At 40.7% G+C, this 115,343-nt stretch carries 76 protein-coding genes and 1 tRNA gene (1 of these 77 running past the window's edge); 24 read left to right on the top strand and 53 right to left on the bottom strand.

Going from position 1 to position 115,343, the window contains the following annotated elements; translation table 11 throughout:
- Positions 1-508: 508 nt before the first annotated feature.
- From BMY50_RS17985 to BMY50_RS18160, 36 genes are all read right to left on the bottom strand, one after another.
- Positions 509-2,704 carry an alpha-L-rhamnosidase-related protein gene (locus BMY50_RS17985; RefSeq protein ID WP_093327109.1) on the bottom strand — a complete coding sequence of 732 codons (2,196 nt, stop codon included), beginning with the start codon at positions 2,702-2,704 and terminating at the stop codon, positions 509-511.
- Between the two features lie 574 nt (positions 2,705-3,278).
- Entirely contained in the window at positions 3,279-4,859 is a 1,581-nt protein-coding gene (locus BMY50_RS17990; RefSeq protein WP_093327111.1) for a sodium:solute symporter family transporter, read from the bottom strand.
- A gap of 16 nt (positions 4,860-4,875) precedes the next feature.
- Positions 4,876-5,949, bottom strand: a complete 1,074-nt coding sequence (locus tag BMY50_RS17995; protein ID WP_093327112.1) for a Gfo/Idh/MocA family protein — start codon at positions 5,947-5,949, stop codon at positions 4,876-4,878.
- Positions 5,950-6,224: 275 nt separating this feature from the next.
- Positions 6,225-6,926, bottom strand: coding sequence for an L-rhamnose mutarotase (locus tag BMY50_RS18000; RefSeq protein ID WP_162276625.1), 702 nt, complete (start codon positions 6,924-6,926; stop codon positions 6,225-6,227).
- 7 nt (positions 6,927-6,933) lie between these two features.
- Complete coding sequence (locus BMY50_RS18005) at positions 6,934-9,711, bottom strand: alpha-d-galacturonidase (protein ID WP_093327115.1); 2,778 nt, start codon at positions 9,709-9,711, stop codon at positions 6,934-6,936.
- A gap of 31 nt (positions 9,712-9,742) precedes the next feature.
- Positions 9,743-11,173, bottom strand: a complete 1,431-nt coding sequence (locus BMY50_RS18010; protein ID WP_093327117.1) for a RagB/SusD family nutrient uptake outer membrane protein — start codon at positions 11,171-11,173, stop codon at positions 9,743-9,745.
- Between the two features lie 11 nt (positions 11,174-11,184).
- A complete protein-coding gene (locus tag BMY50_RS18015; protein ID WP_093327119.1) occupies positions 11,185-14,349 on the bottom strand; it encodes a SusC/RagA family TonB-linked outer membrane protein in 3,165 nt (1,054 codons plus the stop codon).
- Between the two features lie 199 nt (positions 14,350-14,548).
- Positions 14,549-14,878: a hypothetical protein gene (locus tag BMY50_RS18020; protein ID WP_093327121.1), complete on the bottom strand. Its 330-nt coding sequence runs from the start codon at positions 14,876-14,878 to the stop codon at positions 14,549-14,551.
- Positions 14,879-15,069: 191 nt separating this feature from the next.
- Positions 15,070-16,953 carry a right-handed parallel beta-helix repeat-containing protein gene (locus tag BMY50_RS18025; RefSeq protein ID WP_238383809.1) on the bottom strand — a complete coding sequence of 628 codons (1,884 nt, stop codon included), beginning with the start codon at positions 16,951-16,953 and terminating at the stop codon, positions 15,070-15,072.
- A gap of 21 nt (positions 16,954-16,974) precedes the next feature.
- Positions 16,975-18,003 carry a GntR family transcriptional regulator gene (locus BMY50_RS18030; RefSeq protein ID WP_093327123.1) on the bottom strand — a complete coding sequence of 343 codons (1,029 nt, stop codon included), beginning with the start codon at positions 18,001-18,003 and terminating at the stop codon, positions 16,975-16,977.
- 96 nt (positions 18,004-18,099) lie between these two features.
- Complete coding sequence (gene galB, locus BMY50_RS18035; RefSeq protein WP_093327125.1) at positions 18,100-20,526, bottom strand: beta-galactosidase GalB; 2,427 nt, start codon at positions 20,524-20,526, stop codon at positions 18,100-18,102.
- A gap of 21 nt (positions 20,527-20,547) precedes the next feature.
- Positions 20,548-21,672 carry a glycoside hydrolase family protein gene (locus BMY50_RS18040; RefSeq protein WP_093327555.1) on the bottom strand — a complete coding sequence of 375 codons (1,125 nt, stop codon included), beginning with the start codon at positions 21,670-21,672 and terminating at the stop codon, positions 20,548-20,550.
- Between the two features lie 236 nt (positions 21,673-21,908).
- Positions 21,909-24,683 carry a family 78 glycoside hydrolase catalytic domain gene (locus BMY50_RS18045; protein WP_093327127.1) on the bottom strand — a complete coding sequence of 925 codons (2,775 nt, stop codon included), beginning with the start codon at positions 24,681-24,683 and terminating at the stop codon, positions 21,909-21,911.
- A 291-nt stretch (positions 24,684-24,974) separates the two neighbouring features.
- A complete protein-coding gene (locus BMY50_RS18050) occupies positions 24,975-26,528 on the bottom strand; it encodes a glycoside hydrolase family 28 protein (RefSeq protein ID WP_093327129.1) in 1,554 nt (517 codons plus the stop codon).
- Positions 26,529-26,538: 10 nt separating this feature from the next.
- Complete coding sequence (locus tag BMY50_RS18055; RefSeq protein ID WP_238383810.1) at positions 26,539-27,519, bottom strand: sugar phosphate isomerase/epimerase family protein; 981 nt, start codon at positions 27,517-27,519, stop codon at positions 26,539-26,541.
- Between the two features lie 314 nt (positions 27,520-27,833).
- Positions 27,834-29,225, bottom strand: coding sequence for a DUF4974 domain-containing protein (locus tag BMY50_RS18060; protein ID WP_238383811.1), 1,392 nt, complete (start codon positions 29,223-29,225; stop codon positions 27,834-27,836).
- Positions 29,226-29,236: 11 nt separating this feature from the next.
- Entirely contained in the window at positions 29,237-30,382 is a 1,146-nt protein-coding gene (locus tag BMY50_RS18065; protein WP_093327133.1) for a sialidase family protein, read from the bottom strand.
- Entirely contained in the window at positions 30,379-31,062 is a 684-nt protein-coding gene (locus BMY50_RS18070) for a DUF3826 domain-containing protein (RefSeq protein WP_093327135.1), read from the bottom strand. The genes BMY50_RS18065 and BMY50_RS18070 overlap by 4 nt, the downstream gene beginning before the upstream one ends.
- 40 nt (positions 31,063-31,102) lie before the next feature.
- On the bottom strand, positions 31,103-33,880 hold the full coding sequence (locus BMY50_RS18075; protein WP_093327137.1) for a glycoside hydrolase family 78 protein: 2,778 nt from the start codon (positions 33,878-33,880) through the stop codon (positions 31,103-31,105).
- A gap of 6 nt (positions 33,881-33,886) precedes the next feature.
- On the bottom strand, positions 33,887-36,664 hold the full coding sequence (locus BMY50_RS18080; RefSeq protein WP_093327139.1) for a glycoside hydrolase family 2 protein: 2,778 nt from the start codon (positions 36,662-36,664) through the stop codon (positions 33,887-33,889).
- A gap of 242 nt (positions 36,665-36,906) precedes the next feature.
- Positions 36,907-38,757 (bottom strand): exo-alpha-sialidase, encoded by a 1,851-nt coding sequence (locus BMY50_RS18085; protein WP_093327141.1) that lies wholly within the window; start codon positions 38,755-38,757, stop codon positions 36,907-36,909.
- Between the two features lie 211 nt (positions 38,758-38,968).
- Positions 38,969-39,820: a glycoside hydrolase family 43 protein gene (locus BMY50_RS18090; protein WP_238383812.1), complete on the bottom strand. Its 852-nt coding sequence runs from the start codon at positions 39,818-39,820 to the stop codon at positions 38,969-38,971.
- A gap of 113 nt (positions 39,821-39,933) precedes the next feature.
- Positions 39,934-40,290, bottom strand: coding sequence for a four helix bundle protein (locus tag BMY50_RS18095; protein ID WP_093327145.1), 357 nt, complete (start codon positions 40,288-40,290; stop codon positions 39,934-39,936).
- A gap of 28 nt (positions 40,291-40,318) precedes the next feature.
- Entirely contained in the window at positions 40,319-41,725 is a 1,407-nt protein-coding gene (locus BMY50_RS18100) for a glycoside hydrolase family 140 protein (RefSeq protein WP_238383813.1), read from the bottom strand.
- 14 nt (positions 41,726-41,739) lie between these two features.
- Positions 41,740-44,901 carry a DUF6298 domain-containing protein gene (locus BMY50_RS18105; RefSeq protein WP_238383814.1) on the bottom strand — a complete coding sequence of 1,054 codons (3,162 nt, stop codon included), beginning with the start codon at positions 44,899-44,901 and terminating at the stop codon, positions 41,740-41,742.
- The gene (locus tag BMY50_RS18110; protein WP_093327147.1) at positions 44,902-46,563 is read right to left on the bottom strand and encodes a polysaccharide lyase; all 1,662 of its coding nucleotides are present in this window, start codon (positions 46,561-46,563) and stop codon (positions 44,902-44,904) included.
- A 376-nt stretch (positions 46,564-46,939) separates the two neighbouring features.
- Positions 46,940-47,335, bottom strand: coding sequence for a hypothetical protein (locus BMY50_RS18115; protein WP_093327149.1), 396 nt, complete (start codon positions 47,333-47,335; stop codon positions 46,940-46,942).
- A gap of 42 nt (positions 47,336-47,377) precedes the next feature.
- On the bottom strand, positions 47,378-49,339 hold the full coding sequence (locus BMY50_RS18120) for a RagB/SusD family nutrient uptake outer membrane protein (RefSeq protein ID WP_093327151.1): 1,962 nt from the start codon (positions 49,337-49,339) through the stop codon (positions 47,378-47,380).
- A 20-nt stretch (positions 49,340-49,359) separates the two neighbouring features.
- Positions 49,360-52,749 (bottom strand): SusC/RagA family TonB-linked outer membrane protein, encoded by a 3,390-nt coding sequence (locus BMY50_RS18125; protein WP_093327564.1) that lies wholly within the window; start codon positions 52,747-52,749, stop codon positions 49,360-49,362.
- Between the two features lie 127 nt (positions 52,750-52,876).
- A complete protein-coding gene (locus tag BMY50_RS18130; RefSeq protein WP_162276627.1) occupies positions 52,877-53,536 on the bottom strand; it encodes a DUF3826 domain-containing protein in 660 nt (219 codons plus the stop codon).
- A 244-nt stretch (positions 53,537-53,780) separates the two neighbouring features.
- The gene (locus BMY50_RS18135) at positions 53,781-57,314 is read right to left on the bottom strand and encodes a malectin domain-containing carbohydrate-binding protein (RefSeq protein ID WP_093327155.1); all 3,534 of its coding nucleotides are present in this window, start codon (positions 57,312-57,314) and stop codon (positions 53,781-53,783) included.
- A 66-nt stretch (positions 57,315-57,380) separates the two neighbouring features.
- Positions 57,381-60,245: a glycoside hydrolase family 95 protein gene (locus BMY50_RS18140; protein WP_093327157.1), complete on the bottom strand. Its 2,865-nt coding sequence runs from the start codon at positions 60,243-60,245 to the stop codon at positions 57,381-57,383.
- A 12-nt stretch (positions 60,246-60,257) separates the two neighbouring features.
- Positions 60,258-61,808, bottom strand: coding sequence for a glycoside hydrolase family 28 protein (locus BMY50_RS18145; RefSeq protein WP_093327159.1), 1,551 nt, complete (start codon positions 61,806-61,808; stop codon positions 60,258-60,260).
- A gap of 14 nt (positions 61,809-61,822) precedes the next feature.
- A complete protein-coding gene (locus BMY50_RS18150) occupies positions 61,823-63,388 on the bottom strand; it encodes an MGH1-like glycoside hydrolase domain-containing protein (protein WP_238383815.1) in 1,566 nt (521 codons plus the stop codon).
- A gap of 10 nt (positions 63,389-63,398) precedes the next feature.
- Positions 63,399-64,343, bottom strand: coding sequence for a dihydrodipicolinate synthase family protein (locus tag BMY50_RS18155; RefSeq protein WP_093327161.1), 945 nt, complete (start codon positions 64,341-64,343; stop codon positions 63,399-63,401).
- Positions 64,344-64,566: 223 nt separating this feature from the next.
- Positions 64,567-66,135 carry a sodium:solute symporter gene (locus tag BMY50_RS18160; RefSeq protein WP_093327163.1) on the bottom strand — a complete coding sequence of 523 codons (1,569 nt, stop codon included), beginning with the start codon at positions 66,133-66,135 and terminating at the stop codon, positions 64,567-64,569.
- A gap of 365 nt (positions 66,136-66,500) precedes the next feature.
- On the opposite strand from BMY50_RS18160, the gene mtgA reads away from it, so the two are divergent.
- On the top strand, positions 66,501-67,289 hold the full coding sequence (gene mtgA / locus BMY50_RS18165) for a monofunctional biosynthetic peptidoglycan transglycosylase (protein WP_093327165.1): 789 nt from the start codon (positions 66,501-66,503) through the stop codon (positions 67,287-67,289).
- Here the strand turns inward: mtgA and BMY50_RS18170 are convergent.
- From BMY50_RS18170 to BMY50_RS18185, 4 genes are all read right to left on the bottom strand, one after another.
- Positions 67,286-67,741, bottom strand: coding sequence for an ABC transporter ATPase (locus tag BMY50_RS18170; protein WP_093327167.1), 456 nt, complete (start codon positions 67,739-67,741; stop codon positions 67,286-67,288). The two genes, mtgA and BMY50_RS18170, sit on opposite strands and share 4 nt — an antisense overlap.
- 121 nt (positions 67,742-67,862) lie before the next feature.
- Entirely contained in the window at positions 67,863-68,570 is a 708-nt protein-coding gene (locus BMY50_RS18175) for an RluA family pseudouridine synthase (RefSeq protein WP_093327169.1), read from the bottom strand.
- A 71-nt stretch (positions 68,571-68,641) separates the two neighbouring features.
- A complete protein-coding gene (gene floA / locus BMY50_RS18180; RefSeq protein ID WP_093327171.1) occupies positions 68,642-69,628 on the bottom strand; it encodes a flotillin-like protein FloA in 987 nt (328 codons plus the stop codon).
- Positions 69,629-69,802: 174 nt separating this feature from the next.
- Positions 69,803-70,720, bottom strand: coding sequence for an SDR family oxidoreductase (locus BMY50_RS18185; protein WP_093327172.1), 918 nt, complete (start codon positions 70,718-70,720; stop codon positions 69,803-69,805).
- A gap of 354 nt (positions 70,721-71,074) precedes the next feature.
- On the opposite strand from BMY50_RS18185, the gene atpD reads away from it, so the two are divergent.
- The 14 genes from atpD (at position 71,075) to ilvA (ending at position 88,904) form a co-directional block, all read left to right on the top strand.
- Positions 71,075-72,580, top strand: coding sequence for a F0F1 ATP synthase subunit beta (gene atpD / locus BMY50_RS18190; RefSeq protein WP_093327570.1), 1,506 nt, complete (start codon positions 71,075-71,077; stop codon positions 72,578-72,580).
- Positions 72,581-72,610: 30 nt separating this feature from the next.
- Positions 72,611-72,865 (top strand): ATP synthase F1 subunit epsilon, encoded by a 255-nt coding sequence (gene atpC, locus BMY50_RS18195; protein ID WP_093327174.1) that lies wholly within the window; start codon positions 72,611-72,613, stop codon positions 72,863-72,865.
- Positions 72,866-73,260: 395 nt separating this feature from the next.
- On the top strand, positions 73,261-74,955 hold the full coding sequence (gene ilvD, locus BMY50_RS18200; protein WP_093327573.1) for a dihydroxy-acid dehydratase: 1,695 nt from the start codon (positions 73,261-73,263) through the stop codon (positions 74,953-74,955).
- 100 nt (positions 74,956-75,055) lie between these two features.
- The gene (ilvB, locus tag BMY50_RS18205; protein WP_093327176.1) at positions 75,056-76,807 is read left to right on the top strand and encodes a biosynthetic-type acetolactate synthase large subunit; all 1,752 of its coding nucleotides are present in this window, start codon (positions 75,056-75,058) and stop codon (positions 76,805-76,807) included.
- Positions 76,808-76,812: 5 nt separating this feature from the next.
- Positions 76,813-77,403: an acetolactate synthase small subunit gene (gene ilvN, locus BMY50_RS18210; protein WP_093327177.1), complete on the top strand. Its 591-nt coding sequence runs from the start codon at positions 76,813-76,815 to the stop codon at positions 77,401-77,403.
- Positions 77,404-77,409: 6 nt separating this feature from the next.
- Positions 77,410-77,916, top strand: a complete 507-nt coding sequence (locus BMY50_RS18215) for a DinB family protein (RefSeq protein ID WP_093327179.1) — start codon at positions 77,410-77,412, stop codon at positions 77,914-77,916.
- A 50-nt stretch (positions 77,917-77,966) separates the two neighbouring features.
- Entirely contained in the window at positions 77,967-79,448 is a 1,482-nt protein-coding gene (gene ilvC / locus BMY50_RS18220; RefSeq protein WP_093327181.1) for a ketol-acid reductoisomerase, read from the top strand.
- Positions 79,449-79,635: 187 nt separating this feature from the next.
- On the top strand, positions 79,636-81,099 hold the full coding sequence (locus BMY50_RS18225; protein WP_093327183.1) for an ATP-binding cassette domain-containing protein: 1,464 nt from the start codon (positions 79,636-79,638) through the stop codon (positions 81,097-81,099).
- Between the two features lie 76 nt (positions 81,100-81,175).
- Complete coding sequence (locus tag BMY50_RS18230) at positions 81,176-82,687, top strand: 2-isopropylmalate synthase (RefSeq protein ID WP_093327185.1); 1,512 nt, start codon at positions 81,176-81,178, stop codon at positions 82,685-82,687.
- 40 nt (positions 82,688-82,727) lie between these two features.
- Entirely contained in the window at positions 82,728-84,122 is a 1,395-nt protein-coding gene (gene leuC, locus BMY50_RS18235) for a 3-isopropylmalate dehydratase large subunit (protein ID WP_093327187.1), read from the top strand.
- Between the two features lie 4 nt (positions 84,123-84,126).
- Complete coding sequence (gene leuD / locus BMY50_RS18240) at positions 84,127-84,723, top strand: 3-isopropylmalate dehydratase small subunit (protein WP_093327188.1); 597 nt, start codon at positions 84,127-84,129, stop codon at positions 84,721-84,723.
- Between the two features lie 164 nt (positions 84,724-84,887).
- Positions 84,888-86,402, top strand: coding sequence for an alpha-isopropylmalate synthase regulatory domain-containing protein (locus BMY50_RS18245; protein ID WP_093327190.1), 1,515 nt, complete (start codon positions 84,888-84,890; stop codon positions 86,400-86,402).
- A gap of 123 nt (positions 86,403-86,525) precedes the next feature.
- Positions 86,526-87,587, top strand: coding sequence for a 3-isopropylmalate dehydrogenase (gene leuB, locus BMY50_RS18250; protein ID WP_093327192.1), 1,062 nt, complete (start codon positions 86,526-86,528; stop codon positions 87,585-87,587).
- 78 nt (positions 87,588-87,665) lie between these two features.
- The gene (ilvA, locus tag BMY50_RS18255) at positions 87,666-88,904 is read left to right on the top strand and encodes a threonine ammonia-lyase IlvA (protein WP_093327194.1); all 1,239 of its coding nucleotides are present in this window, start codon (positions 87,666-87,668) and stop codon (positions 88,902-88,904) included.
- 129 nt (positions 88,905-89,033) lie between these two features.
- On the opposite strand, the gene BMY50_RS18260 is transcribed toward ilvA, so the two are convergent.
- From BMY50_RS18260 to BMY50_RS18270, 3 genes are all read right to left on the bottom strand, one after another.
- Complete coding sequence (locus BMY50_RS18260; protein ID WP_093327196.1) at positions 89,034-89,789, bottom strand: ThuA domain-containing protein; 756 nt, start codon at positions 89,787-89,789, stop codon at positions 89,034-89,036.
- Positions 89,790-89,798: 9 nt separating this feature from the next.
- Entirely contained in the window at positions 89,799-90,860 is a 1,062-nt protein-coding gene (aroB, locus tag BMY50_RS18265) for a 3-dehydroquinate synthase (protein WP_377533703.1), read from the bottom strand.
- Between the two features lie 136 nt (positions 90,861-90,996).
- A complete protein-coding gene (locus tag BMY50_RS18270) occupies positions 90,997-91,203 on the bottom strand; it encodes an RNA-binding S4 domain-containing protein (RefSeq protein ID WP_093327201.1) in 207 nt (68 codons plus the stop codon).
- Positions 91,204-91,293: 90 nt separating this feature from the next.
- Here BMY50_RS18270 and BMY50_RS18275 point away from each other — a divergent pair, with 90 nt between their 5' ends.
- A complete protein-coding gene (locus tag BMY50_RS18275; RefSeq protein ID WP_093327203.1) occupies positions 91,294-92,505 on the top strand; it encodes a proline dehydrogenase family protein in 1,212 nt (403 codons plus the stop codon).
- 157 nt (positions 92,506-92,662) lie between these two features.
- Here the strand turns inward: BMY50_RS18275 and BMY50_RS18280 are convergent, their stop codons facing one another.
- Positions 92,663-93,295, bottom strand: coding sequence for an HAD family hydrolase (locus BMY50_RS18280; RefSeq protein WP_093327205.1), 633 nt, complete (start codon positions 93,293-93,295; stop codon positions 92,663-92,665).
- Positions 93,296-93,358: 63 nt separating this feature from the next.
- On the opposite strand from BMY50_RS18280, the gene BMY50_RS18285 reads away from it, so the two are divergent.
- Positions 93,359-93,432 (top strand) — tRNA-Ile (locus BMY50_RS18285).
- Between the two features lie 234 nt (positions 93,433-93,666).
- Here the strand turns inward: BMY50_RS18285 and BMY50_RS18290 are convergent.
- From BMY50_RS18290 to BMY50_RS18315, 6 genes are all read right to left on the bottom strand, one after another.
- Positions 93,667-94,710: a DUF6528 family protein gene (locus BMY50_RS18290; RefSeq protein WP_093327207.1), complete on the bottom strand. Its 1,044-nt coding sequence runs from the start codon at positions 94,708-94,710 to the stop codon at positions 93,667-93,669.
- Positions 94,711-94,759: 49 nt separating this feature from the next.
- Positions 94,760-96,235 (bottom strand): RagB/SusD family nutrient uptake outer membrane protein, encoded by a 1,476-nt coding sequence (locus tag BMY50_RS18295; RefSeq protein WP_093327209.1) that lies wholly within the window; start codon positions 96,233-96,235, stop codon positions 94,760-94,762.
- A 33-nt stretch (positions 96,236-96,268) separates the two neighbouring features.
- Positions 96,269-99,403 carry a SusC/RagA family TonB-linked outer membrane protein gene (locus BMY50_RS18300; RefSeq protein ID WP_093327211.1) on the bottom strand — a complete coding sequence of 1,045 codons (3,135 nt, stop codon included), beginning with the start codon at positions 99,401-99,403 and terminating at the stop codon, positions 96,269-96,271.
- Between the two features lie 93 nt (positions 99,404-99,496).
- Entirely contained in the window at positions 99,497-100,558 is a 1,062-nt protein-coding gene (locus tag BMY50_RS18305; RefSeq protein ID WP_093327213.1) for a FecR domain-containing protein, read from the bottom strand.
- A gap of 196 nt (positions 100,559-100,754) precedes the next feature.
- On the bottom strand, positions 100,755-101,357 hold the full coding sequence (locus tag BMY50_RS18310) for an RNA polymerase sigma factor (RefSeq protein WP_093327214.1): 603 nt from the start codon (positions 101,355-101,357) through the stop codon (positions 100,755-100,757).
- 285 nt (positions 101,358-101,642) lie between these two features.
- Positions 101,643-103,109, bottom strand: a complete 1,467-nt coding sequence (locus BMY50_RS18315) for a family 43 glycosylhydrolase (protein WP_093327575.1) — start codon at positions 103,107-103,109, stop codon at positions 101,643-101,645.
- A 380-nt stretch (positions 103,110-103,489) separates the two neighbouring features.
- Between BMY50_RS18315 and BMY50_RS18325 the strand changes: the two genes are divergently transcribed.
- Both BMY50_RS18325 and BMY50_RS18330 read left to right on the top strand, forming a co-directional pair.
- Entirely contained in the window at positions 103,490-104,080 is a 591-nt protein-coding gene (locus BMY50_RS18325; RefSeq protein ID WP_139202288.1) for an HD domain-containing protein, read from the top strand.
- A 4-nt stretch (positions 104,081-104,084) separates the two neighbouring features.
- Positions 104,085-104,954 (top strand): YitT family protein, encoded by an 870-nt coding sequence (locus BMY50_RS18330; RefSeq protein WP_093327222.1) that lies wholly within the window; start codon positions 104,085-104,087, stop codon positions 104,952-104,954.
- A gap of 7 nt (positions 104,955-104,961) precedes the next feature.
- Here the strand turns inward: BMY50_RS18330 and BMY50_RS18335 are convergent, their stop codons facing one another.
- From BMY50_RS18335 to BMY50_RS18345, 3 genes are read right to left on the bottom strand one after another with little or no spacing between them, the layout of a single operon-like run.
- A complete protein-coding gene (locus BMY50_RS18335; RefSeq protein WP_093327225.1) occupies positions 104,962-106,005 on the bottom strand; it encodes an adenylate/guanylate cyclase domain-containing protein in 1,044 nt (347 codons plus the stop codon).
- Positions 105,998-106,381: a response regulator gene (locus tag BMY50_RS18340; protein ID WP_093327228.1), complete on the bottom strand. Its 384-nt coding sequence runs from the start codon at positions 106,379-106,381 to the stop codon at positions 105,998-106,000. Before BMY50_RS18340 ends, BMY50_RS18335 begins: the two co-directional genes overlap by 8 nt.
- Entirely contained in the window at positions 106,378-107,751 is a 1,374-nt protein-coding gene (locus BMY50_RS18345; protein WP_093327231.1) for a sensor histidine kinase, read from the bottom strand. The genes BMY50_RS18340 and BMY50_RS18345 overlap by 4 nt, the downstream gene beginning before the upstream one ends.
- A 303-nt stretch (positions 107,752-108,054) precedes the next feature.
- Between BMY50_RS18345 and BMY50_RS18350 the strand changes: the two genes are divergently transcribed.
- The 5 genes from BMY50_RS18350 to BMY50_RS18370 all read left to right on the top strand — a co-directional run.
- A complete protein-coding gene (locus BMY50_RS18350) occupies positions 108,055-108,639 on the top strand; it encodes an RNA polymerase sigma factor (protein WP_093327233.1) in 585 nt (194 codons plus the stop codon).
- A gap of 63 nt (positions 108,640-108,702) precedes the next feature.
- Positions 108,703-109,545 (top strand): phosphodiester glycosidase family protein, encoded by an 843-nt coding sequence (locus tag BMY50_RS18355; RefSeq protein ID WP_093327235.1) that lies wholly within the window; start codon positions 108,703-108,705, stop codon positions 109,543-109,545.
- Between the two features lie 78 nt (positions 109,546-109,623).
- A complete protein-coding gene (locus BMY50_RS18360; RefSeq protein ID WP_093327237.1) occupies positions 109,624-110,772 on the top strand; it encodes a FecR family protein in 1,149 nt (382 codons plus the stop codon).
- A 173-nt stretch (positions 110,773-110,945) separates the two neighbouring features.
- Positions 110,946-114,326, top strand: coding sequence for a SusC/RagA family TonB-linked outer membrane protein (locus BMY50_RS18365; RefSeq protein ID WP_093327239.1), 3,381 nt, complete (start codon positions 110,946-110,948; stop codon positions 114,324-114,326).
- A 20-nt stretch (positions 114,327-114,346) separates the two neighbouring features.
- A protein-coding gene (locus BMY50_RS18370) for a RagB/SusD family nutrient uptake outer membrane protein (protein ID WP_093327242.1) crosses the window boundary here: on the top strand, positions 114,347-115,343 show its 5' portion. 284 nt of this gene lie beyond the right edge of the window; 997 of the gene's 1,281 nt are visible here — the first part of the coding sequence; the start codon lies at positions 114,347-114,349; its stop codon lies off the right edge, out of view.

Below are 115,343 nucleotides of genomic sequence, written 5' to 3' on the forward strand. Positions count from 1 at the left end.
CCTTTAGATCGTTTGTAAAGGTTTTTGGCCTGCTAAAAACAGTGATCTCTTGCTGACTACTTCCCAAGCAGCAAACTATCGAATCCTTCGATACATCTACGCCAACACAATGTTTAGTTGTTTTCATGATAAAATGGGTTAATGAGACAGCAAAAGCTTCCATCATCTTTTCTCGCATTTATACGGGATGCCAAAGCTCCCTAAGTACTGTTCAGACTCGGAGAAGCATTAGGAGATGGTGAATGATTCTTTTTTCGGGATATTACCTTCAACTCCCTGAAACAAAATATTTCTTCCCTTCTCCTCTTGCTATTTCTCCAGAAACTTAATGATTTCCAAACATACGAGAAACAAAAAGCTCGTCGCTTCAAAATTTACAGGAACGGTAGTGCTTCCCAGTGCTAGCTATAAATTTTGGATGCGACATTCTCGAAAACCAACGGTTCGTGTCTCTAACTTAACGAAGCCATAATATCTATATTTATCGACTTATAGCCTAAAGTGGCCTTTATTGTGTGTGATAACTAATCGTATAATCGGTATTACTTAGAATTTCAATTTCATACAGCCCTTTACTTTTCTCAACTGCGTTCACACCTTTGCCTTTTGGTACCTTAGCACTTCTTATTCTAAGGGTGCCTTTTCCTGTGCCGGCCTTTACTTTTATTTCTTTTTTACTACAATAAAGGGCGATATCACCGTGAGGAGTTGGAACTTTCCCTTCCATCCACTCCAATCCGCCTAAGTTTGGTTCAATAAGGTAGGTTTGGTACCCAGGGGAAGTGGGCTTAACCCCGAGGTAGTATTTTCCTAAAAGATAAATAGGACTGGCTCCCCAGGCATGGCAAAGGCTTTTGCCAAAGGGTCTACCGTACATGGCATAATGGGCTGCTCCTGTTTTATCAGGATTATATTCTTCCCAAAAAGAAGTAGCTCCTAAACGCAACATACCTCCCCAATAATCTTTCATTTCCTTTAACACATATGCTTGCTCTCCCATAGCGCACAGCGCTTCCAGCTCATAAAAACGCATATAAGGTGTCGTTATTTTCGGAACCTGCTTGTTTAAAAGCACCTGATTTTTAACGCCTTCTTTTTTCTTCGCATCTAAGTAATCAAAAAAGATTGCAAACATGTTGGTATAACGTGTCACATGATCTGTTGGTTTACCATCTATTCTACTGTGAACGAAAGCTTGCTTTTGTTCATTCCAATAAATTTCTGTTATTTTTTGCTTCAGTTGTGCAGCCTCTTGCTTATAGAGCTCGGTCGCTTTCGTATCTCCTGCAATGTCCGCACATAAGGCCATTGTTTCTAAACTCCGACAAAATAAAAGTTGCTCAAAACTTACTTCTCCCTTTTTGCTTAAACCGTCTGCCCAATCAATAAATACCCAATCGCCGGCCATACCTTGTAAAAGACCATCTTTATTTCGTCTTCCCAAGCAGTAATCCATCAGGCTTTGCATACGTGGATAAAATTGCTGAATAAACTGCTTGTCGCCCGTATACAAATAGTAATCATAGATTCCCAAAAACCAATAGAAGGTGTAATCCATAATGGTATTGATATGACTACTAACAGGTTCTTTTCCTCTAAGCGCTAAGGTGGTTCGTTTAACAGACGGACTATCAAAAAACAGATAGTAGTTCATCAGATAGCTCTGATAAGCATCGCCCGACCATATCCAACGGTCGCGTTTGATTCCATCTATAAAAAACTCTCTGGTCGTTAATTCCATGGTATATTTACCCACCTCCCATATGCGATTGAGTTCTTCATCGGACGAGCGGAAACTGCCCTTTACCTCCAACGGCAAATATTCATATAGCATTGAAATGGAATCAACTTGCGCCCCTTCGGCCGGTTCTACATATACATATCGAAATGCTTTTGATAAATTAATCGTCGAATCCCGATTACTATTGTTTATTCTTATCCGATCGAGGGTTTCACAAGTTTTTGTCGCTAAAGCCTCTTCTTCCGATTCCCCATAATATAAAGATATCGTCCCATCTCCTTTAAGACCGTGCAGTTTTACAAAACCAAATGTCTCTTTGCCGAAATCCACCAGAAAGCCTTTATCTTTTTTAGCACGCGAAACCGCATATTGGGGCGTGGTTGCTAAATGGAACTGAGATGGTTTCGTATCCGGTGCATTAAAATTCCACGAACCTGCATGTAGCCAGGTAGTGCCCGATTGATCAGAAGCCTTACCGGTTTCATCGATCCACTCTTTATCTTCATTCGTAACCAACCAAGTACTATCTGAAATGATTGTTTTTCCCTGCACATAGATCGCTGGCACCTTGCCCTGGGCGTGTACTTTAAGATTTAACTTATGCTCACCTGCGGGTATATGTATAGTCTTGGGATAGCCTTCTATCATCTTACCATCTAGCTTTACATTATATTGTCCTTCTGCTAAGATCATTACCTCTTCGGCTTCTTCCAGGTTAAAAACTTTATGAAAATCAATCAAGACATAAGGATTATCCATCCGCCAAAAGGGCGGAAAGAAAGTAGCTCGTTCCGTACGCCTATTTTGCATTTGATTACTGAGCCATATTTCAAAATCTCCCGGATACCAGATCCAAGTAGCTTTTTTTTGAGCAAACGTAAATGTGGTTGAATGAATCAATAATAGCATTGGAATAACCCGACGAAGCAATCGGATATAGTTTTTGAGGCGATATATAGACATAATTTATAACCGTTAGTGGCTTCAAAGATAAAATTCTCCAAGCTTCTATGAATGTAAGATGTTAACAAGCTTTTGTAGTATATTAGCTAGTAAAATAGAACGTTTGTTTTATCAAGATATTCTTCCCGCTAACGCGGGAGGGTGTTTTTCTTTTTTTTCATCATGCAATTTTTCTTTTATAGGCATTCAAGCTTTCCCTTTCAGGGAAGGTTTCTTAACAAAAAAAGAAACAAAAAAGTCAAGGCTACACAGACTTCGCTAAAAATGGTTTCCCCAACTTGTTCCATGAAGCCGTTTCGCTACGCTTCACTTGTCATAGAACTAATCTCGCGCATTGAAACCATTTTCTCACGCTCATGCTGTGAGGCCGTCCAACCCTACGCTCGGGAGCCCCGTTTGACGGCCGTTGGCATGCTACAACTTCGTTTATTTCTGCTCGCAACTGCTCTCCGTTCTGCCTAAAACCCGCCTTAGTCAGCTGCGACTTGCAGGAAGATGCACTGGCTTTGTAGCAGCTGTCTACAGCGGGAGTCTTTGCTACTTTCTTCGGAAGAAAGTAGATGAAATAACACCACTAATGCCCACTAAAAATAATATAAAGCAACAACATAACTACAATTAATAATCCCCATGCCCACCGTACACGCATGGTCGGTTTTACAGCTAGATACGGAATATCGGGCAGGTTCTCTTTATTTCTTGTAAACACTGAAACGACCACGGCAAAAATCAATAACAACAAAAAAATGAAAAAAGATAACAACAAGTAATGTGGCCAGATCGGATACTTATCTGGGGTGAATATCCAAAGATAACAGACCCCTACCCCCAAACTAAAGGCCGATCCTAGGGAAAGAACAAGGTTTACCGCCCGTCTACTGGTTCCTTTCCAAAAGACGGTTAAAAGGAATATAACAGATAAGGGGGGCGCAATAAACCCGAGTACCGACTGAAATACATCAAATAAGTTCAAGCCTTTAATCTGATCGATTGCTATGGCCGTCATAATGGCAAATAAACAGCCTACAAAAATCGTCAGCCTACCAATATGTAATATCTGCCGGGCATTCGCTTTCGGATTAATCCTTTTAACATAGATGTCCATGGTAAAAACAGTACTTAAGGAATTTAATGAAGATCCGATGGTACCCACTAAAACAGCAATCAGCACAACGATAACCAATCCGTTCAATCCTGTCGGAAAAAGATTGGTTACCATTGTCATATATGCTTCAGAGGGGTCTTTAAGATTCGGGTACAGTATAGCGCATAAAACCCCCGTAAGGATAAAGAGCGGCAAGGACAATATTTTTAACCAAGCGATGAAATTCACGCCTAATTGCCCTTGTTCAAGATTTTTAGCACCCAATACCGATTGTACCATAGCTTGATCGGTGCAGAAAAAAGCGATGGCCGCCACGGGATATCCTAATAAGATAGCGTACCAAGGATAATCGGGGTCAGATGCCGGGCGTATCAGATTCCAGTAGTCACTTGGTACCGCATGGTATACGGCTGAAGGTCCGCCCGCCTTTGCCAGACCTAAAATACTAAGAAAGCAGGAAACCGCGATCAGCAATAACATTTGAAAAATATTGATCCGTGCGATTGTTTTTAGTCCACCGACATACGTGAAAAAAGCAGCAAAAAACACCAAGACGATGACCGACTGCCACATGGGTATACCTAAAACCTGACGAATTAAAAAACCGCCTGCAAAAAGCCCCAAAGAAAGCCAGGATATCAACATTTTAATCAACGAATACCAAGCCAATATAGTGCGGGTGGTATCGCCATACCGTTTCCCCATAAACTCTGGAAGTGTCATCACCTGAGCAGATAAGTACCGAGGAGCAAACACAATGGCCAGCAATAATAGAAAAACAAAAGCATACCAATCGAAATTGACGGCCACAATACCCGTTGTATAGCCGATGCTGGCAAATGCCAGCAACATAGAGGGGCCCACATTCGTGGCCCACATGTTAAACCCTATGCTCGCCCAGCCGAGTGATTTGTTAGCAAGAAATAAGGGTTCATCCTGTTGTTTTTTACTAAAAATGCTCGAGCGAAGTCCTATGAAGATTAATAATAGTAGATAACCTACTATAATACCATAATCGAGCAGGGTTAATTTTGATGCAATATTTTCCATTCTACTTATTTGCGACCTACAAGGAAATACCTAAACTATATTCTTCATATAAATCTCTCAATTTAACTGGTTGACCAGTTTTAAGTGATCGATCCATCGCCTGCAACAATACCACGGTCCCAATGCCTTCGGCAATATCGGGGTAAGCAGTATTTCCTTGCGCAAGGCTATCTGCAAAATATTCTAAGTAGTTTTGGTATTCCCCGGCATGGTGGCTTTTTCCCTCAAAACGAAAATAATGCTTTAACTTATGCTCCCAGGTAATAATTTGCTCTTCACCAGCGCTGGTAGTGATGGCATAACGCAAATCCATATAATCAGCTTGACTGCATCCTTCTGTACCTCTAAGGATGCAACTCATTTCACTATCACGCATTACAGGTTGTACAGGACCTGTATAAGCACCACTAACACGTGCAATACGTCCGTCCTTTGCTTTGAAAATAAAGTGCATGGTATCTTCATGTTTCAAGCCGCCTTGTTTCCCATTGCTACTTAACATACCATAGCCCATTACCTCTTCAATATTAGGCAAGTACCACCGGATAAAATCTACCGGGTGACTTAACCCACCATATAACCATTTGAAGTTATTCTCGAGCGACCAGGGCTTATCTAAAAACCAGCGATGATCTGCATGGTAATAGCCTTCAATAGTAATTAATTCACCGATAAGCCCTTTCTCAAAATCAGCTCTTTGTCTTTTCATGGGCTCGAAAAAACGAGAACTCTGCCCTACCAAAACTTTCTTTCCGCTTCTCTTAGCTAATGACAGTAAGGTGTTCGCATCTTTTAAATCATCAATAAATGGTTTAGTACAAACCACATGTTTACCATGCTCCAAGGCGAGTTTTACATGCGTTGCGTGCAGCTTATCGGGCGTATAGATAGCAATGGCATCAATGTCTTGATCGTCTAATAATTCTTGGTACTTCGTTGTATAAGCATGGAAATTAAATTCCTCCGCTCTTTTCTTGCACACCTCTTCATTGAGATCACATATTTTCTTTAGTTCAATCTTCGAACTGTTCAGCGCGGCAGACATTGTACTCCTGCCCTCGCCTAATCCTAAAATTCCTAGTTTTAACATTTTTGTTATTGGTTATTTGTTGTTTGTTATTCGTTATTTGTTGCTAGTTGCCAGTGTCAAGACGTAAGTATCAAGTAATAAGACATAAGTATAAAGATATATTCGACAACTTAAATACCTAGCTAATAATCAACTATTTAACCTTTTAACAATTCATATAATTGACAACTCAACATTGCCCAATTGGCTAATTCACTAATTGGCTAATGTAACTACTCTTCTACTCCACTATTTCTCTACTTAACTACTTAACCACTTATCTATTCATTCATCATTTATAATTCATCATTCATCATTTCAAAAAACACCCAAGTTTCGCCTTCATCCGTTCCGGGAAGACCCTCTTGATAGGTGGCCATCAACTTATTCCATACTACAACTTTTGGATTATTTTCTATTGTTTTTGCGTCTAGTTCCTTAAAGTTGGCGCCTTTGGGGATATTGATAACCAATAATAGTTGTCTTCCATTTTTGTATACCAGCACTTGCTGAAATTGTGCTTTGCAGAAACCTTGAGATACCTCAGGCCATTGCTCAAATTGATCTTTGTGATAGATGAGGTATTCCTGCTGTAGTTCCTCATTCTTCACCAAATTGGCCGATAAAAGGATATGGTCAGTCTCTTCTGAAGATACATCATCACGTGTACAATGACTTCGGTCAAAAGCATAAAAGGGATGGTCTAGCTTTTGCACTTCATACTGTGGGTATTTTTGCAAACAAGCTTGATAAATGCGTTCCGTGCCTTCCTTTGTTCCGTAAAAGACGTAATAGTTCTTCCACCTATAAACAGGAGCTGTCTCAGCATCGGCAATACCGGCCAGTTGATAGATAAGCGCTTCATCTAATAAGGAAGAATCTTTTGCTATAACCTGGACTAAACATTGGCTGTTTGCTATTTGTACTCCTCCGCTCTGACAAGCACTCAAAGCAAGTAATAACAGTAAATAGCTCGAACCTATAAATCGTATCATCATGCTGTACCTATTCAAATAACCAATCAATATTTTTCTCTTCAGGAGGAACTCCAATACCCGCATCGTAATTTTTAAATGACTGTTTCCCGTCTATAAACCCAAGTAATAAACACTTTCCTTTGGGAATGGTTAATCGATGTTCCCCCTTTTCAAATGCATATGCGTGAATATGAACATTCGGATGATTCTCTAATTGCAAGGCATTCGCAATAAAAACATCCGATTGACCAAAATCATTGGCGCTCGCATCATGCTCTAGATCTGGCTCTGGTGCGTAAAGTTTGTCTTTTTTCTCCGCACCAAAAGCAGCTTCTTTTTCTTTGAAAAACCCGACTAACAATCTTACAGGTCGATCTGTAGTAAAATGTAGGAGGCTTCCTTCCTTCAATTGTTTTTCTCCATTTACCTTTATTCCCTTTAAGCCTATTAAATCTCCAGCTAAACCATTAATTTTTTCATGTTGATTAATAAAGGGTTCAGCATCCATCGCTAAGCTATAATAACCATTAGAAGATTCAAGTTTCACGGTCGCTGCTTTCAATGGTATAATTGCTGTATTTGACTTGATCGGACTGTGTTGCAATGAATCTATTTTCTTTTTAAAATGATCTAGCTCTTGCTCATATAGCGGCAATAACTCATTCCATTTTTTATAGTTGCCATCTATTCCTCTTATTGGGATTTTCCGCTGCTTTGTCTGCATGCTATTCGCATATAGATAGGTGCTTTCAGTTAGTTCCGTCAGTCTGCGAAAATGATTGACGCTACTTTCCAAATAAGGTAGAGCCTTTAACAAGTCGGCCATATCGTTTGAGTACTTATACTTTAGCACACAAACTGCTGCATGTGCCTTTTGCGCATAGAATTTCGCTAATGCATCATAACAATAAACATCATTTTTTATCCGATTAAACTCATCTTCATCCTTTTTAACTTTTATTTCCTGAATAGCCTTAACCGCTTTCTCTCCATGTTCAACTACCTCTTTGGCAACCTGAATGGGGGTTTCGCCTATGTGTGCTTCATTTTCCCACTCCTTTTTGGCATATTCAATGATCATCTCTCCTTCGGGCGCTTCAGATTCGTAGAGCATAGTAAACAAACTATACCGATAAGGGTTGATAAGTTGTGTCATAAACATCCCTAAACTCAAGGTTTGCCGATTACCATCTGTAATGCCATAACGGCGTAAAAGTTTGGGTGCTATCTCCCCCATCTCTTCATAAGCGTTTAGCATCTTTTCCCCGCTCTCGGTACTTGTTCCAAACTTATCAGCGAGTAAGGCAGACCAATAATTTTCCTCATCGGTCTTCTTGCGATCAGCCTTCCAAGCATACCGAGCCCAGGCTTTGTACCACATCCAATCGCGGTCGACTTGCAGCAAACGTTGACTCCCTCCTTTATCGAGTTGATCTGCTGTATAAGGCCAATCCCAGTAAGAGGCCTGCGGATATAAATGAAGACCGTTCGAATGATAAACGTCATGCATAGCGCGTACGCTCTTTTGAATAAAGTCGGGTGAGCTGTATCGAAAGGGTTCTAGGTTGGCCAAAATATGCACATTTTGTATATGAACAGGAGCTGCATCACTCAACGTACGATGGAGTGCTGCCCATTTCCCTCTCGGTGTATAGGTTGTTAAAGCCTCCCCATTGTATTTCGCCATGGTATATAAATTTTTATATAAAGGCAAGGCCGCTTTCATCACCGCCGGTGCATCGGTATCATGCGCTCTTAACACAATAGGAGGTTCGCTTGTCACACTGGTCTTTTTCAAACCCTCTTGCACCCCTGGAATAATGGTTTTTGTAAACCAATCAATATCATCTTGACCTACCCCCTCCATCGCCTCTCCAAGGGTTATAAGCAATCCTACATTAGGATATTTCTCTACAAATGCCGCAATAGACTTACGGGTGTAATCTGCAATTATTGGTAATATAGGTCGATTACGATCTTGTGTTGCTAAGCCATGTTTTTCAGCAAAAGGTTTAGATATAATGATATTATAAAACATCTGAATAATCCAGATACCGCGTTTATCTGCTTCTTCAGTAACAAATCGAAACATTTCCTCGTTCTTTTTAAATGTTTCCTCATCAACCTCTACCGCATATGGATAGTCTTTCAAACGTACCAGTGAAGCAAATGGGTGGCCATTCCACAAATAAAGCGAGTTGTAACGATTCTCAAGCAGCATATCTAAATAGGTTATCCACTGCTTCTTGTCATAAAGCCAAGGAAATTCTTCAGGTGTATAAGGGTACTCGTAAACCGTCCTACCAGGCAAATAATGCGTTTTCTGGATTCCTATGGCTGTACCTCGCAATACCATTTCGGGATGATCACTGTATTGGAGTGTATTGGGAATTTCTTTTTCTTGTCGACACTTTTCCACTAAAGCCAGGCAACCATAAAGCAATCCGGTATCATCCGATGCTACCAAGAAATTCTTCGCCTGTGCACCCAGTTGAATAATATAGCCTTCCTTTGGTATAATAGGGAGTCTACTTCTAGCCGAATTGAGTAGTGAATCCCCAATTTTCCCTATTACTAATTGATAAGAGGATGTATCGATAAGTTTATTCGCCCTTCCAATTTTCACCTGATAACCGAGTGATCTAAATGTGTTTGCCAAGCTATCTACGCCGAACGCTACACGGGGCCGCACGTCGTTCGGTATAACGATATTTACTGTTTTTAAATTCGCATAAACAAAAGATGCTGGTCCGAAAACAAAGAACCAGCTACCAATTATTAAAAGTGTAATACGTTTACATCTCATCGAACAATTCTTTTATTAACATATTTTTAATCTATAAGCCTTGATAAGCCGTATTTTGAGTGATCGCGGGATTTTGTTGAATGACGATCTGTGGAATAGGTAATACCGTCTGATTTTCATTCTTTATTGGCTTTGTTTTCCCTACTACTTCCATAGCCCTTTTCGTTCTTTTAAGATCAAAAAAGCGGTGAAACTCTAGTGCCAGCTCTACCCTTCTTTCGTGTTCAATCGCCAAAGCCAAAGTTCCATATTGGTTGCTCGGATATTCATTACTTCCATATAAGGGTAAATTTACCCGTGTTCTTACTTCATTGAGATAACGTGGGTCGTCTGTTGCTTCCGCTAACATTAATAACACATCTGCATATCGCAATACCATAAAATTATTGTTACTTAATTCTTCTCCGCTAGGTGCTGGAGCTTCTTTATCCACCCATTTATTCTGAAATTTAATAGGGATGAATGTACCTTCTTTGTTCGTATAACCCAAAGAAACTGTCTGCTCTCTTCTCACATCTCCTACTTCGAACTCCTCATATAGATTATCGGTTACCTGGTTCATTCCACCCCCATAAAGAGTGAGTACAAAGTTTTCTGTTGGTGCATATTCGCGCCAATATTTACTGAAAGGTAATGTCGGACTACCTCCTTGGTACTGGATTTCAAATATGGATTCTGCTGTATTTTTCACATTAGCACCCCACAGAGCGGTGTATGGTGCCACTAAATTATACTTTCCATAAACTTGAAGTAAGGCTTCCGCTGCTTCTGCTTTTTTATTAGTTGTCAAATAAACCTTACCTAAAAGGCTCAATGCAGCATATTTGGATGCTTTCCCTGGTACGGAGAGATCCGTTGGAAGAGGCAAATTGGTGGCGGCATATTGCAAATCTTCTTCAATCAGTTGATATATTGCTGCTTCCGGAGAACGAAGCACGCTATAACTTTCTTCTGCGGTAAGCGGCTTGGTAACCAGCGGTAAGTCGCCCCACATCTGTACCATATTAAAATAATAGAGCGCCCTCAAAAAACGCATTTGCGCGATCACACTCGTTTTAAATTCTTCATTTAATTCCGCTCCTGTTATACGATCGAGCACAATATTTACATTAAAAATAGCTTTATAACATTCCTGCCAAAAACGATAGACCTCTGTGTTGGAAGGTTTGAGATTGTAGTCTTTAAAGGCCCAGCGATCAGACTGGATACCGGCCACATTGTAAAGCGTTGCGTTATCCGACATCTGTTCTGAAAAATAGGAAACACCACTAGCAGGACCATAAAAGATATAGAGCGAGGCGTAGGCAGCGTTTACTGCTAAATCAAAATCTTCAACCGTTTTATAAAAGTTAGATTCGTTGGAATTTGATATGGGCGCCAAATCCAAAAAAGATTTACCACAACCGTTAACAAGCACTAATAGTGGTAATAAGATTATGTATTGAAAGCTGATTCTTTTCATTTCTCAAGTTTTTAAAAATCGATTTTTGCTCCAAAAGTGATGACTCTAGGTAAGGGGTATGAACCGTAGTCTACCCCAATAAAGGCGCCCGTTGGCACGCTAACAGAAGCAGTTGCGGTAGGCGTAGCATTGGAAAATATATTGCTGTAAGAGGTCGACTGATAAGTAGTATTTTCTGGATCGTAATTTTTATATTTACTCCATAGGTAAACATTTTCTGCATTGGCAAATATTCGAATACCTTTAGCCGGTGTGCGCTTCACCCATTTTTGCGGTAAACTATAAGAAACGCGTATATTCTTTAACCGCACGAATGTAGCATCCTCTACCCAATAGCTGGAGAATCGCTCCTGATAGCCCTTAGGATCTACCGTGGGTTTGAAGTGCCAGCCATCGCCAGGGTCATTTTCTGACTTCCAATAGTTGGCAACATCCGCATAAGCATTGCGCCCGGCATTCCATATACCGTTAAAACGAGTCAGTTGATTCGTTATCTCTCCGCCGAACGATCCTTGAAACAAAAAGGACAGTTCTACCCCCTTAAATTGAAAAGTGTTATTTAACCCGATAATGAAATTGGGTTGATTATTTCCGATAATAGTGCGGTCCGCTTCGGTTATTTTGCCGTCGCCATCTACATCTTTAATTTTAGGATCTCCAGGCTTAGTAAAGCCGTCGCCGTTTGCAGGACTTGCATCGATTTCAGCTTGATTTCTGTATGCACCCTCATAAACATACCCGAAAAAGTTAGAGATCGGCTGTCCTACTTCTGTCTTTACCTGCACGACATAATCGGTATAAACTAACGGCGCATTGCCTGGCCCTAACTGTAGTACCTTATTACGGTTGAGTGAAAAATTAAAATCTGTTGACCATTTCAGTGATCCATTGGTATTCCGACTGTTTAAGTTAAACTCAAAACCTTGGTTTCTCAATTTTCCAACATTGCTGAGCTGCGTAGCAAAACCGGTTATATCCGGCACAGGAACATTCAATAAAAGATCATTGGTAACGGAGTGATAATATTCAGCACTCATCCGAATACGATCACTGAACAAGCCCATATCAATTCCTACATTGAGCATATTGGTACGTTCCCATCTCAGATCAGCATTGGCAATATTGGTGATAATTAAACCGGTAGCTAAATCACTACCGTAAACATAATTGGAAGCACCTAGCAGCCCAATCGGCCCGTAATTCGGTATTTGATTGTTACCAGTTGCACCGTAACTCACACGTAATTTCAAATTATTAATTGCTTTAGGATGAAAGAAGTCTTCATCAGAAATCACCCAACCACCTGAAACAGACGGGAAATAACCATATCGATTATTGGCACCAAACCGAGAGCTTCCATCCCTGCGCAATACAGCCGACAAAAAGTATTTGTTTTTATAATTATAGTTAACGCGACCAAGGTAAGAAATCATCGCCCATTCATAGGCTAACGAAGTACCTCCATTCACTGTTCCGGCATTTAAGGTTGGAACTAAATTATTTGGAAAATTACCAGCAGAAAGTGCCTGATATTCATCTCTTTGCTTTTGCACCGTGTACCCGAGCAAAGCATCTAGGTTATGGTCTCCAAATTGCCGGGAGAAATTCAGGGTGTTCTCGGACAACCAATTTAACATAAACCTAGAATTAGCATTACCCTGTGCCGGTAATGCAGAAGAGTATCCATATTTCTGGTCTTTATTCCAGAACATCTCAAAACGTGTGTTAAGAAGATTTGCGTTAATACTCGTCTTAAACTTCAACCCCTCTAAGAATTCATATTCAGCGAAAGCCGTACCTAAGGTGTTGAAAGATTTATTCTGTTTATGCAATTCCCTCGTCAGCGAATAAGGATGCCACAGTTGTAAATCAGAATACCGTGCAAAACGATACCATTCTGAATTGGGGTCTTTGAATCCTAAGTTGCCATTTTCATTGTAAATAGGAAAAATAGGTGCACTCTGTAAACCCAAACTGATGACGTCACTTTTACCTTCCGTTCCTTCTGTACGGTCGTACACCCCCGTAACACCTAAATTAAGTCCTACTGCAAATTTTTCAGAGACTTGCTGTCTAATATTAGATCGTAAGGTAAGCCGCTTAAGATAATTTTGATCGAGTACTGCTTCCTGATCCAGGTAGTTACCCGAAAATAGAAATTGGGTCTTTTCTGTTCCACCAGATACCGACAGCTGCGCATTATGTGAAGGGGCTGTTCTAAACATCACCTCTTGCCAATCTGTACCATTTCCTAAGGCAGCACGTCTAGCGGGATCGGTAAAATCTTCTGGAATTCGGAAAGGGCCCGTCCGAACACTATTTGGATCGCTCGCGCTGCGGCCTTCTCCAGAGTTTATCCAACCATTATTATGTGCATCTACATAATACTGTATATATTGCTGCGCATCCATTAATTCAATCGGGCGGGTTACTTTTTGTATCCCATACTCATAATTGAATCCCACATTTGTCGCCCCGGGTTTTCCTAATTTAGTGGTAACCAATACAACCCCATTTGCCCCACGTGAGCCATAAATAGCGGCAGAAGAGGCATCTTTAAGCACTTCAACCGATTCAATATCCTGTGGGTTGATGTTATTGAGGTTAAAATTTTCAATGGGCATACCATCTACTACATACAGGGGGTTCGTACCCGCTGTAATCGAACTGGTACCCCTTATTCTAACATTAGGTGATTGGCCTGGCGCCCCTTGCGACTGCGTTATGTTAACGCCGGCAAGCTGGCCAGCTAGTGATTGCGCTACATTGCTAAAGGAGCGATCTTGAAATTTTTCATGGTTGATGGAGGCTACTGCGCCTGTAATGGCTCGTTTACTTTGTGTACCGTAACCTACTACCACCACTTCATCCAGATGTTGTTCACTTGCAACAAGGGCAATATTAATAGAAGAGGTAGTTTGACTTAACGGTAACTCCCGACTTTCGTAGCCGATGGACGAAAAAGTAAGAGCGTTGGTGTTTACAGGTATCTCTATAAGAAAATGGCCCTCACCATCTGTCACTGTACTCTTGGTTCCATCTTTTGTTTTGATTCCTACGCCAGGAAGGGGTACCTTACTTTGGGAGTCAACAACGATTCCTTTTATGGAACGACTTTGACAATAAGCAATTTCAACGCAAAGCCAAAGGCTCAGAAATAATACAGTTAACTTCATTGAATCAGGTTTATAAATTAATAAAGGGAATTCAAAGCCCAAATATTGGTTTAATTGTCAAATCTACATTTTAGATACAATGAAGTTTTATAGCATATTTCCCTGCTTTTGTAGGATTTTATCCTTAATTAATGTTCGATACTTTACCGTACCCGCGTTTGGCATGCGATAAGTTGGTTCTATTAAAAGAAAGTTTTATTTATACGCTGATCGCGCATATTCTTCTACTTTGTCCGCAACAAAGTAGAGCAAAGTGCCTGGCTGTCTTGCTCCGTTGCAATCCGTGGCTGTCATGCCGGACGCAAAAGAAGCACTCTCCCCGCATGGCCAAGCTTCGTTCGTCTTTTACTCTTATTTCGTAAGCTTCGCTCAAAAAAATGTAGGTAGGCATATCAGCTGCCGATTGCTGCCTATACAAGCCCATGCCATTTTCGTTCTTCGGGACGTCTGTGTTTACTTGCAACAGCTCTCCGTTTCGCTTAAAAACCGCCTTGGCTGATTGCGGTTTGCAGGTGGAGGCACTACCCATTGTAGCAAACAGGCACAGCGGGAGCTTTATTCACCAGTGTCTATTTTTTTCAATGGCGTTCATGAGAACGCTTCGCTTAGTTTTTTGTTACTTTTTTTCGCGGTAAAAAAAGTAAAGCCATGTCGCGGCAGGCGACGGAAGGCCATTGTGCCTTAGGCGGCAAAAAATCCATCCAATAGCCCCTTTATCTTTTACAACATCTCTAAGAGATGGATATACTTTTCTTCCAACCCTGCTTTTTCTTTAATCTCTTCAGACACCATTGGTCCATTATTCTCCCATAAGTTATTAGGCCCATTGGCGTTCTGCAAAAATTTCTCTTTCGGACACCAATTATTTTTAACAGTAAAATAAGCAGAGCCTTCATCCGTATAGAGGTAGAACCAGTGTTCGGGCAGATGTGCATAGGGTGCAGTGTAAATACTGTCTATATAATTCCCCTCTATTAAAGAACCTGGTTGTGCCGACAAGGTATAAACCCCAGCTACATCATTCATATGTTTAGCGTAATGATGAATTTTGTTAGCTATCACCTTATTGTTCGCCATTACATTTACAGTAGGTGTCCAGCCCCAACCCAAGCTAATACCAGTATAAGAAATTTCACTTATTTCATTATTTCTGATAGTCGTATTAGCTACGTACCCAACCCCAATCCCCACGCAACCCCAATCGTCATTCGTAACATTGTTAATTAGATTATTTTCAATAATATTATCTGTCGCTAAGTCACGCTTATCACTAAGATGATACGGTAAATGCGTTTCGAATGGTTCGTCAGAAAAGACACCCAACAGCACACCAGATCCACCTATATCCTTAAATAAATTCCCCTTTATCTCATTATATTGAACCCCTCGGTGATAATCTAGGCCTGTAGAAGCCAAATGTTCAAAGCGGCAATTCTGGAATGAGGTATATTGCGCATAAGAAACGGTAATCGCGGCCGGAGGTCTCCCAATCCAGGCCTGATTTTCTAATCCTTTTTTGTCGGCTGTACCCGGAACTTTTAATTTATAAGCATCCAGCAAATACATACCTGCTTGCAAAGCTATATGCCCCTTTTTACTCGGACGAAGCCAAGTACTATGGCTCCATGATATCCCTTTAATATGCACGTGCTGCACAGGACGATCAATCGTTCCTTCTATACGAAGTAATGTTTCTAGTTGGGGTATCACCACAGACACTTTATTCAGGTCTTCTCCAGCCTTCGGCCAGTAATAAATTTTTCTTTGTAGCTTGTCTAAATACCATTCACCGGGTTCATCTAAAAATTGAAGTGCGTTGGTGAGGTAAAATGCTGAATTACCTGTTTCCTTTGACTGCCACGGAGCGGGCCAGGGATGTTCCGATTGTAGCTTACTCTCCGGTTGCAAAAAAGAAAGTTGTACACTATCGCCTGCCACCTCCGCATTCTTTACTCTTAGTGTTGCAACAGCCCACCATTGATGAATATAAAACTCCATACCAGGTCGCCATTTAAATTGTTTCATTTTGGGCTTGGGAATCCAGCACGTTTGCTTTTGATGATTCCAAGATAAAATACGCTCCATCATGCTACCTGTTGTACTTTTAGCGCGGACGGCTTTTTTGTCATTCACCCACAGTTGCCTAAAATCCAAAACCTCATCACCAATAAGTGGGGCATCAATCATCCAAACCTTTCCCTTAGCAGCAGCCGACAAATCGGCCGTTTGAGCATCTGCTTTCTGCCAATTATTTTTAAGTTGTATTCCTCCACTTACCACTGGGTTTGCTTTTGGTGCTGCGCTAATGATGGTGGGGCTTTCAGGGGTACCCGAATCTTCCGGTCGGATAAACACAGGTTGTTCCAACAAATAGGTACCATCCTCCACCAATATTTTAATTCCGTCGCTTATATCTTTTTCTTTTAATCTTCTTAATTCTCTTGCTTTTCTAATGGCACCTTCCAATGTCGCAAAAGGAGCCTCTTTAGTTCCCTTATTTGCATCATTTCCATGGGGAGAAACCCATAGCTCAATTGCTTTTACGGTAGAGGTAAGACTTATTATAAATAAAAGAGCTAGCATAAATTGCTTACATATCTTCATACATACAAGTATTTAAATTATTTATAAAGAACTGCGTAACTGTAAACAAAAGTCTAATGCAATATCTTGTGCCATGTTATCTTTGATAGTCTTAGCTGTTAGTTCACCCATTTGTCTATAATTGGTGCTGATGGTAGTAATTCCTCCCACCATATATTTCTTCAGTGGTGTATCGTTATAAGAAATAATACCAATATCTCTACCAATAATAAAAGATGTATCCTTTATTTTATCTAGTAAACTTACTAGATCATCATCATTAACACAGATGTATACTTCTCCTTTTTTTAGTTCAATTTTCTCAATGCTGTCTAAAACACCTCTTTCGAAAGCGTACTGTTGGCAGAAACTGTTGAAACCTCTCTTTATATCAACAGGTAAATAACTTTTTTTATGGAAAATTAGTTGTAAGGTATCATACTTACTTAAAGCTGACAATGCCTGTTCTAAAGCTTTATAAATATCTCCTTCAAAATCTTCATATATAGTTGTATGATTACCTTTAACTCGTTTTAGACGTTTATCTAATATAACTAGTTTTTCTTTTGGCAATGTATCAATCAAGGCTTCTGCTTCTTCTTCATTATCGATAAAATGCGGTAATATTACATAGTGCGTATAATCTTGCCTTTTATTCAGTAAACGCTTAAATAAATAAAAATCATTGTTGTAAACATAAAAATCAATTGGAATATCAGTACCAAGATCTTCTATAAAACGTTGATAAAATAGATTTTTTCCATCACTAATTTTATTTACAAGCAGACAAATACGTAGCGGATTATTTATTTCGGTAGTGGATATAAAATGACCCTTTCCGGGTACCGCTTTTAGGATTCCTAAGTATCGCAAATATTTATATCCCCTGTCGGCCGTTTCTCTCGAAATCTCTAGGTGATTAGTCAACTCATTCAAAGAAGGTAATAGATTGTTTTGTTGAAACTTCCCCTGTTTGATGGCACTTAAAATGGCATATGCTAATTGCAGGTATTTCGGCGTTGACGAATAGCTATCAACGTGTACGTGGTCGAAAAAAAAGCTGTTATTCATATTATATCAGTTGTTAATTGTTAGTTGTTAGTTCTGAGTCCCACAACGCTTAGCTCACAACCCGCAATTCAAAATTCACTCATAACTTATCGTTCATCACTCATCATTCACTACCGCCAGCTTCAACGCTGCTCCTTCCAAACCTTTGGCACTTACTTTTAAGACAATTTCTCCTGCTATATCTTTCGCTTGTATAATAGCAAGGCATTTACCATTATAAGCCTGTTTACTGCTCCCTTTAAGAGACGACAAATCCGCCTGAAAGCCATTATCAACGCCAGCCAAAAAGCCGGCCCCATCGACATCGAACTTTAATTCGTTCATTGCAGTTGGCACTAGATTTCCTTGCTCATCCACAATATCAACAGTCACAAAAGCCAAGTCATCCACCCCACTCCGCATGATGCTTTTATCAACCTTTAGTTGAATCTTTTCCGGTTTCCCAGCAGTTTGAATTTCCTTTACCAACACTGTTTGCCCATTTTTTTTAGAAACGGCGTTTAATACTCCCGCTTGAAAAGGCACCTTCCAAGAAACATGCATCTCGCCATTTTTTTTCTGTTTTATCCCTAATGATTTACCATTTAAAAAGAGTTCTACTTCATCCGCTTGACTGTAATAGGCCCAGACATCCACTACTTGGCCGTCTTTCCAATTCCAATGCGGCAATAAGTGTAATACAGGTTTAGCTGTCCATTCACTTTGGTACATATAATAAACATCTTTGGGGAAACCTGCTAAATCAATAATGCCATAATAAGAACTCCTTGCCGGGTAATCATAAGGCACCGGTTCGCCCAAATAGTCAAAGCCTGTCCAAACAAATAAACCTGCTAAAAAATCACGTTCTTTAACAGCTTTCCATGCTTGTTCATGACTCGTACCCCAATAAGCCGCTACCTGATCATATGCAGAAACGGTATAATCCGAGTTTCCATTTTTGACGAATTTTTCTTTCGCGCTAGGCGGCCAAAAACGTAAGGTGTCATATCCAAGATCATAGTGCCCACGCGTTGCTAATGCAGAGGTGGTTTCTGATGCAAGTAAATTTTGATGAGGAAAATTTATCGGCAGGCTATCGTACTGTTCATATTTATAATTAAAGCCTAGCACATCTAAGGTGTTTGCCTGGGCAATAAAATTTTTTTCAAAGTGCGTCTCTGTAAGGGCAGCGGTAACCGGACGCGTGCTATCTACTTCTTTAACAATTGCCGTAAGCTCTCTTGTCAATCGGGTTCCCGTACTATCAAATTGCTCGCGTATTTCATTGCCTATACTCCACATAAATACAGAAGGGTGATTTCTATCGCGCTTCACCAGATCTTCTAAATCTTTTTTATGCCATTTTTCAAAATCCAAGGAATAATCAAACTTATTCTTTTTTTTCTGCCACATATCGAAGGCTTCATCCATCACTAAGAAACCCATACTATCACATAGATCTAAAAATTCGGGTGCTGGAGGATTGTGAGAAACACGTATAGCGTTTGCGCCCATTTCCTTCAATAGTTGCAATTGCCTTTCCATAGCCCTTTTATTAACGGCTGCGCCGAGTGCTCCTAAATCGTGATGCATACAAACGCCTAGTATTTTTTTCGGTTCTCCATTAAAAGAAAAGCCTTTTCTTGCATTGAAAGAAAAATAACGAATACCTACCGGAATGCGCTGCTCGTCCAATAATTGGTTGTTTACGAAAATCTGTGTTTTTACTTGATAGCGATAAGGATTTTCAACGCTCCATAAAATCGGTTTGGCAAGCTTTATTTGAAATGTTGCCTCTGTTAATGTATCTTGTAAAGACTGTCGATATTGCTCCTTTGCTACCAATCGGTTTTCTTGATCGTAAATAGTTATCCGAACATCCGTCGCAACTGGATGGCCGGTTAGGTTCTTAAGCGATGTAATCTGTTGCACAATCGCCTCTTCATTCGCTATTTTGGGGGTAGTCACAAAAGCACCCCAATGATCAATTGCTACCTTATTTTTAAAAACCAACCACACGTTTCGGTAAATTCCCGAGCCTGAATACCAACGGGAATTGGGTTGTTGGCTATTATCTACCCGAACAGCAATTGTATTGGCTTGTCCTTCTCTTTTTAGATAGGGTGTAAGATCATACCTGAAGGACGTATAGCCACTAGGTCGCTTTCCTAGGTAATGTCCATTTATCCAAACCTCACTATTCCTATACACGCCATCAAAATCAATGTATACTTGTTTCTCTTCATCTTTCTCCGGGAGAGAAAATGTCTTTCGATACCAGCCAACACCTCCTGGCAGCGCTCCTCCCTGGTTGGTAGCAGGATGTTCTTTCGAAAAAGCCCCTTCGATACTCCAATCATGCGGTAACGTTAGTTTTCGCCATTCTGAATCGTCAAAATCTGCCGATTTGGCATCTTGATTATCTCCTAAGCAAAACTTCCATTGATCATTAAAAAGCGTCCTACCTAGAGATTGTTCTTGTCCGTAGAGTGTAACACCAAATAGGCAGAAGAGAATACAAAATATGAGGGCTTTAAACATTTCTTGTTATTTATACGTATACTATTTTTTCTGATCGATGGGCGGAGCAACAAATTGCAATTGGCTTTTTCCAAGATCTTTTGATGTAGCCACGGCAATACCCCGCTGTTCCTCCTTATTTACCGCACAATAAAAATGATAAACAACTCCCTCATGCTTTAGAACAAAGGATTTATGCGCATATAATTGGTCATAAGGTTCAGATGGCTCGATTAGATTTTCACCTTCCCAATCCGTCCAACGCACTAAATCTTTCGAAGCAGCAAAGCGGTTAAATGCCCCTTTACGATTCTGCCAAAAAGCACCAAAATAAAACATGATATAAGTATCTCCCATTTGTTGTATCACGGCATCACCAGTTAATCCTACCGGATGATGCATCACGGGGGCCGCCAAATAACGTTTCCAATGAATCATATCATCCGAAACGGCCATTCCTATCCGCTCGAACCAGCGCGTTTTTAGATTATTTTCAAGAGAATCTCCATTGGCATTATAGTACATAACAAAGGGGTGGCCCGTCAAACGTCTTTTATCTTGTATAACGGTGCTTTTGAAAAGCTTCCGATTTTCCCACCATCTCACATCTTTATCTTTGGCTGTAAATAGAGGAGCCTCAAGGCGCTCCCATTCATGAGCGATCCATGGCTCTTGTGTAGTATATGCCATTCCGATAGACAGATTACCTGCTTCATATCCTTTTGCATCGCCGCCAAAGTATGACATCCAATACCTTCCATTAAACTTGTTAAGTTTATAACTCCCGCCCCATGTGATGTCCTGTAGTGCATTATATCCAGCTTTTTGGTCGGCATCCCAAGAAGCCTTTTCGGAAAAAGACATCAGCTTTCCTAGGTTTTTCCAGTGTAATAGGTTTTCGCTAGATGCCAACCAGGTTTCATATCCTCGTCCATCAAAAATCAAATAGGTCATATACCATAAATTGTCTTTCCGAAAAACGGTCGGACAGTCCATCTTCTTATCGTTGCTGGGTGGCACCATAACAAGTCCATATTTATACGGGGTTTTAACCTCCTGATAGATACTATCCATTTCTTCGCGTGTAACGCTTGTTTGCTGCGCATAAACGAATGTTTCTTCGCTAAAAAAAATGAAAAGCAGTATTAAATAAAATGGTTTTTTCATGCCTATATTTTTATTTACTTTTCTTTTCCCATAAAAGAAAAGTAACAAAAGAAAACTCGCAGCTGAAAACTTTTCGTGAAACGCTATTGCCGTTACTTAGCTATTGCTAACCGAAAAATTTTGAGGCTGCATCTCCGTGTATGAATGTTCCGCCTACGACTTAGTATAATTATTAATACACCTACTACCACAATTGCCTATGCTACTCATGGCTTTTCGCTTTTCACTCAAATTCATCACTTATTAGTATCTACAACAAAATGGTAGTTCCCGGATCCGATTGCTAGTACAAGTTTATTTCCCTCTCTTCCTAATACTTTTATATCCGCTTCCGCTAATGTTTTATTGCTTTCATAAGTAGTGTCATTTTCCTTACAGGGTACATAGACTTTAGCCGCAGTATTGGTAGGAATGCTTACCACCAGCTCGAAGCGACTATTCATTTTTTTCCATGAAGAACGGATTTGGCCATAAGGGGAATGATAGGATGCTTCAGTATAATCTACATCTCCTACTACTTCTGGATTAATTTCTATTTTATTAAAGGCCACTCCATTCTCTTGCTGTTTAATCCCGGCCAGGCCGCTATATAGCCATTCCATTAGATGTCCCAACATAAAATGATTATTAGAAACGCGTTCCAGCGCTTGCCAAGATTCAGTTAGCGCCGTTGCTCCCTTCGCTAATTGATAACCATAGCCCGGCACATCGGTTCTACTGTTCATATCATAAATAACATCCGAATGCCCTTCCTCTTCCAGCACTTTTAACACATAACGATAGCCGATATCACCTGCCGTTAAGGCATTTCCTCGTTTACGAATATCCGCTAGGAGGTTTTTAACTACCGCATCTTTATCGGTAGAATCAACTAACTGCATATAAACGGCCATCGCATTTGCCGTTTGACTGCCCGTAGCATATTGCTTTGTAGAAGAATTAAAAAATGTTGTATTAAAGGCAGTCCTTACCTTTTGTGCGAGTACCGTATATTCTTCTTTTTCCGCTTCATATCCCAACATTTCGGCAATTCCTGCTAATAGCCGTAGATCATAATAATACATAGCTGTCCCTGTTACACCCATCGGTGTTAACTGCGAAACACCTGGTGGTTTTGGGCCAAGGTCATACCAATCGCCTAAACCTTGCCTTAAAATATGATCCTCTGCTTTTGAACTCAAATACCTGATGTATTTCTTCATCATCGGATATGCGGCATATAATACCTCTCTATTACCATACCATTTGTATAAATACCAGGGAAGGATGATACTGGCACTCCCCCATTCCGGTGAATCACGAAACATCTCTCCTCCCCAGTTAAATTCTACGAATTCGGGAGCAATCTCCGGTACCAAACCACTGGTTAATTGGGAATTAATCATATCGTTCACAACCTTTCTTAGCAGTGTTGCAATATCATAATTATAGCGAACGGAGGCACCCATCAGATGTGTTTCTTCAAGCCATCCCAATTTTTCACGATGTGGACAATCCGTAAATACACTCACCATATTGCTTTTTATCGCCCAGTCGATTAAGGCATGCGTTCGGTTAAACACGCTATTTGACGTTTGAAAAGTACCTGACTCTTTTGCAGCATTGCGCGTATGTAAACCTACTAATGAAAGTATTTGCGGTAACTTGTTTGACAAGGCCTTCTGTTTAGGCACACCCCCTCGTAGCTCAAGGTAACGAAACCCATAATAACTAAAACGGGGTTCCCATATTTCTTCACCATCTCCTTTTAACACATATTCGAAGTAATAAGGACCGCCGCTTGCTTTTTGAGTAACGCAACCATTTTTGAGTAATTCACCTGGATATACACGAATGGTATCTCCTCTATTTCCTTTCACGTGTAATCGAATAATACCGGAGGCATTCTGACCAAGATCATACACCCAATTTCCACTAGATGCTTGTTCAATTCGTTTCGGTTCAAAATGCTCAAAAACCTTCAAGGGTTCTGCCATTTGTGGATTTAACTGCGGGGGACCGTCTACCACAATAGCTTGCTTCCAGCTTTTATCATTGAAATTTTCGTTATCCCATCCCGTTTGTTCTAAACGAGCATCATAATCTTCTCCTCCATAAATGCTAGAAAAGGTGATCGGACCTTTCGCTGTTTTCCATTGATTATCACTGACGATGTCTTGCGTACTTCCATCTTGATATCGAATATTTAGGCGGGCAATCATTTTTGGATAACCAAAAGCGACCTTTTGTTTCCTGTAACGGCCCTTTACAGGCGGAATATAGTAAAAGCCATTTCCTAACAATACGCCTAATACATTTTCTCCATTTCTTAATTGCTCGCTTACATCGAACGTTTCATATAACGCCTCTTTATCATATTTGGTCCAACCTGCATCTAGAAAATGGTCGCCAATTTTTTGCCCATTTATATGCAGTTCAAAATGCCCAAGACCGCTAATAAACAAGGTAGCCCGTGCAATTTTCTTTTGAACCTGAAACGGCTTGCGAAAGATTGGTAATATATTATTATCCTGATAAGTGTCTTTTTTATCACTTTTGGGCAGAGGGTCAACTCGTTCCTGTGCTAACTCCTCATAGGCAATCCATTTGGCATTTTTCCAGTCCTTCGCATTAAACAACCCCATCTGCCATTGCGAGGGGGCAGACCATTCCGACTGATTTCCATGATTATCCCATACTTTAACGCGCCAGTAGTATACTTTTGTGGCTTGCAATTCCTTCCCTGAATAAGATACTTGAATAGATTCTTTCGATGCTATTTTGCCAGAATCCCAAATATTGCCCTTACCTTTTAACAACTCATTAAGATTGTCTGACACTAAGATGTAATAGAATCCCTGGCAGGTATTTCTTAGTGTACTCACTAGCTCCCAGCTAAAGGAGGGATGGACTGTTATAAGCCCTTTGGGATTTTCTTTATATTCTGTACGCAAATTGGCTACCGATAATTCGTTAGCATAAGCGTTAGCGCAACAACATACAATGATAAAGAATATAATTATCCGATTCATCCATTAAGCTTATTTAAGCGTATCAACTAAATAATATCGCCTGGTTTAAGGTTAGCCTTAATTACAAAGATAGGTGGGATTTCTCTTCTGTGCTTATAGCAATTTTCCCTTATTTTGTAGGATCTTATCTTTAAATGTTAAAGATACATTTTATAAAACTATTCAATCTGACCCGTCCATTTATTTAGCCTCTGCTTCTCTTTTATTTACCCGAGCGACAAATAACTAATACAAAAATACTAAGAATCAAGCATCAAGAAAGAAATGCAAGGATGCTAAACAACGAAGGTATCAATAACTGATATTCTTTAGGGAAATGGCATGCTCATCTTCCACATCGGGCATATCAAATAAAATTTTTTTAGTTGGTATGTCAAATTGCACACCCTCGAAGCCAATGTTTTTTATATTTAGTCCATGCAAGGTATCGTCTTTACTCTTCAATAGGGCATTTGTTAGCTGAATATTTCTAGCGTCTGTCGCCTCAAAGAGCTTTTCTGAATTAGATTGCACATTGCGAATCATTACATTTTCTAATGGAGACTCCGGGATACCATCTATGCGAACAAACTGTGATGCATTTTCAATGATAAGATCTTTGATCTGAATATCTTTGAAATGCGGCGTCAACTTATTAACAGCAATTTTTGTTGATCTATCCGCCGCGGCACCCACATGAACTGCGCTTCCCAACATATCCCATCTTAGGGCTGTTTCGCCTACATTCATTCTGATACGCTCATAATATAACTTTTCTCCTCCTCCGCCCCTCGGTCTTCTTGTTTTGAAACGTATTCCGTTACCTTCATTGTTGAATACACAATCATGTACATATAAATTGCGAATAACACCTGCCGTCTCACTACCTATAGTGATGCCTCCATGCCCTTTCTCCGCCAGACAATAACGTACTACTACATTTTCAGTAGGTTTATTAACACGTAATCCATCCCAACCCCGCCCTGCTTTCATTGCAAGACAATCGTCCCCTGTCCGCAACGTGCAATATTCAACCAATACATTTTTGGAGGATTCGATATCGATACCATCTCCTCGCGGTATACCTATCGAATTAATTGTTACTCCACGAATTATTACCCGATCACAATATTGAGGCACTATATTCCAAAATGCTGTTCTCTCCAAGCTTATTCCCTCAATTAAAACATTTGTACAATTAATGGGAGCAATGAACATAGGAGGAAAAATAAAGCCCTCGTTATTACCATCGTATACCCGTTCTTTTACCGGCTTATCAAGTGCCACTACATTTTCAATCACATCATGCGTCATAATTCGCTCTCTAACAGAACCTTCGGCCGGCCCTACCAGCTTTCCCTTCCCTGTTACCGCTATATTTTCTTGCCCATTGGCGTAAATACATGCTCCTAATGACATTAATTCTATGCCTTCGTTCCGGGTAAAGACAACAGGTAGATAATCTTTAATCTCCCCACTAAAATAAAGTTTAGCACCTTCAGACAGGTACAGGTTCACATTACTTTTTAGACTTATTCTCCCCGTGTTCCATTTACCGCTAGGTATGATCACCTTACCTCCGCCGCTTGCAGATAATTCATCGATCGCTTGCTGGATAAGACCTGTTGCCAGCTGTCCTTTTTTGAGCCCCCGATCTTCAATAGATATAGACCGTGCAGGAAATGTTGGTTTCCGTAAATTTATCGTTGGAAATGGTGCTGATATGGCCGCGATTGTATCCGGCATTCTTGCAGCGCCTACGGCATCGCTTGTCGGGATATGTGACAAACTATTCAGATCAACGCTGGCCTTAGGCTGACAAGCATTCAATAAGCATATAACAAAGATCCAATGGAACAAGCGCATATCATTTTGATTAAGTTTGAAAAATCAGTTTCATATAACGTGTATTAGCGCCAAAATTAGCTTTCACATTACGAGGGTCGTTTGCATCTCTTGACCGCTCGATAACCAGCCAACCTCTCCAGCCCATATCGTCTAAGGTCTGTTTCACCTGGCGCATATTTAAACGTTTATTATTTTCGAGCCATACTCCATCTTCGTCTGTACAATGTATTTGACAAATATATTCTTTGCCCAAAATCTGTAGTTCCTGATGTAGATCGCGTCCATTCTTTAGTGCATTCGAAAAGTTGAAATAACTTCTGATATGGGTTGAACCGATGTCATCCAAAAATTTCTTTTCTCCTTTGGCATCTAGCGCCGTTTCTATACCAATGGTTACCTTTTCACGCGCCGCCATTTTTCCTATGACTTGCAAACGCTCCACTAATATCGGCCGTAGCTCGGGATATTGATTTAAGTCGCATTGTATACCCAAGGGAAGAAAAGCTATCTTAACGCCCATCGCTTTCATAGTGTCGATACAGTCTTGTACCATTTGCTGATAAGTTGGTCTTTTGGCTAGCGACTGCGCATAAAAACCTGTCATCGCCAAAGAACATATTTCAATGTTCAATGCTTTAAGCTTATCCAAATAAGCCTTTCGGATTACCGGGTCTCCTAATTTACTGTCAAACGTATCTCGGTTGCCTAAACCTCCCATATCCACTTCTACACCGTCCGCACCGAGCTCATGAGTCAGATCGAGTGCACTGATTTTTTGCCTTTTCAGCATCATCAAGTCTATGACGCCTATTTTATAAGGATTTTTAGGTGCTGCATAGATAGTATTAGGTAATAAAGCTGCTCCCAAGGTCATGGTAGCGGCTTGATGTAAAAATTTTCTTCGGTCTATTGTTTGTACAATTAACTTCATGAGTAGGAATTGAACGTTTTTTAATTGTTTTTTATTAATCGTGTTACTTTCTTCCGCAGAAAGTAACCAAAGACTCATCGCTTGGAACTTTGCTACAATGCTAGTGCATCAACCTACAAACCGCAAATTTCCTAGGCGATCTTTATGTCGAATGTAGGTTTTCTGCAAACAGTTATTTAGGATTTGAGCGTGGAAAAAACGACCTTGTAGGATACGGCGGCAACGAGCAGCAAAGCATCTGTAGAGCCGAGTATGTTGCTTTACCCAAGCGGATTGACAAAGCGAAGCGGCTCCAATACACGCCATAAATGCTTTGCAATCAGGTGCAACGTAGCATACAAAGTCTTGATTTTGCTCAACTTTTATCAAGAAAAGTTGATTAAGAAAAAATTTCATGGAAACAACCTCTCTAAATTTTCGTAACCTTTTAAGGCGTTTGCCGGAAGTTTTTCTCCCTTCTCACCGAATACATATAAGGCCTTTTCGTCTTCAATGGTACATTTACTTTCATCATAGTTTCCTTGTTTATCCTTCACTGCCTCTTCATTTAAACCAAAATACTTAATCAGAAAATCGTACACTGGTTTACGTTTTGAAAAACCAAAATCATGACCATCTTGAGGCAGATGTACATTCTCCATCACCTGTGATTTTCCATAATAGCTGTACATATTTTGCAAATAGGGAAAATCATGCTCAGGCATATGTGCTGTCCAATCTCCTCCGTCAGAAATGACTAGTTGTGGATTAGGTGCTGCCATGGCCGCCAATTCAACGTTATTGGTTCCGCCACTGCAAAGATGAATCGGCATTCCGCTCTCGCAGGGACAACCACCGTAGAAATAAGAAGAAAGAGATACTACAGGAATACTTAGCTTGATACGTGGATCTAATGCGGCCATCAATACCGTTTGACTGCCTCCGCCCGAGCCTCCACAAATAGCCACGCGTGCTGTATCGGCATCTGGCAATGTCAATAAATAGTCCAAAGCGCGAACGGCCCCGAGTGTTTGTATCGTCTGCGATAGGCTTCTCCGATGGTCCTCATATTTAAATTGTAAACCGGATTCTCCCCAGCCAAATAAATCATAGCTAAAAGCCATCGCACCCATTCTAGCTGTCATCGCAAAACGGATCTGTGCATCTTTACGGAATCGATGTCCTTGCCAATGTCCATCTGGACTTAAAACGACGGGAATCTTCCCCTTTACCTTTGCCGGCTTATATAGCGAGCCATTTACATAGACGCCGGGCAGAATTTCCAGTGCGATGTTTTGTACGGTATAGCCGTCCATTTTCCTGACCGTTGTTACAATAGGCTTGGATATCGGTTTAGCTGGTAGTGGACTTAACTTTAAAGCCTTCCATAATGCTGTTCTCAGACTATCTTTTCTTAATTCCCAACTTGCTTTATCATGGTACCTAGAAGCCAACGTGTCAAGCTTCGTCCAACCCTCTTTTACCGGCCAGCGGTAGTATTCATACTCCTTTAATTTATAGACGCCTTCTTTTTCTTTGTTCACTTTTAAATCCAGCGGACTTAGCACTTGTGCCAGCGTTTCGTCAACTGTTGGTCTAAAACGCCAGAGCGCATAGGGTAAAAGACGATCTTTCACCTGATTCTCATCATACTTAATTTTAACACCAAACTGCTCTTCTATTTTTTGCAATACGTCTTTTAGGGGCATACGATATTGATCGTCTGTGTTTTGTGCCTTTACTGAAAAAGAACCTAGCATGATGACAGCAAAGAATGCGCAAATTACCTTAAGCTTTATATTCATAATGAATTCGATTAATCCTCTTCTTTTTTGTATTCATCGAGTTGAGGAGCGCTATACCCTTTTACTTTTGGCCACTTGCCATTTTTTATGGCTCTCAGCTTAAGCTCATTCGGATCAACCACCACATGTTTTATTTTCTCTCGTCGCCAAGTATAAATAAAATGCAATAATCCATCCTTCGTTTGTATCACCGCGGGGTATGAATACTGACTAATGGGCGAATCTTCTAATATCAATGCGGCCGACCAATTTTTTCCGTCTTTTGAAACCGATACATTCAAGGGTGTTCTAGGGCCTTTCGCCAGATTCCCAGGAGGAAGGACATGATTATAGACTAGCACATGGCGACCATCACCCATCGTAACTGCATCTGTACCTGAATTATTATTCGGCAGGCTGGTCTTCTCCAGTGGCGACCAAGTCTCACCGTTATCGGTCGACCATGACTGCACCAAGGATCTGTTACGGCTACGGGCTAAAAGTTGCAACCTATGATTACCATGTACCAGGATGCTCGGTTGAATCGCATCTATGCTATCCTTTGCGGCTAACGGACCAATTTTACGCCATGTTTTTCCAGCATCACCTGTTACTTCAAAATGGATCTTCCAGCCGTTACCTTCGGTGCTACTAGGACAAAAAAGTTGACCATTATCTAACAAAATTGGCTTATTCTTGACAGGACCAATGTTATCGTTGGGTAATTTTTCGGCAGCCGACCAAGTTTTTCCACCATCTTTAGACCGTTTCAACATCCCCCACCATTCAGAAGGCTTGGGTCCTACTTTGTAAAATAACAGTAAATCACCCTCGGGCACCTGATATAGAACCGGATTCCACGTAGGTAAACGCTTACCATCGGGCTGCACCCCATCTGCCGCGGATACCGGTGCCGTCCACGTGTCGTCTTCTTGTCGGCATACGTAAATCTCTACATCCGGGTGACGTTCCTTTGTCCCACCAAAAAATGCAGCTACTAAGCCCGTTGGTGTTTCGGCAATCGTTGCCGAGTGGCAGGACGGAAATGGGGCCTTCTCATATAAAAATTCCTCTTTTATAATCCCGTCTTTCCAAATTTGTTTCTTTTGGGCATGTAGGTTTATACCAAAACCGAGCAATAGCGCGGTCAATAACTTGATTTTTATAATAATCTTCATGACTTTTTATCTTTTGCTTTCTTGGCTTTTACACCATCTACATAGGTTTTAAATAGTTGGTGCCAATTTCGACCATTGGCATTGAAATATTGTTCAATCTTCGTTTTATATATCTCGAAGATAGCCGAAATCTGTTTCATACTCTTATAATCCACTGCCTGCTCACGCGCTTGCTCCAGATTTTGTTTGATGATTTCCCGCTCTTTGGCCGTTAAATCTGCGACAATAGCCTCGTAACCTTTCGTAGTAAACGCCACCTTTCCTACTGTGTATTTATCGAGTATCATGGAAACCTGAGGCTCCGTCAGATCTTTTCGTAGCCCCACCATCAGCTGTTGATGGACCTCAGCAGGCATAGCGCTATCAGCAATCATTTGACGGTCTAACTCACTCAACTTATTTCCTGTAGCCGGATTGATACCCGCCGGCACCTCTGTAAACGGGTGGCTATTGTGCCAATTACGCACTGCTTTAAGATGCCTACTGATCACCATCTGTAGCCGATCTTCCTTCGCTTTATCCGACAACTGTAGGCCATCAATCCATTCTGTTGCCTTTTTTTCCTGCTCAGCATCCGACTTCGCTAAACGGTCTGCGGTATCGTCTTGGGCATGGCTTATTAAGGCAAATAGCGATAATGTTAAGAAGCTTAAAATTCTGATGCATTTTAATGGTTTCATTTACTTTATATTATTAAAAAGATTTACGCTCATTCATCATTCATAGTTCATCACTCATAGTTAAATTAACGCTAAATCGATAAGTCCCGCTCCCCGCTTCAAACACACTACTGCCATTGTCATCTTTCACATACCGCAAACCTTGCACATCTTCGATTTTACGTTCATTTTCATAAATCCCTCCCTTATCAGCAGTTGGAAAATAAACCAAGGCTGTTGTGTTACCGGGTATCTGAATATCCCATTGTAATACATCCTTTTCCTTTTTCCAACTGCTTTTAATCAATCCATAATTTGAACGGAAGCTCCCCGTCGCTTGATTGAGCGGATTGTCAAAATCAGGTTTCATCCGTATTTGTTTAAATCCCGGTTTAGCGGCCTTAATTCCAAGTACATTTTCGTAATACCAGATCAATAAATCCCCTAGCAGCATCACATGGTTCTGCGAATTCATAGCGGGGTTCGCTGTGTCACCATTCCAAAGTTCCCATATCGTTGTTGCCCCATTTTCCGCCATATATCCCCAGCTTGGATAACTTGTGTTGGTTGCCAATTGAAAAGCCAAGTCGGGCCGGCCATTATTGCTTAAGCCCCTCATGAGATATTGTGTGCCGATTACGCCTGTACTGATATGCCCCTTATTTTCATGCGTGATTTTCTCCACAATGTTTTCAAAAACCAACTTTCGATGTTCTTCGGGAACCATTTCAAAGTAAAGCGGCAATAGATTCGCGGTAACCGTTCCATTACTATATTGGCCTGTCGATTTATTTAAGAATCGCTGATTAAAAGCTTCTTTTAAACGTGCTGCCTTTTCCTCAAAAAGCTGTTTATCTGATTCATTTCCCACCAGATCCGCAAAGCCCCGCATGAGTTGTATGAGGTGATAATAGGTCGCAGAAGCCAGTAATACGCCATCTGTTTGGCGGTTCGGATCTTTTGAATGTATCAATTCTTTGGACTCCGGTGGTACGCACCAATCACCATACTTATCTTTCGTAACTAAGCCATCTTCTTCATAGTTATCCCACATATAATCCATCCATTTCTTCATGGAAGCATAATGCTTTTTGATAGCATGCTCATCACCATACTGTTGATACAACATATCAGCCACCGATAAATAAGTCCCTGGCCATGTGACATTATCACTGTAATAGCGCCAAAAAGCAGGAGCCACATCAGGAATACTCCCATCGGCCATTTGAGCAGCCTGAATATCGTCTAACCACTTAGCATACAGTTTGGCATTGTCAAACAAAAAGCTCTCACCATAGGCGCCAGTCGTTCGATCCCCCAACCAAGGCTGCCGTTCATTCCGTTGCGGACAATCGATCGGCATCCCCTTGTAGTTCCCCGCTATACCCCACCATGCATTTTTGAAAATTGCATTCAGCATAGGTTGATCGCTTGAAAACGTTCCGGTAGTCGCCAGCGCATCATACACAACCATGCCTTCAAAATCATTTAAACTAGGTTTACCAGGATATCCAGTAACCTCTACATAGCGAAATCCATGATATATAAAACGCGGTTCCCAGCTTTCCTGATCGCCCCCCTTTAGTGTATAGCTATCTGTTACCCTTGCATCTCTTAAATTTGCAACAAATAAGCTTCCATCTTGCTGTAGTGACTCCGCAAAGCGCAACTTGACCCTTGTTCCAGCAGCTCCTTTTACGTGAAGCTTAACCCACCCCGTCATATTCTGTCCCATATCTATAATATAGATTTCAGCAGTCTGTCGATGAATAGCTTTTGGTTTCAACGTGTCCATCACCTGCATAAACTCATTCATTTGTGCACGAGGCATACCTCCAGGTTCTTGGACAAAGCTTGCTTTTAACCAGGCATTATCTAGATAACCTACGGTGTTCCATCCTGTTAATTCCTTCGTCGCATCATATTCTTCGCCATCATATTCGTTGTTTGTGCGAATAGGCCCATCGGCAGTCACCTTCCAAGAATCATCTGTGCTTATATAATCTTTTGAACCATCGGCATATTCCAACTCCAGATTAAGTCGCATTTTCGGATAACCAAATGTTTTTATTTTATAGGGTTTATATGCTTGACGCATCGTATAATAACGGCCATTTCCTAAAATGACTCCCATCGCATTCTTTCCAGTAAGCAACTTATCTGTCACATCAAAGCTATTATACTTGACGTCTTTTGTATAATCTGTTGGTGCTGGTGCCAACACCTGTTTACCAATTTTCTCCCCATTTATGTAGAGCTCATAGAGCCCTAAACCAATGATGTAAACTTTTGCGCGTTTAATCTTCTTTTTTGCATCAAACTCTTTGCGGAAATATCTTGCGGATAATCGGGAAAACTGATCTTCACGGTCCCAAGGAAACGAACGATCCAATCCGATCCAACGACCCTTCCAATCATTGTAATTTAGTAAACCGACACTCCAGGAAGCCACGTCGCTCCATGCTGACTCTCCCATATTGCTCCAGATCTTGACACGCCAATAGCAGTGATCACGACTTTGAAGCTGTTTCCCTTTATAAGGGATATATACACTGCTGTCTGTCTCTACTTTTTTAGAATCCCATAAATCAGCATTTCCTTTTGTTAGCAAATCAGGAGATGACCCCACTTGAATTTGATAAGCTACTTGTTTAAGTCCTCTTTTATCACCTGCTATTTCCCAACTGAGCCTTGGTTGTCTATTGTTTACGCTTTCGGGATTCGTTAAAAGCTCGCAACGTAACTTTTTTACCTGCACAAGATCGCCCGCCATCGCCAACAGAGATGGACTAATGGTAAGCAGTATCGCTACGTATGTGATGATCTTCTGTTTAAACATCTGTCATTACTTCTCGGTAAAGTCGAAATACAAGGTTAGCTCTTTTGCACGAGTAGGGTCCTTTTCATAATCATAGAATATATTCTTCATACCCATCGGACCAGTATTTTCCCTTTTTTGCGTCTTTGTTCCTATACCACTAATTCCCTGCATAAAAGAGATGTCGCCCGTAGGAAATACCAGATCATAGTTTTTCCAGGGATCTTCTTTATGTGCGGGTGTGTATAATCTTAAAAACACATCTTCATCAGGTGTCACAACCTTAAAGGAATGTCCTTTCGTTTGAAACAAACTCCAATACATATTCGCATGATATCCTTTAAACTCAGGGTACAACCAAGGTGCCTCTCCTGTTTCGCTATCATTATAGGCTTTTGTCCAAACACCGAATGTCTGTCCTTTTATCCTATTTTTCCATACCCTGTAGGGGCCCATTCCCATATACTGAACACTCAGCATTTGCTCTTTTGGAGAAGAAAAGTTAAGTCCGACAAAATCTGTAAAATAGTCTCCTGGAAAATAGCGAACAAATAATTTAATCCAACCAGAAGGATAGATAGTCCACTCCAACGTATTGTAACTCGATTTTTTATCAAAAGAGGAATTAATAATCAAATGACCGTTTTCTTTGCGATAGGTGAATTTACCGAAATTGTTTTCTCCCTGCTGAAGTATGGGGCCATTGTTAAATGGAATATCTCCTTTTCCATTGGAAACCTTCTGTAAAATACCCGTTCTATTATTAATATGGATAGTCAAGTCATTTGTTTGGATAATATATAGAGAATCCGTTTCCTCCATTTGTATAGCTTGGTTGCCATCCGTTTGTATGAAATTTTCGGCAATTTCTTTTGGCCGGGTAGTAGGAAAAGACCACGTAAACAACTCTTTCCTATAGGGATCATAAGCCGTCACATATAACACGTTAAAAATATTCCAATTACTTGGTAGGTCGAGCTGAATATTGCCTTTTTCAAAAGGCTTAATATCTGGCGCTTTAACTAAACCTCCAAGCGAATCTATAGCTTCTCCATGTATATCCCATTTCTTTAATTTCCATGTAAAAGAACATTGGTTGAGGTTGGTAAAAGCATATCGATTTTCGAGACGCAAAAGGCCATTGAAAGTGGATGTTATTTCTTTTCTTTCTAGGAAGATTGGGCTCCATATTTCTTTAATCGCATAAAAACTGCCCTCTTTTTCGCGATGCGGCCCTACAATCCCGTCTGCGGCATGATTGCCGTCAGTATCTATTGAATCTTTTTTATCTTTTCGTACAACACCCTGGTCGGCAAAGTCCCATAAAAAGCCGCCGGCCGACAAAGGATCGGCCCACATGTGTTCCCAATAATCTTCTAGTCCAGCTCCATGACCACCATCATACATGCCATGCAAAAATTCGGTGGGCATCACAATTTCTCTCCCGTTATTATAATTGCCAATGCCATAGTTGTACTCCCGATAGTGCTGTGTTTCAATACCTCCAAATAACTGCCATGGATGTATAACGGGACGCTTTTGCATATCTTCTTGTAGAAAAATGCTATCTAAATCAAAGTTGTGCCCTCCCTCATTGCCATTTGCCCATATTACAATAGATGGATGATTCTCGTCATGCATCATCATTTCTTTTAATAATTTAGTACCTATTGGCGTATCATAGTGGCCGTGCCAACCAGCTAATTCATCCATTACAAAGAGTCCTAAGGAATCACAAACATCCAAAAAATGATCATCCGGTGGGTAATGCGACATGCGTACTGCATTCATATTCATGGCTTTCATCAACTCAACATCTTGAATGCTTATTTGCTTGCTGGTAGTTCTACCAGTTGTTGGCCAAAAGGAATGCCTATTCACTCCTTTAAATTTCATCTTCACCCCGTTAACATATATACCGTCCCGCGCACGCACTTCAACTGTTCTAAAACCAAATCGCTTTTTTATTCTGTGCACCACTTTATTTTTAGCATATACTTCAAAAACAGCTTCATACAGCGTAGGAAACTCGGACGACCATAGGGAGGGGGCAGCAATAGTCGTTTGAAGATTCACCTCCTTTTGTTCGGGAGAAATATCTTGAGAGAAGCTTTGTCCAATAGCCTTCCCATCCGATGAATAGATTTGGCAAACAATTTTATTTCCCTTACCGTGGAATAATAGTTTTGCTTTGAAATCACCACTTGCCTGTGCGTCGATAGAAACGCGTTCTATATGCACTGTGGGTAATATTTCCAACCAAACCGGACGAAAAATGCCACCGAACAACCAAAAGTCCCCCTGTCTTTCTGCAGCATTTACAGAACTATCAGCAGAATGTTTGGCAACCTTTACCTCTAACAGATTTTCTTTGTCGTAGCGTAACAGTTTCGATATATCATATTTAAATGCATAATAGGCTCCCTGATGAATTGGCCCAGCCAATTTTCCGTTTATTTTAACCTCTGCATCCGTCATCACTCCTTCAAAGACCAAATTAATCTGTTTATTCTTCCAACTGGGTGATACCCGAAAGGTATGCTTATATAAGCCCTGCTCCTTGCTTATTTTTTTTGCCTTGTCAAAGCCATAGTTATATCGGCCAAACCCTTCTAGTTCCCAATTGGAGGGAACCGGTATTTTGGTCCATTTACGCGCGTTATTTCCTTCTGTGCAATAGAACTCCCATTCTACCTGTTTATCATTTCCGGTACCCGACAAATAAACACGTTGAGATTCTTGAGCTAAAGAAAGATTAACAAAAAACAAAGCAGCTAAAAAAAATGATTTTTTTTTTCGTATCATTAAGCTTATAACTTCTATTTTAACATATCTTAATTCGTGTTACTTTTTTCCGCAAAAAGTAACCAAAACTTAGCGTAGCGATCTAATGAATTCCTTTGAAAGCTAACACTTATTCATAAACTTCTGGCTGAAAAGCTTCTTTCAAAGAATGTTCGACTACTTAGCCTCAGCTAACCGAAGCTTTTGAGGCCAGATCTTCGGTATTGAGCGGCCATAAGCTCGAACTTTCACATGCATTTCCATTACCCAGGTTCGGCACTGAATTCGGTGATATAATAAATTGCTTCTTTCTCCTGCTCTCCTGCATTCTTTAAGTCAAAATCCTGATCCGTTGGTGTATCTGCATCCGGAAACCGTCGTACTTGACCTGTTCTGAAAGCAACACGGTTAATACTCGCCACTGGTGCAAAAAATATTTTAGTCCCCGTCTGCTTGCCATTCAGAGTCACTGTATACGAACGGGTGCTTACATCTAAATTTAATTCAATCTTTATCGGCTTACCCGATTCATAGCTATCCAGTTTTGAATCGCGGTACCCGGCTTTCGTCTTGAGCAAACTATCTTTATCCAAAATTAAACGGACAGCAGCTTGTCCTTTAGGGTCCAAAAACTCCACATGTAATACCCCATGATCTGTTTGTTGAGGAAGCACTGTAAATTTGACTGCCAGTTTTTTGCTGGTAGGTACAACACGTTCTGCTTTCGCATAATCAAAGGGATCTTTATCATGCAGGGTTAAAGCTTTATGGCCATTAGGCGCTTTTTCTATTTTTACAGAAGCCCAAAGCGGACTGTAAAGATTCCAGTAGGTTAATTCCTCACCATTCGGAAGCTGAGAAAAAACTTCATGAACAGGTTGATCAACATGATCTTTAACCGGTATTGGGATACGTGCTACCCACATATCTTCCTTATTCATGCTATAGGATACCCACATCGACTCACCGGGGGGAGTACCGTTTCCTTCGACAATACCTCTTACGTATTGCGGACCATACGATTTATAATTACCGCCATAACGCATGGAAGAAATTTCACCGTTCACCAATAACAAATTTTTATAATGAATACCGTCATCGCTGGTCGATATCGCCAAAGGCCATCTAAACTCTGAAGGGTTATATACCGTGGCGTAACGTCCATCTTTTGTCCGTTGCCCCCATATTTTTGCATTGCTATTCACAAAGCCAGGAGCTCGTAAAGGATCGTATGCCCATGTTTTTCCGTCATCGGTACTGATGGATGTAAGCGCATGCTTCCATAACCCCACGACGTTGCCATTCGGTAGATGATAAAAATTAAAGGCTTTTATCGCCCGCTTCAAGGGGATTAATGGATCATCACGATCGGCCTCCTCTACCCATTGCTGCACCATTAAGGGCTGTGCTAATAACTCATTACAAGCTTCTACAAAACCTTTATCCTTGTTCGATGTATAGAAAGGGAAAGCGGATAGTTTTTTATCCCAAGAGGCATTGTTCCGAATAAAATGAATCGGTCCGAAATTACCATCTTTATATACCTCTCTTATTACTCTACCAATACCGTTGCCATCATTCGGATCATCTTTTGCGTCCATCGCCACACCGTAATAGCCTAACACGAATAAGCGATTGCTTTTCGATACATAAAAACCCATGCGCTGATGCATGATGGCGTAGAGATCTTTGGCGACCTTATCATTTCCTTTTTTCTTCCAACCATCGGGTATTTTATAAGGTGGGAAAACCACCACGGGATCAGACCATTGATAACCATCCTTCGACGTCTGTAATAAACTTTCGCTTGGTGGAATATGCTCGCCAACGGGATCGCTCAAAAACTCCAAGAAGAATTGATTATTCCAATAAGCCAACATCGGCTGATGGTTGTAGGTCCAGTTATGCCCTCCTGCCAATTCTGGATGCTCTCTATTGGTGCGAAATACCTGTATGTTATGTACGCCAACGGCTGGACTTAACTGGCCGTGGTGATAATCGACATTAGATAAAGTGTTACCTGTATACTTTACGGTATCTTGTGCGGCGGCAGTTATCCAACATATGAAGGATATACTGGAAAACACTATTGTTGTTTTTAGTTTGAATGACATTAGTCTTTTATTTTTTATTTAGTTTACTTTCTTTTTCCGCAAAAGAAAGTAACAAAGAAAACTCTCGGCTTAAAATCTTCTGTGAAAGTTTCTACCATTACTTAGACCATGCTACCCGAAGCTTTTGAGGCCGATTGTTAGCTTATGAAAGTTATTCCTTCGAGCTTTTCTAAATTCGTTTTTACTCATTCAAAAATCTTCTTAAGGATTATTAATCATGATTAACAAGGTCTTTCAATCCCTTCAAAACGTCTCTACTTGCTTTGAAAATGGTACCATGTTTATGTCCTTCCGGAATACTAACCTTCTCATCGATCGCTTTAAATTCTTTAAAATCTTTAGTAGCAATCGCTTTATATTTTTTGTCACCATACGAATCAAAGTAAATGAGGTAATCTGTTGCAGCTTTCACAACTGTTGGCCCCTCTGTTTTCATACCGGAAAATGATTCAGAAACATCATGGTATGGGCCTATAGCTTGCTCGGCAAAAGCTACTTTCAAGTTACGATTTGGACGCGTATTATCTTTCAGCACCAGCACATAGTCTTTTGGCTCTCTCTTCACAATTACTGCATCGATTACGCTGAAGCCTGGATCAAGAAATAGCTGTGCCTTGCTGAACGACTTAAAGTCGGTAGTAGTTGTGTAATATATACGGTGATTATTCTTTTCTTCCTCCTCGCCCTTCTCAAATCGATAGGGAATAGTTGTTGCCCATATAATAACATATTGCTTTGTTTCATCGTCATAAAAAAGTTCCGGTGCCCACACATTAACAGCAGTTGGCTCATGTTCCATCACCGGAATAAAACGTTGTTCAGACCAGTTTATTAAATCTTTTGATTCGGCGTAACCAAAACCTTTATCACCTTTCCAGCTACAGGTCCATACCAAATGAAATAAGCCATCCGGACCGCGAACAATTGATGGGTCTCGCATCACCTTTTCAGTACCGACCGTCGGCTTTAGAAATACCTGCTTTAAGTCGTTCCAATGATAAGCGTCATCACTGTAAAGTAGGCGTAAGCCTTCATCAGCTGGTTCATGAAAAGAAGTAAACATGTATATATCTTTAGAGCATGACGATAAAAATCCTGCTAGCACGATTAACATGAAATATTTTAATGAACGATGAACGTTCTTGAATGATGAATAATGAGTGATGAGTGATGAATTCATAATTTACCAAGTTTTTTCTTAACCGTTAGTATGGAGCTTTTTAGGATTAGTAAAATCTCACTTCCGTATTTAGTAAGTAGTTCGAATGTATCTTTTTCCAGATAATCTGACTGAAACAATAATTCAAGCCAATACAGTGTTTCATCACATTCTTTTTGTGCGATAGCAAGCTTATGAATAAAGTCCATTTTACTTTCAGCGTTATTTGCTTCCCTTACCAACGCGCCAATTGCGGTGCCGCTTCTCAATAACTGTTTACTTAGCACAAATTCCTTTTTGTCGCCGGAAAGTTGTTTATAGACGTTGATGATCTCTAGTGCAAATTGAAAACTCTTCTCCTTTAAAATACTCATAACTCATCGTTCATAACTTATCACTAAATTAAATCGCCTCCAAAACCAACACCCAATCATTCCCGTCCTGCTTGCCACCGGGGGTCTCAAACGTTTGAACACCTTCATTCGCTATCTCATTGATAGGCGTATATTCACCTTTACGGGGATCAAACCAAGAAGCCTTCAATTTGGCAGCTGACAATTTCGCTGCATTAACTTTAATTGTGCCACCATTATAGGTATAGATTAATGCATAATCCTTACCTCGTGTGGCCACTTTGTAATCATATTTTTCACCATTCTCGGCTAGTAACGATTGGTCAGGCACGCGATCCAAAAACGACTTGGACAACATCAGTTCTTTCAGATACTGCATTTGTCCTGCTCCCGGATTCTTGATAGCGTCTTGCCATAATTCGGTTGCTCCATAAGCTGCAGTTGAATCGCTATCGCTTTCGTTCAGAAACTGCATGACAGAATTATTACCATAAGTAAAGCCAAAGGCACCAGAAAATACCGACCAATAAGCGTATCGGCGGATATCTTTATCCGTCCACCTTGGTTCCTTTGGATCATGCAACCCTTGCGGAATTCCTTCATAAGACGGTTCCCCATCAATGGTTGGCTTTGTTGGCTTCAGTTGATAGTCACCTTGTACGAAGCGCCAATTATCTTCACCGTAATGATTCGTTTCATCAGCCGAAGTATCTTGATCATAGCGCCTATGTCCCGATTGGAACATATTAAAATCTAACCAAGGTTCTTCATGAAACCATTCAGAAGAGGTCGTACGCCCTCTAGGGTGGAAGGTAATAAGGTGGTTGGAATCGAGTTCGTTTAATGTATTTCCTATAGTCTTCCAAACTTGAATCGAGTCGCTTCCTTTAAGATCACCTCCATTTAACCAAATAATATTTGGAGCAGACGTGTAACGGTTAGCAAGAAAACTGGCGTAAGCTTTCGCCTGCTCCGTTGTAACGCCCCCCTCTTTTACATTGGTACCCCAAACGGGCACTAAGGCCATATAGATATTTTTTTCAGCGGCTTTTTTAACAGCGTAGTCTACCAGTTGCCAATAATTAAGCTTTGTCGAATCCTGCTGCGCAGCCGCATCTCCACTATTGGGTTTCGAAACATCGTGCGCTATAAGAGCGGAGTCCCCGTATACGTTCTTGCTTGATAAACTATGCAATAACATCACCTGGATCACATTAAATCCTTTTTGTTTACGATCTTCAAGGTACTGATCTATTTCTTCCTTTGTGAGTTTACTAAATAATAACCAGCCGGTATCACCTAACCAAAAAAAAGGTTTACCATCTTCGGTCACAACAAAACGCTGATTATCGGAAACTTTTAAACGTTGCAGTGATGCCTCTTGTTGCTGCTTATTGGTACAGGCAACGATCGCTATCAAAGCAAATAAAATCACATAGGTGCTAGATTTCATCATAATTATATTGGTTATTAAGCATGGTGCAACCACACAATGCTTGGATTAGTATCTTGTAATTGAATTGTTTGTTTTTTACCGCCGTCGACTTTCCGTTCTCCTGTAATTTCTCCTGTTGTGGCATTGATATAGCTTATAACGTACTTTCCTTGCTTGCGAGCTAAGTCGAGCTCAATTTCCTGCTGTCCATCTATATAAATAATTTGCTCATTATCTCCCTGAAGGATATAGACTCCATTTTCTTCACTTGGTCGTGGCTTCATATGTTGGGCTGCCGATAAAAAATCAACAGGCAGTGTGGCTGGGATAGCTGCTAATGATCCACCGCCCATGAATACTGCCCAGCCGTTACTTTCAGCGCTATTAGCGGAATAGATTACTGCTTTATCTGGGTAACGTTCGCGATAGGTTGAAACCGCCTGAAAAACTTTTTCGAATGAAGTCTTCTTTGGTTTAAACAAACGCGCCTGTTGACGTGGTGCCAGATGTTGTCCCCCTTTTGGTTCGTAGGTATTTCCGTCTGCTTGTTCATACCAGTATCGAATATCAATCACATTGATTATCTTACTTCGTTTAGCGTCACTTAATATAGCGTCTTGCACATCTTTTGTGGTACTCAATCCAATAAGTGCTTTTTGTTTATTTTCTATTTCCCATTCCCTGATGATATCCAGCCAAAACTGGACAAAATGGAGCGGTCCGGTATATTCAGCACCTGTTAATTGAAGCACTCCTTTATTCTCCTTGAAATTATCCAGGCATTGTCTAATATAAGCACGATGAATGGATGCGCGGTCATTACTGGGAACATCATAGAACTGAGCATCCATGAAAATACGCTTATCGCCCGCATAAGGAGGGGGTTCGGGAAAACCGGTTTGATTTATATTGTTCGCACTCCGCCACGGGAAATCAGCATAATGCGCACCTGCTTCGATGATATTATGCTGAAAATAATTTTGATGTACCAATAAAATATCCTGTTGCGCTGCTAAATTGGCAAATGTTTTTAATCTAGACCAGTACCATTTGTTGTACTTGGTTAAATCATACTTACTTAACCCATCCCAAGCCTTTTCTTTTCCACTGCGTGCGAAAGGCAATTCATAGAAGGGAGGCCATACCTCACCATCCGTTCTGCGGATACGTTCATGGTCATCTCTTCTTCTATCATACCATAAACCGTAGTTATGTTCAAAGGCAACTACCTGATGCGCCCGCAATGTATCGATTACCGAAGCGAGTTCATCCGTGAGGCCATTACCTATCTGTCCAGGAACGAAGCGTGTGATATGCGGACGGGCTTTCGCCAACCAATATCGACGGGAACTTCCGTTCCACCATTGTACATCTTGTCTTTTTCCTATTAATACTCCCTTATGTCCAACCAACCAGCCATTCTCTACATGGATCGCCGATGTAATAGACGCTTTAGCCTTCTCAGACACCCTTGCCATCACCTTTGCACCATTCGCCTGTAGTGAAATAGGTGTTCGATCCTTTGCTTGGTCAATAAATTCACTGAGTGTTAATAAGGGATTATTCGCTAACTGTGTCAATTCTTCCGCAACGTCCACAGATGGACTGCTGGAAGCTTCCGTTTCAGCTGGCATTAAAATCATTCTTTTATCAGCAACCACTTCGCCCAAGCGCTGTTTCAATTGCGCATAATATAAGCTTTGTGGTTTAATGTGTTCGTTAGACTGCTCCCAATAGCCATCACCCGCAAATTGTGCCCATGTACCAAAAGCCCAATTTTGTGCGGTTGGAGGTTGGTAACACTCCACGCGTGCAGCTGAACATTGCCAAAACACACTATTTGCCGCGGCCCAACCTGCACCATTTCCATCTTGCTCCAAGTTGGCAAAACGTAAGGCCTGTCCATCAATATTCATGCAATCAAAGAGATTGCCTGAAGACCAACTATCAACTGCACCGCTAAAGCTGAATGGTTGTACCGATTGGCATTGCACAAAGGCATTCGGTCCCGCAGCCATGAAACCAACGGCGTAATCATGATAGCCCTGTTCAGCATATAACCGTTGAAAAAGTGTCTGCTGCCCACTTGTGAAAAACGTATACCTTCTTTGCCCTCCTATTTCCGAAATCGGTTCTAACGATTTACAGTCTTCAACAGTAATACGTTTTCCCGTTTCAGCGATGAATACTACCGAACCTGCAAAATGTTTAAAATTCACCTGCCTTACCCATGCGTCTTCCACATTTTCCATCGTAATAGCCATCCACCGATGATCTTCATCTTTGGGGTTTGAAGTATCATAAGTCGATTCTAGGCTTAAATTTTCGATACCGATGTTGCGAACACGCCCTTTCCACTCATATGTGCTGATCATTGCCGCTTCATCATCCTGATCCAACGCCGTTGTAATGGGCGCATCTATGTAAATCTTATGCCCTTCGATTTTAGTGATCTTTCTATCCCAAAAAATATCGCGTTGCCCCGGCTTCCAACCTAATGCGGTAATACCCCCACCAAAATGATCGGTTTTCAACGTCCGAATCCATTTATCCGAAGACGGCCTATGGATGGTGATTTCATCGCCTTTCTTAAATACCGAACCGTTCTTTACCTCAAAAGCCATCGCATTGACCGGAACATATGATGTACTAATATCTTCCTTATAGTGATGGACACTATCCATTATGCCTGCAACTCGAATTAATGTCTCCCTGTTTTTCCCTGATCCTATCAATTGCGTACCATCCGTACCAGCACCACTTCCACGCAATACGATACCTGAAACAGGAATCATTAAATTCCCGACAATTTGATAAGTACCCTTTTCAAGAAGTATGGCACCACGAAATCCATTTTTATTGAGCGGAAGTTTGGCAACATAGTCGATGGCAGATTGGATGGTGGCAGTTGCATCTTCCACTTGATGCTTAATAACTGCTTTCACTTCGACAAAAGGAATTTCCTCATTCCCAGCTTTATAGCCACTATAGGAAAAATCCGGAATCCTATTTCCTAGGCTATCTGGTATGTATGTTAGTTTATTTTGCTCCCACTTCAAGGGAGTTTCGGCTACCTCTTGCCCATAAATAATGTTACCCTTACCTAAGCTGAGCGCAAAGGTAAGGGAGAACATCAACCAACTACTAAAACTACAATAAACCATATTAAACCAATCGCAACCAGCGATAATCTTCAATTAATTTTTAGCAATAACCGGGGCCACCGTTTTTATATCAACCAAGCTATTCAAATAATTCTCAATATTGGTATAACCATTCGCAGCATATTTGGAAGCATCGCTTGGATCATTCGGATTCAAGCCATTCTTTTTCTCCCATTCGTCTGGTAGACCATCTTTATCGGCATCCTTGTAAGGAGTTCCTTTGTATTCAGGATAACCACCTACCTGACTAATGTCTGTTATAATTCCTTGTTTATACGAATCAATTGGCAGACGACGATGTTCAAACTGCGTCGTTGGCAATTTTACATCTTTTATATAATTTATCTTTCCTGTTCTTACCTGCTCGATCACACGCGTGTCTACTGGATCTCTTTTTGGAAGCGTTGCGCCTACATTTTCCAAAACGTAACTATAAGCTTTTTTTGTTGGCATAATACTAATATCAGCCATAGGAAGTGGTTTATCATAGCGCATTTTAGCAAAGTAGGTTTTGGCCGTTTCAAAGTCCATTTCATTTCCATCTTTCCCTTCAATCTGAACACCACCATCCCAATTATCTTTTGTTACGCGCTCATTCCCCTCCACAATATTACCTTCCATGTGCACGCGCCCAAAAACAACATAAGGCAATTTGCTTCTACCAGATTCAGGTTTCAAAATACGGTATCCCACAGGTGAATCCTTCGGTGTTAAAGGGCCCGGTTTGTAATAGTTATTTATAATATTGTACAATGCTTTATAATCACCACCATCCGTTGAGCGGTGTACCCAGTTAAAGACTACATTATTCGCAAAGTTGAACACACCATTCCAGCCGATTGATGGATTTCTTCCAGCGTTATCCGCCCACAGGTTACGCATAAAAGTACAGTTTTCTCCACCCAATGTGCTACCAAATGCATGATTCCAAGTATCTAGTGCTTCAGAAAATATGGAGTTCTGAATGGTAATATTTACGGTTCCAAGTTTTTCTTCTGCTGCTTTACCCGTACTATCATTATACATATGACGATACATGGACATATTCTCATCTAGTCCCCAACTTGCGGATACATGGTCAATCATGATATTGCCAACGGGGTTTCCGCCAATTGCATCATCTCTTCTGCCAACCCAAGTTTCTCCCCTTCTAAAACGCATAAACCTAATGATCACGTCGTGCGTATTGATCCACACCGATTCGCCCGCCACGCATACTCCATCACCTGGAGCAGATTGACCAGCAATTGTTATATAAGGTGCTCTAATGATCAAAGGGGTTTTCAGTTTTATAATTCCTGCTACATTGAATACAATCGTTCTAGCGCCCCCTTGCTCACACGCTTCCCTCAGCGTTCCAGGGCCATTATCGGCTAAGCTGGTCACTACAATAACTTTACCCCCGCGTCCGCCAAAAGAATAGGCTCCTCCACCTTCTGCGCCGGGAAATGCAGGCACTTCGGCTTGCCGTAAATCAATTGCTTTTGCTGCCCAGGGTATGTAAGGTTTCCCATTTTTAGCCTCCTCTTCAATAATCGGCAAAGCCTTTTGCCAGGCAATTTCTGATTGCCACTCGGCAGCTTTCATCAACGAATCACTCGACCGCTTTACGTCCGCAGGTATTTTTGGATATTGAGCATATGTTGTGGTTGCAACCCCAATCAATAGTGGCACTATTAAAAAAAGTTTTCTCATAAGTTTATAGTAATTACTAAATAAGGTTAGTGTTTATCATTCCATTTTTATAAGGGAATGAACCTTTGGTTAACTATATATTATCAAATATCGTCAATATGACACTATATATTCTATATAATTTTGACTCGATATTATAGGATATTATCTATCACTAATTTATTACATTTCTTATAACGAGTTTCCAATTGAGCAATTATCCTTCTATTAAATACCCAAAGAACATTAGATATCCTTTTTCTAGGTAAAAAATATAGTTAATATCCTATGCTTAATTTAGACATAATTCATTTTTAAACAAAAAAGCGGCATAAACCAATAGGTTTATACCGCCGCATTCATCAAAAAACTAAAATTTTTATACTGGTTGAATTATCTAGTATCCTTCGTCTATCTGGATATAGGGGTCGTCGCCAATAACAACACTACGTAATGTAAGATCCGTGGAAGAGCTTATACCCTGCCGCACTATATTGCCACCATCATAAACGAGAATATCAAAATTTTCATGACTAAAATATGGACTGTCAAAATTAACTGTATAAGTTCCCTTTGGAAGCACTCCCAAAACACCCGACTCAAATGTTTCGTCATTTGTTTCAAAAGTGTAGGTATCGCTACCACCTGTAAACGTAATAATCCACTCATTAAAATTACCAGAGTAAGGTAAATTAACTCGAACTTCCACATCCTGCGCATAACTACTCTTAAAACTGCCCAGTAAAATAAGCCCAAGAATTACCAACCCTTTCATCATCTGTTGTTTTTTCATAATTTATTAAATAATAGGTTAAACATTGTACTGAATTACTATTTATTGCTGATAATCGTAAGTACCACTAGCACCTGAATAATCCAACCAGCCTTTTGTCTGCTGTAGCCAAGGGTTATTGCTCAGCACCGTCGCTGATAGTCCTGACAAGTAGTAATTAGGACGGAACAGTATGTTGACCGCCTCATTGTTAACCCGATCCCATTCCTGGTCCAACGGTGTCATAACAAAGTGGTTTTGATAAACCGTTTTTAGCTTGGCTATTTCTTCATTAAAATTGGCTGCATCAGGATCGATCAGGATATCTCTGTCAGCATTACTTAACGGATCTGCGCCATAGGTTTTTGATTGCCAATAATAGCCCGTACGTTTAGTACCATTTATCGGAGTTAGGCCCAGTTTCTGTACGGAATTGCCACTTTCCTGAGTATTGTCATATAACATCCAGCGTTGTATGTCCCAATAGCGTTTTCCTTCATAAGCTAGTTCTACCCTCCGTTCATATAAGCACGCCTCCAAAGCCTCATATCTAGAAGCGGGTACTCCTATTCCATAATTATTCGCTGAGAGGATGCCAACGCGTTGACGGATTTTACTAAGGTAATTCACTGCATTTCCAATTTCCCCTCGGGCAGCATAACATTCTGCTATATTCAGTAACAGTTCCGCATATCGATATTCAAAAATATCAGTCCCCGAAAAAGCAAATCCGGTACTGTCTGCAACAGGATTGGACATTTTACTGACTAACACAGGACTATTAGTTTGGTCATTCGCGTAATACGTCACCTTTGTAGATGTTTCATTATCTTTCCATCTGTAGAACCATGTCGATTTATTTTCATTACCCTTAATTCCCCATTTTGATCCGGAAAAAGCAAATGTCCGATAGAATCGAGGGTCCCTGTTCACGAAAAAGAAGGTGTCTACATAATTGTCAGCGTTTGGACGGGATCCGTCGGCCACTGGAAAAAGATCCAGCATTTCCTTTGGCGCCGAGACGCCCCCACCTCCTTTATAAGACGTAGGGCGCACTTGATTTTCCCAACTATTGTTGTATCCAGAAGAGCCGGTTGAGGTAGTCGAAAGTAAAAAGACCATCAAAGCTTCCGGATTAAACGAATTATCGTTTCTAAAGGTCATTTCTGCCCAATCCTTTGCATTTGAACCATATAATCCATAGCCTGCGGCAGTTAATTTTGTTTCCGCGTCCAAGCTGGCATCCAAGGCTTTTTGCCAACGTTCATTAGCTGGATTATCCCAGTCTTTGTTAAACAAAGGGCTGGCAGCCGTCAATAGCACACGGCTTTTCATAGCCAATGCGCCGGCAGCGGTAAGCCTGCCATAATTGTTGGCTTCGCCGTCCCATCGCATAGGCAACAAAATTGCCGCAGAATCGAGGTCACTTACGATTTGCTCAAAACATGCTAATGAAGTAGCTCGAGGTTGCCGGATTTCCTCATCGGTCGCACTGTTTTCCTGCACAGTTGTTACGAGCGGAACACCCCCGTAAACCCTAACCAGGTCAAAATACTGCAGGGCTCGTAGCAAGTACATCTGCCCTTTAGCTGATTGTTTAAAAGACTCAGAGAGTCCGTCACCTGCTATGTCAATTCTCCCGATCAGAAAATTTGCGAATCGTATGCGGGTATAGGGATTATTCTGTACACTCGCCGTTACGGAATTACCGTAATAGCCCTCCGCCTGCGAAGCTAATTGTAAGGTCGTAGTTGGATTGATATACTTGCCGACATCTCCCCCTATTTCTTCTGTCATTTTTGACCTATCGTCGTTATATAATCCAACAACTTGCTGTAAAGGGTTTCTATAATTCACAAAATAATAGTTGTACATCCGGTCGATATACCAACCCGTTTGAAGTTCGTTCTCGAAAATACTGTCATCGTATTTATCGTAACTTTTCATATCTTCCAAAAAATCTTTCTTGCATCCCGCTACTGTTAGTAAAGCCACAGCTGCAAAAATCAATATCTTCTTATTCATGGTGATCAAATAATGGTGTATTATAAGCCTAAATTTATACCCAAAGACCAAGTTCGTAATGTTGGGTAACCGGTTCCCGGTGAATCATACATATTACGGTATTTGCTGGGATAGGGATTATAGAAATCCCAAAGGTTGTTCCCGGAAAGAAAAATCCTTACGTTATCCACCTTTGCCTTTGTTAACCACTTCTTTGGTAACGTATAGCCAATGCTCAGACTGCGAACGAACATTCTAAATGTAGGAAGCAGGAAGAAGTCCGAGTTTGTGCCACCGAAATCATCGTAGTATGCAATATTGGGATATTTCCCATTGGGATTCGTCTCTGGGTCATACATATCAGTCAGATAAATGGTTTGCGACCACAGCGCATGCGTACTACTAGTACCCTGCTTGACATAATCCAAGTAGTTGGCTCCTCCCCATGAGGTTGAAATCTGAGCTTGGAAGGAAACCCCTTTCCATCCGGCGCTTAAATTGGTGGTAATGCCGTAATTCATGTTTGACTTTTTCAGCACTTCCCAATCTTGTCTGGAATCTTTTTCTATGACACCATTGGGACCGCCGTAGCTCTGCGTGCTAGGATCCAATGCACCTCGAACATCCTCGTATACTAGCATTCCTTTTTTCATCTGCGATTTATCGGTGATACCCATAAAATTCGGCTCAGCACCTTCAATACCAGAGTTACTTGCGTTTTCCGTTAGATAGTTCCAATAGGCATCAATGTCTGCATCGGTACGTAGCATACCGTCGCCGCCGGATGTATTTTTCCAGGTTTTATATCCCCAAACAGGATTGCCGTATCCGGTGTTACCCACGGCTCGTCTTGTGGTCATGTCAGCTGGATAATCAAATGGCTGATCGAAATAACGCGTCGTCTTGTAATTGTTTAGGCCAAAGTTCATGCCTATCGAATAGTTCACCTCATTTACATTGCTCTTCCAGGTGACCGATACTTCAGTTCCCCAAGCCTTTACACCTGCATAGTTTTGTTCAGCAAAAGCTCCACCTACGGAAATAGGCACGCCTATAGCTCCGGACATATCGGTTAACATATCAGTGGTGGTATTGTAATAACCATCTAAGGACATGCTAAGCTGCGACTTCAGGAAAGACATATCTAAACCGAGATTGCGCTGCACTGTACGATCCCAACGAAGATCTCGATTTGGGTCAGCATCAGGCGTAATACCGGTCGTATACATGCCGCCATTGTTTCCAAAAGCCATTCCTTTATCGGTTGCTGCCGTATATAACCTAGCCCATTTCCATGGGTTTACATTGTTATTTCCAGTGATACCAACAGAAGCACGGACCTTCAAATAGTTCATCCAGGCAACATTTTCTGTAAACCAGTTCTCATCCGAAACTACCCAGCCGGCTGAAACGCCCGGGAAAAAGCCCCAATAGTTCTCGGGTGCAAATTTGGTCGAAGCATCCGTACGGAATACAAATTGTAAAAGATATCTGCTCTTGTAACTATAATTGACACGTCCCAAGTAGGAAAGGGTTCCACTTTCCGTACGATACGTGATAGTGTTAGATGTATTCAACGTTCCTGCAGATATGGAGGTTCCGTTATATACACCTCTTGTTGGATTATCGTAAATCTGATACCGGTCTTCCCATCCAGCAGTTGTCTTTTCAACGCTGAACATGGCGCCAATATCGTGATCGCCAAACTTTTGGTTATAGTTGGCAAAGAAATTTAGCTGCTCATTCTTGGACGTTGTATTATCATAGGTAACACGGGAATTAGCCCGATTAAGAAGCGGATCATCCCATTGGGTAGTATTGGAGTATAAATGGTTATCTGCCGTGTTGATGTTACGAGCCCGTGCCAACAATAAGGGCATCTGAACCTGCTCGGTATTGCCCGAAGCTTGTGTCAGGCCATAATTGAATTTGAACGACAGTCCCTTTAAGAAAGGCACATCATACTGTAAAGAAAAATTGGCATTATAGTTAAAATCTTTGTTAGTGGTTTTTGAACCATTGTTTAACATATCATAATAGTTCCAATTGCTTAGGGAATTATTGCCCGATACATTCCCCAACTTATTTGGTCCCAAGGCAGGAGAAACATATTGATCGACTCCGTTTATATTATAAACCCATGGGATGTATTTGGGCATATGCAATAATACACTATAATCATTTTGTTCACCACCGGTAGCATACCCATCACTAAAATTGATTTTTGTAAAGGACCGATCTAAATCGGTATTAGCCGCAGCCAGCGTCGCGCTCAATCGCAGATCACTTGCCACCTTCACCTCTGTACCAGCCCTGAAAGTCCACCTCTTAAAATCTTGCGATCCGAGATTGGCACCTTGTGTATAGTAAGAAGCGCCGGTATAATAGGTAGCTCTTTCAGAACCTCCGCTGACATCCAGTGAATGCTGCATCGTATTGGCAGCCCTCCAATCATTCGTCAACCAATCATAATTCAGTGATTCCATCTGCGAAAGTTCTGCATCCGAATAGAAGTAATTGTCGTTCCAGCCGAGTGCTCTGCCAAACTTATTGGCAAATTCACCATATTGTCGGGCGTTCATCACTTTTTCATGACTTACAGCATCGTTCGTTTGAAATTTACCACTATAGGAAATGCGCGGGGCACCCACCTGACCTCTTTTTGTCTTTACAACAATAGCCCCTTGGGATGCCCGAGAGCCGTAGATAGCAGCACTGGCATCCTTTAATACCGTAATACTTTCTATTTCGGACACATCCAACATATTAAATCGCTCCATGGACGGCTTACCTGTTTGTGCGTCCACTTGGATCACATCATCAATGATCACCAGTGGGTAATCATTTCCTCCATCTTTTCCCCAGTTGAACTGTTGCCGCACACTTAACGTAGCCATGGCCCCGGGACGGGTACTTCCTCCCGAAACGTTCAATCCGGGAATCTGCCCTCTTAGTGACTCTGAAACGGAGGCCACAGGTATATCGGCCAGTTTCTTGACATCTACTGAAACGATTGCGCCTGTTACATCTCTGGCCCGTTGCGTGCCATATCCCACCACAACCACTTCATCTAAAGCGCTATTGTCGTCCTGCAGCACAATATTCAAGCTGCGTTGTCCATTCACTGGAACTTCTTGCGTTTTATATCCTACATAACTAAAAATCAAGATTTCATTACCTGTAGGTAAGTTTAATCTAAAAACCCCGTCAGCATTTGTAGTAGTGGTAGTTTTACTTCCTTTTAGTTTGATACTTACCCCTGGAAGAGGTTCCCCTTTCGCAGTTTTTACCGTTCCAGTGATATTTACACGGCGTTCCCCCACAACCGTCTTTACACTGGTATTCTCACCTTCGGCATAGGACAAAGACGAAACACCTAATGATGAAAATACTAGGAAAAACACCCCAATTTTTAATCGGTTCCTAGCCATAAAATTAATTTTAGATCTTAGATTCATAAGGTTTGGTTATATAAATTTTAAAATGGTTATTTTGAGTTTATTCAAAGGATATAAACAACAAACAATTGTCTTTATACAAAAAGTTAAAGATTCATGTTTAGGACTGTGCCTTCTTCGCTCTTTCTTCTCTTTTAAGCTTCTCCTCCCACACTTTTCTAGCTTCTTTCGTTTCAACGCCCTCTTTCGAAAGGTAGTTATTGATTTTACCCTTGTATTTTCCAAACCACCAGTGCTTTTCTTTTGATGACCCACCATCCATCGCTTTTTCCCGCGCTTCTGTTAAATAGCTTAAAATTTGTTTTTTCTGAACGTCCGTTAGGGCGGGCAACATGTCTAGATAGCCCTTGTATGTAATGGGCAGCACATTGTAAGTCATCTCATTTTTGACCGTCTCCACTTGTTCATTGCTTAATTGTTTTTTCAGGACTTTCAGGTAATCACCATGCAAATGGGTAAGCTTTTCACTCTTTTGCTTTTCTAATTTCCCCAGCTCGTCTGCTGAGGAAGAAGCATTTTCTAGCGCCTTCTTTTGTCCCTCATGCCAGATTTGCACCTCATTTAGATTGCTGTATTGTTTAACTATAATATCGCGCACAACAGCACCTTGGGCTTTTTCAAGATCTAGCTTGTCTACTATTTTCTGAGCTCTTTTAGTGATTACCTGCGTATATTCGTCCTGATTAATACGATACGCATAAGCATGTTGTGCACCAAAGATCAACATGCATAGGACAAAGGATAATAATATCGATTTCATTTTTATGGATTTCATCATTATATAGGTGATTAACTATTCTTGTTTAGTGTTAATTTGACGCTTTTTTAGCTAAACACAAAAAACACAACTGTTCACTGTTAAAACTTAAAAATTGGAAAGGCCTACGATTTTTGTTTTAAACGTTTCCAAATGGTTAGCACATACAAATATGCAAAGCATCGTATATACTTTTTTTACAAATTATTATCTACTTATTGTAGGATATTATCATCGCAAGCCCTACTCACTGAATTTCCAAATTAGATAGTATAAGTTGCTTGGACCCTTCCATTTTTAAACTGAGAACATACTTCCCGGCATTAATCATGGTACCGGTATTCGTATAAAGATATCCCCATTTATCTTTTTTTGAGGGAGAAAAAGAAAGCTTTTCCTGGTGCAGTATCTGACCATCTAATGAACGCAATATCAATATTGCATCCTTTTTTTCAGTTGTTTCATTGGCATATCTAAACATTATGCTGTAAGTATCTGCTACCCCTGTGGCAATAGGCCAATCAATTTGTGACAGATCATTTGATCGCACAATCAATGCTTCTTTTTCAAGAAAAGTGGTTTGATCAATCTTTCCTTGAATCGCTGTTTGACTAGGTTTATAGGTTGTAACGGGTTTCAAATCATGGGCTGATTGCAACTTTGTAACTGGAACAATAATAATTGGATAAAGGGGAAGAAGGTTTCTCTGCATGAAATGGAAAATCGATCCTCCTTTTAATCGCCTCCGAAAAACACGCAAATTCCTCCCTGAATGCGCTGAAGTTTCAACGATCGTATGTGTATCTTCATAATCCTTTAACCAGTTGTCATTGTCTCCTTTTAAATCGCTCGGAACCAACACAAAAATATCGGACTCCTTATGTAGAGAAAATGAAATAGCTGAATTTGACTTTGGCGCTTTTTTAGAGAAATTAAGCCACTCGGCACCGTAAAAATGTGATGGTAATTTCGTAAAGTATTCTTTACTGCCTATAAAAAGTTTATCACCTATGTCTAACCAGCTTTCCAAACTAACCTGTAAGTTCGATGAAACCTTCAACTGTTTGACCAACAAGGAAGTGTTTTCAATGGTTTTCGCGCTCTTTTTTTTGCTAGCTATGGCAATAGCAGAAATAACCGCTTGGCTGGATGCCACTCGAGGAAAATCAAGGGTAATCAAGCCATTTTTTGCTTGTACGGCGTATGTCTTTTTAAGCACCGCATCATGCCCTACTTCCTTCCAGATATCAATATTCCTTTCCACTGTACTGTCATTTATTGACACATCAAACAGTCGCCAACCTTCAGCATGCATCCCACCTCCCGTACCAAACCAGGGTTCAACAAAATACAATTCCACCAGATATTCACCATCTGGAACGGGAAAATTGAAATTTAACTCCTCTCTTCCATACCTAAACGTTTGCAATAAAGGCCAGTCGACTGTTCCTTTTATCGGATCAAATATGCGTCGCTGACTAGCAAAGGTGTTTGGCAAGTCTTGAAAATTGGCCGTCCACGAGGAAGACCCTAAAGCGGTTTCATCGGTACGCTGCCTATCTGCCTGCCAAAGATTCCCTTCATGGTCCTTATAAGCAGGTCCACCACAATTGATACGATATAAATAATGATAGTTGGAATTGTCAACAACTTTTTCTTCTCCTTTATATAATTTGCTAAAATTTGGGGACTGCGGCAGTCCTCGTAAGATGATCACGTCTGTAGCCACTTTTCTCCCGTTTCTATATCCTATGGCATAAAGTACATTATAACGAACGTTTACATGATTCCATTTAAATGGTATACCTATTCCCTGGCGTTGGTGTCTTCCCAGAGAAACACCATCTACATCATTAAAGAGCTCTACTTCCTCACAGTTAGAATAGACGGTAATTTCATCTTTAATGCCTGCGTGCTGCCATCGATCCGGCCATGTATGAGAAACGATATATACCATTGCTTGCTCCTTCGCATCCACATAGTTAGAACGGAACATATAAAAAGCGTCAACAGGCTCATCCCAAGGAGTAAAGAGCCCTTTGTAATTAACGGGCCCAATTCGGTCGATATCTCGAAGACCTTCGCCACCCTGTATGCGTCCTGGATTATCATGCGAGTTAAATAACCAAAAGAAATGTCCGGCGACACTATCTCTTACCGTCTCCGCTAGTCTCACTTTGGTTTCCATCAATTGCGTCATACGCTCTTCACTATGAGCGGTTTCTTTGTTAAAAGGTGCTTCTGCGTGAAAATCGATCGTCCGCCAAGCACCGTACTCGCCTACCAACACTTGCTTTTTTAAATCTTCGGCATAGGTATTTGGATCCCCCCCATACGTACCGGTCCAATTTTGGGGAACATCCCAATCGGTACCACTTCCCCCGTTACAAGTGGTTACTTTACGTTGTGTAGATGCTGTAGGATCCAACTGCCGAATAAGATCTGAACATTCTCTTGCAAAATCCTCCGGAAGCGTGCTTTCATTTTCTAATCCCCACAATACTACGGAAGGACTGTTACGCCGTTCTTTTACCCAATCAGTCAACAGTTTTTTAAAATTGTCCTTAAAAGATTGGTTATCGAACCATATATGAGCGGCCATCTGTGTCCAGCTTAATATTCCTAATTTATCCCAATATTGCTGATACCGTAAGTTGTGCGGTTGGTGAGCATCTCTAAAAGCGTTAAATCCGGCCGACTGAATTTGCTGAACTCTTGCCTTAACTTGCTCTTCACTAAAAGCATGGCTCCCTCCTAAAAGATGCTCATATTCGGCAATACCGTTAATAAAAAAAGGTTTACCGTTAATAAAAAAGCGATTGTCTTTGTCTTTCCGATCAATTGGCCAGCTAATCCATCGTATGCCATAGGGCGTATTTACATGGTCTATTACTTCGCCATCTGCAATCACTTCGGTTACCATCGTATACAAATAGGGACTGCTGGGAGACCAAAGATGTACATCTTTAAAATCCGGTGTTTTCTGCTTAAAGATAAGTGTACTTCCTGGATCAATGTCTTTACTGCTTTTAACACTGATAACAAGATCCCCATTCCTATCAACAAGGCGATTAATTAAGGTTATTTTCTTTTTGTAAGCACCATAGTTTTTTATTTCTGTTTCAAGATGAAGCTGGGCATTCTTTTCAGACACTGTTGTGTCATTCCAAATATGTACACCGAAAGGTTCTATTCTAGTAGCGTTTGTTACCTGGAGGTGAACTGGCCGAAAAATACCCATTGGCTGAGAGCCTTCAGAAAAACCCCGCTCCTCTGAACATCCACCACATACCCAAGGCAAATTACGGATAGAGGCAGGATGATCTGCTCTTACCGCTACTATATTATCACCGCCAAGCACAATGGCCTCTGTGACATCCAAAGTAAAGGTTGTCCTACCCCCGGCATGGTAGCCCACTTTTTTACCATTGAGCCATACAGTCGCATAAGAACCTACACCTTCAAAATATAAAAAGTAGTGCTTATCGTCCGGTATCTTAGCAACCTTAAACTTTTTCCTATACCAAGCATAGCCATGACGATTTCCGTGAAGCAGACGACGATAGCCATGATAGGTATCCCAATTATGAGGCACGTTTACCGGTTTCCATTTTGCTGTGTTATAGCTGGATTTTTCAAAACCCAAATAAGCTGTAGAATCGGTATCATGTGCGATTGTGAACCAATTTGAATCTAATAAATAATCTTGACGGATTTGCTGTGCTTGGATCCTATGCGTAATAAATAAGGCTATATATAAAATGATCAGCTTGATCTTCATCGTGATGTATTAATCATTAACAAGACGCATCAACAGGCTTAGGTGGCCCTAAACCTGTGATGGTCTTCACCAACTATTGTAACCAACAATATTATCTTTACTATCTATTAACTTCAATTGATTGTCTAGCGCATACGTTCTTCCTTTTTCTGTTTCAAATTCACGTGTAGTTCCCCCATATCTAATTTTGCATATCCCTCCAGCTTTCGACAGCACTTCTAAACGCATTAGTCTACCCTGCTTCCAAGCGTAACTAAGTTCAAAACCACCCCTGGCACAAATGCCTGTTACCGCTCCCCCGTTCAGTGCTTTAGGCAATGCTGGTAGTATGTCAATAGTGCCTAAATGACTTTGCAGTAACATCTCCGCCACTCCTGACGTACCCCCAAAATTACCATCAATCTGAAAAGGTGGATGAGCATCGAAAAGATTTGGATAAACACCGCCACCTTTGGCCATCGGACTGATAAGCATCTTAATCATATTATAAGCATGTTCTGCATCCCTGAATCTCGCCCATAAATTAATTTTCCAGGCTAAGCTCCATCCTGTTCCTGCATCTCCACGAAAAACCAAGGATTTTTTTGCTGCCTTCATTAGTTTTGGATTCTCTTGCCAATTAATTTCACGGCCAGGATAAACAGCCCATAGATGCGACACGTGCCGATGCTTATTTGTTGGATCATCCACATCTTCCAACCATTCTTGTAATTGCCCGTGTTTACCAATCTGATTGGGAGCAATTTTCGCACTTTTATAAATTAACCTTTGTTCAAATGCCGAATCAACATCAAGGCGCCTTGCTGCTGCTGCCACATTTTGGAACAATTGGCGGATAATCTGATGATCCATCGTCGGACCGGCAACCAAACCACCTTGCTCTGGCGAATTAGAGGGGGTACTGATAAGCCAGCCTGTTTTTGGATCCGCTATTAAAAACTTATCAAAAAATTTGGCAGACGCCTTCATTAACGGATAGGCCTTTTCTCTTAAAAAAGTTAAGTCTTGCGTGTATAGGTAATGCTCCCATAAGTGCTGGCACAGCCACGCTCCTCCTGTTACCCAGATGCCATGATTTGGATTGTTAATGGGAGCCGTTCCTCTCCATAAATCGGTATTATGGTGAAGTACCCATCCAGGGGCATTGTAATATTCGCTTGCTGTTCGTTGCCCCGTCACGCTTAAATCCTCGATCATGCGAAACAGCGGCTCATTTAAATCAGAAAGATTGGTAGGTTCAGCGGGCCAATAGTTCATCTCCGCATTAATATTGGTGGTATATTTACTTCCCCACGGCGGTGTTAATAAATCATTCCATATTCCTTGCAAATTGGGTGGTAAGCTTCCAGGCCGAGAGCTTGAGATAAGCAGATACCTACCATATTGAACAAATAATGCCAATAAATTGGGATCTTGCGTAGTAGCAAACTGTTCAATACGTTGGTCGGTCGGCAAGAATTCATGATCATCAACTCCAAAATTTAAAGAAAAGCGATTAAAGTAGCTTTGATAATCGTTGATGTGATCTTGTTTAAGGGCGGCATAAGACCTATCGGCTAAACGTCCTATCCTTTCTTGACAAATAGTAAATGGGTTAGCGGAAATGTCTTGATAGTTTTTAAAGTTTGTAGCAGCTGTTAATAGTAACACGGCCTCATCTGCCCCGCTAATATCAATACTTCCGTTTCGAACCGATACATTTCCACCTCGATGACGTACTTGTAAAGTACTAACACCTGCTAGACTCCCGTCCTTCACTTTCAAGGATAGACTAATTGTACTATCGTTCAGTTTTTTAATATCGTAAACTTTGTGCGGCGTGCTAAAAGAGGCACTGAAGTTTACGCTCGCTTTTTTATCCGCCGCAACCTGTACCGCAATACAATTGTCTGGCGTACTGGCAAAATATGTACGTTCATATTTGATATTATTACTGGTATAACTCGTTTTACTGACAGCTTCCGTTAAGTTGAGCTCCCTTTTATAATTTGTAACAGTTTGTGAAGAATCAAATGTTAAATGTAAATCGGCGAATGGTTGATAGGCTTCTTGGTATTTACCTACTCTTGGTGCTTCTTCGTTTTGTATCCAATATTTCCATGTTTTACTTAGCGAAATTTCTTTACCGTTTTCTTTACCTTTGGGATAGATACGTAATTTTCTTTTGACATCTTTATAACCAACAAGCCCCCCCTTGTCATCATAATTTAATACCTGTATGGCCAACTGATTTTGCTTCTGCACCAGCTCTTTTGGTATGACATATAATCTTCCTTGATTCATATCATTTGTTGTGCCGATCATGCTGCCATTCAAATAGGTAAAATCTTGATCACGGACCTTGCCAATATCCAGTATTAGATCCTGCCCTTTCCAATCGTTCGGAATTTCAAAGTTTGTTCTAAACCAAAGGGCACCATCAAGACCTTCTAAACCTGCTTTTTCCCAACCATCATGTACCGGCAAATCTAATCTGGCCCACTGACTATCATCAAATGCCCGTTGTGAAGGATTTTCTTTCTTGTTAACAATTTCTCTCACATTATTAAACCAAGATGCCCGTTCATCTGAAACAGATTTGGTTCCCATGAAATGTAAGCCCGCCAGCTTTTCAGCTTCTGCCTGCTTGCCCTCAAATAGTAGCTTTCTTATTTCGGTCAAATAGTTATGCGCATCTGGCATATTATGATCTCTAGGCCCTCCGGTCCATAAAGATTCTTCATTAAATTGAATGCGATCTTCTTCAACTCCGCCAAATACCATGGCACCCAGTTTTCCATTTCCAATGGGAAGTGCTTCTGTCCATTCTTTAGCGGGTTGCTGATACCATAGCTTTAGCGACTGACCATGTACGTTTATATTACCAAAAAGCAAAACCAACAGGAGGTACGATTTATATTTTTTAGTTAATATTTTAAAGATAAACTCCATTATTTACGATGATCAATCATTAACGACTGCATTTTCCTTGACTTCATTACTCATCGACACAGGCACCTTCACTTTTGCTAAATTATTTGCACGCAACATGACAGCTTCTGTATCTGCTCCTTGCAATTTTAGAAATATGCTGCCTGTTGCCATAGGAAAAGTATTCGTTATAAAAACATTTTGTACATTATCCAAGGTTAGTATAGGTGCTGTAAAAACCTCCGATGTACGAAGTCCTCTAACCTGTAAATCTTTCACTTGTTGAGCCTTAATTGCAGAGCCTTTCGCCGCATTTATTAAAACATTATTAAAACTAATATTTTTTGCCTCTTTGATATCAAATCCCAGTTCGGTATCCATCACTAAATCATTAAAAGAAATTTCTTCAATGGGCATTTCTTCTAAGCCATTTAAATAACCGGCCTGTTTACCTTGCGCAGTAATATTACTTAAATGGATATTTCTAAATCGGGGTGTACGATCAGAAACAGGTTCTTTGACTGTTTTTGCATATTGCATATCTAACACAATAGCCTGCTCTTTGATATTCCTCATAACCACATTACTTACCCTAATATCCTCCACAACACCACCCCTTCCCCTCGCTGTTTTTATTCGGATACCCCTATCTGTGCCATCAAACACACAGTTGCTGATCGTGATTTTTTTTACATCTCCAGACATCTCGCTCCCAATCACCACACCACCATGACCTGCTAACATAGTACAATTAGTGATGGTATAGTTTTCAGCCGGACGGGCTTCTTTTCTCCCCGAACGATCTTTACCCGATTTAATAGTAATACAATCGTCACCTACGCTTATATGGCAATTGGCAATATGCACATTACTACACGACTCAGGATTAATACCATCTGTATTTGGGGAAGGTGGATTGTTAATGGTTACACCATCTACGGTAACGTTGTCACAAAACTCTGGATTAATCGTCCAGAAGGGTGAATTCTTTATGGTCACTCCTTCTATTCTTACATTTTTACAATACATTGGCTGGATAAAGGGAGGACGCAGAAAGCCACGTTCTACCCAACCCGGTAAATCGGGATGTAACACCTCCTTGTTGTGTTTGTGAAATTCCTTTTGCCATCTTGATTCTGGAGAATTTTTAACATGGACTTCCGAATAAGCCCACCATTTTTTGCCATTGCCATTAAGCGTACCGCGACCAATGATGGCAATATTTTCTGCTTCATAAGCATAAATAAAAGGTGAAAAATTCGTCACCATCGTCCCCTCCCAGCGACTTGGAACCATGGGAAGATAATGATCAAAGTTATCGCTAAAATACAACTCAGCTCCAGCATCTATAAATAAGGTTATATTGCTTTTTAAATGAATAGGCCCCGTTAAATATTTTCCAGCAGGAAAATAAACTGTTCCACCACCGGCTTCAAAAGCTTTCTCAATCGCATTTTTTATTGCTTCCGTAGCGACTATAGAACTGTCCCTTTTTGCTCCATAATCTATTACATTGTAATAGGTTTGGCCAAAGCCTACTACGTAAAAGAAGGAACAGATGGTGAAGAGAACCGAAAATTTCATATTAATTTCAAGATTTATAATTTTGCTTTTAATGAATCTAGCTTTTTGGAGGAAGCTATTTTTCTTCCATCAGCAAATAGCTGCAATCCTTTACCCTTTCCGTACTTGTTTCCGGTTTTATCCCATACTATGGTTAAAATATGTCCATGATAAGGAATATTATCCAAACAAAACCAATCCCATAAATTTTGCGGGATAAGCGGCTTTATCAGGATACCATCTCCAGCCATAGGTTTTAAGCCAACAAGATCATTTATTATTAAATCGCAAAACCCTGAATGATTATAAAAGCTACTCCTTGGATTATCTCCCTTTAACCAATAACCTGTTTTTTCATCCTGATATTCTCCTATATAGGGTTGTCCATTCTTTTGGTGTGATAATGCATACTGATGTAGCTTCTCATAAAAGATAGATTGGTCAATTTGCTTATTCTGCTTATATTCAGTTAAAAAATTTGCGAGTGCTTTTAATGTTTGGGTTGTGGCAAAAGGCCAAACGGCACCATCCCACTCACAGCTTTGACCTGATCCGCGTGTGCGAAAAGTAGGTTCTCTACGTTCGGCAGTAGTAATCCCCCAGGGAGCATTGAAACCGGCTGTGTCCTCCAATTGTAACCAAGCCTTTCCATATGTTGCTTCATCATTTGGTAAGTCGAAATACCAAGGAATAAATCCGATGGCTTCTCGGGCAGCTAAGGTTCCATCAGGATGTCTCGTCCTGAAAAATTTACCGGTATCATCCCAAAGACTATCTAACACCAATCGCTTTAACTTCTCTTTCTTAAGATCGTATTTAACTGTTAAACTATCATTATGAAATAAAGAAGCCATCTTAGCTAATGCTTTTGCATTTCCATACATATAGCTATTAATGGACGGGCGCCTATTTTGTATTCTTCTTCCGCCACTTACAGATTCTTCCATCCCGTCTTTCACGTCATACTGCCAAAACATTCCGGTTGATAATTGACGTTCACCTTCCCAACGCTCATAATCTTTATCCAACAGCGGGAACCATTTAGCTAATTGCCCGTCATTGTGATTAACCAGGTAAAGACCATAAACGGCATCACTTAGCCAGCTACTGAATGAATGGAATTTAGAGGGTTTATACGTAGGCTCCTTCGTCAACCAGAAATCTATATATTGATTGATATATTGCTGATCTTTTAGCCAGCGTGCTTCATAGATATGATGCCCTAAAGCACAGCTGATAGCATTATATTTACCTGCATGACTTACAGGCTCAATGAATTCTGTAAAAATGAATCCATCAGGTGTTTGCTTAAGATGCTTTCTAAAACTCCACCAACGATAATAATAAGTACGTTGTAAAACAGAATCTGGACATTCAAACAGCGGTATATTTTTTAACAGCCAATCGTAAGAATCTTTATTTGATACGTAATTTACAACAGCCTCGCCATCTATTGAATTGTAATATTGTACCTCTTCTTTTAAAAGGGTATTATTCAATATAAGGTTTTTTTCTTGAGCAAAGCTGATTGAAAACATTGTCAGGCAGACTAATGTCATTAATAACATGCGCGGTTGATCCTTCATTCCTCTGTTTGTCATAATCTTATAGCTATCTCAAATGTGCACTTAGATACGATATACCTAAACGGCCTGCTAATATGGTATAATCGGCGTAAAGTTTGTCGATAGCGGTTTTGATAGCGCTATCAAAAGCTCCTACTTTTCTTCTAGTGTAAAGGGATATATCAAGCCCTCTTTTCTGCAAAAAGTATTTAGAAACGATGGGATATACCGTATGCATAATATCCATATGCTGTACTAAAAATTCCTGTACTATCTCCACTTCGTCTCGACGGTTTTCATTATCATAATTTTCACAGAGCCAGACAATCATTTCAGGAAAATAATTTCCTTGTATACATGACAAACCAGCAGCCCCTGCTTTTAACGATGCTACCGCATGTGCCATATACGCATCGTATAAACCGAAATTTGCGCCACTCGTTCCCGCTATTTTAGCGCGGACTTGCTGAATGTCCAAACAGGTGTCTTTATGATATATAACTCTTCCCGTTTTTACATAGTCTTGTAATTGTTGAGCGCTAAGCACCCTTTTATAAGGTTCGGGGCATTCGTAAAAGCCTAGTGGAATTTGATCAGTTAAAGCAAAAAGATCCGACACTTTTTTGTCGAACATTTCATTCGATTCATGTTCTTCAGCTATTAAACCAGTAATCATAATAACAGCCTCCACACCCAAACCATATATTCGTTTTACGAACGCAGCCTGTTTATCAATGGTACCAGCTATCGAACAAGCAGCTACGACTGGCACTCTTCCATTTACTACCTTTACCACCTGTTCAATAATGTCCAAACTTTCATCTGCTGAAAGTTCAAACATCTCACTTGATTGACAATTAGCAAATAAACCAGACGCGCCGGAAGCCAAATAAAACTCCGTCAAAGACGATAAACCATTAAAGTCGATTTTCCCTTCTTCAGTATATGGGGTTAGCATTACAGGAATAAACCCTTTTTGTTTTTCTTTCATTTTAATAAATGCACGGTGATAAATATAGTAAAGCTTCCTGTTTTAGTATTATATGCGCAAAATCACTGCGTTCTGGTTAGTTAAAACTATAGGTTACTTAAAAAACAAAGTTATCGGCCATCAAAGGATATTTCTTATAATATATTTGCTGCAAATTATAGGATATTAGCGTGTGAGGCACTAAACTTTAAGCCCGCACCGGCCCCATCATCCCATCGGCTAATTAACTATTTAACGACTTCCCCCTTCCACAAATTGAAGCCGTAAAGACCCCGACCAGATAGATCGTCAACGTCCCGACAACAATAATCATATTGGCATGTAAACTACTTTTCAGATAGCCATAAGAAGGAGGTATTAGATAGGAAAGGCTCATCCATAAAATAACAAAGATCCCAACTATTGTTGCTGCCATAGCAGCAGTATTCCCCGCTTTTTTACTTAACATTCCAAGTAGGAACAATCCGAGCATGCCACCGGCAAAAATTCCCGATAATTGCCACCAAATATCCAATATACTCTTCACACCAATCATCATAACACCGGTAACCATTCCTAAAAGACCAAAAACGATCGTCGCAACATGTAATAGTTTTAACATCTGCTTATCGTCCTGCCCCTGTTTTATATAGCGTTGATAAATATCAACCGAAAACACGGTAGCAGAAGCATTCATTCCCGAACTAATAGTGCTCATTGCCGCGGATAAGATGGCAGAAACGATCAACCCTATTAAGCCGGTAGGCATTTTTGTGACCATAAAGTAGGGCATAACTTTATCGCCATAGTCGACCGGTTGCAAAGTCGCCGCTAAAGAACTTATCTCTTGAGTAGAAGCGAGTTTCCCTAACCGTTCAGCAGCTACCTGTATTTTCACCGGTTCAATCAACGAAGGGTTTTCCTGATAAAATGCGTATAAACAACTTCCGATAATAAAAAATAGCATAGATGCAGGTAAATAGATCCATACACAAAGCCATACGGATTTGCCTGCTTCCTTTGCAGAAGAAGCTGTATGATATCGTTGAACATAATTTTGGTCCATACCAAAATTATTTAAATTGATAAAAAAACCATAAAGGAGTACTACCCAAAAAGTTGCTGTTGTAAAATCGGGCGTAACACTTCCTAGACTGAATTTATGATGGGCCTTTCCGATTTCTATTATCTTGGAAACACCTCCGGGCATGTTTGAAACCACTAAAAAAATTATCAATAAGGCACCTAAAGTTTTTATTACCCCTTGCACCACTTCCGTCCAAATAACGGCTTCTATCCCTCCTAAAACAGTATATATGATAATGCAAATACCTGTAACGATCATAATCATTTCCATCGAATATCCTGTAAGTGCTTGAAGACTTAAGGCGATTCCAAAAAATATTGACCCCATACGGGCGAGTTGTGTAAGCAGAAAGCAAAGCACCGCATAGGTTCTTGCCCAAGGGCCAAAACGGTTTTCTAAATGTGTATAAGCAGACACTTCCCCTGTACTTCTATAAAAAGGAACAAAATACTTAACAGCTATCCACGCAGCAAAAGGCATGGAAATACTGAAAACAAAAGAATTCCAATTACTTCCAAAGGCTTTACCAGGCACTCCTAAAAAGGTGTTGCTGCTTAAGAAGGTGGCATATATTGACAAGCCTATTGCCCATCCTGGAATACCTCCAGAAGCCTTTGTAAACTGTTCCGCATTTTTATTTTTTTTAGAAAACCAAATGCCTACCAAAATCATTGCTAACAGGTAAATCCCTACGATAGTTAAGTCTAGTATTGGAAGGTTCTGCATAATTGTTTTTTGTCAGTTTTGGAGAAACGCATTAATGGCATTCCCAAAACTAAATTTCAGCTTATTATTTGATATTGCTACAAATTAGATTTTTAATTTATAAACGTTAGTTAGCGACCGATTTATGAACGCTAAAGATGGATTTTTTTAAACGGTTATTATTCACAATTCTTTGCTTTTTATTATAGGAACTTAGCATCAAAAACGGCAATAATAACTGGCAAAACTCCCCTAGCTTATAAGCGCAAATTTCATTTAAATGAAAAAACCATCATATAAATAACTCGCAAAGAAATAAGTTAAACTCATTTTTTTCTTTTAGGTTTGCAGCCAAATTTAAATCCGAAAAATCTTGCTGCGCATCTATGGCTATAAAACGTACAGCTAAAAAGAATAAATTTATTGGGAAAAATAAAAAAAGTAAAGCGAATAGACCGCTGTTTATTGGCAAGAATAAACTTGTTCTGCTCTTTAAAGAACGAAGATTCGGTTTATTACTGGCCTATCTATGCCTTTACTTTATAATCATTACTGCTGGATGGGTCCTATTATTACGCTTTATAAATCCCCCTGTTACTTGGCTTATGCTTCAAAGAGGGATTGAAAGGAAAATCGAGGGCAAAGAATGGAAATTGGACAAAGAATGGAAAAGCTATGACGAATTATCTGACAATTTAAAACGAGCTGCCATTACCGGGGAGGATGCAAACTTCATGGAACATGCTGGTTTTGATATACAGGCTATACAAGACGCTTACCAAAGAAACAAAGCTGGAAAGACCATGCGGGGAGGTAGTACCATCAGTCAGCAAACAGCAAAGAATGTCTTCCTTTGGCCTGGCAGATCTTGGCTGAGAAAAGGTTTCGAATCTTATTTTACTGTTTTAATTGAACTCTTTTGGAGTAAAAAAAGAATTTTGGAAGTATATTTAAATGTCATAGAAACAGGAGATGGCATTTATGGTGCAGACGCCGCGGCACGCACCTATTTTCAGAAGCCAGCTACATCCCTTACAAAAAGGCAGGCTGCACTTCTAATTGCCGTGCTTCCTAATCCAAGAAGATGGAAACCCTCCAAACCAACCAATTACATTAATCGTAAGGCAAATGCAATTGTTCGGTATATGGGACACAGCAAAATTCCTGCTCATTAAGCAAATACTTGTGCATGCCAGCTGTTCTGAAAAGGGGTCTCCCAGCTTCTGTTAAATGCTTCCCTATCAGCGACGAGATTATTAAAAACTATTGTATCTTTCGTAACTTCTCCTTTTTCTATCAGTTTTTCGAATGTACTACGCGGTACAATATTAATATGATCTCTTTCCCGATAAGCGATTTGCATCCTATCAAATAGTGAAATATTTAGTTCTTGTTCCAGCTCTTTTAACAAACGAACTGACTTATCAATCGAACAACCGCTTGGCATCGTTACCGTTTGATCAATTGCTAAAATAATAAAAAGGTGATAACGTATTTCGGCAGATGCCGACAATTGATGGCCGTGCGCATTCCATTCGGCAGTAAATTCTCCCAACCTTTTCAATAGGGTCGTTTCTTCGTCTGCAGTAAGCAACCTATCTGCCTGATATATCCAAATTCTCTCCATGTTGACAAATTAACAAATAAAAAGGACAATTAAAAAAAGCTAAGTGATACCAGAACATCCTTACCAAACTTAACTATTTAACTACTCAACTATTTAACTAATTAACTACTCGACTATTCAACTAATCACCAAAAACCTCAAAACGTTCCCAAAAACCATCTTGCGGTAATCTTGCGAAGATATTAACAAGCTCTTTTTTTACTGGATGCTCGAAAGCTAATTTTCTCGCATGTAAACAAATGCTTTTTTTCAAACTCCCTCTAGGATAACCATATTTGTTGTCACCAACAATGGGACAACCCAATGTAGATAACTGTACCCTTATTTGATGAGGCCTGCCCGTTACCGGATTCACTTCGACCAGATAATAACCATTCAATTCTCCTATTAATTTATAGCTCAATTCCGCCCGCAAGCTACCTTTCACCTCATGATCAAAGGCTTTTGTCACATTCTTACCTGAATTTTTAACAAGCCAATGAACCAAAGTTCCTTCAGGTTGCGCAGGTCTATTACGTACGACAGCCCAATAGGTTTTGTGCATATCCCTGCTTTTGAACATTCGATTAATGCGATCGAGTGCCTTACTGGTTTTTGCGAATAAAATGACTCCACTTACCGGTCGATCCAGGCGGTGCACAACCCCAAGGAACGCACCATTTGGCTTGTTATACTTTTTGGTAAGGTATTGTTTCACCTTTTCGTCAAGTGGTTCATCTCCTGTATCATCCACTTGTACAATATCCCCTGCACGCTTATTAATAGCGATTAGGTGATTATCTTCATAAAGTACCTCTTTATCCGTAATAGGTCGACTTGCGCTGCTCATCAGTCTACAAAGTTAAGAAAAGGTTTTATTTCTCTCACAACTGACAGCGCACAACCCGCAACTAAAGAAATTTATTTATTCTTCCCTTTGTTTTCAGCGCCAGGTTTAGCAATGGATTCGCGCATGTCTGTATCAGCTTGTATATTCTGCATTTTATAATAGTCCATTACACCCAGATTTCCGCTACGAAAAGCTTCCGCCATCGCAAGTGGAATCTGAGATTCTGCCTCAATAACTTTAGCGCGTGCTTCTTGTGCTTTGGCCTTCATTTCTTGCTCCGACGCTACTGCCATCGCACGACGCTCTTCCGCACGCGCATTCGCGACTTTAAGATCTGCTTCGGCCTGATCAGTTTGTAATTTAGCACCAATATTTTCACCAATATCAATGTCAGCTATATCTATTGATAAAATCTCAAAAGCGGTCCCACTGTCCAATCCTTTTCCCAATACTGTTTTAGAAATTTTATCCGGATTTTCCAATACTTCCTTGTGATTGACAGCAGAACCAATAGTTGTAACAATTCCTTCCCCTACACGAGCGAGTATGGTTTCTTCTCCCGCGCCTCCTACTAATTGGTTGATATTTGCTCTAACTGTAACGCGTGCTTTTGCGATCAGCTGTATGCCATCCTTTGCTACAGCCGCAACAGGGGGGGTATTGATAACCCGTGGATTCACCGAAATTTGTACTGCATCAAATACGTCTCTACCAGCCAAATCGATTGCGGTGGCTAATTTAAAATCCAAGGGTATATTTGCCTTGTCGGCAGAAATAAGTGCTTTGATAACTTTATTGACATTTCCACCTGCCAAATAGTGTGTTTCAATATCATTTGAGGATATATTTAGCCCCGCTTTAGTCGAAATTATCATAGAATTAACCACCAAAGATGGAGACACCTTACGTAAGCGCATAAGAACCAGGTTAAGTAGGTTCACCTTCACCCCCGAAAGCTGCGCAGTAAACCATAGATTAACTGGTAAAATATATAATAGTAAAAAGAGTGCTACGATAGCCCCGATAATCATTAGGATTGGTGACAAAGAAGATTCCATATTTTTTAGTTTAAAGTAAATACAGTTTTAGATTGAATTGAGCTAAATCAGGAGCATTTCCCATGAAACAAAGCCATCTATATTACAAAAAAGGTTAACGGCTAAAGATACATTTTTAATGTGTTTATCTAAAATGAAAAGCGCATATAATTGCCAACAGCGTTCAAGATATGGTTATTTTTGATTCATAATTTCTTTCAGCTGTAGATCCATAAGCTTTATCCCTTCTTCAAAACTATGAGGCGCATAGTGAAGCGTCTTATAGGCTTTATCTAAAACAAATCCTGTTCTTTTCGGTCGTAACGCATCCTGTTTCAAGTCTGCAGAACTTATTTTAGATATAAAAGACTCGTCTAAATGATAATACGCGGCCACTGCTTCAACCATTTCATCTATGCTTAATAAGTCTTTCCCTGCTATATGAAAAATCCCCTTCTCTCCTTTTTTTGCAATCGTGATACATGCTATTGCAAGGTCTTCAGCTAAGGTTGGCATTCTCCATTGATCATTTACCACACTGATTTCTTGGCGGTTCTCCAAGGCATTCTTTGCCCACAATACGATATTACTTCTACTCATATCTTGCACAATGCCATAAACCAAGATAGTGCGCACGACCGACCAATGGCAAGTAGATTGTTGTAATAACTTTTCTGCTTCTACTTTATGCCGGCCATATGTACTTAAGGGTTTGGGCTTATCTTCCTCTTTGTACGGACCATCCTCGCCGTCAAATACAAAATCAGTTGAAAGATGTATCAAATGTATAGGGTATGCTTCACAGGTGCTTATTAAATTGGCAATAGCTGCTACATTTAACGTATAGCTACCTTCGGGATCCTTTTCACAAGCATCCACATTTGCCATTGCCGCCGTATTTATAATCACGTCTGGTTGGAGCGTTGTTATCATAGATGTTACTTGATGGTGGTCGGTTATATCTAAGGGAATATACCTGTAACCTTCATCCGTTGCATATCTATTGTCTCCTCTTGAGCTGGCAATATATTCAAGTTCCAAATCTTTTCTTGCGGCGTCTGTTAATTTTTGTCCCAACAAACCATTGCTTCCAGTGACTAGTATCTTCTTCATTTTTTGTTTATAGTTTTCAATAGTTGAGATCAACAGTATTTCATTTCATTAATAATCAACACTCTTTTAAATGAGCCTCTGTAGTTACGCTATGAACAGAATCTTTTTCTTCAATTAAATCACATCAATTTTCAATTATTCTAGGAATCTAATTCATTCGCCCCTTTCGTAAACAGCTCAATTACACCACTATTTTTCTCGTTCAGCACGTATTAAAGGCCTTTGGTGTACAATATAAAAAAACTTTTCATTTAAGTGTTTGATATTCCACTATAAAGCGTATTTTTGCAATCCGAAATAAAGCCCTTAAATGGCAATAAATCTGTACATTATTTAAAAAACATAGTTTCTTATATGTCCAACACCGGAAAAATAGCGCAAATAATCGGACCAGTAGTAGATGTCAGCTTTGCTGACGGTGCTAAATTGCCGAAAATTTTCGACGCATTGGAGATCGAAAAAGCAAACGGACAACGTATTGTTTTAGAGGTTCAGCAACATTTAGGAGAAGAACGTGTACGTACCATCGCAATGGATTCTACCGATGGTCTTGTTCGTGGAATGCCCGTAACAGACACAAAAGCTCCTATTAAAATGCCTATTGGCGATGACATTAAGGGCCGTGTATTTAACGTTGTTGGAGATGCCATTGATGGTATTAAAAATCTCGATAAATCGAACGGTCGTCCTATTCACAATTTACCTCCAAAATTTGAGGATCTTTCCACTGAAAGCGAAGTACTTTTTACAGGTATTAAAGTAATTGACCTATTGGAGCCATACGCAAAAGGTGGTAAAATTGGTTTATTTGGTGGTGCAGGAGTAGGAAAAACCGTTCTTATTCAAGAACTAATTAACAATATCGCAAAAGCTTATTCAGGATTATCGGTATTTGCAGGTGTAGGAGAACGTACCCGTGAAGGAAATGACTTATTACGCGAAATGATCGAGTCGGGCATTATCAAATACGGCGATGAGTTCTTGCATAGCATGGAGAAGGGTGAATGGAATCTAGCACAAGTAGATCCAGAAGCGTTGAAAGAGTCTAAAGCCACTTTTGTTTTTGGCCAGATGAATGAGCCTCCAGGCGCACGTGCGCGAGTAGCTTTGTCAGGTCTTACAATTGCTGAGTATTTCAGGGATGGTGATGGCGAAGGTGCTGGAAAGGATATCCTCTTCTTTATCGACAATATTTTCCGCTTTACACAAGCTGGTTCAGAAGTTTCTGCCCTTTTAGGACGTATGCCTTCTGCTGTAGGTTATCAACCTACCCTCGCAACGGAAATGGGTTTAATGCAAGAACGCATTACATCAACAAAGCGTGGTTCCATTACTTCCGTACAAGCTGTTTATGTTCCTGCGGATGACTTGACTGACCCGGCCCCAGCAACGACTTTCGCTCACTTGGATGCTACAACTGTATTATCCCGTAAAATATCAGAATTAGGTATTTACCCTGCGGTGGATCCTTTGGACTCAACGTCTCGTATTTTGAACCCAGTTATTTTGGGTGACGAGCATTATAATACTGCACAACGTGTTAAAGAGACATTACAACGCTATAAAGAGCTTCAGGATATCATCGCCATCCTAGGTATGGATGAGCTTTCTGAAGAAGACAAATTAGTAGTTTCTCGTGCACGTAGAGTGCAACGTTTCTTATCGCAACCTTTTCATGTTGCTGAACAATTTACTGGCCTAAAAGGTGTACTGGTAGATATTAAAGAAACCATTAAGGGCTTTAATATGATCATGGATGGAGAGGTTGATGAATACCCTGAAGCAGCATTTAACCTTGTTGGCGGTATAGAAGACGCGATAGCGAAAGGAAAGAAACTATTGGAAGAAGCAAATGCTTAACATTTAATATAGTGTATACTATCTTAAAATATGGAACTTAATATTATTACACCAGATCAATCAGTATTCAACGGACAAGCAACCTCTGTAACCGTTCCTGGAAACGCTGGTTCTTTTGAAATTTTGAAAGATCACGCACCTATTATCTCCACTCTGGAGGATGGTAAAGTTATTATTCGTAATAACAAGGATATTGAGGTCATTATTATTAAAGGCGGCGTAGTAGAAGTACTCAATAATAAAATTACCGTGCTTGCAGAGGGTGTTATAAAAGAAGAAAATTAATCTCAAAAGCAATTGTCAAAAAGCCCGGTAATCAAATGATTGCCGGGCTTTCTTTTTTGCAAGTTTTTTCACCCGATTATCAATTTTAGGAAGAAAATGACGGAAATTTATTATGCATACATAAATACATACCGTATACCATATTAGGTTTTAGTCTATTTTACGACTAATTATATAATAAAACAGCTATATTGCGCAAAATAAAATTTCGAACGAATACTTTTTTTAGAAACAAAATATCAAATTGAACAAATTCCATATAGCTATTGCCTATGTAATTATAAGCTACTATTTTGGGAAAACAATATTTAAGATACAAAACCTGTAGAAACAAGGCGCAGCCGATCAATAAAATTTACAAATCAAATAACGAAGAACAATATATTAAGAGCGACATGCTAACTGAACAAAAAACTGAACTAAACAAATACAGCAAGGTGTTTACGCAAGACAAAACACAACCTGCTGCCCAAGCCATGCTTTATGGCATTGGACTTACGGATGAAGACATGAATAAGGCACAAGTCGGCATTGCAAGTATGGGCTACGATGGCAATACCTGTAACATGCATTTGAACGATTTGGCGCAAGTGGTCAAAAAGGGGGTATGGGATAGTGATTTAGTTGGTTTAGTGTTTAATACAATTGGCGTAAGTGATGGCATGAGTAATGGAACGGATGGAATGCGCTACTCCTTGGTAAGCCGTGATATTATTGCTGATAGTATTGAAGCCATCTGTGGCGGGCAATATTACGACGGTCTTATCACCATTCCTGGCTGCGATAAAAATATGCCTGGATCTATTATGGCTATGGGAAGGTTAAATCGCCCTTCTATCATGGTGTACGGAGGTACTATTGCCCCCGGGCACTATAAAGGAGAAGAGTTAAATATTGTATCTGCATTTGAAGCACTTGGAAAGAAAATAGCAGGCACCATTTCGGATGAAGACTTTATAGGCGTTGTTAAACATACCTGCCCTGGGGCGGGTGCTTGTGGAGGAATGTATACAGCGAACACCATGGCATCTGCCATTGAAGCGTTAGGTATGAGCCTTCCTTATTCCTCTTCTAATCCAGCAGTAAGTGATGAAAAGAAAAAAGAATGTTTAGAAGCTGGAAAATATATTCGGATTCTGTTAGAAAACGATATTAAGCCATCAGATATTATGACCCGCAAGGCTTTTGAAAATGCATTGCGAATCATTATCATACTTGGGGGAAGTACAAATGCCGTATTGCATTTCATTGCCATGGGCAAGAGCATCGGCGTTGAAATCACACAAGACGATTTTCAGCGCATGAGCGATACAACTCCTGTATTGGCTGATTTCAAACCCAGTGGTAAATATCTTATGCAAGATCTTCATCAACATGGTGGTATACCTGCTGTAATGAAATATCTATTGAATGAAGGCTTGCTCCATGGTGATTGTTTAACTGTTACCGGCAATACAGTGGCAGAGAATTTAGCGGATGTTGAACCGATCAACCTAAAAAAACAGGACATTGTGCAGACGCTTGATAATCCAATCAAGCCAACAGGCCATTTACAGATTCTGTATGGCAATTTAGCGGAGAAAGGTAGCGTTGCCAAAATATCTGGCAAAGAAGGCGAACGTTTCGAAGGACCTGCAAGGGTTTTCGATGGTGAAAAACATTTAATTGAAGGTTTAGCTAGCGGTACTGTAAAATCAGGTGACGTCGTTGTCATTAAAAATGAAGGTCCGAAAGGAGCACCGGGCATGCCTGAAATGTTAAAACCAACCTCTGCCATTATTGGTTATGGCCTAGGAAAAAGTGTGGCGCTGATCACCGATGGTCGCTTTAGCGGCGGTACGCACGGGTTTGTAGTTGGACACATTACGCCTGAAGCTTTTGAGGGTGGTTTAATTGGTTTGGTCGAAAACAACGATATTATCGAGATCGATGCTGTCAACAATACAATTAATTTAAAAGTTTCGGATGACGTTATTGCTGAAAGAAGGCGAAACTGGAAACAACCCAGTTTAAAAGTAAGCAAAGGAGTATTATACAAATACGCGAAAACCGTTTCAAATGCCGCTGAAGGCTGCGTAACGGATGAATAAAGCGGAAGAGCAAGAAGAAAGAGAAAAGAATACTGCTATAGTTAACAGGTATATCGATAAGACGAATAACGAGTAACAAACAACCAATAACAAAAAGGACATGAATACGCTCGAAATAACGAAAAACACTCCTCAGCAACTACAAGAGGAAAAAGCAAAAACAACAAAAATTTCAGGCTCACAAGCTGTATTGGAGGCATTTATTGCTGAAGGAGTGGATACCATATTTGGTTATCCAGGCGGCGCAATTATGCCCATTTATGACGCGCTTTATGATTACAACGATAAGCTGAAACACATTTTAGTGCGTCATGAGCAAGGGGGAATACACGCTGCTCAAGGTTATGCCCGCACCTCGGGTAGAACAGGCGTTGTATTTGCAACTAGTGGCCCGGGAGCTACCAACCTAGTTACCGGTTTAGCGGATGCAATGATCGACAGCAATCCTGTTGTATGTGTTACCGGACAGGTTTTTGCACATCTATTGGGCACGGATGCTTTTCAGGAAACGGACGTTATTAATATCACAACGCCCGTTACCAAGTGGAACTATCAGGTAACTGATGCCTGTGAAATTCCAGCGGCCTTGGCAAAAGCTTTCTATATAGCAAGAACAGGTCGACCTGGCCCTGTATTAATAGATATTACGAAAAATGCACAACTGCAATTATTTGACTATGAAGGCTACAAAGCTTGTAATCACATAAGAAGCTACCGCCCTGCTCCTATTGTCAGAAAAGAATATATAGCGCAAGCAGCGGAATTGATCAATCAAGCAAAAAAACCATTTGTGCTTTTTGGGCAAGGTGTTATATTAGGTAAAGCCGAAAACGAATTCAAGGCCTTTATAGAAAAAACTGGAATTCCGGCGGCATGGACGATTATGGGATTGAGTGCTTTGCCAACAGACCATCCTTTAAACGTAGGTATGTTGGGTATGCATGGAAATTATGCACCAAATGTACTGACAAATGATTGCGACGTTTTGATTGCTATCGGTATGCGCTTTGACGACCGTGTTACCGGACGCCTAGATAAATATGCGAAGCAAGCTAAAATCATTCACCTCGACATCGACCCTGCTGAAATAGACAAAAATGTAAAAACTACAGTACCTGTATGGGGAGATTGTAAGGAGACTTTACCCTTGCTTACACAGTTGGTACAAGCGAATCAGCATGACGCTTGGCTACAGAAATTCAGAGAGCTTGAGCAAGAAGAGATAAAGGAAGTCATCAATAACGAATTGCAACCTAGTGAAGGGGAGATGACCATGGGAGAAGTTATCAATGTGCTCAACGAGCTGACAAATGACGATGCCGTTATCGTAACCGATGTTGGTCAGCATCAAATGGTGGCTTGCCGTTATGCTCGCTTTAAACAGTCGAAAAGTAACGTTACATCGGGTGGTTTAGGCACTATGGGTTTTGGGCTTCCAGCGGCCATAGGAGCATGGTATGGCGCTCCAGACCGTACTGTTGTTGCCATTATTGGCGATGGTGGTATACAGATGACGATTCAGGAACTCGGCACGATTATGCAATTCGGTGCTAAGGTTAAAATCTTGATCCTTAACAACCAGTTTTTGGGTATGGTGCGCCAGTGGCAACAGTTGTTCCATGATAAACGCTACTCTTTTGTAAACATCACAAGCCCAGATTACGTGGCTGTTGCTAAAGGATATTATATCTCAGGAAAACAGGTAAATGAACGTGCCAGCTTACGACAAGCATTGAAAGAAATGCTAGAGCACGATGGCTCATACTTGTTGGAAGTAATGGTAGGCAAGGAAAACAATGTATTTCCGATGGTACCTCAAGGAAGTAGTGTAAGCGAAATCAGATTAAAGTAAAAGTAATGGAAAAACAAGAATATACCATCACCCTTTATACTGAAAATTCAATAGGAATGATCAGTAGGATTGCCATCATATTCTCTCGACGTAAAATTAATATTGAAAGTCTCAATACTTCACCTTCGGAGGTTCACGGCATTCATCGGTTCACCATCGTAATCACCGAATCTGAGGAAGTAGTGCGGAAACTTTGCAGACAGATAGAAAAACAAGTTGAGGTTTTAAAGGCATATTATAATACAAATGACGAGGTAATATGGCAAGAACAGGCGCTTTATAAGGTGCCAACAGATATCGTTACCGAAAAAGCACCTATCGAACGCTTATTACGTGAATATGGTGCACATGCCGTGGTTATCCGAAATGATTATACTGTATTTGAAACAGCAGGTCATCGAGAAGAAATAGATAAACTTACGGAAGCCTTGGCAGAATATAATCTGATTGAGTTTGTAAGAAGTGCTCGTATTGCCATCATCAAGGACAGCAAAGGTTTTCATAATAAGCTCAAGGAGTTTGAAGAGGCAGAACCGACGCAAGATGTTGTAGAAAACGAATATCTTGACAAGCAGGATAAGATATTTACCATGTAATCAGCAATGGCCATAACAAGTATAGACATAGCAATTCAAGTAAGAAGGAACTTTATTCAATTGATGGATGAAATGACTATTGCTGAACTTAACATCATTCCTCCGGGATTTAACAACAATATTGCTTGGAATTTCGGACATATTGTGGTGAGTCAGCAAAAACTTTGTTATATGCTGTCGGAATTACCTCTTAAGATGGGAGAACAGTATATACTAAGCTATCAAAAAGGGTCTAAACCTGAAAAATTTATTGATCAGGAAGAAATTAACTATTTGAAGGAAAAAGCATACACTTTAATCGATGAATTACGAATAGATTTGAAGGCAGGTATTTTCCGTAACTTTAATCCTACTAAACTGCATTTTGGTCTCGAACTCAAAGGCATAGAAGACGCTATCAATTATTTTCAAAATCATGATGCGTTGCATCTAGGCTTTGCTACAGCGATAAAAAGAGCAATAATAGGTGAAAGACAAAAAGCTGAAGACCAATTGCTGAAGGTCGGAAGCTAAATAATAACTAAAAATTAAAAACAGTAAATCGTCAATTATCAGATAAAACAATGGCAAATTATTTTAACACCCTACCACTTAGAGAGAAATTGAATCAATTAGGCGTAGCCGAATTTATGGATATTAGTGAATTTGCAGATGGAGTGAGCGCACTAAAAGGCAAAAAAATCGTCATCGTGGGCTGTGGTGCTCAAGGCTTAAATCAAGGACTCAATTTAAGGGATAGTGGACTTGATGTTTCATACGCACTTCGGAAAGAAGCTATTGAACAGAAAAGAGATTCATGGAAAAATGCAACCGATAACAACTTTACGGTAGGCACTTATGAAGAACTTATACCTACAGCTGACCTCGTAAGTAACTTAACGCCTGACAAACAACACTCTTCCGTTATTGATGCTGTTATGCCTTTAATGAAAGAAGGTGCTACGCTATCTTATTCACATGGTTTCAATATCGTAGAAGAAGGAAAGCAGATTCGCAAAGACATTACGGTGGTTATGACCGCTCCAAAGTGCCCTGGTTCAGAAGTAAGAGCCGAATACTTGCGTGGTTTTGGGGTACCTACCCTCATTGCGGTTCACCCTGAAAACGATCCTCAAGGCAAGGGTTTAGCTGAAGCCAAAGCATACTGCGTGGGTACTGGTGGTCACAAAGCAGGCGTTTTGCGTTCCTCTTTTGTAGCGGAAGTAAAATCAGATTTAATGGGGGAACAAACCATCTTATGCGGACTTTTGCAAACTGGTTCCATCCTATCATTCGACAAGATGGTAGAAAAGGGAATTGAACCGGGATATGCATCTAAACTTGTTCAGTATGGCGTCGAAGTGATCACGGAAGCGTTAAAGCAAGGTGGTATTACAGCGATGATGGACAGACTGAGCAATGTGGCTAAAATCAAAGCATTTGAAGTTGCTGAAGAACTCAAAACAATTATGCGTCCTTTGTTCCAAAAGCACCAAGATGATATCATGGGGGGTGAATTTAGCCGCGTGATGATGGAAGACTGGGCTAATGGAGATAAAAATTTATTGACTTGGCGCGCTGCCACAGGTGAAACTGCTTTCGAAAAAACACCTGCTGGGGATATTAAAATTGGAGAGCAAGAATATTTTGACCATGCAGTATTTATGGTTTCTTATATTAAAGCAGGAGTTGAATTAGCTTTTGAAACCATGGTAGAAGCAGGTATTAAACCGGAATCAGCTTATTACGAGTCTTTGCATGAAACACCTCTAATTGCCAATACCATTGCACGCAAAAAGCTATTCGAAATGAACCGCGTTATTTCGGATACGGCTGAATACGGTTGTTATTTATTTGATCATGCCTGTAAACCTTTATTAGCTGATTTTATGAAAACAGTTGATACAGACATCATTGGCAAGAACTATAATGAGGGGAAAGATGGCGCTGTTGATAACCAGGAGTTAATTGCAGTTAATGATGCCATCCGCAACCATCCTGTAGAAAAAGTAGGTGCTGTATTACGAAAAGCAATGACTGCCATGAAGGCCATTAAAACAGTATAAAAAAGCATCCAGACCAGTTTAACAGGCTAACTGGTCTGGATGATATCTCCTATTAACATGGATAAACCATTTCAATTTGATGCTTAATTGCTAGAAAAGGAATGATTGTATATAAAAAGCAATTTATATAAGTTTGCATCACAAAATAACGGTACTATATTAAAAAGGCATTCCAGCCTATTCGGCTATGATTAATTCCGTCGTCCATATCACCCATTTAAGTCTTCAATATGCACATGATGTTATATTGGACCAGCTAAATTGGCAAATCCTTCCGGAAGAGCATTGGCTTATTGGTGGAAAAAGCGGTTCCGGAAAGAGCTCACTAGGGAAAGCGCTCGCTGGACTGGAAAAAATAAGCGGCAATATCCAATTCTTTTTCGATCCATCGTCCCCCCTTCCTGCTCGGGTTTTATATGTATCTAACTGGTATCAGTTTACAAATCTAGAAGGCGACCGTAACTTCTATTATCAGCAACGTTATAATAAGCAACAACGAAATGATACCTTAACGGTATATGCTGAATTAATGCATTATTCCAAAGAGGAGAATCTGACGTTCGAAGAGGTCGAAAAATACTTGAGCCTTTTTGATTTTCTCGATTTCAAAAATACGCAGCTCATCGAGTTGTCGAGTGGTGAGCACAAAAAACTGCAGTTGATAAAAGCTTTGTGGCTAAAACCGCAACTGCTGATTATCGACGAACCTTATACCGGACTGGATAAGGCTTCGCGCAACAAACTAAATCAGTTTTTGGAAGAGCTAGTCGCAGCCGGTGTACAGTTGATGCTTATCACAAACGATGAAAATATACCCAGCTGTATTAATCGATTTGCAGAAATTGAAAACGGACAGTTAAAAATCCTTTCCGCTATTCAACATTTTTCTAAAGACCTGGCACGCCGGCAGAAACCCTTGCCCTATTTCCTGCGGCAAGAGTCGAAGGAATCGGCGGATATATTCGTTCACATGGAGAACATCCGTGTTCGCTATGGCGAAAAAGAAGTATTAAAGAATATCAGTTGGACCGTGCGTAAAGGTGAAAAGTGGCTGCTGCAAGGACATAATGGTTCCGGGAAATCGACCTTGCTAAGCCTTATCAATGGAGATCATCCACAAGCTTATGCCAGTGAGATCCATCTTTTCGGTAATAAACGCGGAAGTGGAGAAAGCATCTGGGATATCAAAGCGCATTTAGGTATTGTCTCGCCCGAACTACATTGGTATTTTGATAAAGCGGCAAAGGTATGGCAAGCAATTGCCTCAGGTCTTTACGATAGTATTGGTTTATTTCGACAGCTTAACTATGAACAGCAGCAAAGAGTAAATCAACTAATGGATTTTTTTGAACTTACATCCTATAAAGACAGGCTATTAACGTCCCTTCCATTGGGTAAGCAACGCCTCGTATTATTGGCCAGAACAATCATTAAAAACCCATCGCTATTGATCTTAGATGAACCCTGTCAAGGACTGGATCAGGTGCAGACAGAACATTTCAATGCCGTTGTCGATGAACTTTGTAGCTTTGGAAAAACATTGATTTATGTAGGTCACTACGAGACATTATTACCTAGCTGTTTGGAAAATAAAATTGTGCTAGAGAAAGGTGAAGTAAAAACAATACAAAAGATAGCCGCATATGCTTAATTAAAATGGCAAAAAATAGGATGGTTATCCATTAGCAGCTATTGCATCATAAGAATAGAAATAAAAAACACCCAATATGTTACACAATCCTAATCACTTATACATATTCGACACCACGCTTCGTGATGGAGAGCAGGTTCCGGGCTCGCAATTGACTACGCCAGAAAAAATCATTATTGGAGAAGCACTCCAATCATTGGGCGTAGATATTATCGAAGCGGGTTTTCCTATATCAAGTCCCGGGGATTTCCAAAGTGTGGTAGAATTATCAAAGGCCGTTCGTGAGCCCATTATTTGTGCCTTAACTCGTGCAAATAAAGGAGATATCGATTGTGCAGCAGAGGCGTTAAAATATGCAAAACGTCCTCGTATCCACACCGGTATTGGTTCTTCGGATATGCACATCAAGTATAAGTTTAACAGTACCCGTGAAGCGATTCTTGAACGTGCTGCAGAAGCGGTGAAATATGCCAAACAATTTGTGGAGGATGTTGAATTTTATGCTGAAGATGCAGGAAGAGCCGATAATGTATATTTAGCTCAAATGATCGAAGCAGTGATTGCTGCCGGTGCAACGGTTGTCAATATCCCCGATACCAATGGCTATTGCCTCCCTGAACAATATGGAGCTAAAATTCGTTTCCTAAAAGAAAACGTCAAGAATATCGATCAGGCGATTATCTCCGTTCATTGTCACAATGATCTAGGTCTTGCTACCGCTAATAGCCTTTCAGGCATTCAGAACGGTGCTCGGCAGGTCGAATGTACGATAAATGGTATTGGTGAACGCGCTGGTAACACTTCTTTAGAAGAGGTGGTAATGGCACTGAAGACACACTACCAGACACTTCAGTTCCAGACGAATATTAATACCAAACAACTATATCCGCTAAGTGCAATGGTAAGCCGAATGATGCGTATGCCCGTTCAGGCAAACAAAGCCATTGTTGGACGTAATGCCTTTGCACACAGCTCTGGCATTCATCAGGATGGCGTGCTTAAGCACCGTGAAAACTACGAGATTATCAATCCAGAGGATGTTGGTATAGATCAATCGGAAATTATCTTAACGGCTCGCAGTGGCAGGCATGCACTTAAGCATCATTTAGAACGCCTTGGATACACGATTGAACGTATTGATTTAGATCAGACTTATCAGCGTTTTCTTACATTGGCTGATGAAAAGAAAGAGATCAAGGATGACGACTTGCTACGTTTAATGGGCGAAGAGGCTGAGAGTAATTTTAAAAATGGCGTTACAATCAGCTCGCTACAAGTAATCACCGGCGATCAAAGCGATCCGCAAGCGATTATCAAACTAAACTATAGAGGTACCGAACAGGAAGCAACAGCATCCGGTAATGGTCCGGTTAGTGCGACCATTAAAGCTATTGAAAGCATTATTGGAAGCCATAATGAAATCAAAGAATTCAACATCCACTCCATTCATGGTGGAAGCGATGATGTAAGTAAAGTGGATATGCGTGTCATCCATGAAGATCAGTCATATATGGGATACGGATTCAGTACAGATATTGTAAGGGCTTCTGCGAATGCCTATCTAGATGCATTGAATAAATTTGTATAAAAGATTGCAGAGAAAAAATTAAAAATCTAACTAAATAAAAATGAGCAAGACGTTATTTGATAAAGTGTGGGACTCGCACGTAGTACGGAAGATTGAGGGCGGTCCCGACGTGTTATTTATCGACCGTCATTTAATCCATGAAGTTACGAGCCCCGTAGCCTTTTTAGGATTAAAGAATAGGGACATAAAAGTATTATATCCGGAGCGTACGTTTGCTACGGCTGATCATAATACGCCAACGATCAATCAGCATTTACCCGTTTCGGATCCGCTTTCGGCTAACCAGCTAAAGGCTTTAGAAAACAATGCAAATGCTTACGGAATCCGACATTGGGGCCTTGGCCACCAGAAAAATGGCATCGTACATGTTATTGGTCCAGAACATGGCATTACGCAACCAGGTGCAACCATTGTGTGTGGCGATTCACATACCTCTACACACGGTGCTTTTGGTGCCATTGCCTTCGGAATCGGCACCTCAGAAGTTGAAATGGTTTTAGCTTCGCAATGTATCATGCAGCCGAAAGCAAAAAAAATGCGAATTAGTGTGACAGGATCACTTAGTAAAGGCGTTACACCAAAAGATGTTGCCTTATTTATCATCTCTAAACTAACTACTTCGGGTGCTACTGGATATTTTGTAGAATATGCTGGTGAAGTGTTTGAGAAGATGAGCATGGAAGGTCGTATGACGGTATGTAACTTGAGCATTGAAATGGGTGCGCGCGGTGGTATGATTGCTCCGGATCAAACAACGTTCGATTACATCAAAGATCGTGAATTTACACCTAAAGGTGATGCCTGGGATAAAGCGATGGCTTACTGGCAAACACTTAAAACAGATGCTGATGCTACTTTTGATAAAGAATTTACTTTTGATGGTAGCAGTATTGAACCCATGATTACTTATGGAACGAATCCAGGCATGGGTATCGGTATTTCCAATCATATACCAGATGCATCTGAAGTGGAAGGCGGCGTGACTACTTATGAAAAATCACTCGGATATATGGGCTTTCATGAAGGCGAATCCATGATTGGCAAAAAAGTAGATTATGTTTTTGTAGGCAGCTGTACCAACGGTCGTATTGAGGACTTCAGGGCCTTTACTTCCTTAATTAAAGGAAAGAAAAAAGCCGAAAATGTCACGGTATGGCTCGTACCAGGCTCGCACATTGTGGAAGAACAAATTAAAAAGGAAGGTTTATTAGATGTTTTAACCGAAGCTGGTTTCACGTTACGTCAACCTGGTTGTTCTGCTTGCCTAGCCATGAATGATGATAAAGTACCCGCAGGTAAATATGCCGTGAGTACTTCGAACAGAAATTTTGAAGGTAGACAGGGACCTGGTGCGAGAACAATGCTTGCCAGCCCGCTAGTTGCCGCAGCTGCTGCTATCACCGGAGTAGTTACAGATCCACGAACATTAATTTAAAACAATGGCTTACGACAAATTCACTATATTAAAAAGTACAACGGTACCTCTTCCAATTGAGAATGTAGATACCGATCAAATCATACCGGCACGATTTCTCAAAGCTACCGAACGCGTTGGCTTTGGTGATAATTTATTCCGTGACTGGCGCTATAATTCGGATAATACACCTAAAAGCGACTTCGTTCTAAATAACCCCGTCTATAGCGGAAAAATCTTAGTAGGAGGTAAAAACTTCGGCTCAGGTTCTTCTCGTGAACACGCAGCTTGGGCTGTTTACGACTATGGCTTCCGCTGTGTTGTATCGAGTTTCTTTGCAGACATCTTCAAAAATAATTGTTTAAACATTGGTGTACTACCTGTTCAAGTAAGCCCTGCCTTTTTGGAAAAAATATTCAGTGCTGTTTTTGCTGATGCACAAGCGCAATTGGAAGTTAATCTTCCAGCACAAACAATTACATTGTTAGCTACTGGTGAGCAGGAAAAATTTGATATTAGCCCTTATAAAAAGGATAACTTATCGAATGGTTTTGACGATATCGATTACCTGCAGAATATAAGAGGAGAAATTCAGGATTTCGCTGCAACGCTGCCTTTTTAGAGTTGCCGGTTATGGGTTATGAGTTGTGAGTATCGGTATAATTTCCTAAACACGCGCAACTCACAACCTTCGCCTTAAATATTGATATCTTGTTTGTCATTCTGAGGCATCAATGAGCCCCCGGGAGGCAAACTTTTGAGTTTTTAATTTTTACTTAGACATAAATGAAAAGGAAAATAGAAATAATGGACACCACATTGCGCGATGGCGAACAGACATCGGGCGTGTCTTTTTCTATTTCGGAAAAATTAACAATTACACAATTGCTATTAGAAGAGCTGCATGTAGATCGAGTTGAAATTGCATCAGCACGCGTGTCTGAAGGAGAATTCGAAGCAGTGAAAGCAATTGCAAATTGGGCCAAAGAGAATGGATATCTACAAGCCATTGAAATATTGACTTTTGTAGACAATGGTATTTCGATTGATTGGATGTTAAGAGCAGGCGTAAAAGTGCAGAATCTATTAACCAAAGGATCTTTAAACCACCTCACCCATCAGTTAAAAAAAACACCTGAGCAGCACTTTGAAGAAATAGCGAACATCATCGCATCAGCCAAAAGGGAAGGGATCGATACGAATGTATATCTCGAAGACTGGAGCAATGGCATGAAAAACTCACCAGAATACGTACATCAGTATCTGGCATTTCTGTCTGAACAGCCTATAAAAAGGATACTGCTACCCGATACCTTAGGTGTATTGACACCGGCAGAAACTTTCCAATATATCGCTGAACTACGGGCCAAACACCCCAATCAACACTTTGATTTCCATGCGCATAATGATTATGACTTGGGTACAGCGAACGTGTTAGAGGCTGTCAAAGCAGGCGCCAATGGATTGCATTTGACTGTAAACGGCATGGGAGAAAGGGCGGGCAATGCACCCATGGCGAGTGTTATAGCTGTTATGAATGATTTTCTTCCCGATGTTTCTGTTTCCGTCAAAGAATCCGCTATATATAAGGTTAGCAAGCTGGTGGAAACTTTTTCAGGCGTTAGAATCCCTGCTAACAAACCAATTGTTGGAGAAAACGTCTTTACGCAAACTGCGGGTATCCATGCTGATGGAGATAATAAGAACAATCTCTATTTTAATGACCTACTTCCAGAGCGTTTTGGCAGAAAGCGCACCTATGCTCTTGGAAAAACTTCTGGCAAGGCGAATATTGAAAAGAACCTGCAAGAGCTTGGCTTAAAGCTGAACAATGAAGATTTAAAGAAAGTAACACAGCGGGTAATCGAATTAGGTGACAAAAAAGAAACTGTTACCAAAGAAGATTTACCTTATATTATTTCTGACGTGCTCGACAGCAATCTTTATGAAGAGAAGGTGCGGGTAGAATCGTACGTGTTAACACATGCGAAAGGCTTACGCCCATCTGCCACCATTTCCGTTTGTTTTGATGGTAAAGTTGTTGAAGAACATGCGCAAGGTGACGGGCAATTTGACGCTTTTATGAAAGCGCTGACCAAGGTTTATGCTAAAAAGAATTTTCGTTTGCCTAAATTAGTCGACTATACTGTTCGTATAGCACCCGGTAGCAGCTCGGATGCTTTATGTGAAACAATTATTACTTGGGAAACAAGTAATCGGACCTTCGTAACCCGTGGTTTAGATTCCGATCAAACTGTTTGCGCCATCAAAGCCACACAAAAAATGTTGAATATTATTTAGGGACATAAGACGCAAGTATTAAGACACAAGTATCAAGACATAGGACATGATCTTGATACTTGATACTGATACTAAAACCTTATTACTTTTTTACTTTTTAATTTTTATTTTTTACTTAATACTATGAAATTGAATATTGCTCTTCTAGCAGGAGATGGAATTGGACCGGAAGTTATAGACCAGGCCGTAAAAGTAGTAAATGCAGTAGCAAAGAAATTTAACCACGATATTAATTGGACAGCAGCCTTAACTGGAGCCGCAGCAATCGATGCAGTGGGTGAACCCTATCCAGATGAAACACATGAGATCTGTATGGCAGCTGATGCTGTTCTATTTGGAGCAATTGGTCATCCGCGTTTTGACAACGATCCTAAAGCAACCGTACGCCCTGAACAAGGCTTACTTAAAATGCGAAAAAAACTAGGTCTTTTTGCAAACGTTCGTCCAACCTTCACCTTCCCTTCCTTAATAGATAATTCTCCTTTAAAAAGAGAACGCATAGAAGGCACGGATTTAGTGATCTTACGTGAATTAACAGGTGGAATCTATTTTGGCGAGAGAGGCCGTAAAGATAATGGCGATACCGCTTTTGATACCTGTACGTATACAAGAGAAGAGATCAAGCGCCTCGCTAAATTGGGTTTTGAAATGGCCATGAGTCGTCGGAAAAAACTTTGTTGCGTAGATAAAGCCAATGTATTGGAAAGCTCACGCTTATGGAGAGAGACTGTACAAGATATGGAAAAAGATTTTCCAGAAGTGGAGGTTAGCTACGAATTTGTGGATGCGGTAGCTATGCGCTTGGTACAATGGCCCAGCTCCTATGATGTAATGATTACTGAAAACTTATTTGGTGATATTTTAACAGATGAAGCTTCCGTTATTTCAGGCTCCATGGGCCTAATGCCTTCTTCGTCTATAGGTGTTCATACATCCCTTTTCGAACCTATTCACGGCTCTTATCCGCAAGCTGCTGGAAAGGATATAGCAAATCCACTTGCAACAGTCTTATCAGCGGCGATGATGTTTGAAGACGCTTTTAACTTAAAAGAGGAGGCAGCCGTTATTAGATCTGTTGTGAACAAATCGCTCTCAGAAGGAGTTGTAACAGAAGATTTGGCTGGAAAGAATAATAACGCTTACAAAACCAGCGAAGTTGGCGACTGGTTAGCAGCGAATATCTAGGCTGCCTAGATAAAAAAGATGTCAAAAAGTTTGCCTTGGCCTTCTATTTGACATCTTTCTTATGAATGATATCTTAAAATGGAATTAGCGTTAAATTATAAAGAGGCCGCCACCCGTTTAAAACAGGTCGTTAACCGCACCCCCCTAGCCTATCACGCTAGGCTCTCAGAAAAATACGGCTGTGAAGTCTACCTAAAACGTGAGGATTTACAACTTGTACGCTCTTATAAACTTAGGGGGGCATACAATATGGTTAGCTCACTTACAGTGGAGGAGCTAAGCAGAGGTGTAGTATGTGCCAGTGCAGGAAACCACGCTCAAGGCTTTGCCTATTCTTGTCATAAGTTAGGTGTGAAAGGAGTTGTTTTCATGCCTGAAATCACGCCTAAGCAAAAGGTTACACAAACCATCATGTTTGGAAACGGGCAGATAGAAATTGTGCTTACCGGTGATACCTTTGATGATTGTTTAAAAGAAGCCCTGTCATATACTGCTACCAATAACATGACTTTTGTCCCACCTTTCGATGACTATCGCATTATTGAAGGGCAAGCTACCGTAGGTGTTGAAATCATTGAAGACGAACCAGAAATTGATCTCGCAATCATTCCTATTGGAGGAGGAGGAATCGCCGCTGGTGTAGGAAGTTATCTAAAAAGTGTAAATCCCAACATCAAAATTATTGGTGTAGAGCCAACAGGAGCCCCTTCCATGACGGAAGCCTTAAAAGCTGGCAAACCAGTAACACTTAACGAGATCAATCGCTTCGTTGATGGTGCTGCTGTGAAACGAATTGGGGAGCTCACATTTCCCCTTTGTAAGGATGTACTGGAAAAGGTCATATTAATTCCTGAAGGAAAAGTTTGTACAACCATTTTAAGGCTATACAATGAGGATGCCATTGTTGTGGAGCCTGCCGGTGCGCTTTCAGTGGCTGCTTTGGATTTCTGCAAGGAAGAAATCAAAGGAAAAAAAGTAGTATGTATCATTAGTGGAGGTAATAATGATATTGACCGTATGGCCGAAATTAAGGAAATGTCTTTACTGTATGAAGGATTGAAACATTATTTCATCGTACGTTTTCCTCAACGGCCAGGTGCATTAAAACTCTTTGTTAATGAAGTTTTGGGTCCCCAAGATGATATCACTCGTTTTGAATTCATCAAAAAAACAGAACGCGAAAGAGGACCAGCATTAGTGGGTATAGAATTGCAGGATGCTAAAGATTATAACGCCCTTCTTGAGCGTATGCGCCATCATCATTTCGATGCAAAAGAGGTAAATAGTGATCAAACCCTGTTTGAGTACTTGATATAACGTTGAGTTGTTGAATAGTTAAGTTGTTGAATAGTTGAGTCGTTAAGTAATTTAGCTTCCTACGCAAAACTACTTAACAATTTTCCCACTCAACTATTTCCCCTATTTCCTACCTACTTAACTATTTTCCTACTCTCCCATTGCGTATTTTATTCCACCCAACAGATGTAACCTAAACGCTTCGTCATCATAGCTCTCCTTCGTGTGTCCTAAACCTGTATAGAAGGCTCTTCCTCCATCAAAGTTATGATACCAGGCAATAGGATGATTATCTCCATTTTTACCGCCCTCATAACTGGTTTCATCGAGTTTCATCAATACTTTAGTTTCTGGGTTGATGTCCTTATAGTTATACCACTCATCCCATCTTGTCCATGTATTTGGTAAATGTTTAGTAGACGGATGATTTTTATCTATTACATCTATAGTTGCATTTTGCTGCTTAGGGTGACTCAGAAACCAGGCTCCAACTAGTTTATTATACCAAGGCCAATCGTATTCCGTATCAGCAGCAGCGTGAATGCCAACAAAACCTCCACCATGTTCTATATATTGTTCAAAGGCTTTCTGCTGATCGGCATTTAATATGTCGCCTGTAGTGCTTAAAAATATAATTGCTTTAAATCGCTTTAGATTGTTATTGGTAAATAGCGTAGAATCTTCAGTATGTTCTACCTCAAAGTTGTTATTTTTCCCTAACTCTTCTATAGTAGCGATTCCCTTCTCAATAGAATCGTGCCTAAAACCAGCAGTTTTTGAAAAGACTAGAACAGCCGGTTTTTCCTTGCTGTTTACAGTATCATTAATACTAGATTTGCAGAATGACAACAACGTTCCTGCCATTAACACAAGAAAAAACGTAAATACGTAATTGATGATTTTCATAAAGGTTTTTTAATTGAATGAGCAATAGTAATCAAGACTTTCTTTAATATCTTCCTGGCGAACATAAATATCAAATTCGCATGTTCCTATTTGTTTTAGTAGGGCAAAGCCGATATTTCCACTGGTATTTTTCTTATCATTACGCATATAAGCAAATAGGTCTTCATATATACCTTCTCCAAAAGAATATACCGGAAATATACTTTTAACATAATCAGTAATTTCATTTAATGCCTCCAAGGGCAAACCATTTAATCGATGTGACAAATAAGCCTCACATATCATACCGGCGCCAATGGCTTCACCGTGCAACAATGGAAAGGAATCATTAGCGAGCGAGTAACTTTCAATGGCATGACCTATCGTATGTCCGAAATTCAAAATTTTGCGAAGACCCTTTTCTGTTGGATCTTTAGTAACTACATCATTTTTTATTTCTACAGACCGGCGGACTAATTGATCATTTATCTCTTTTGGGCTAATCGCTTTAAGCTGCTTGAAATAGTCGTAATCGTAAATAAGACCATGCTTTATCATCTCCGCAAAGCCAGATGTTATTTGCCTATCGTCAAGTGTCGATAAAAAAGAACTATTGATAAAAACGGCTTTTGGCTGAGCAAACGTACCAATAATGTTTTTTACTCCATCCATGTCTATCCCTGTCTTTCCGCCTACTGAAGCATCCACCTGAGATAACAAAGTGGTTGGAATCTGCACAAAATCGATTCCCCGCTTAAAGGTAGATGCAGCAAAACCACCAATATCAGTAATAACGCCGCCCCCAAGGTTAACCATCAAGCTTTTTCTATCGGCACCAAAATCAAGCAGCATCTTCCAGATACCTATGCAAAAATCAATGTTTTTGTTTTCCTCACCGGGATCTATTTCTATTAAATCGTACTCCGTTAATTTGGGTAAATAGCGTTTAAATACGGGTAAACAATATTCGCCCGTATTCCGGTCAGTAAGTACAAATACCTTTGAATAAGAATTACTATTTAAAAAATCGTCCAGTGCTTCCAGTTTTTTGTCAAAAAATACAGAGTAATTATTACTTTTTATCTCACTTATCATTTTATTATTTTTGTTTTTGTTTAATTGTAGCTACATACAACAAGCGAACTTTTTTATTTCAATCACTACTTGAGGATTTGCATATTCTATTTGTTCAGATATAGCTCATTGTTGAATCCGTCCCGAACCAATACTATTGAATCACAATCTTATATTCTAAAAATGTTATTACATCCCCTTTTCTCACTTTATATCTTTTGCGTAACTCTATTTCCCCATTACAGGTCACGAGCCCTTCGCTTACTACCGCTTGTGCTTCACCCCCATTTTCAACCACGTTTACCGCTTTTAACAATTGAATGAGGTGAATATATTCGCTATCGAGCTTGAAATTTATCATAAATCAAACCTACAAAAATTCTTACATCAGCGCGAATTAAAATAACATTTTCCGCTATTAACACATTGGTTTTTTATCTAATTTTGTTGCATGATTTCATCATCTAAAGAACCACCATTCTCTACCAGAGAAAAACTCACTTTTGACAACACCGAGATAGCTTTTCAAAGCAAAAGCAACTCAGAATTGAACCGCGCTTATTGGCTTTTTAAAATTATATCCAGCAACTTTTTAACGAAAGTAGGGCCACCAATAACAAATTTTGCACTTAATATTGGTTTACCTATTAGCGGTATTATAAGAAAAACTATTTTTGAACATTTTTGTGGAGGCGAAACCATTGATGGTTGTGAAAAGGCAATACAACAATTAGCCCTTCAGCATGTGGGTACTATCCTAGATTATTCGGTAGAAGGCGAAGAAACGGAAGAAGCATTTAATCATGTCCTAACCGAAACACTAAGAACGATTGAAAGAGCAAAGAAAGACAACAACATCCCTTTCTCTGTTTTTAAGGTAACCGGATTAGGACGATTTGATCTATTAGCTAAAGTTAATGCAAAAGAAGAATTGACGGCGCCAGAAAAGGAAGAATTTACGCGCATTAAAAATCGTGTGGATAAAATATGCAATATAGCGTATGATGCTAATGTTGCGGTGCTGATTGACGCTGAACATTCTTGGATACAAGATATAATAGACGATATTGCCCGCGAGATGATGCGGAAATATAATATCGAAAAAGCTATTGTTTATAACACTTATCAGTTATATCGACATGATGTACTTGCCGCATTAAAAGCCGACTTTTATTTAGCGCAAACGGACGGATTTCATATAGGTGCTAAACTTGTTCGGGGTGCCTATATGGAAATTGAAAGGGAGCGAGCCGGGACAGAAGGCTATCCGTCGCCTATTCAACCTGATAAGGAATCTTCTGATCAAGATTACAATGCTGCCATTAACTTTTGCTTAGATAATCTGGATCGAATAGGTTTTATGGCAGGTACCCATAATGAAAACAGTAGTCGCCTGCTAGCTGAAACCTTAGATGAAAGAGGTATTGCGAGAAATGACAAAAGAGTTTATTTCGCTCAGTTGTTAGGGATGAGTGATAACCTTTCATTTAATTTATCGGCCGCTGGTTATAACGTAGCCAAGTATATGCCTTATGGACCTGTTAAAGCTGTCATGCCATATCTCTTTAGAAGAGCGCAAGAAAACACTTCGGTTGCTGGGCAGACAGGACGTGAATTAAGCCTTATCATAAAAGAAAAAAAACGCCGTAAAAATATTCATTAGCAGTGAGCAGTCACAGCACTGTTAATATCGAAAGCGAAATGGGGCTGTCTCCCATGTTTGTCAAAGACAAGCACAAGAGGCAGCCCTATTCTGTGAAATAAAGTACCATTACTCCGCGGACAGAAACTCAAATAGTTCGCGTCAGTTACGTAGTTTTCTAAATAACTATCCCTCTCCTTTCCAATAAATTTTCCAAGGTATCAGGAGCTGTTAATAATTCTGTTTGGATACCTAATGATTGTGCGGTTATTAAATGTTGTGGACTATCGTCAATAAATAAAGTTTTTCCCGGCACCAGCTGATGTTCATGAATCATAAACTCAAAAATATCTGCATTGGGTTTTCGCATACCCAATAAATGGGAGTAATAATCTTTAATAAAAAATCCACTATTATTTTCTAGTCCATATTCCTTCTTTAAATAATTTTGAATAGAAGCGTAGTGAATTTCATTATTATTGCTTAGTAAAAAGGTATTATATTGTTCTTTAAGCCTCAGTAGTAATTCATGTCGACCTTTTGGCACGCCAATTAAAAGTGCATTCCAAGCATTATCGATTTGCTCATCCTTTAGTTGCTGACCGGTAATCTCTCTAATCGCATTTCTAAACTCTCCGGCCGAAATTTTCCCCATATCGAAGTCATCAAATAATGCACTTTGCCCTGCATGGCTAAACACGTTTTCTACATCATTGACACCCAGTTCCATAAAAGCTCTTTGTGCGCGTTGAAAGTCGATCATAAAGATCACATTGCCATAATCGAAGATAATATTTTCAATATTTTGCATAATTAATTTTAAAATGTGCTTACAAATATGTAAAATTGCACTCGCAAATCAGCAATGGTTGCCGCGCCTATAGCTCAGTTGGTTAGAGTAGAAGACTCATAATCTTTTGGTCCCTGGTTCGAGCCCAGGTGGGCGCACGATATTAAAACCCCTCTTATAGAGGGGTTTTTTATGCTCAACCTTATATATTATATCAGCCTTTTACAGTAATTTTTTCCTCCTGACTCTGTTTTTAAATTCTTTTATTGTCTCACGTTAATATTATATCCTTATTCCAGTATAAGACATATAGCCAATATGCACCTTTTAGCTAAGGAATATGTACTAAAGAAAGGTACATAACACCTAGGAGAAAGGTAGGTGGAGGTTTTTCAATAAGGGGTGCGGAAAATTTTCGCCTTGTAAAATTTAGCTCCACTCTTCGTCCGATAATATTGAAAGTATCCATCACTGGAATAAACATCGACATAGCGTGTACACCAGGTCGGACTGGTGACGGGATCAGGCAATTCGGTCGTTTTCTCCGAGTCTGGGAGTGTAAGCACAAACAAACCCGAATGCTGTCGACTTATACCTTTCACAAAAGTCTTGTTAAGCAGATTGGGACCATCGGTAAACACTTTTGTTGTTTTATCAAAGCGGTAAACCCCTCCATTTGTACTTACCCATAATATGTTAGGGTTGTTTAAGTCCCGGGATAAATCATGCCCGTAGGGATTGGCACTGCTTGTTGTATTCAAACGTCCTCGTCTTTCAGAGAGTTCGGTCAAGGTTGGCGCAGCATCCGTTCCACCAACCTGCATAGCAATCACAAAATCATTACCTGTCGCCCATAAAATATTCTCCACGGGGTCATATAACACAGCATGTGCTTTATTAAGCCGAATAGCCGCATGACTTAAATTATCAGTTCCTGTAGAAGAAGCAAAAAGCAATACCGAATCTTTGTCTGTAGCAGCAACGGCAATATTCCCATTCGGAAGCAGTTCCACTCCATGCGGATTAAATCCAAGGTTATAAGCCCACTTCTTTGTCCCAGAAGGATAGGAAGCGATCGTAACTAGTCCACTTGAACAGGAAGCAACTAAGTGGTTTCCTCCCCACGCATTGACGGTACGAACTTTGAAATCTGTCGGCAAACCCCAATGGTCAAGGGCATACTGGGAATAACCTTTAGTCGTTTCCGGTTTCCATGACCATTTCAGTGCATTCGAGCTGTTCCAATCTTCGACAACTGGGTCGTAGATTTCAATCTTGTTGGTAGCCTGATTACCAGTCCATATCCAGTCGTCGGCTGCTGCAATCGCTACCCTAGGTTGAACCAATGTTGTCGCATTTCCCTGTAAAGAAGCTTGTTTGTCTTCTTTGCAGCAAACAAAAATAGAAGCTATATAAAACACTAATAATCTTTTCATTTCAATTATTGATTAATAATTCGTTGTATCACTCAATGGATGCCATAGCTTAGTAGCCTGGATTTTGGGTCAGATTCGGATTTTTTATGATCTCTTCGGCAGAAATCGGATAATAGTTATGGAACTGTTTGATATTTGCCGCGCCTACCGGATTGTCGTCAGCCACCGATTTAACCGCTTCTACAAGTTTGCCCCACCTGACCAGATCCCACCTGCGTTGAAACTCGCCGGCAAATTCAATGGCGCGTTCTTTCATAATCTCTTCCCGTAGATCTTCCTGCGATTGGCTTGCAAGTTCATTCAATTCAGCCCGTTTTCTTACCTCATTTAGCCATTTTGTACTTTCTGCTATATTTCCATCTTCGTTATAGGCCTCCGCCAGCATCAACAACACGTCCACATAACGTAATACATAAAGATTTTTCCCACTCGCCTGGGCATTGGCATCCAGGTCCCAAAACTTAGAACCAAACCAGGGATGATCAGGTCTCGGCCATTTGGTAAAGGTCTGACCATTATAACCGTAACCAAGCACAACATCCTTACGTTGGTCATTCGGTTCAAACATCCTCACCAATTTAAGTGTGGGTCTGCAAACGCTCCATCCGTCTATCACGTAACTACCAAAATCGACTCCCGCATAAGTGCTTCGGCCCGGATCTCTTGCAGGCATATAATAGGACGTCTGTTGGTGTGTTTTAATGTTTGTGGAAGTAGCAGCATCACGAAGAAATTGCACTTCAAAAATGGATTCTGCATTATTTTTGGAGCGGTTATGCACATCAAAAACATCGGCATAATTTTGCAGCAGCGAATATTGACCACTTTGAACCACCTGTAGGCCAGCTTGTTGCGCATGGATCCAATCTCCATTATAAAGATACACTTTGGCCAAAAGTGCCAGCGCTGCTCCTTTGGTTGCCCTGCCCACATCGCTGGCACCATAGCTCAATGGAAGTAATTCAGCAGCCTCACTCAGGTCCTTAATGATCTGCGCACGAACTTCGGTCAGCGGAGTTCGTGCAAGCTGACTTACCGCATTCACATCCAATTCATCCGTCCATACGGGAACGTCTCCCCAAAAATTGGACAATATGAAGTAGTACAATGCCCGTAAAAATTTTGCTTCTCCAACAAGTCGTCCTCTTAATTGCTCCTCAATAGGAGCCTGCGAGACACGGGCGACAACCATGTTTGCATTTTTAATAGCCGTATAGGCGACACTCCAAACATTACCAGTACCAGTATTTCCAGAAGTAAAGGTATATTCGTGTGGAACAAGATTGTTTGCATCTTCCGTATAGGAAAGATCAGTACCCAGATCCACAATTCGCCAAAATTCAGGTGCTCCATAAATGGCATTTAAAGATCCATAGACACCATTGACTGCCTGCGTACACTGTTCGCCATTCGTAAAAAAATTATCCGGAGCGATGAAGGTCTTCGCCTCCTCATCCAAAGCTTTTTCACATCCCCCGATCAGGATGCTTCCAGCTAATAGGCACATAAGCAAATATATTTTCATAACGATTATTCTTGTTTTTATTATCACTTTGGGTTAAAAGGTCATATTTAGTCCGAACGTTATCGTTCTGCTGTTCGGATAGTTTCCATTGTCTGTGGCAATGATTGTCGAACTGCTGCCGCCGCTATTTACTTCCGGATCGAATCCATTATATTTCGTCAGTAAAAAGAGGTTTGTACCACTCACAAATACCTTCATATCTTTGACAACCTGTTTCAGCAGCAATCCTTTGAGATTATAACTGAGCTGGGCTGATTTCAGGCGAAGAATGGAAGCATCATGCAATAACCGGTCGCCCGGAATATTATCACGCGATTCCACTGCTGGAATATCTGAAGTTGGATTATCGACGGACCAGCGGTCAACCATATACTGGTATTGGTTCGTTAAAGACGATCCCATCCCTGCGAAAAACTCCATGGCATTGAACATTTTATGACCTTGACTAAACTGAAAGAAGAAATCAAGCGTGGCGCGTTTGTAGGTAAAGGTGCTACCGAATCCTCCAAACAGTTTGGGATTTGCCGGTGCAAGATAATGGTAGTCCACGGCATTCAATACACCGTCATGATTGTGATCGACGTATCGCGGTCCCCCAAGTCTGTAAAGGTTGGCTGTCGATACCAAGGTTCTTTCGCCACTGGGTTTGCTCAGTTCGGCATCGATCTCTTCCTGACTCTTCCAAGTGCCTGCATATTCAACACCATAATTTGCGCCAATGGGTACGCCTTTTTCCAGATAGCTGGTCAGCACGCCATAACCAATGCCAGCGTCCAAGGAAACCCTGCTGAGCGGACCGACATCTGTTACCTCCTGTCTATTTGTTGAGACATTGATGAGGGCATTCCATGTAAAATTCCTATTTCTGATCACATCCCCATTTACTGAAAAATCAAAACCCTCATTTAAGGACCTTCCGAGATTAACGATACGTGACCCGTACCCAGTTTGCGAAGGAATCTGAACGGTCAGTAACAGATCTTTGCTCACCATCCGATAATAATCGGCTGTAAAATTGGTTCTTCCATTAAAGAACTCAAAATCGAGTCCTGCATCTAACTGGGAAGTGGTTTCCCAGGTCAACCCGTCATTACCAACGTTTCCCTGCGTATAACCCAACGCCTGCGCACCGCCGAAAATATACGCATTGCTATTCGCCGATAAGGAAGCTAAGGACTGGTAATTGGCAATGCCCTGATTCCCGGACAAACCGTAACTAACACGGAACGAAAGATCGGATATCGTGTTACGGATCTTAGCATGCTCGAAGAAAGGTTCATTGGATATTCTCCATTTAACTGCACCTGACGGGAAAAAGCCCCATTTCTTACCCGCCGCAAAGTTCGACGCGCCATCCTTACGGCCCGTGAAGGTAAAATAATATCGATTTCGGTAATCGTAATTAATACGTCCCAAAAAAGAGACTATCGTATTTTCATCTAAGTCGGAGGCGATGCCCCGATTCTCCTGCTCGGTAATCCCCAAATTGTTGTATTGGGTAATATCGTTCGTAAGCCGTGCGCCTGAAGCATATAACCGGTCTATGTCTCTCGTTTGATAACTCGTTCCAAGAAGAAAATCCAGGTGGTGCTCTCCAAAACTTTTCGTATAATTCGCTGTGTTTTCATTAATCAAGCTACTGGTATTATAAATATCAGAATTCGCTGACCCATACATAATGTTATTATAAACCTTGCTTGGCATATCGGAAGGACTGTAGTAATCCCCCCGCTGATTGATAAAATTGATTCCCAAGGAAGACTTTAGCTTCAATCCAGGAACAGGTTCATACTGAAGATAAAAATTTCCAATAATATTGTTAGCAAGCTGCTTATTGGTGATCTTATTCACAATTGCTACCGGATTATCAATGTGTCCTCCTGTGTACCAGATAGGGTTGAATGTTTCATAAGTTCCATCCGCTTTATATATAGGTATCGTTGGTGCTAAAAAAACATAAGAGGAAGACCAGCCCGTATTAGAACCCAGGTTCATACTACTAAGCTTTTTGTTTTCACGACTTATATTGAGATTAACACCAAGGTTAACCTTTGACGAGAGATTTTTAGTGAAGTTGAGCCGACCCTGATAACGCTTAAAATCGGTATGCTCGATAATACCCTGCTGGCTCAAAACATTACCGGATAAATAATAAGTATAGCCATGATCATCGCCTGTTCCCCCAGATGCCGATAAGTCATAACTTGAAAATGGAGCGTTACGGGTTACGGCGTCTATCCAGTCCGTGCCTTCTTCACCAACAATATTGATGACCGAATCTACATTCGGATAAAGCGCTGGCTGTTTGCCGAACACCCGGGCTTCATTTATAAATTCAGCGAATTCCCGTGCGTTCATCATTTCGGGTCGCTTTGCCAATTGCGATACTCCCTGATTCGTAGAAAAACGAAAGTCATTTCTCCCCACCTTCCCTTTTTTAGTCGTAACAAGAACAACCCCATTGGCGGCTCGAGAACCGTAAATAGCCGTTGTAGAAGCATCTTTAAGGATATCGATGCTTTCAATATCCGCAGGATTGATCGAATTAAGATTAGTACCACTGGGATCAACGATACCATCAATGACATAAATAGGTTCATTGGTAGCGCTAATCGATCTGGAACCCCTGACACGGATCGTGGTAGGACTCCCCGGAGCGCCGTTTGTCGACTTAACGTATACCCCGGCTGCCCGTCCCTGCAACATCTGGTCGATTCTTGTAGCTGGTAAATTTTCCAGTTTCTCAGTTGAAATAGTACTTACCGAACCTGTCAGATCTTTTCTTTTGCTCGTACCATAACCGATAAGCACTACTTCATCGAGCATGGTTTCCTGGGGTTGCAATTTTATGTAAACGGAACTGATCGACCCTTGATTGGTAAGAACCTCCTCGGTGTATGGCCTATACCCAACTAAACGGAAATTAAGCATATAGGTAGCACCGTTTTGTAAGTCGTTAACCTGAAATAATCCCTGTTTGTCTGTACTCGTGTGTTTTACGCGCTGATTTTTATTCAACTGAACCGTTACGGTTACTCCCTCTAACTGTCGACCGGCAGTATCAACAACTATCCCCTTGATACTTGCGCGTTGCTGCGCAAATGTCGGTACTGCCAACACAAGCAGTAACAGGAGTAGAGAGCAACATTCAAAAGTTTGTTTCCTCATAATTTGTCTGTTTTATCTTATTTTAATTTTTCAAGCAATACAAAGCCATACCGCAATTTTTGCAGTTGCAATCGTGTTTATGTTTTGATTATTTTATTTTGTTTTTTTCTTAATTAGGACTGTATCCCCATGTTGATCAAAAGATAGATTGTTCATATTACAGATAATAGATAGTGCTGTTGACAGCGGCATATCTTCTTCGAAATTGCCAGTGAAATATAGATTTTTAACATCCTGATCCTCATAATCAATCGATACGTTATAGTATTTTTCTAAGGTTCTTAATGTTTCCGATACAGTGGTGTTTCTAAATAAAAGAGAAGCCGTCGGTTCTGTGAACTTGGATGTTGGTGTTTTCTTAAGTGATCGTGTCTTTTCAATTGCCGTAACATCCACTAAACCTGTTTCCAGGTTTAAACTGAGTTTTTTCCCGGGCATCAGATACGTTTCTTTCTCGAAGTCTTTGCCACTATAAACCACTACCTTACCTTTGAGTAGTTTGATATCGGCGTAGTTTTTGCTCCGTAGGTCGACATCGAATATTGTTCCCAACACCTTAGTTAACAACCTATTACTTTTCACAATAAACGGAAGTCCAGGGATTGGCTCCACTTCAAAGCGGGCATGCCCTTTGACTAGCTCAATGTTCCGGTTATCCTTGCCAAAACTTTCACTGTACAGAACGGTACTTTGGGGGTATAGCTTTACTTTAGATCCATCCGCAAGCTTAAGCTCACGTACATCGCTTGAGAAATTCTGTTGTTGAAAGATCTTTGTTCGATACCTATTTTCCGTTGACGACATCTGTTGTTCTGTGGGCACTTTTGAAAAGTATCCAACCAGTACCTTAGTGATGAATATGACTAGGATTACAGCAGCAGCGTACCTGACATAATGGGACAAATAATTGCTTCGGTGTTCAGGTCTTTCCTTGCCGATCTGTTCCAATAGTCGGTATTTGATCGTTTGAAGGTGATCTTGCTCTTCCTTCATAATCGTTTCCTCCTTATTGATCAATTCCCGAATCTGTAAACGTAGTTCTTCTTCATCCGCTACGGCAAAATATTCAAAAAGAGAGAGCAATTCCTCCTGTTTACAGGTATTGTCAATGTACTTCCGGAGTAAAGGTGTAATATTGCTGTTCTGATTGTCCAATTTTTACTCTTTTACTACTACTATGCGCGAAAAGGAAAAACACACTAATCCTTTTTGATATTTTTTTATTTTTTTTCTTATGACGGAAATTAGCCGCGTGCTTATTTAATGAAATGCAAGTACCTTATCTTGATTTTGTATCGGAAAAGAAGACATGAATGAAAGAATAAATGAATCTGCACTTCAATTCTATTCCTTAGTGATGGAGCATATAGGCCGTTACCACAATTAGCGCCATATCGGTAGACTGAAACAGGGTTTTCCGAACGATCGCCGTTGCGCGAACAAGATGGTTGCTCACAGTAGACGTGGATATATCTAATAATGATGCGGTCTCCTCATAGCTTTTTCCCTGCAAGCGGCATAGCTCAAAAACCTCCCGGCAACGCGGTGGCATATTGGTCATCGCATCCTGCAATAGCTTGTGGCTTTCTTTAAGGTAGTACTCCTCTTCAGTATGGGTATAAAGCTCGTCAAAGGTCTGTAGAATATGTGTCTGTAGCTTAATATCCAGTGCTACTTTTCGGTAGAATTTGTAAATTTCGTTTTCAGTAACCCTATATAACCAGGGTCTAAGCGTATAATTTGAGTCTAAAATCTGGCGATTTTCCCAAACTTTTAAGAAAATATCTTGAAGCAATTCATCAGCTATAGCGTTGATCTTCACGAGCTTTAACAGTTTACCATACACCCCTTGGCTATAGTGATCATAAATCTTTTCGAAAGCTACTGAATCACCAGCCTTCATTCGATCTATTAGTTCTTTTTCGGTAAATACTGTTGAAAAGGAGGGCTTCATAACGTTGGTCGCATAACAGAATCCGTTTTATTATTTTTACAAGATCAATTTCCAATGGGCAAAACTAAATACCCTCTGTTAATATTTTGTAAATAAATCTTAACATTTACACAATCTTTTTTCATCAAATCTAAAAGACCATTGTAAATGATAGCAGAAAGAGAAGTTGGAGTTGTTATTTGAGCTTATGACAGAAATTGCTTCCTTCACAATGCCGCCATTGCACAAGTTGCTTTAAATTGGTTATTAAATACTTAAAACAAGCCAATGATATGCCATTTCCTATCACGGCGCTTCAAATTTCCACAATTGGGCACTGGCGCCATTCCATGTCCATGAACGTACATCAGCTCCCGGCGTCGGGTCGCTATTGACAATATCCAGCACATTATTACCAGCTTTTGCCATAATGCGGTACCAACCGTCCCCTATAGACTCAACGCGCCACAGCTGGCAATCGTTCGAGAAAACATCCCAAACTTGGATATTGGCCCCACGGTCAATCCCGCAGGCATCTAGGTCCAGTGATTTATGATTAGGCAATTCTGATATGATTTTATAAAAACCATTCCCCTGATACGTTAAGTTCCACTTTTGTCCATTACAGGTGGTGCGAGTCCAAGTCCTTACGTCAGCGTTTCCAACAGCACAACCTGCAATATCTAGGTACAAGCCTGCTCCTGAACTAGTATTTATCTTTGACCTGATGGCATATTGCCCATTGGGAATTGGGTTAGACGGGTAGCATGGCGTTCCAGCACCCGATTGTGTGACCCCTGAATTGGTAATACTGATAGGCATAATATTGCCGGCTGCATCGAAAAACATTCGATCAATGGCCACCTGTCGTTCGTGGATATTGGTGCTCGTGCGCCGATGATAAACGAAGAAATACTCATCGGCACAATCGGGCTTCCTAATCACCGCATTATGCCCAGGCCCTTTGATGGCACCTAATGGTGAGGTGATACGGCCTTTGTAGGCCCAAGGCCCCATGGGATTGGAAGATGTAGCATATTCCACATGATAATCGTCATTACCAAAGTGATTAATTGAATACATCAAATAATATATATCATTTCGTTTGATGACATAAGGTGCCTCAAAGTAATTAGCTGGCTTATCATGCCCACGTGTGCCCGTGAGAGATATCATGTCATTATTCAGTCGCTGTATATTCATAGTGGTATTACCCCAATACATATAAGCCTGTCCATCGGTATCTACAAACACCATTGGATCTATCGGATCAGCGCCATCACCCGTTGCTAGTGCACTCCCCTTATCAACAAAAGGACCAACTGGGCTGTTGCCCACAGCAACTCCAACTTTTTTAGCCGCAGTAAAATAAAAATAATATTTTCCATTACGTGCCACAACAGAGGGCGCCCACCCATCAGTTTGCGCCCAGCTTACGTTGGCCAAATTCAAGACAATGCCCTCATCGGTCCAATTTAATAAATCAGTGGATGAATAAGCATGAAACTGACTCGCATTGGGCCCCGTGGCAGTTGGATAAATATAATACTTGCCATTGGCATATAGAATATCCGGATCTGCCGTTGCTACAGGCAGAATAGGATTTCCACTCATCAGATCAATTGCACCCAGTGCTGAAACATTGGCTTTTAAAGCATCAGACTTCACACCGTCTGCAGGCATCGCTTCCTTTTCTGTACATCCCGCAAAACTTAATGCGATGATAACTGCATAAATAAGCAGTTGAGCTGCTTTTCTAGATTGCTTTCTCATTGGCTTCAGATTATAATTGGTCCTTAATCTAAAGTTATTGAGAAACAGTGAGATGTTATACGCCATTTTTTCTCAAAAGTTCGGCAAATCATATCGACTACTCTTTTTCCTATTACCACCCTTCGTTGATAACAGGCCGTAAAGGATGTAGAAAGGCCGTCGCTAGCCGCATCCGTTATTGACTGGCAAGCTTTCCGTACGGCTCTTTTTGCTTTTTAGGTTTATGGGCATCGAAGAAAAATTTCATATAATAAGCATTCCCTAACTCTTTATAAAGCAAATGACCGCTCTTATTGCGAACGATAGGCAGTATACACACGAACCTTCTCAAAGCATTCCTATCCCATTTAAGAAAATTTGAATATCTTAGCATGCTATTAATGATTCAGATGCAACTTGAACAGGTTACCACATTCATTTTAGATCAATTGAAGCATGACCTTTCTCCTGCTTTTACCTATCATCAGGTTGACCATACGCAAGATGTAATACGTGCCGTAAGAGATATTGGTTTGGGAGAAGGCATTTCAGGGAATGAATCGATTATTTTATCGACCGCAGCACTTTTTCACGACACAGGATTCTTAATAGCTGCTGAAAATCACGAAATGCATTCCTGCGAGATAGCACGTAAACATCTTCCGCATTATTCGTATACGGAGGGAGATATAGATCAGGTTTGCAGTTTAATTATGGCCACAAAGGTGCCGCAAAAACCTAAAAATCGCTTAGAAGAGATCATCTGCGATGCAGATTTAGATTATGTGGGTAGGGAAGATTTTTTTGAAATAAGTGAAAAGCTTTATGAAGAAATGGTGGCGCTTGGCAGTGTATCTTCACGCGAGCACTATATGCAGTTACAGCTGGATTTCATTCGAAATCATCACTATTTCACCAAAACAGCAAGAACTGCACGTAACAAAATAAAGGAAGAAAACTTAACTAAAATAAAAACAAATTCGGAAGCCTAGAAGTATGAACTCAAAGTCGATAGCAATAATACGTGACCTAATTTATGTAATAACCGGTATCTTATTCTGTGGTTTTGCCTTAAAAGGTTTTTTGGTGCCCAATCAGTTCTTTGATGGCGGTATCACCGGCATCTCCCTGTTGATACACGAAATATACCATGTTAATATTGCCTATGTCATCGTGCTTGCTAACCTTCCCCTTATTGTCATGGGCGCTTTCCAAGTGAGCAAGAAGTTCGCGTTAAAGACGTTGGCCTGTGTGATCTTGTTAGGCATCTGTTTATTATACGTCCCCTACCCTATTATTACCTCCGACAAATTGCTGGTTTCGATTTTCGGGGGCGTTTTCATGGGAATTGGTGTCGGTTTATCCATGCGAGGAGGCTGTGCATTGGACGGCATTGAAGTACTTGCTCTTTATACGCTGAAACGGAGTAGTTTCACCATTAGCGAGATTATTTTGGGCATTAACATCATTATCTTTTTGATCGCTGCTGTGCACTTAGGCCTTCCGACAGCTTTGTATTCGATTTTAACTTACTATACCGCCTCACGGGCTATTACTTTCGTGATTGAGGGTTTGGAAGAATATACAGCTGTTAACATTATATCTGCTCAAAGTGAACACATCAAGGAAAAATTGGTAAAAGAAATGGGCAAGGGAATTACGGTATATAAAGGTGAACGTGGCTTTTTAAAAGAAAGTTTTGACGTTCATCACCCGGTTGACATTGTTTTTACCGTCGTCACTCGATTTGAAGTACGGAGACTAAAGAACAAGGTACACGAGGTGGATCCGCAAGCATTCGTATACACCAGTACGATCAAAGAAGCAGCAGGAGGCATCTTAAAAAAGAGAGCAAGAGAACATTAATCTCTTGCTAGGCGATTACCTCGTAAATGTTGACCGGTTTCGCCTTATTCTTAAGGGTAGCTGTTCCAAGAGCTGAAAAGCCGAAGGATTGTTTCGCTTGCTCATAAACATGCTCGGCCACTACAATCTGGCCAGCTTTGGCAGTCGATTGTAAGCGTTGAGCCAAGTTAACCGCATCCCCTATTACCGTATAATCTAAGCGTTTTAAAGAAGCTGATCCGATATTTCCGGAAATAACCTCTCCAGTATTGATGCCGATGGAAACTTCCGGTTTGAAGGAGTGATCGCCTGATTGAATGGCCTCGATGGCCGCTATCTTTTCTTTCGTTGCCAAGGCTGCATCAATGGCCCTATCCAAATGATATTCTCCTTTGAATACCGCCATTACTGCATCCCCCATAAACTTATCCACATGCCCGCCATAAGCGATAATTTCTTTCACAATGGTATCAAATAGATCATTGATCAGCTTTACGACATCATCCGCGGCAACGGTTTCCGTAATGGCCGTAAAGCCACAAATATCAATAAAAACAACGGTTGCTTCAATCGTCTCATTTACCAGTAGACTTTTTTCAAATTCCTGATGCGTCATAAAATTCAGCACATGCTCATCTACATACATCTTCAGGATATTATTTTCTTTGATTGCCTTTAGCGTACCCTTTATTTGTTCTACATGTCCCAATGTTTTTTCGATTGTCAGATCGAGATCATCAAAGTTTACGGGTTTACAAACAAAATCAAACGCCCCACGGTTCATTGCGGAACGGATATTCTCCATATCTCCATAAGCTGATACCATCACCGCCTTAATCACCGGATTTGCTTCGGGAAGTTTGGTAAGCAGGGTCAACCCATCCATACCTGGCATATTAATATCGCTTAGAATAATATCGATATCTTCTTCTTTTTTTAATAGTTCGAGTGCCTCCAGCCCGTCTTTGGCAAAGACGAAAGTGTAAATCCGCTCCCGTATCTTCTTCCTGAACTTTTGTCTGATTAAGAGCTCTAGATCTGCTTCATCATCTACAACTAATATCTTAGCCATGCTTTTCGAGATTTTTTAATTTTTCTTTTAACAAATTAAAATTGAGTGGTTTTGTCAGAAAGTCATTGGCTCCTAATCGCATCGATTGCCGATAGTTTTCTTCGTCTCCATAGGCGGTAATCATCATCACGAAAGGGGGTGTCGCACCGTGTTCCTTTCTGATATGCGACAGCAACTCCAAGCCGCTCATGCCCGGCATGTTAACATCAGATAGGATGAGAACAACTTCCGAATCATCGCGAAATAGATATTGAATAGCCTCCTCTCCGGATAAGGCAAATTCAAACAAAATCTGTCCGCTTTTGATTTCCTTCCGAAACCGCTGTTTAAATAAAGGTTGTATATCTATTTCGTCATCAACAACAAGCACTTTCATGATCTATTAGGTATGGTTATTATAAATTTAGCATATTCTCCTTCAATGGTTTCTACTTTTAACGCTCCTCCATGTATTTTGGTAATAATATCATAACTCATGGAGAGACCCAGACCGGTGCCCTGTCCGGTTGGTTTTGTAGTAAAAAAGGGTTGATATATTTTTTCTAAGACCGCTTTAGGTATCCCTAAACCATTATCAAAAACCGTGATCCTGATAGAAGCCCGCCTACCTTCTTCAATGACATTTTCGGTTGTAACGGTTACTTTTGGTGTAAAAACTTCACCTAACTGTTTTTTCTTCTCATTAACCGAATAGAAAGCGTTATTAAAAAGATTAAGAAAAACCCGACCCAAATCCTGTGGCACTACTTCAATGGCAGGCAGGGTCAACTCAAATTGCGTATCAATGGCAGCATTAAATGATTTATCTTTAGCTCTTAGCCCATGATAACTTAACCTTATGTATTCGTCAGCTAATGCATTGATGTTTGTTACTTCTTTTTTCCCGGTACTACTACGGGAGTGCTGAAGCATACTTTTTACAATACCGTCTGCGCGTTTGCCATGGAAATTAATTTTTTCCAGATTTTGAGTTAAGTCCGCAATCAGGTCATTTGCCTCTTCTTGATGCACTGATTCAAGTGTTTTGAAGGGGCCCTCACGTAATTCATCTAGCAATTCGACACTTACTTCCGAAAAATTATTGACAAAGTTCAAGGGGTTTTGAATTTCGTGGGCGATACCGGCAGTAAGCTCCCCTAAGGAAGCCATCTTTTCAGATTGAATAAGCTGCGCTTGGGTGCTCTTTAACTCGTCTAATGCCACCTGCAGTTCCTCTTTTTGTTTAACAAGCTCAGCTGTACGTAGGGCAACTTCTTGTTCCAAATTGACTTTCAGTTCAGCCATAATCCGATTCTGTGCTTCTTCTGCTTCACGCTTGGCCCGTTCCTTTTCAAGGGCTTTCCGCTGCGTGCTATTTACCAGCCACATACCCACAAACCACAAGAGCCCAAACAAGAGAGCGCTCTCAAAGAAATCATCATGCTTCCGATAGAATGATGGAAACAGGACCTCTGTGAGGTGGGTAAAAAAAGAGAGCACAGCGTATGGCAACATGGAATACGCCAAACTTTTTCCGACACTTAGTTCGGGTCGTAAATGAATCGCTGCCAATAGCGCAAAGAAGCAAAGTTGCAGGAATAAAGTAGCAGAATAGGCACTAGTGACAATATCAAATATGATCAGTCCAATACTTATATAGACACCGATTTGAAGATATTTGGCCAAATCGTAATCTACTTTTTTATAGTCGACCTTTTTTTTAAGGAAGCTAATCAAAATTAACGTAAATATGGGCTCTAGTATCATAGATTGGAGGTTTAGCCTGCAAACAGCTACCGGTAATTAATAAATACAAACTTTTTCTTCAAACTTAGAGAAAATCGTTAGCACCTACAACAACAATTCATATCAGTGGTAAACTTTTCTTCTTGGAACTTTAACCGGACACTAATAAATTATAACGAATATGATTCTTATCTTCTAAAAAACAATCTACTTTTGAAATGAAAGCTATTGAACTATTCTTATATTTAAACTTTTGTTAATATTGCCGTAACTATAAAATTTACACAATTTGATACTTTTGGTGCTATTATCTACAATCCTGCCATGGCGAAGATGTCTTATAAATCATATGATGATCATGAACTGATCCAGCGTATGCTGAGTGACGATTATGCTGCTTATATCGAAATTTATGAACGCTACTCCCGGCAACTACATGCACATGCCTACAAAAGGCTGAGCAATCGGAACGAGGTTAAAGATCTGTTACAGGAAGTTTTCGCAGCCCTCTGGCAAAATCGCTGTTCATTAACCCCTCAGACCCCGTTGGCTGGATATCTTTATGCAACCTTACGCTATAGGATTATCAAACTGATTGCGCATAAAAAAGTCGAGGTCCTTTATTTTGAATCCTTGTCGGCAATCGATACACATGACAATACAACACCTGATTACCTGATCCGGGAGAAAGAAATAGGACAATTGATTGAAAAGGAAATTGTACAACTACCCGAAAAGATGCAGGAGGTCTTTAGGATGAGTAGACAGTCTCACCTCTCGCACAAGGAGATTGCCGAAGAACTTGGACTTTCCGAAACAACCGTAAAGAAGCATGTCAACAATGCCCTGAAGGTATTACGACCAAAATTCGGAACGTTGCTCTCCTTGGTGTATTTCCTCTTTCCTTAATTTTTTTATTTTCTTTTACGCCCTAAGGTTCTGTTGCGGTACTATCTCTATAAAAAACGCAACATGAATAAAAAAACAGCACCTATCCTACTCATTTTCGTGTTCTTTAGTCAGCTCCTAACTTTTGGGCAATCAACAGATTCCATCGCAGTGGTTAGCAAAGAATGGAAAATTAAATCTATCAAAAAAGGCATCACCTGGAAACAAGGCCATTTTGACAAACTCTTTGAAAGCCCACAGGAAATCAACCTGGTGGAAATCGACCTTAAGAAGTACCGCAAGAAAATCCGTCTAGCAGCTGATCCGAAAGAATTAAAAAAGACTTCGCAATTTGCCACGGAAGCCAATGCCTTAATTGCTATTAACGGTGGCTTTTTTGATATGAAAAATGGTGGTTCATGGGATTATGTAAAGGTGGACAACAAAGTGATCGATACCACGAAAAAGAGAACCGATCGCGCCAATGCAATCCTACTGATTAATAAAAGAGCAATCAACATCCAACCCGATTCGTCCATCGACTATAAACAGAGCCAAGTACCGCACATATTGCTGTCAGGACCGCTATTGATACATGAGGGAAAAGATGCGACGCTCGCCAATAATCCCTTTAACAACAACCGCCACCCACGCAGTGCCGTAGCTATTACAGCAGATCAAAAGCTAATTTTTTTCGTAGTGGACGGTAGGAACAGCTTAGCCGCCGGCATGAACTTAAGTGAGTTAACGAAAACGTTGCGCTGGTTGGGTGCAAAAAATGTTATGAATGTAGATGGCGGTGGGAGCAGCACGCTGTACGTGCAAGGGGCCACCGAAAACAGCATCGTCAACCACCCATCCGATAACAAGCAGTTTGACCATGAAGGCCAACGCTCGGTAGCCAATATTATTTACTTAAAAAAATAAAACCAATTTTTTCATTTTCATTTACGCCCTAAGGCGGGGTTACGGTACTATGAATAAAAGCGAAAACCTCTTTTACACATGAAGGAGCATGAAGATCTAAAGAAGCTGTTGAAACGTTACCTAGCAGGCGATTGCACGCCCGAGGAACGTACGCAGGTGGAACAATGGTACGATGAACTGAACATCCATGCGAAGAAAGCTTCTGAAGAACAGATGGAGCGTGATATTGCCGACATACGGAATCGTCTGCCCGGCCCAACCCTTCGTCGAGTGGCTATATGGCCTCGCTATGCAGCGGCCATTGCAGCTGTAATTGTCATCGCCGTAGGCGCATATTTTCAATTCAATCAATCTCCTGGCTTGAAAAGTGTAGACGATACCACGACAGTTTCGAGCCGTCAGGATATAGCTCCCGGCGGAAACAGAGCCACCCTCAAGCTGGCCAATGGCAGCGAAATAACACTTAATGGTCGGTCTGATGGAGAAATTGCGCAAGAAGGCGCTCACGCCATTTATAAGAATGCGGATGGAGAACTGGTTTATCAGCCGGGCGAAGCGGATCACAACAGCCATGAAGCGCCCGTATTTAACACCCTACAAACACCGCGTGGAGGTCAATACCATTTAGTACTGCCTGATGGTAGCAGAGTTTGGTTGAATGCCGCATCCAGTTTAACCTACACCATTAACGGCTCAGCGCAAGAACGGTTCGTGAAACTCGAAGGAGAAGCCTATTTCGAGGTGGCGAAGGATCGTGAGCGTCCCTTTCGAGTTGAATCCAGAGGACAGGTGGTGGAAGTGCTGGGTACCCATTTCAATATTAATAGCTATCCTGATGAACCAATCGTGAAAACCACTTTAGTAGAAGGATCGGTGAAAGTGGTGCCAATCGCTCATAAAGGATCAGTGATACTTCAGCCGGGGCAGCAGGCAGCACTCGACAAAACCAATCACTTATCCGTAAAGCAGGCAGATATTTCAGATGTTGTGGCCTGGAAGAATGGTAAATTCAGCTTTAAACAGGCGGATATCGAGATAGTGATGCGGCAACTATCGCGTTGGTATGATGTCAAGGTGATCTTTAAAGGCAAAAAACCGAACATTACCCTATCGGGCGAAGTTTACCGCAACACCCATGCATCCAAGGTACTGGAAATTTTGTCTTTCTATAACTTGGATTGCCAGATTGAGAAAACTGGAGAAGTCAAACAGATTATCATTCAATAATAGATAGAAGAACAGATGTTTAACCAAAAGCAATACTATGAAACAGTAAAAACCATCAAATGAAGGCTTAAAAAAACGTCTTCTGATAGCAGTCAGAAGACGTAAACATTTGAGCCAATGATTCGAAAAACTTTAACACATTTTAAATTACTAACTCAAACCTTACAAAGTTAATGAAATTAGCATTTCATGCAATGGCTACGCCTTTGCGATGGGCGCCCCCACAGAAATTTAATCAACTGAAATTCATCATGAGATTTCAACTTATTGTCGGTTTACTACTTTCGATATTTATCCAGGTCAGCGCGTCTACCTATGCACAAAAAGTATCATTGAAGGTAAAGGACATGTCCTTAGACCAAGTATTCAAACTTGTGGAGAGTCAAACAGAATACGTATTTCTTTACGACGATCCAAGCTTTACCACAGAGAAAGTCAGCCTAGCCGTAAACCATGCCCCCATAGAACAGCTATTGGAAGCATGCTTAAAAGATTTACCCATATCGTATAAAATTGTTGATCGCAATATTCTCTTTAAACGGGATGAAAGCAAGATCGACTTAGCGAAAGCCAGCCTTCCACAAGACCCGCCCATTAGTGGGCAGGTAAGGGATTCAGTGGGCAGCCCGCTAGCTGGAGTGAGTATTGTTGTAAAAGGAAGCACACGAGGTGTAACCAGCGATTCAGAAGGACGCTTTCAGCTGCCCGTTACCCGAGGCGATGTGCTTGTTTTTAGCTTGATCGGTTATCAAAGGCAGGAATTTACGATGGCAGGACAAAATCGGCTGCAAGTGGTATTAAAAATCGATTTATCAGATTTGGAAGAAGTGGTAGTGATTGGCTATGGCCAGCAGAAGAAGCGCAACCTCACCGCAGCAGTTTCTTCTTTCAAACCTACCGAAGAAAATGCAAGGCCTGCATTAAGCCCCGATCAGCTTATTCAAGGGCGAATGGCCGGTGTGCAAGTGAGCGCGGGATCAGGCAGTCCGGGCACCGTAAATCGGGTATCCATTCGCGGTATCGGCTCTTTGAGTGCCACGAATGAGCCGCTGTATGTAATTGACGGTGTACCGGTAGTAAATCAAAATGCTGCCTTATTGAATTTCGGGGAAAACATGAATCCGCTTGCACTCTTGAACCCGAGTGACATCGAGTCGGTTGAGGTATTGAAGGACGCGGCTTCTGCAGCAATCTATGGAAGTCGCGCCACGAATGGTGTCATCCTCATCACTACTAAATCTGGCAAGGCAAATCAAACCAAATTTGGTGTTGACGCTTTTACAGGTGTGTCGGTAGTCCCCAACACAGATAAAATGAAAATGGCTGATCCCGATCTTTATCTCGCGGTGATCAACGAGGCAATCAACAATTTTAATACACAGTACGGCTACACACCCGGTGCAACCAATTATATGGAGCATAAGGAAAACCCCTTCCCAGGCGAACCGGGTACCGATTGGTTTGATCTGATTACACGCCCGGCCAACACCACTAGCTTGTCGCTATCCTTCGCGGGAGGTACGGAAAAGACCAGCGTTTATTTGTCGGGTAACTACCTCAGTCAGGAAGGCGCTTTCATCGATCAAAAATTTACGCGCTATACCGGCAAACTGAATTTAACGCATAAGCTCTACAGTTGGCTCGAATTTGGTGCAAACACCAGTTATAGTTATTCCAAAAACAAAAGAGTACCCGGATCGAATCTGGGTACCACAATGATGGGCCGTTCATTGCTTCAGCGTCCTTTTGATCGTCCCTTTAAACCGAATGGCGACTACTACCTAGGTGGTACCGACGAATTGATCTATCACAATCCTTTTCAAATCATTAACGAACAAAATGTGTCCCTAGATAATTACCGTTTTTTGGGATCATTCTTTGGAACCGCAACCATTACCGATGGGCTAAAATTCAAAACGATGTTGGGTACTGATCTGACCTATACGCTCGACAATATTTACTATGCAGAAGATCACCCCTATGGCACGGGTATCGGTGTTAAATATGACAATCGTCGTTTTACACCAAACATTCTATGGGAGAATACGCTGAATTACAATAAAACATTCGACAAACTCAGTGTGGAAGGACTTTTGGGATATTCTTACCAGAAAATCAACCTATCCAGCTCCAACATAGAAGGAAGTGGTTTTCCATCTCCTTCCTTCCAACAACTTTCGGTAGCGGCGTCCATTCTTTCGGCGGGCACAGCCCTGACCGAAAGTGCTTTGATGTCCATATTCGGCCGTTCGAATCTATCTTGGGATGATAAATACCTATTGAGCCTATCATTGCGTGCCGATGGTTCGTCCAAGTTCCATCCCGATAAGCGTTGGGGTTATTTTCCTTCGGTGTCGGCGGGCTGGAATGTCTCCAGCGAGCCATTTTGGTCGCTCGCAGGTACAACGGCCAAAATTCGTGGTAGCTATGGCGAGACGGGTAATCAGGATGGCATCAGTAGCTATGCTTACCATGCACAAATGAGCGGAGGGCGCAACTACAATAACCAAAGCGGCATCGGTGTCAGCACCAATGGCAACCGAGATCTGACTTGGGAAACGGCTAGGCAGTATGGGACAGGTTTAGACGCTGGATTCCTAAACGGCAAGTTGAACCTGACTGTAGACTACTTCGTCAAGAAAACGGATAACCTCCTCTACAGCAAACCAGAACCATCTACTACGGGCTTTACTTCTATCATCAGCAATATCGGCTCCATGGAAAACAAAGGTTGGGAATTTCTACTCAATACGCATATTCCGCTAGGTCCTGTACAATGGTCTTCCGACTTCAACATTTCTTTTATCAAGAACAAACTGACATCCCTTATTGGTGATGAAGCATTGTTGATCGGAGCCAATATGACCTTGCAGGTGGGACAGGAGGTAGGTAGTTTTTACATGTACAAACAACAGGGTATTTACCAATCGGACGACGAAGTGCCAGAATCGCTCTATAAAAACGGTGTACGTGCGGGCGATGTAATGTATGAAGACCTCGACGGCAATGGAGCCATCAACGTATCAGATCGACAAATTGTAGGTACCGCCAACCCTGATTTCTACGGAGGATGGAACAACAGCTTTTCCTACAAAAACTTCGACTTCAACATTTTTTTTACCTATTCCTATGGCAACAAGGTATACGCAAGCTATCGCGTCAATACCGATCGCCTAGGAAGCGGTTTTATGAATATGACTAAGCAAGTGGCAAATGAGCGTTGGACTGGTGCCGGTACCAGCAACACCACACCTCGCGCTATCTATGGCAATAGCTGGAACACGCAAAATTCATCACGCTTCCTTGAAGACGGCTCTTATATACGCTTACGCGCATTAAATTTAGGGTATACGTTACCCGCTCGGATAGCCAATAAAATCGGCATGAAACGACTGCGGGTATATGTGCAGGGTGATAACCTTTATCTCTGGACAAAATATCGTGGCTTTGATCCGGAAGTGACGAATGATTTCGATCCACAATTTATCGGACAGGACAACTTGATCTTGCCGCAACTGCGGAGTTTCAACGTCGGAGTTAATATTGGATTTTAATGAGGACTAAAAAATTAACGATGTATAAAACAACTGCAATTACCAACATCATGGCAGTCCTGATGCTGGTACTACTATCTTCTTGTACAAAATTGGATTTCTACCCCCATACGTCGGTGGCACCTGAAATTGTGGGCGAACGGGATATGGATGCCCTGTTAAATGGTATGTACAACGCCGTACAAAATAATCAAGGCAGAGAATCATATATTATGTTTGACTTAGTGGGGGGCAACCTGATTAATGCCTCGGGTGGGAGTGAACTGGCTTTTATTCGTAATATTTTGCGTACCGACTACAACTTGGTCAACAATAACTGGAGTGGTTTATACCAGTCGCTATACCAAGTCAATAACGTGTTAAATATCATGACCAGTCTACCAGAATCCGAAAAGCGCACACGGATCGAAGGTACCGCTCACTTCTTCCGCGCCTATATATATTATAATTTGGTGACCCGCTGGGGCGATGTGCCTTTAATTTTGGAAAATACCACCGAACGTGTATCGCGCGATCCCTCGACTGCTATCTGGAGTCAAATTGAAGCAGACCTAGCGATTGCCCTGGAGAACGCACCTGCCTTTGAAGGCGATTATTATTATGTATCACAACAAGCGGCTAAGGCATTGCTGGCTCGCGTGTTGATCGCACAGAACAAGATGGCCGAAGGTGCACAGGCTGCAGAAGAGCTTATTGTGACAGGGAGCTTTTCCCTGGACCGATTCGACAAAATATTCAGGCATATAGAGAACAAGGAAGAAATTTTCTCCTTTAAGAACTTAACCGAAGAATCCAGTATTACGCTGAGCACTTTATTTTACACCTATGCTCATGACGTGAGCGGTTCTTATGTCTATAAGCCGACAGATGCGGTGATGAACCTATTTGAAGAGGGAGATAATCGCAAGGAAATGAGCATCGCTACCGTGAGTTCGCTGAACGTCATTAACAAATATCCTAGTGGTCAAACTGGAACAGACCCGATTCCGATTATCCGCTTGGGTGAAATGTATTTGA

Origin of the sequence: Olivibacter domesticus (assembly GCF_900109575.1) — a bacterium.
Taxonomy (GTDB): Bacteria; Bacteroidota; Bacteroidia; order Sphingobacteriales; family Sphingobacteriaceae; genus Olivibacter; species Olivibacter domesticus.

Excerpts from the sequence above, each read along its gene's own strand:
- galB (WP_093327125.1), bottom strand. The coding sequence starts at position 20,526 with ATGTTTAAAGCCCTCATATTTTGTATTCTCTTCTGCCTATTTGGTGTT.
- BMY50_RS18245 (WP_093327190.1), top strand. The coding sequence starts at position 84,888 with ATGAAAAGGAAAATAGAAATAATGGACACCACATTGCGCGATGGCGAA.
- BMY50_RS18150 (WP_238383815.1), bottom strand. The coding sequence starts at position 63,388 with ATGACAAACAGAGGAATGAAGGATCAACCGCGCATGTTATTAATGACA.
- floA (WP_093327171.1), bottom strand. The coding sequence starts at position 69,628 with ATGGAATCTTCTTTGTCACCAATCCTAATGATTATCGGGGCTATCGTA.
- BMY50_RS18350 (WP_093327233.1), top strand. The coding sequence starts at position 108,055 with ATGGCGAAGATGTCTTATAAATCATATGATGATCATGAACTGATCCAG.
- BMY50_RS18160 (WP_093327163.1), bottom strand. The coding sequence starts at position 66,135 with ATGCAGAACCTTCCAATACTAGACTTAACTATCGTAGGGATTTACCTG.
- BMY50_RS18135 (WP_093327155.1), bottom strand. The coding sequence starts at position 57,314 with ATGAAGATCAAGCTGATCATTTTATATATAGCCTTATTTATTACGCAT.
- BMY50_RS18155 (WP_093327161.1), bottom strand. The coding sequence starts at position 64,343 with ATGAAAGAAAAACAAAAAGGGTTTATTCCTGTAATGCTAACCCCATAT.
- BMY50_RS18360 (WP_093327237.1), top strand. The coding sequence starts at position 109,624 with ATGAAGGAGCATGAAGATCTAAAGAAGCTGTTGAAACGTTACCTAGCA.
- BMY50_RS18340 (WP_093327228.1), bottom strand. The coding sequence starts at position 106,381 with ATGAAAGTGCTTGTTGTTGATGACGAAATAGATATACAACCTTTATTT.
- BMY50_RS18080 (WP_093327139.1), bottom strand. The coding sequence starts at position 36,664 with ATGATACGAAAAAAAAAATCATTTTTTTTAGCTGCTTTGTTTTTTGTT.
- BMY50_RS18260 (WP_093327196.1), bottom strand. The coding sequence starts at position 89,789 with ATGAAAATCATCAATTACGTATTTACGTTTTTTCTTGTGTTAATGGCA.
- BMY50_RS18005 (WP_093327115.1), bottom strand. The coding sequence starts at position 9,711 with ATGAGATGTAAACGTATTACACTTTTAATAATTGGTAGCTGGTTCTTT.
- atpD (WP_093327570.1), top strand. The coding sequence starts at position 71,075 with ATGTCCAACACCGGAAAAATAGCGCAAATAATCGGACCAGTAGTAGAT.
- BMY50_RS18055 (WP_238383810.1), bottom strand. The coding sequence starts at position 27,519 with ATGAGTCTTTGGTTACTTTCTGCGGAAGAAAGTAACACGATTAATAAA.
- BMY50_RS18270 (WP_093327201.1), bottom strand. The coding sequence starts at position 91,203 with ATGATAAATTTCAAGCTCGATAGCGAATATATTCACCTCATTCAATTG.
- BMY50_RS18315 (WP_093327575.1), bottom strand. The coding sequence starts at position 103,109 with ATGAGAAAGCAATCTAGAAAAGCAGCTCAACTGCTTATTTATGCAGTT.
- BMY50_RS17990 (WP_093327111.1), bottom strand. The coding sequence starts at position 4,859 with ATGGAAAATATTGCATCAAAATTAACCCTGCTCGATTATGGTATTATA.
- BMY50_RS18325 (WP_139202288.1), top strand. The coding sequence starts at position 103,490 with ATGATTCAGATGCAACTTGAACAGGTTACCACATTCATTTTAGATCAA.
- BMY50_RS18345 (WP_093327231.1), bottom strand. The coding sequence starts at position 107,751 with ATGATACTAGAGCCCATATTTACGTTAATTTTGATTAGCTTCCTTAAA.
- BMY50_RS18290 (WP_093327207.1), bottom strand. The coding sequence starts at position 94,710 with ATGAAAAGATTATTAGTGTTTTATATAGCTTCTATTTTTGTTTGCTGC.
- BMY50_RS17995 (WP_093327112.1), bottom strand. The coding sequence starts at position 5,949 with ATGTTAAAACTAGGAATTTTAGGATTAGGCGAGGGCAGGAGTACAATG.
- BMY50_RS18025 (WP_238383809.1), bottom strand. The coding sequence starts at position 16,953 with ATGAAGATATGTAAGCAATTTATGCTAGCTCTTTTATTTATAATAAGT.
- BMY50_RS18085 (WP_093327141.1), bottom strand. The coding sequence starts at position 38,757 with ATGTCATTCAAACTAAAAACAACAATAGTGTTTTCCAGTATATCCTTC.
- BMY50_RS18000 (WP_162276625.1), bottom strand. The coding sequence starts at position 6,926 with ATGATGATACGATTTATAGGTTCGAGCTATTTACTGTTATTACTTGCT.
- BMY50_RS18230 (WP_093327185.1), top strand. The coding sequence starts at position 81,176 with ATGTTACACAATCCTAATCACTTATACATATTCGACACCACGCTTCGT.
- BMY50_RS18110 (WP_093327147.1), bottom strand. The coding sequence starts at position 46,563 with ATGAGAAAACTTTTTTTAATAGTGCCACTATTGATTGGGGTTGCAACC.
- BMY50_RS18060 (WP_238383811.1), bottom strand. The coding sequence starts at position 29,225 with ATGAATATAAAGCTTAAGGTAATTTGCGCATTCTTTGCTGTCATCATG.
- ilvD (WP_093327573.1), top strand. The coding sequence starts at position 73,261 with ATGCTAACTGAACAAAAAACTGAACTAAACAAATACAGCAAGGTGTTT.
- leuC (WP_093327187.1), top strand. The coding sequence starts at position 82,728 with ATGAGCAAGACGTTATTTGATAAAGTGTGGGACTCGCACGTAGTACGG.
- BMY50_RS18125 (WP_093327564.1), bottom strand. The coding sequence starts at position 52,749 with ATGGCTAGGAACCGATTAAAAATTGGGGTGTTTTTCCTAGTATTTTCA.
- BMY50_RS18075 (WP_093327137.1), bottom strand. The coding sequence starts at position 33,880 with ATGTTTAAACAGAAGATCATCACATACGTAGCGATACTGCTTACCATT.
- BMY50_RS18140 (WP_093327157.1), bottom strand. The coding sequence starts at position 60,245 with ATGGAGTTTATCTTTAAAATATTAACTAAAAAATATAAATCGTACCTC.
- BMY50_RS18300 (WP_093327211.1), bottom strand. The coding sequence starts at position 99,403 with ATGAGGAAACAAACTTTTGAATGTTGCTCTCTACTCCTGTTACTGCTT.
- BMY50_RS18095 (WP_093327145.1), bottom strand. The coding sequence starts at position 40,290 with ATGAGTATTTTAAAGGAGAAGAGTTTTCAATTTGCACTAGAGATCATC.
- BMY50_RS18090 (WP_238383812.1), bottom strand. The coding sequence starts at position 39,820 with ATGTTTACTTCTTTTCATGAACCAGCTGATGAAGGCTTACGCCTACTT.
- BMY50_RS18330 (WP_093327222.1), top strand. The coding sequence starts at position 104,085 with ATGAACTCAAAGTCGATAGCAATAATACGTGACCTAATTTATGTAATA.
- leuB (WP_093327192.1), top strand. The coding sequence starts at position 86,526 with ATGAAATTGAATATTGCTCTTCTAGCAGGAGATGGAATTGGACCGGAA.
- BMY50_RS18295 (WP_093327209.1), bottom strand. The coding sequence starts at position 96,235 with ATGAAAATATATTTGCTTATGTGCCTATTAGCTGGAAGCATCCTGATC.
- ilvC (WP_093327181.1), top strand. The coding sequence starts at position 77,967 with ATGGCAAATTATTTTAACACCCTACCACTTAGAGAGAAATTGAATCAA.
- BMY50_RS18275 (WP_093327203.1), top strand. The coding sequence starts at position 91,294 with ATGATTTCATCATCTAAAGAACCACCATTCTCTACCAGAGAAAAACTC.
- ilvA (WP_093327194.1), top strand. The coding sequence starts at position 87,666 with ATGGAATTAGCGTTAAATTATAAAGAGGCCGCCACCCGTTTAAAACAG.
- BMY50_RS18030 (WP_093327123.1), bottom strand. The coding sequence starts at position 18,003 with ATGAATAACAGCTTTTTTTTCGACCACGTACACGTTGATAGCTATTCG.
- BMY50_RS18335 (WP_093327225.1), bottom strand. The coding sequence starts at position 106,005 with ATGGCTAAGATATTAGTTGTAGATGATGAAGCAGATCTAGAGCTCTTA.
- BMY50_RS18115 (WP_093327149.1), bottom strand. The coding sequence starts at position 47,335 with ATGAAAAAACAACAGATGATGAAAGGGTTGGTAATTCTTGGGCTTATT.
- BMY50_RS18145 (WP_093327159.1), bottom strand. The coding sequence starts at position 61,808 with ATGAAATTTTCGGTTCTCTTCACCATCTGTTCCTTCTTTTACGTAGTA.
- BMY50_RS18050 (WP_093327129.1), bottom strand. The coding sequence starts at position 26,528 with ATGCGCTTGTTCCATTGGATCTTTGTTATATGCTTATTGAATGCTTGT.
- BMY50_RS18170 (WP_093327167.1), bottom strand. The coding sequence starts at position 67,741 with ATGGAGAGAATTTGGATATATCAGGCAGATAGGTTGCTTACTGCAGAC.
- BMY50_RS18040 (WP_093327555.1), bottom strand. The coding sequence starts at position 21,672 with ATGAAAAAACCATTTTATTTAATACTGCTTTTCATTTTTTTTAGCGAA.
- atpC (WP_093327174.1), top strand. The coding sequence starts at position 72,611 with ATGGAACTTAATATTATTACACCAGATCAATCAGTATTCAACGGACAA.
- BMY50_RS18365 (WP_093327239.1), top strand. The coding sequence starts at position 110,946 with ATGAAATTAGCATTTCATGCAATGGCTACGCCTTTGCGATGGGCGCCC.
- BMY50_RS18100 (WP_238383813.1), bottom strand. The coding sequence starts at position 41,725 with ATGATGAAATCTAGCACCTATGTGATTTTATTTGCTTTGATAGCGATC.
- BMY50_RS18215 (WP_093327179.1), top strand. The coding sequence starts at position 77,410 with ATGGCCATAACAAGTATAGACATAGCAATTCAAGTAAGAAGGAACTTT.
- BMY50_RS18020 (WP_093327121.1), bottom strand. The coding sequence starts at position 14,878 with ATGGGTAGTGCCTCCACCTGCAAACCGCAATCAGCCAAGGCGGTTTTT.
- mtgA (WP_093327165.1), top strand. The coding sequence starts at position 66,501 with ATGGCTATAAAACGTACAGCTAAAAAGAATAAATTTATTGGGAAAAAT.
- BMY50_RS18120 (WP_093327151.1), bottom strand. The coding sequence starts at position 49,339 with ATGAATAAGAAGATATTGATTTTTGCAGCTGTGGCTTTACTAACAGTA.
- BMY50_RS17985 (WP_093327109.1), bottom strand. The coding sequence starts at position 2,704 with ATGTCTATATATCGCCTCAAAAACTATATCCGATTGCTTCGTCGGGTT.
- BMY50_RS18065 (WP_093327133.1), bottom strand. The coding sequence starts at position 30,382 with ATGAAGATTATTATAAAAATCAAGTTATTGACCGCGCTATTGCTCGGT.
- BMY50_RS18070 (WP_093327135.1), bottom strand. The coding sequence starts at position 31,062 with ATGAAACCATTAAAATGCATCAGAATTTTAAGCTTCTTAACATTATCG.
- BMY50_RS18175 (WP_093327169.1), bottom strand. The coding sequence starts at position 68,570 with ATGAGCAGCGCAAGTCGACCTATTACGGATAAAGAGGTACTTTATGAA.
- BMY50_RS18280 (WP_093327205.1), bottom strand. The coding sequence starts at position 93,295 with ATGCAAAATATTGAAAATATTATCTTCGATTATGGCAATGTGATCTTT.
- BMY50_RS18010 (WP_093327117.1), bottom strand. The coding sequence starts at position 11,173 with ATGAAAAGAATCAGCTTTCAATACATAATCTTATTACCACTATTAGTG.
- BMY50_RS18310 (WP_093327214.1), bottom strand. The coding sequence starts at position 101,357 with ATGAAGCCCTCCTTTTCAACAGTATTTACCGAAAAAGAACTAATAGAT.
- BMY50_RS18355 (WP_093327235.1), top strand. The coding sequence starts at position 108,703 with ATGAATAAAAAAACAGCACCTATCCTACTCATTTTCGTGTTCTTTAGT.
- BMY50_RS18130 (WP_162276627.1), bottom strand. The coding sequence starts at position 53,536 with ATGAAATCGATATTATTATCCTTTGTCCTATGCATGTTGATCTTTGGT.
- leuD (WP_093327188.1), top strand. The coding sequence starts at position 84,127 with ATGGCTTACGACAAATTCACTATATTAAAAAGTACAACGGTACCTCTT.
- BMY50_RS18015 (WP_093327119.1), bottom strand. The coding sequence starts at position 14,349 with ATGAAGTTAACTGTATTATTTCTGAGCCTTTGGCTTTGCGTTGAAATT.
- ilvB (WP_093327176.1), top strand. The coding sequence starts at position 75,056 with ATGAATACGCTCGAAATAACGAAAAACACTCCTCAGCAACTACAAGAG.
- BMY50_RS18225 (WP_093327183.1), top strand. The coding sequence starts at position 79,636 with ATGATTAATTCCGTCGTCCATATCACCCATTTAAGTCTTCAATATGCA.
- BMY50_RS18185 (WP_093327172.1), bottom strand. The coding sequence starts at position 70,720 with ATGAAGAAGATACTAGTCACTGGAAGCAATGGTTTGTTGGGACAAAAA.
- BMY50_RS18045 (WP_093327127.1), bottom strand. The coding sequence starts at position 24,683 with ATGAATCGGATAATTATATTCTTTATCATTGTATGTTGTTGCGCTAAC.
- ilvN (WP_093327177.1), top strand. The coding sequence starts at position 76,813 with ATGGAAAAACAAGAATATACCATCACCCTTTATACTGAAAATTCAATA.